111 protein-coding genes, 3 pseudogenes and 4 riboswitches (1 of these 118 running past the window's edge) are annotated in these 115,343 nt (G+C 45.7%); of the genes and pseudogenes, 34 read left to right on the top strand and 80 right to left on the bottom strand.

The annotated features are described in order from the left end of the window. Positions 1 to 358: 358 nt before the first annotated feature. A complete protein-coding gene (locus tag RG959_RS08315) occupies positions 359 to 1,591 on the bottom strand; it encodes a hypothetical protein (protein ID WP_342796694.1) in 1,233 nt (410 codons plus the stop codon). A 936-nt stretch (positions 1,592 to 2,527) separates the two neighbouring features. Then, on the bottom strand, positions 2,528 to 2,677 hold the full coding sequence (locus tag RG959_RS08320) for a hypothetical protein (RefSeq protein ID WP_342796695.1): 150 nt from the start codon (positions 2,675 to 2,677) through the stop codon (positions 2,528 to 2,530). An 881-nt stretch (positions 2,678 to 3,558) separates the two neighbouring features. Between RG959_RS08320 and RG959_RS08325 the strand changes: the two genes are divergently transcribed. Further along, the gene (locus RG959_RS08325) at positions 3,559 to 4,164 is read left to right on the top strand and encodes a recombinase family protein (RefSeq protein WP_342796696.1); all 606 of its coding nucleotides are present in this window, start codon (positions 3,559 to 3,561) and stop codon (positions 4,162 to 4,164) included. Positions 4,165 to 4,883: 719 nt separating this feature from the next. On the opposite strand, the gene RG959_RS08330 is transcribed toward RG959_RS08325, so the two are convergent. Continuing rightward, positions 4,884 to 6,275 carry an S-layer homology domain-containing protein gene (locus tag RG959_RS08330; RefSeq protein WP_342796697.1) on the bottom strand — a complete coding sequence of 464 codons (1,392 nt, stop codon included), beginning with the start codon at positions 6,273 to 6,275 and terminating at the stop codon, positions 4,884 to 4,886. A gap of 300 nt (positions 6,276 to 6,575) precedes the next feature. Next, positions 6,576 to 7,073, bottom strand: a complete 498-nt coding sequence (gene queF, locus RG959_RS08335; protein ID WP_242233818.1) for a preQ(1) synthase — start codon at positions 7,071 to 7,073, stop codon at positions 6,576 to 6,578. A gap of 77 nt (positions 7,074 to 7,150) precedes the next feature. Between queF and RG959_RS08340 the strand changes: the two genes are divergently transcribed. Beyond that, positions 7,151 to 7,471: a thioredoxin family protein gene (locus RG959_RS08340; protein WP_242233819.1), complete on the top strand. Its 321-nt coding sequence runs from the start codon at positions 7,151 to 7,153 to the stop codon at positions 7,469 to 7,471. Between the two features lie 56 nt (positions 7,472 to 7,527). Continuing rightward, the gene (locus RG959_RS08345; protein WP_242233820.1) at positions 7,528 to 8,103 is read left to right on the top strand and encodes a beta-class carbonic anhydrase; all 576 of its coding nucleotides are present in this window, start codon (positions 7,528 to 7,530) and stop codon (positions 8,101 to 8,103) included. A gap of 13 nt (positions 8,104 to 8,116) precedes the next feature. Here RG959_RS08345 and RG959_RS08350 read toward each other — a convergent pair whose 3' ends face one another. From RG959_RS08350 to RG959_RS08360, 3 genes are read right to left on the bottom strand one after another with little or no spacing between them, the layout of a single operon-like run. Then, positions 8,117 to 9,253 (bottom strand): zinc-dependent alcohol dehydrogenase, encoded by a 1,137-nt coding sequence (locus RG959_RS08350; protein WP_342796698.1) that lies wholly within the window; start codon positions 9,251 to 9,253, stop codon positions 8,117 to 8,119. 29 nt (positions 9,254 to 9,282) lie between these two features. Next, entirely contained in the window at positions 9,283 to 9,642 is a 360-nt protein-coding gene (locus RG959_RS08355; protein WP_342796699.1) for a spore coat protein, read from the bottom strand. An 18-nt stretch (positions 9,643 to 9,660) separates the two neighbouring features. Next, on the bottom strand, positions 9,661 to 9,867 hold the full coding sequence (locus RG959_RS08360) for a spore coat protein (RefSeq protein ID WP_251272012.1): 207 nt from the start codon (positions 9,865 to 9,867) through the stop codon (positions 9,661 to 9,663). Positions 9,868 to 10,020: 153 nt separating this feature from the next. Between RG959_RS08360 and RG959_RS08365 the strand changes: the two genes are divergently transcribed. Beyond that, a complete protein-coding gene (locus tag RG959_RS08365; RefSeq protein WP_342796700.1) occupies positions 10,021 to 10,227 on the top strand; it encodes a hypothetical protein in 207 nt (68 codons plus the stop codon). Then, the gene (locus tag RG959_RS08370) at positions 10,224 to 10,520 is read left to right on the top strand and encodes a spore coat protein (protein ID WP_342796701.1); all 297 of its coding nucleotides are present in this window, start codon (positions 10,224 to 10,226) and stop codon (positions 10,518 to 10,520) included. Before RG959_RS08365 ends, RG959_RS08370 begins: the two co-directional genes overlap by 4 nt. Positions 10,521 to 10,634: 114 nt before the next feature. Here the strand turns inward: RG959_RS08370 and RG959_RS08375 are convergent, their stop codons facing one another. Continuing rightward, positions 10,635 to 12,671: a catalase gene (locus RG959_RS08375; protein WP_342796702.1), complete on the bottom strand. Its 2,037-nt coding sequence runs from the start codon at positions 12,669 to 12,671 to the stop codon at positions 10,635 to 10,637. Positions 12,672 to 12,959: 288 nt separating this feature from the next. Between RG959_RS08375 and RG959_RS08380 the strand changes: the two genes are divergently transcribed. Then, positions 12,960 to 13,994, top strand: coding sequence for an N-acetylmuramoyl-L-alanine amidase family protein (locus RG959_RS08380; RefSeq protein ID WP_342796703.1), 1,035 nt, complete (start codon positions 12,960 to 12,962; stop codon positions 13,992 to 13,994). A 44-nt stretch (positions 13,995 to 14,038) separates the two neighbouring features. On the opposite strand, the gene lplA is transcribed toward RG959_RS08380, so the two are convergent. The 13 genes from lplA to RG959_RS08445 form a co-directional block, all read right to left on the bottom strand. Beyond that, the gene (lplA, locus tag RG959_RS08385; protein WP_342796704.1) at positions 14,039 to 15,028 is read right to left on the bottom strand and encodes a lipoate--protein ligase; all 990 of its coding nucleotides are present in this window, start codon (positions 15,026 to 15,028) and stop codon (positions 14,039 to 14,041) included. A gap of 81 nt (positions 15,029 to 15,109) precedes the next feature. Continuing rightward, positions 15,110 to 15,940, bottom strand: a complete 831-nt coding sequence (locus tag RG959_RS08390; RefSeq protein WP_342796705.1) for a DUF1206 domain-containing protein — start codon at positions 15,938 to 15,940, stop codon at positions 15,110 to 15,112. Between the two features lie 198 nt (positions 15,941 to 16,138). Then, positions 16,139 to 17,071 carry a sensor domain-containing diguanylate cyclase gene (locus tag RG959_RS08395; protein ID WP_342796706.1) on the bottom strand — a complete coding sequence of 311 codons (933 nt, stop codon included), beginning with the start codon at positions 17,069 to 17,071 and terminating at the stop codon, positions 16,139 to 16,141. 76 nt (positions 17,072 to 17,147) lie between these two features. Beyond that, a complete protein-coding gene (locus RG959_RS08400) occupies positions 17,148 to 18,362 on the bottom strand; it encodes an NRAMP family divalent metal transporter (RefSeq protein WP_342796707.1) in 1,215 nt (404 codons plus the stop codon). A 2-nt stretch (positions 18,363 to 18,364) separates the two neighbouring features. Further along, positions 18,365 to 19,129, bottom strand: a complete 765-nt coding sequence (locus tag RG959_RS08405; protein ID WP_342796708.1) for a LamB/YcsF family protein — start codon at positions 19,127 to 19,129, stop codon at positions 18,365 to 18,367. Between the two features lie 17 nt (positions 19,130 to 19,146). Next, the gene (locus tag RG959_RS08410; RefSeq protein ID WP_342796709.1) at positions 19,147 to 19,899 is read right to left on the bottom strand and encodes an IclR family transcriptional regulator; all 753 of its coding nucleotides are present in this window, start codon (positions 19,897 to 19,899) and stop codon (positions 19,147 to 19,149) included. 97 nt (positions 19,900 to 19,996) lie between these two features. Beyond that, positions 19,997 to 20,776 carry a putative hydro-lyase gene (locus RG959_RS08415; RefSeq protein WP_342796710.1) on the bottom strand — a complete coding sequence of 260 codons (780 nt, stop codon included), beginning with the start codon at positions 20,774 to 20,776 and terminating at the stop codon, positions 19,997 to 19,999. 2 nt (positions 20,777 to 20,778) lie between these two features. Next, the gene (gene accC, locus RG959_RS08420; protein WP_342796711.1) at positions 20,779 to 22,143 is read right to left on the bottom strand and encodes an acetyl-CoA carboxylase biotin carboxylase subunit; all 1,365 of its coding nucleotides are present in this window, start codon (positions 22,141 to 22,143) and stop codon (positions 20,779 to 20,781) included. A 13-nt stretch (positions 22,144 to 22,156) separates the two neighbouring features. After that, positions 22,157 to 22,618, bottom strand: coding sequence for an acetyl-CoA carboxylase biotin carboxyl carrier protein (accB, locus tag RG959_RS08425; protein WP_342796712.1), 462 nt, complete (start codon positions 22,616 to 22,618; stop codon positions 22,157 to 22,159). Positions 22,619 to 22,637: 19 nt separating this feature from the next. After that, entirely contained in the window at positions 22,638 to 23,642 is a 1,005-nt protein-coding gene (locus RG959_RS08430; protein WP_342796713.1) for a 5-oxoprolinase subunit C family protein, read from the bottom strand. Further along, positions 23,639 to 24,370 (bottom strand): 5-oxoprolinase subunit PxpB, encoded by a 732-nt coding sequence (gene pxpB / locus RG959_RS08435; RefSeq protein ID WP_342796714.1) that lies wholly within the window; start codon positions 24,368 to 24,370, stop codon positions 23,639 to 23,641. The genes RG959_RS08430 and pxpB overlap by 4 nt, the downstream gene beginning before the upstream one ends. A gap of 144 nt (positions 24,371 to 24,514) precedes the next feature. After that, the gene (locus tag RG959_RS08440) at positions 24,515 to 26,140 is read right to left on the bottom strand and encodes a family 14 glycosylhydrolase (RefSeq protein WP_342796715.1); all 1,626 of its coding nucleotides are present in this window, start codon (positions 26,138 to 26,140) and stop codon (positions 24,515 to 24,517) included. 142 nt (positions 26,141 to 26,282) lie between these two features. Then, positions 26,283 to 27,506 carry an MFS transporter gene (locus tag RG959_RS08445; RefSeq protein ID WP_342796716.1) on the bottom strand — a complete coding sequence of 408 codons (1,224 nt, stop codon included), beginning with the start codon at positions 27,504 to 27,506 and terminating at the stop codon, positions 26,283 to 26,285. A 236-nt stretch (positions 27,507 to 27,742) separates the two neighbouring features. On the opposite strand from RG959_RS08445, the gene RG959_RS08450 reads away from it, so the two are divergent. Continuing rightward, positions 27,743 to 29,167 (top strand): PstS family phosphate ABC transporter substrate-binding protein, encoded by a 1,425-nt coding sequence (locus RG959_RS08450; protein ID WP_342796717.1) that lies wholly within the window; start codon positions 27,743 to 27,745, stop codon positions 29,165 to 29,167. Between the two features lies 1 nt (position 29,168). Here the strand turns inward: RG959_RS08450 and RG959_RS08455 are convergent, their stop codons facing one another. From RG959_RS08455 to RG959_RS08485, 7 genes are all read right to left on the bottom strand, one after another. After that, positions 29,169 to 29,489: a GGDEF domain-containing protein gene (locus RG959_RS08455; RefSeq protein WP_342796718.1), complete on the bottom strand. Its 321-nt coding sequence runs from the start codon at positions 29,487 to 29,489 to the stop codon at positions 29,169 to 29,171. A gap of 40 nt (positions 29,490 to 29,529) precedes the next feature. Then, entirely contained in the window at positions 29,530 to 30,270 is a 741-nt protein-coding gene (locus RG959_RS08460; protein ID WP_342796719.1) for a GGDEF domain-containing protein, read from the bottom strand. Positions 30,271 to 30,567: 297 nt separating this feature from the next. Beyond that, positions 30,568 to 30,825 (bottom strand): YciI family protein, encoded by a 258-nt coding sequence (locus tag RG959_RS08465; protein WP_242233843.1) that lies wholly within the window; start codon positions 30,823 to 30,825, stop codon positions 30,568 to 30,570. 64 nt (positions 30,826 to 30,889) lie between these two features. Next, positions 30,890 to 32,284, bottom strand: coding sequence for an amino acid permease (locus RG959_RS08470; RefSeq protein WP_342796720.1), 1,395 nt, complete (start codon positions 32,282 to 32,284; stop codon positions 30,890 to 30,892). 20 nt (positions 32,285 to 32,304) lie between these two features. Then, the gene (locus RG959_RS08475; protein ID WP_342796721.1) at positions 32,305 to 33,696 is read right to left on the bottom strand and encodes an NAD-dependent succinate-semialdehyde dehydrogenase; all 1,392 of its coding nucleotides are present in this window, start codon (positions 33,694 to 33,696) and stop codon (positions 32,305 to 32,307) included. 2 nt (positions 33,697 to 33,698) lie between these two features. Next, on the bottom strand, positions 33,699 to 35,021 hold the full coding sequence (locus tag RG959_RS08480; RefSeq protein ID WP_342796722.1) for an aminotransferase family protein: 1,323 nt from the start codon (positions 35,019 to 35,021) through the stop codon (positions 33,699 to 33,701). 330 nt (positions 35,022 to 35,351) lie between these two features. After that, positions 35,352 to 36,749, bottom strand: a complete 1,398-nt coding sequence (locus RG959_RS08485; RefSeq protein WP_342796723.1) for a sigma-54 interaction domain-containing protein — start codon at positions 36,747 to 36,749, stop codon at positions 35,352 to 35,354. 80 nt (positions 36,750 to 36,829) lie between these two features. On the opposite strand from RG959_RS08485, the gene cidR reads away from it, so the two are divergent. The 3 genes from cidR to RG959_RS08500 all read left to right on the top strand — a co-directional run bounded on the left by cidR (position 36,830) and on the right by RG959_RS08500 (position 38,791). Beyond that, positions 36,830 to 37,726 (top strand): cidABC operon transcriptional activator CidR, encoded by an 897-nt coding sequence (gene cidR / locus RG959_RS08490; RefSeq protein ID WP_342796724.1) that lies wholly within the window; start codon positions 36,830 to 36,832, stop codon positions 37,724 to 37,726. A gap of 146 nt (positions 37,727 to 37,872) precedes the next feature. Beyond that, the gene (locus RG959_RS08495; RefSeq protein ID WP_242233849.1) at positions 37,873 to 38,403 is read left to right on the top strand and encodes an acyl-CoA thioesterase; all 531 of its coding nucleotides are present in this window, start codon (positions 37,873 to 37,875) and stop codon (positions 38,401 to 38,403) included. A 13-nt stretch (positions 38,404 to 38,416) separates the two neighbouring features. Next, positions 38,417 to 38,791 carry a hypothetical protein gene (locus RG959_RS08500; protein WP_342796725.1) on the top strand — a complete coding sequence of 125 codons (375 nt, stop codon included), beginning with the start codon at positions 38,417 to 38,419 and terminating at the stop codon, positions 38,789 to 38,791. A 77-nt stretch (positions 38,792 to 38,868) separates the two neighbouring features. Here the strand turns inward: RG959_RS08500 and RG959_RS08505 are convergent, their stop codons facing one another. Beyond that, the gene (locus RG959_RS08505; RefSeq protein ID WP_342796726.1) at positions 38,869 to 39,420 is read right to left on the bottom strand and encodes a DUF1836 domain-containing protein; all 552 of its coding nucleotides are present in this window, start codon (positions 39,418 to 39,420) and stop codon (positions 38,869 to 38,871) included. Between the two features lie 138 nt (positions 39,421 to 39,558). On the opposite strand from RG959_RS08505, the gene trhA reads away from it, so the two are divergent. Next, positions 39,559 to 40,203 carry a PAQR family membrane homeostasis protein TrhA gene (gene trhA, locus RG959_RS08510; RefSeq protein WP_342796727.1) on the top strand — a complete coding sequence of 215 codons (645 nt, stop codon included), beginning with the start codon at positions 39,559 to 39,561 and terminating at the stop codon, positions 40,201 to 40,203. Between the two features lie 48 nt (positions 40,204 to 40,251). Here the strand turns inward: trhA and RG959_RS08515 are convergent, their stop codons facing one another. The 15 genes from RG959_RS08515 to RG959_RS08585 form a co-directional block, all read right to left on the bottom strand. Next, the gene (locus RG959_RS08515) at positions 40,252 to 42,321 is read right to left on the bottom strand and encodes an amidase family protein (RefSeq protein ID WP_342796728.1); all 2,070 of its coding nucleotides are present in this window, start codon (positions 42,319 to 42,321) and stop codon (positions 40,252 to 40,254) included. Between the two features lie 155 nt (positions 42,322 to 42,476). Then, a complete protein-coding gene (locus RG959_RS08520; protein ID WP_342796729.1) occupies positions 42,477 to 42,926 on the bottom strand; it encodes a DUF6376 family protein in 450 nt (149 codons plus the stop codon). 239 nt (positions 42,927 to 43,165) lie between these two features. Then, entirely contained in the window at positions 43,166 to 43,849 is a 684-nt protein-coding gene (locus tag RG959_RS08525) for an ATP-binding protein (RefSeq protein WP_342796730.1), read from the bottom strand. After that, positions 43,842 to 44,330 (bottom strand): ECF transporter S component, encoded by a 489-nt coding sequence (locus RG959_RS08530; RefSeq protein WP_342796731.1) that lies wholly within the window; start codon positions 44,328 to 44,330, stop codon positions 43,842 to 43,844. Before RG959_RS08530 ends, RG959_RS08525 begins: the two co-directional genes overlap by 8 nt. Then, positions 44,327 to 44,914 carry a cob(I)yrinic acid a,c-diamide adenosyltransferase gene (locus RG959_RS08535; RefSeq protein WP_342796732.1) on the bottom strand — a complete coding sequence of 196 codons (588 nt, stop codon included), beginning with the start codon at positions 44,912 to 44,914 and terminating at the stop codon, positions 44,327 to 44,329. The genes RG959_RS08530 and RG959_RS08535 overlap by 4 nt, the downstream gene beginning before the upstream one ends. Then, positions 44,911 to 45,336, bottom strand: coding sequence for a bifunctional adenosylcobinamide kinase/adenosylcobinamide-phosphate guanylyltransferase (locus tag RG959_RS08540; protein ID WP_342796733.1), 426 nt, complete (start codon positions 45,334 to 45,336; stop codon positions 44,911 to 44,913). Before RG959_RS08540 ends, RG959_RS08535 begins: the two co-directional genes overlap by 4 nt. Next, entirely contained in the window at positions 45,288 to 45,899 is a 612-nt protein-coding gene (locus RG959_RS08545) for a histidine phosphatase family protein (RefSeq protein ID WP_342796734.1), read from the bottom strand. The genes RG959_RS08540 and RG959_RS08545 overlap by 49 nt, the downstream gene beginning before the upstream one ends. Then, a complete protein-coding gene (gene cobS, locus RG959_RS08550) occupies positions 45,857 to 46,633 on the bottom strand; it encodes an adenosylcobinamide-GDP ribazoletransferase (RefSeq protein WP_342796735.1) in 777 nt (258 codons plus the stop codon). Before cobS ends, RG959_RS08545 begins: the two co-directional genes overlap by 43 nt. Then, entirely contained in the window at positions 46,630 to 48,087 is a 1,458-nt protein-coding gene (locus tag RG959_RS08555; protein WP_342796736.1) for a cobyric acid synthase, read from the bottom strand. The genes cobS and RG959_RS08555 overlap by 4 nt, the downstream gene beginning before the upstream one ends. Continuing rightward, entirely contained in the window at positions 48,075 to 48,617 is a 543-nt protein-coding gene (locus RG959_RS08560; RefSeq protein WP_342796737.1) for a bifunctional adenosylcobinamide kinase/adenosylcobinamide-phosphate guanylyltransferase, read from the bottom strand. The genes RG959_RS08555 and RG959_RS08560 overlap by 13 nt, the downstream gene beginning before the upstream one ends. After that, the gene (gene cobD, locus RG959_RS08565) at positions 48,614 to 49,684 is read right to left on the bottom strand and encodes a threonine-phosphate decarboxylase CobD (RefSeq protein WP_342796738.1); all 1,071 of its coding nucleotides are present in this window, start codon (positions 49,682 to 49,684) and stop codon (positions 48,614 to 48,616) included. The genes RG959_RS08560 and cobD overlap by 4 nt, the downstream gene beginning before the upstream one ends. Next, entirely contained in the window at positions 49,659 to 50,621 is a 963-nt protein-coding gene (gene cbiB, locus RG959_RS08570) for an adenosylcobinamide-phosphate synthase CbiB (protein ID WP_342796739.1), read from the bottom strand. The genes cobD and cbiB overlap by 26 nt, the downstream gene beginning before the upstream one ends. Then, positions 50,618 to 52,087, bottom strand: a complete 1,470-nt coding sequence (locus RG959_RS08575) for an adenosylcobinamide amidohydrolase (protein WP_342796740.1) — start codon at positions 52,085 to 52,087, stop codon at positions 50,618 to 50,620. The genes cbiB and RG959_RS08575 overlap by 4 nt, the downstream gene beginning before the upstream one ends. Further along, positions 52,087 to 53,142: a FecCD family ABC transporter permease gene (locus tag RG959_RS08580; protein ID WP_342796741.1), complete on the bottom strand. Its 1,056-nt coding sequence runs from the start codon at positions 53,140 to 53,142 to the stop codon at positions 52,087 to 52,089. The genes RG959_RS08575 and RG959_RS08580 overlap by 1 nt, the downstream gene beginning before the upstream one ends. Beyond that, entirely contained in the window at positions 53,105 to 54,061 is a 957-nt protein-coding gene (locus tag RG959_RS08585) for an ABC transporter substrate-binding protein (RefSeq protein ID WP_342796742.1), read from the bottom strand. Before RG959_RS08585 ends, RG959_RS08580 begins: the two co-directional genes overlap by 38 nt. A 105-nt stretch (positions 54,062 to 54,166) precedes the next feature. Further along, positions 54,167 to 54,353: riboswitch (cobalamin riboswitch) on the bottom strand. Between the two features lie 133 nt (positions 54,354 to 54,486). Here RG959_RS08585 and RG959_RS08590 point away from each other — a divergent pair. After that, positions 54,487 to 54,663: a hypothetical protein gene (locus tag RG959_RS08590; protein ID WP_342796743.1), complete on the top strand. Its 177-nt coding sequence runs from the start codon at positions 54,487 to 54,489 to the stop codon at positions 54,661 to 54,663. Positions 54,664 to 54,765: 102 nt separating this feature from the next. Here the strand turns inward: RG959_RS08590 and rraA are convergent, their stop codons facing one another. Beyond that, complete coding sequence (gene rraA / locus RG959_RS08595; RefSeq protein WP_342796744.1) at positions 54,766 to 55,248, bottom strand: ribonuclease E activity regulator RraA; 483 nt, start codon at positions 55,246 to 55,248, stop codon at positions 54,766 to 54,768. A 113-nt stretch (positions 55,249 to 55,361) separates the two neighbouring features. On the opposite strand from rraA, the gene RG959_RS08600 reads away from it, so the two are divergent. Further along, positions 55,362 to 55,697, top strand: a complete 336-nt coding sequence (locus tag RG959_RS08600; RefSeq protein ID WP_342796745.1) for a general stress protein — start codon at positions 55,362 to 55,364, stop codon at positions 55,695 to 55,697. On the opposite strand, the gene pabC is transcribed toward RG959_RS08600, so the two are convergent. From pabC to RG959_RS08620, 4 genes are all read right to left on the bottom strand, one after another. Beyond that, positions 55,666 to 56,502 carry an aminodeoxychorismate lyase gene (pabC, locus tag RG959_RS08605; protein ID WP_342796746.1) on the bottom strand — a complete coding sequence of 279 codons (837 nt, stop codon included), beginning with the start codon at positions 56,500 to 56,502 and terminating at the stop codon, positions 55,666 to 55,668. The two genes, RG959_RS08600 and pabC, sit on opposite strands and share 32 nt — an antisense overlap. Beyond that, positions 56,487 to 57,077 carry an aminodeoxychorismate/anthranilate synthase component II gene (gene pabA, locus RG959_RS08610; protein WP_342796747.1) on the bottom strand — a complete coding sequence of 197 codons (591 nt, stop codon included), beginning with the start codon at positions 57,075 to 57,077 and terminating at the stop codon, positions 56,487 to 56,489. Before pabA ends, pabC begins: the two co-directional genes overlap by 16 nt. Further along, positions 57,074 to 58,447 (bottom strand): anthranilate synthase component I family protein, encoded by a 1,374-nt coding sequence (locus tag RG959_RS08615; RefSeq protein WP_342796748.1) that lies wholly within the window; start codon positions 58,445 to 58,447, stop codon positions 57,074 to 57,076. Before RG959_RS08615 ends, pabA begins: the two co-directional genes overlap by 4 nt. 63 nt (positions 58,448 to 58,510) lie before the next feature. Beyond that, entirely contained in the window at positions 58,511 to 59,023 is a 513-nt protein-coding gene (locus RG959_RS08620; RefSeq protein ID WP_309090035.1) for a class I SAM-dependent methyltransferase, read from the bottom strand. Between the two features lie 72 nt (positions 59,024 to 59,095). After that, positions 59,096 to 59,197: riboswitch (SAM riboswitch) on the bottom strand. Positions 59,198 to 59,298: 101 nt separating this feature from the next. On the opposite strand from RG959_RS08620, the gene RG959_RS08625 reads away from it, so the two are divergent. Next, the gene (locus RG959_RS08625) at positions 59,299 to 60,075 is read left to right on the top strand and encodes a carbon-nitrogen family hydrolase (RefSeq protein WP_342796749.1); all 777 of its coding nucleotides are present in this window, start codon (positions 59,299 to 59,301) and stop codon (positions 60,073 to 60,075) included. A 104-nt stretch (positions 60,076 to 60,179) separates the two neighbouring features. On the opposite strand, the gene metA is transcribed toward RG959_RS08625, so the two are convergent. Beyond that, positions 60,180 to 61,088 (bottom strand): homoserine O-acetyltransferase MetA, encoded by a 909-nt coding sequence (gene metA, locus RG959_RS08630; protein WP_315693085.1) that lies wholly within the window; start codon positions 61,086 to 61,088, stop codon positions 60,180 to 60,182. Between the two features lie 164 nt (positions 61,089 to 61,252). Continuing rightward, on the bottom strand, positions 61,253 to 63,406 hold the full coding sequence (locus RG959_RS08635) for a DNA topoisomerase III (RefSeq protein ID WP_342796750.1): 2,154 nt from the start codon (positions 63,404 to 63,406) through the stop codon (positions 61,253 to 61,255). Between the two features lie 137 nt (positions 63,407 to 63,543). Between RG959_RS08635 and RG959_RS08640 the strand changes: the two genes are divergently transcribed. The 4 genes from RG959_RS08640 (at position 63,544) to RG959_RS08655 (ending at position 69,116) form a co-directional block, all read left to right on the top strand. Continuing rightward, a complete protein-coding gene (locus RG959_RS08640) occupies positions 63,544 to 64,257 on the top strand; it encodes a TspO/MBR family protein (RefSeq protein ID WP_342796751.1) in 714 nt (237 codons plus the stop codon). 25 nt (positions 64,258 to 64,282) lie between these two features. Then, on the top strand, positions 64,283 to 66,460 hold the full coding sequence (locus tag RG959_RS08645) for a GDYXXLXY domain-containing protein (protein WP_342796752.1): 2,178 nt from the start codon (positions 64,283 to 64,285) through the stop codon (positions 66,458 to 66,460). A 380-nt stretch (positions 66,461 to 66,840) separates the two neighbouring features. Further along, complete coding sequence (locus RG959_RS08650; protein ID WP_342796753.1) at positions 66,841 to 67,290, top strand: C40 family peptidase; 450 nt, start codon at positions 66,841 to 66,843, stop codon at positions 67,288 to 67,290. Positions 67,291 to 67,427: 137 nt separating this feature from the next. Next, positions 67,428 to 69,116, top strand: a complete 1,689-nt coding sequence (locus RG959_RS08655) for a methyl-accepting chemotaxis protein (RefSeq protein WP_342796754.1) — start codon at positions 67,428 to 67,430, stop codon at positions 69,114 to 69,116. 33 nt (positions 69,117 to 69,149) lie between these two features. Here the strand turns inward: RG959_RS08655 and RG959_RS08660 are convergent, their stop codons facing one another. Both RG959_RS08660 and RG959_RS08665 read right to left on the bottom strand, forming a co-directional pair. Continuing rightward, positions 69,150 to 70,478, bottom strand: a complete 1,329-nt coding sequence (locus RG959_RS08660; protein ID WP_342796858.1) for a hemolysin family protein — start codon at positions 70,476 to 70,478, stop codon at positions 69,150 to 69,152. A gap of 118 nt (positions 70,479 to 70,596) precedes the next feature. Next, complete coding sequence (locus RG959_RS08665) at positions 70,597 to 71,631, bottom strand: STAS domain-containing protein (protein ID WP_342796755.1); 1,035 nt, start codon at positions 71,629 to 71,631, stop codon at positions 70,597 to 70,599. Positions 71,632 to 71,754: 123 nt separating this feature from the next. Here RG959_RS08665 and RG959_RS08670 point away from each other — a divergent pair, with 123 nt between their 5' ends. Together RG959_RS08670 and RG959_RS08675 are read left to right on the top strand one after the other, a co-directional pair. Continuing rightward, a complete protein-coding gene (locus RG959_RS08670; protein ID WP_342796756.1) occupies positions 71,755 to 73,311 on the top strand; it encodes an ABC-F family ATP-binding cassette domain-containing protein in 1,557 nt (518 codons plus the stop codon). Next, the gene (locus RG959_RS08675) at positions 73,311 to 73,976 is read left to right on the top strand and encodes a Dph6-related ATP pyrophosphatase (protein ID WP_342796757.1); all 666 of its coding nucleotides are present in this window, start codon (positions 73,311 to 73,313) and stop codon (positions 73,974 to 73,976) included. The genes RG959_RS08670 and RG959_RS08675 overlap by 1 nt, the downstream gene beginning before the upstream one ends. Before the next feature lie 66 nt (positions 73,977 to 74,042). Here the strand turns inward: RG959_RS08675 and RG959_RS08680 are convergent, their stop codons facing one another. Continuing rightward, complete coding sequence (locus RG959_RS08680) at positions 74,043 to 75,215, bottom strand: DEAD/DEAH box helicase (RefSeq protein WP_342796758.1); 1,173 nt, start codon at positions 75,213 to 75,215, stop codon at positions 74,043 to 74,045. Between the two features lie 106 nt (positions 75,216 to 75,321). On the opposite strand from RG959_RS08680, the gene RG959_RS08685 reads away from it, so the two are divergent. Continuing rightward, complete coding sequence (locus RG959_RS08685) at positions 75,322 to 75,522, top strand: hypothetical protein (RefSeq protein WP_483298864.1); 201 nt, start codon at positions 75,322 to 75,324, stop codon at positions 75,520 to 75,522. A 27-nt stretch (positions 75,523 to 75,549) separates the two neighbouring features. Here the strand turns inward: RG959_RS08685 and RG959_RS08690 are convergent, their stop codons facing one another. Both RG959_RS08690 and RG959_RS08695 read right to left on the bottom strand, forming a co-directional pair. Further along, positions 75,550 to 76,176 carry a DNA-3-methyladenine glycosylase gene (locus RG959_RS08690; protein WP_342796760.1) on the bottom strand — a complete coding sequence of 209 codons (627 nt, stop codon included), beginning with the start codon at positions 76,174 to 76,176 and terminating at the stop codon, positions 75,550 to 75,552. Then, complete coding sequence (locus RG959_RS08695) at positions 76,130 to 77,365, bottom strand: DUF2254 domain-containing protein (protein ID WP_342796761.1); 1,236 nt, start codon at positions 77,363 to 77,365, stop codon at positions 76,130 to 76,132. The genes RG959_RS08690 and RG959_RS08695 overlap by 47 nt, the downstream gene beginning before the upstream one ends. A gap of 117 nt (positions 77,366 to 77,482) precedes the next feature. Between RG959_RS08695 and RG959_RS08700 the strand changes: the two genes are divergently transcribed. The 3 genes from RG959_RS08700 (at position 77,483) to RG959_RS08710 (ending at position 81,125) form a co-directional block, all read left to right on the top strand. Further along, positions 77,483 to 77,812, top strand: coding sequence for a DUF948 domain-containing protein (locus tag RG959_RS08700; RefSeq protein WP_342796762.1), 330 nt, complete (start codon positions 77,483 to 77,485; stop codon positions 77,810 to 77,812). 152 nt (positions 77,813 to 77,964) lie between these two features. Next, entirely contained in the window at positions 77,965 to 79,395 is a 1,431-nt protein-coding gene (putP, locus tag RG959_RS08705; protein ID WP_483298870.1) for a sodium/proline symporter PutP, read from the top strand. Positions 79,396 to 79,472: 77 nt separating this feature from the next. Then, the gene (locus RG959_RS08710) at positions 79,473 to 81,125 is read left to right on the top strand and encodes a glutamine--tRNA ligase/YqeY domain fusion protein (RefSeq protein WP_342796764.1); all 1,653 of its coding nucleotides are present in this window, start codon (positions 79,473 to 79,475) and stop codon (positions 81,123 to 81,125) included. Between the two features lie 368 nt (positions 81,126 to 81,493). Here the strand turns inward: RG959_RS08710 and RG959_RS08715 are convergent. Both RG959_RS08715 and RG959_RS08720 read right to left on the bottom strand, forming a co-directional pair. Further along, positions 81,494 to 82,957, bottom strand: a pseudogene (locus RG959_RS08715) (alpha-amylase); the annotation flags it as partial. A 123-nt stretch (positions 82,958 to 83,080) separates the two neighbouring features. Next, on the bottom strand, positions 83,081 to 83,539 hold the full coding sequence (locus RG959_RS08720; protein WP_342796765.1) for an N-acetyltransferase: 459 nt from the start codon (positions 83,537 to 83,539) through the stop codon (positions 83,081 to 83,083). A gap of 170 nt (positions 83,540 to 83,709) precedes the next feature. Here RG959_RS08720 and argJ point away from each other — a divergent pair, with 170 nt between their 5' ends. The 4 genes from argJ (at position 83,710) to RG959_RS08740 (ending at position 86,128) form a co-directional block, all read left to right on the top strand. Then, complete coding sequence (argJ, locus tag RG959_RS08725) at positions 83,710 to 84,858, top strand: bifunctional glutamate N-acetyltransferase/amino-acid acetyltransferase ArgJ (protein WP_342796766.1); 1,149 nt, start codon at positions 83,710 to 83,712, stop codon at positions 84,856 to 84,858. A 90-nt stretch (positions 84,859 to 84,948) separates the two neighbouring features. Beyond that, positions 84,949 to 85,485 (top strand): TetR/AcrR family transcriptional regulator, encoded by a 537-nt coding sequence (locus RG959_RS08730; protein WP_342796767.1) that lies wholly within the window; start codon positions 84,949 to 84,951, stop codon positions 85,483 to 85,485. Further along, positions 85,482 to 85,817: a DMT family transporter gene (locus RG959_RS08735; protein ID WP_309090076.1), complete on the top strand. Its 336-nt coding sequence runs from the start codon at positions 85,482 to 85,484 to the stop codon at positions 85,815 to 85,817. The genes RG959_RS08730 and RG959_RS08735 overlap by 4 nt, the downstream gene beginning before the upstream one ends. Beyond that, a complete protein-coding gene (locus RG959_RS08740) occupies positions 85,814 to 86,128 on the top strand; it encodes a DMT family transporter (protein WP_315693108.1) in 315 nt (104 codons plus the stop codon). The genes RG959_RS08735 and RG959_RS08740 overlap by 4 nt, the downstream gene beginning before the upstream one ends. A 586-nt stretch (positions 86,129 to 86,714) precedes the next feature. On the opposite strand, the gene RG959_RS08745 is transcribed toward RG959_RS08740, so the two are convergent. The 9 genes from RG959_RS08745 to RG959_RS08785 all read right to left on the bottom strand — a co-directional run bounded on the left by RG959_RS08745 (position 86,715) and on the right by RG959_RS08785 (position 96,348). Beyond that, positions 86,715 to 88,046, bottom strand: coding sequence for a DUF2252 domain-containing protein (locus RG959_RS08745; RefSeq protein ID WP_342796768.1), 1,332 nt, complete (start codon positions 88,044 to 88,046; stop codon positions 86,715 to 86,717). Between the two features lie 69 nt (positions 88,047 to 88,115). After that, positions 88,116 to 89,045 (bottom strand): AEC family transporter, encoded by a 930-nt coding sequence (locus tag RG959_RS08750; RefSeq protein ID WP_251272079.1) that lies wholly within the window; start codon positions 89,043 to 89,045, stop codon positions 88,116 to 88,118. Between the two features lie 164 nt (positions 89,046 to 89,209). Further along, complete coding sequence (locus RG959_RS08755) at positions 89,210 to 90,091, bottom strand: alpha/beta fold hydrolase (protein WP_342796769.1); 882 nt, start codon at positions 90,089 to 90,091, stop codon at positions 89,210 to 89,212. A 572-nt stretch (positions 90,092 to 90,663) separates the two neighbouring features. Next, entirely contained in the window at positions 90,664 to 91,674 is a 1,011-nt protein-coding gene (locus tag RG959_RS08760; protein WP_251272081.1) for an ABC transporter substrate-binding protein, read from the bottom strand. Then, complete coding sequence (locus RG959_RS08765; protein ID WP_342796859.1) at positions 91,671 to 92,414, bottom strand: ABC transporter permease; 744 nt, start codon at positions 92,412 to 92,414, stop codon at positions 91,671 to 91,673. Before RG959_RS08765 ends, RG959_RS08760 begins: the two co-directional genes overlap by 4 nt. Then, a complete protein-coding gene (locus RG959_RS08770) occupies positions 92,414 to 93,178 on the bottom strand; it encodes an ABC transporter ATP-binding protein (protein WP_342796770.1) in 765 nt (254 codons plus the stop codon). The genes RG959_RS08765 and RG959_RS08770 overlap by 1 nt, the downstream gene beginning before the upstream one ends. Then, positions 93,171 to 93,845: a thiaminase II gene (gene tenA / locus RG959_RS08775; protein ID WP_342796771.1), complete on the bottom strand. Its 675-nt coding sequence runs from the start codon at positions 93,843 to 93,845 to the stop codon at positions 93,171 to 93,173. The genes RG959_RS08770 and tenA overlap by 8 nt, the downstream gene beginning before the upstream one ends. Position 93,846: 1 nt before the next feature. Beyond that, positions 93,847 to 95,130 carry an acetylornithine deacetylase gene (locus RG959_RS08780; RefSeq protein WP_483298866.1) on the bottom strand — a complete coding sequence of 428 codons (1,284 nt, stop codon included), beginning with the start codon at positions 95,128 to 95,130 and terminating at the stop codon, positions 93,847 to 93,849. Positions 95,131 to 95,207: 77 nt separating this feature from the next. Next, positions 95,208 to 95,309: riboswitch (TPP riboswitch) on the bottom strand. Between the two features lie 46 nt (positions 95,310 to 95,355). After that, the gene (locus RG959_RS08785) at positions 95,356 to 96,348 is read right to left on the bottom strand and encodes a zinc-binding dehydrogenase (RefSeq protein WP_342796772.1); all 993 of its coding nucleotides are present in this window, start codon (positions 96,346 to 96,348) and stop codon (positions 95,356 to 95,358) included. A 234-nt stretch (positions 96,349 to 96,582) separates the two neighbouring features. On the opposite strand from RG959_RS08785, the gene RG959_RS08790 reads away from it, so the two are divergent. After that, entirely contained in the window at positions 96,583 to 97,146 is a 564-nt protein-coding gene (locus tag RG959_RS08790) for a DUF3267 domain-containing protein (protein WP_342796773.1), read from the top strand. Positions 97,147 to 97,196: 50 nt separating this feature from the next. Here the strand turns inward: RG959_RS08790 and RG959_RS08795 are convergent, their stop codons facing one another. Then, the gene (locus RG959_RS08795; protein ID WP_342796774.1) at positions 97,197 to 98,198 is read right to left on the bottom strand and encodes a quinone oxidoreductase family protein; all 1,002 of its coding nucleotides are present in this window, start codon (positions 98,196 to 98,198) and stop codon (positions 97,197 to 97,199) included. A 114-nt stretch (positions 98,199 to 98,312) separates the two neighbouring features. On the opposite strand from RG959_RS08795, the gene RG959_RS08800 reads away from it, so the two are divergent. Further along, a complete protein-coding gene (locus tag RG959_RS08800) occupies positions 98,313 to 98,693 on the top strand; it encodes a ferritin-like domain-containing protein (protein WP_342796775.1) in 381 nt (126 codons plus the stop codon). Positions 98,694 to 98,699: 6 nt separating this feature from the next. Here the strand turns inward: RG959_RS08800 and RG959_RS08805 are convergent, their stop codons facing one another. The 3 genes from RG959_RS08805 to RG959_RS08815 all read right to left on the bottom strand — a co-directional run bounded on the left by RG959_RS08805 (position 98,700) and on the right by RG959_RS08815 (position 100,855). Beyond that, positions 98,700 to 99,476, bottom strand: a complete 777-nt coding sequence (locus RG959_RS08805; protein WP_342796776.1) for an alpha/beta hydrolase — start codon at positions 99,474 to 99,476, stop codon at positions 98,700 to 98,702. A 13-nt stretch (positions 99,477 to 99,489) separates the two neighbouring features. Beyond that, positions 99,490 to 100,158, bottom strand: coding sequence for a thermonuclease family protein (locus RG959_RS08810; protein ID WP_342796777.1), 669 nt, complete (start codon positions 100,156 to 100,158; stop codon positions 99,490 to 99,492). 298 nt (positions 100,159 to 100,456) lie between these two features. Continuing rightward, positions 100,457 to 100,855, bottom strand: coding sequence for a hypothetical protein (locus tag RG959_RS08815; RefSeq protein ID WP_251272091.1), 399 nt, complete (start codon positions 100,853 to 100,855; stop codon positions 100,457 to 100,459). 212 nt (positions 100,856 to 101,067) lie between these two features. Here RG959_RS08815 and RG959_RS08820 point away from each other — a divergent pair, with 212 nt between their 5' ends. Further along, on the top strand, positions 101,068 to 102,087 hold the full coding sequence (locus RG959_RS08820; protein ID WP_342796778.1) for a C40 family peptidase: 1,020 nt from the start codon (positions 101,068 to 101,070) through the stop codon (positions 102,085 to 102,087). Positions 102,088 to 102,119: 32 nt separating this feature from the next. Here the strand turns inward: RG959_RS08820 and RG959_RS08825 are convergent, their stop codons facing one another. Then, on the bottom strand, positions 102,120 to 103,793 hold the full coding sequence (locus tag RG959_RS08825) for a ribonuclease J (protein ID WP_342796779.1): 1,674 nt from the start codon (positions 103,791 to 103,793) through the stop codon (positions 102,120 to 102,122). Positions 103,794 to 103,921: 128 nt separating this feature from the next. Further along, positions 103,922 to 104,941 (bottom strand): STAS domain-containing protein, encoded by a 1,020-nt coding sequence (locus tag RG959_RS08830; RefSeq protein WP_342796780.1) that lies wholly within the window; start codon positions 104,939 to 104,941, stop codon positions 103,922 to 103,924. Between the two features lie 202 nt (positions 104,942 to 105,143). On the opposite strand from RG959_RS08830, the gene RG959_RS08835 reads away from it, so the two are divergent. Further along, entirely contained in the window at positions 105,144 to 105,482 is a 339-nt protein-coding gene (locus RG959_RS08835; protein ID WP_342796781.1) for a hypothetical protein, read from the top strand. 465 nt (positions 105,483 to 105,947) lie between these two features. Here RG959_RS08835 and RG959_RS25140 read toward each other — a convergent pair. The 5 genes and pseudogenes from RG959_RS25140 to rlmD form a co-directional block, all read right to left on the bottom strand. Continuing rightward, positions 105,948 to 106,397, bottom strand: a pseudogene (locus tag RG959_RS25140) (YheC/YheD family protein). Between the two features lie 49 nt (positions 106,398 to 106,446). Next, on the bottom strand, positions 106,447 to 107,013 hold the full coding sequence (locus tag RG959_RS08840) for a YheC/YheD family protein (RefSeq protein WP_342796782.1): 567 nt from the start codon (positions 107,011 to 107,013) through the stop codon (positions 106,447 to 106,449). 120 nt (positions 107,014 to 107,133) lie between these two features. Then, complete coding sequence (locus RG959_RS08845) at positions 107,134 to 108,882, bottom strand: methyl-accepting chemotaxis protein (protein WP_342796783.1); 1,749 nt, start codon at positions 108,880 to 108,882, stop codon at positions 107,134 to 107,136. Continuing rightward, positions 108,879 to 109,943 (bottom strand): ATP-grasp domain-containing protein, encoded by a 1,065-nt coding sequence (locus RG959_RS08850; protein ID WP_342796784.1) that lies wholly within the window; start codon positions 109,941 to 109,943, stop codon positions 108,879 to 108,881. The genes RG959_RS08845 and RG959_RS08850 overlap by 4 nt, the downstream gene beginning before the upstream one ends. Before the next feature lie 233 nt (positions 109,944 to 110,176). Continuing rightward, positions 110,177 to 110,260: riboswitch (cyclic di-GMP riboswitch) on the bottom strand. A gap of 385 nt (positions 110,261 to 110,645) precedes the next feature. Next, positions 110,646 to 112,022 carry a 23S rRNA (uracil(1939)-C(5))-methyltransferase RlmD gene (gene rlmD / locus RG959_RS08855; RefSeq protein WP_342796785.1) on the bottom strand — a complete coding sequence of 459 codons (1,377 nt, stop codon included), beginning with the start codon at positions 112,020 to 112,022 and terminating at the stop codon, positions 110,646 to 110,648. A gap of 389 nt (positions 112,023 to 112,411) precedes the next feature. On the opposite strand from rlmD, the pseudogene RG959_RS08860 reads away from it, so the two are divergent. Continuing rightward, a pseudogene (locus RG959_RS08860) lies at positions 112,412 to 112,615 on the top strand (butanediol dehydrogenase); the annotation flags it as partial. 88 nt (positions 112,616 to 112,703) lie between these two features. Next, a complete protein-coding gene (locus RG959_RS08865; RefSeq protein WP_309090114.1) occupies positions 112,704 to 113,120 on the top strand; it encodes a pyridoxamine 5'-phosphate oxidase family protein in 417 nt (138 codons plus the stop codon). Positions 113,121 to 113,319: 199 nt separating this feature from the next. On the opposite strand, the gene RG959_RS08870 is transcribed toward RG959_RS08865, so the two are convergent. Together RG959_RS08870 and RG959_RS08875 are read right to left on the bottom strand one after the other, a co-directional pair. Beyond that, positions 113,320 to 115,050 (bottom strand): ABC transporter ATP-binding protein, encoded by a 1,731-nt coding sequence (locus tag RG959_RS08870; protein WP_342796786.1) that lies wholly within the window; start codon positions 115,048 to 115,050, stop codon positions 113,320 to 113,322. Continuing rightward, positions 115,031 to 115,343, bottom strand: the end of a protein-coding gene (locus tag RG959_RS08875) for an ABC transporter ATP-binding protein (RefSeq protein ID WP_342796787.1). It continues 1,418 nt past the right edge of the window; only the last 313 of its 1,731 coding nucleotides appear in the window; its start codon lies beyond the right edge, outside the window — the gene reads right to left on this strand; it ends in the stop codon at positions 115,031 to 115,033. The genes RG959_RS08870 and RG959_RS08875 overlap by 20 nt, the downstream gene beginning before the upstream one ends.

A 115,343-nucleotide genomic window follows, 5' to 3' on the forward strand; every position in this document is an offset into this window, starting at 1 on the left:
CTAAGTCCAATAGAATACCGGACTCAGGTCTTGGAAGCTGCCTAAACTTTTTTGTCTAACTTTATTGGGTCAGATCATTATCGGGCACTGGCTTTTGCATTTTCACCATTATAAAATTATGAAAAATCATACTTACATAATCCCCAAATCGCATCAGCTCGTGAAGCGGCCGGTTCGGGCTGCAAGTACAGTCAAAAATATTTGTATGGTCGCTTTCTCAATAAAACCAAAATTTTATTAATATATACATCACAACCCATTTACTTAATCATCCAATTCAAATATGAAAGGGAAGCTCTATTAAAAGCTTCCCTTAACATGGGTATATTGTGAGCTATTTTTTATCAGATAATGATTATTACTTGCTACTGTATACTTCATTCATAAAGCGGATACCCTCGAATAATGCTAATGGGTTGGTCTTCTTTGATTCCTCGGGGATTTCAATTTTAATTCCTCCAAGATCAAATACAATAGGTTCTTTAACCTCTCTAGCAACTGGATTTGATTTCATGTTACTCACGCATCCAAAGTATCTCAAAAGCTGTTCCCACATCGGAACATATTGATTCAATATCTTGATACATTTAACTCTATGTGAATCAGATATATTATGTTTATTCTGCTGTCTTCCCTTAGCAAGCTCCAGCGAACGTCTACTATGCTCGTCTTTTAATTTCTCAATCGTTATCATTGTCTGCAGCTCATCTAAACGGTGGGCAAACTCTAATTCGCCTTTTTCTTGCAGCCGACCAAGATATTCTTGAATTCCAAGGTCACTACCCTGTAAAACACAGAAATGAGCGTCATAATCAAACTTCAATCCCAATTGCTCATTGAGCTGCTTGTCGAATTCCTTTTTAAAATCCTTGACCTCTTTCTTATTAGTTTTGAACAAGTCACTACTTTTAAGCCCATATGCATTAAGCAGAATCTGTCTAATACTAGCAATCTCTTTAACCTCATTCCGTGTTAGTTTTCTGTAGCTGTTTTTAGTAGTACATCCCCATCTCTCTTTCTGATAAATAATTATTTTAGCTTTATCCAACTTATTGAACACTGATACTAAACTTGATTTCATGCTCTTCAACGATATATGGAGGAACTCCTCCAGCATTTCAATGTCTGAATCAAGCTTGTTATAACCCTTAATAACTTTGCTGAACTGTTCTTGAAGTTTCTCTAGGTGTGTATCTTTTGCTCCATATACTGCCCTAGTAAGCTTACGATCAATGATATCTAGTTCAGTAAGCCACTTGGTTGCACTCATAGGTTTTACATTATTATGATTCTGGACTAAAAAGCTTACCACAAGCGAGTTCAATTCATATTCACCAGCCAATTGCCCTTGACCATTATTAGAACGCTTATCAATTCGCTCAATTTTTCTAGAGCGTTTTCCACGGCATGTGATTATACGCTTCGATCCTCTACCTTCAACAGTGTAGGATTCCCACTCTTGGTCAACAGATTTAAGGAGGATAGTGAATTCCTTTCCAGTTAAGTTGCCTTTATTTTTCTTCAAAGATGCTTTCTGAGCCTTTGTTCCATATTTCTTAACCAGTTCCGCTAATGTGAATTCTTTCTTCAATATTATTCTCTTTTCTCATGACTATGATTTGCCGTTATTAGCAGCCATGTATCTCACTCCTTTTTGTTTTGATCTTTTAAAATCAGCTCTTCAGTTCTCAAACAGCCTTCATTTTTACTGATGATTTATGCTGTAGATTTCTGTACCGAATCGACCTCTTAATGTAAAAAACCTAGTACCTCAATTCGGTACAGTTTTTACCTCCTTTGTTCAACATATTTTTATTAACGTCTCCCTGCATGAAACTCTTCAAAATCACCGATTAAAACTCAGTCCTTACTTTTTATTATTGATGTGTGCCAAAAAGGCAAGAGCATTGGGCTTGAGCGCCCCGTCACTCGCTACGCTCATGCCTCCTAGCCCAGTTGCACCCTCGGAATACTCCGAGGGGCAACTTACAAAGTTATTGTTGCCTGTAGGTGTTCTTAAACAACAAAAAGCAGGAGTGAATCTACATGCATCCTTCTGCTAGAAAACACACTTCTCCCTGTCCAAATATAGGCAAAAAATAAACCTATCCCTATGAGTACACCATAAGTGTACAGAATCAGTGTGCCTCCTAACGAGGCGGCTACATGTAGATACAACTCCTTCATAGTTTTTTTGTCTGAAAGCCGATGATAGGTCTCCCTCAATTACCTTATAGAACTAAGTTTCAAGTGCAATAGCAGTCTCCTCTATTACTTTGAATGAGCCGATGATCGTGGTCGCACAAGAGAGCAAATTTTAAGCGTCTAAAATTAACCCCTTAAAACGGTTGAACCTTTATAATGTTCCGTTTTCTCATGTTGCGGAAGAGTAGGTAGGGAGAAAAGATAGATAGAGGTTATATGAGAGGGACGGCGAGCGCTCAGTTTTTTAATCACTTGCCAATGGAATTGACTATTCTATCTTCTACATTAGAGAAAATCGTCGCATTATAAATATAAAATTTACTTAATCATCATTTCTTACTTTTAAATTTGTTTCATTTGCAGTTGAATTAGATTTTTCTGCTTCCTTTTTCATCATCAATTCACGGATCTCACTTATTGCTTCATTTACTGCATTTAAAATTTCTTCTTTTTCTGCATTACTTTTATTCATCGAATCAGCTCCATCAATATTTTTGAAAGATTAACACTGTCCTTCTAATCTACTCTGCTGCGTGAAGATGATCTTACTGTCTTGATTCCATTGGCAAAGGGTCACTAAAAATTATGCTGAATAATTTTAGCTAATGACTAAGTCACTTCTAACATCTACCTTTAGGGGCATATTAACTACGTATACAGGCAAGTGTTAGTCCTGAACAAAGCGATTTATACTATCTTACTACGATTATCTCCTACTGTTGAAGCAACACAGTAAAACGCTTTCATCTATTTAAATCAATGAATTAGGTGCAATCGGGCCAATTATTACATTTTCATTACGAATTATTTAGTCTATACCATTCTTTTTCAGATCTGCTTATAGATATTGGTAAGAAAATAACAGTTAGCACTTCGCATTGTTCATTGTTATTCAACTTTTGCATGACACACCGCCTTTAAGAGTGCTTCAATATTAAAACCTTTTATGCTTAATATAGGAATTACCCCCATAAAGGAATAAGTTATAAATGCTTCGAAACTTACCTTCAAAATACTTATCGTTGAAACTATTTTGTCAGTTAAAATCCAGGAAATATCCGTCTCGTATCGAAATATTTTAAGCCCAGTGATGTGTAGATCACCGCACTCCCCCACATTCTAAGACGAAGACCGCTTAATTATGTGATAATTAGCCCCCCTCCTTTCTCTTCAAATCAAATTAACGTTCTTCCATTTTTGATTTATCTGATCTATCCAATATCGAGTGCCACTCTGATGGCAGCTTTAATTTGTATCATATGGCTAGACTCACTTGATACACTCCTTACTCACTGATATATTTGGCTTCGTAGTGTATCATATACATGTATTAGAATAGAGTGGGTGGAATCGATGAAATATGGCTATGCTCGTGTATCAAGCGCAGGTCAAAATCTTGATGCACAGCTTAAGCAGCTAAAAGAAGCTGGATGTAACGTGATTTATCAAGAGAAGGTGTCTGGGCGTAAAAAGGAGGACAGGGAGCAATTCAATGTCCTTTTGAAGACAATGAAGAAAGGCGACAGTATCATGGTGACTAAGCTGGATAGATTCGCCACAAGCACAAGAGACGCTCTTAACAAGATTGAGCTTCTGAATAACATGGATGTGTCGCTGATTGTTTTAAATATTGGTGGAGACAAACTGGATACTTCAACGCCCAATGGCAAGCTCATGGTGACAGTTTTGTCTGGGATTGCTGAATGGGAAGCTGACATGATACGTGAGCGCCAGCGTGAAGGCATCTCAGAAGCTAAGAAGAGAGGTGTATATAAAGGAAGACCTGCAACATATACAGAGAGACACAAAGGTTTACAGCATGCTTTGGAGCTGTTTCGTAATCGAAGTGAAAACGGTATGACAGTGAATGAAATTTGCGAGATAACCAAGATCAGCAGGGCGACTATTTATCGGGCTGTCCGTGAACAAGAGAATGCTTCTGGCAAAGGAACGGTATAAAAGAAAAAATAACCCATTCTGTGCATAGAGTTGGTGGCTCTGTGCTGGGTTATTTCTTCGTAACCTTATATTGCCGCCGAAACACTGTGACGCAATCGACAGGTGGAGCGAGGGAGCTGTTAACCTCGCTCTTTTATTATCATTATACTACATTAAATTCTAATAAATCAAAATATATCCAATGCATGCTTTAAGTAAAGTGTAAGGAAATGGTGCCATGATGAAGAAGTGTCATTATAAATGTTCACACAGCCAACCGTATAGCGTAAAAGAAGAGTCTTAGCCAATGAATAAGAATGCGTTTCACCATAATCGCTCGTCCTGCGGCTAGGATCTCAACTACAAGGAGATATGCATTAACTTGACTAGATGCTTCATCTGAGCTTTAAGAAAGCAGAATAAAAGGCTAAGGGTGATATTTGTAACGGCCCTCTTTTTCTTACCCATTTTTAAGGACAGCATCCTTCGTTATATAAAGAATGCGAACCTTAAGCACCTAAACTTTATTTTAAAAAAATCGAACATTATAGTGTTCGATTCTTTACCGTAGTAGAAGAGTGGGGATAGAGAGAGCACAGTAGATAGAAATTAACATGGGCGGGGCGAAGCGCCTTTCGCTCCCAAGAGACTGTTCATAAAAAAATCCCCATCCAAGAGCAATTCACTCTTAAGCAGGATGTGGGATTCTTTGCTACTTCGAATTCCTGTTACTCTTACCTTTAATAAGTTGCTTTTGAAAGTGCGTCCTTAACAGCTTCAGCAACAATGTCATTTGCTTTAGGCGTCATATGGATTCCTGTCTTAGTCTCAATCAATTCACTCTTGAGTAGGGTCGCATCAGTGGAGCCGCCAGCTTTCTCAGTTAGAAGCTTGTTAACGTCCACAAGCTTAACAGCATTCTTAATAGCTACTTCACGGATGATATCGTTGTAGCTGTCGATCCAGTTGCGTAAGCCGCCTTTGTCTGCATACATAGGCTTAATGTTGTAGCCATTATCAAGCTGTAGGTCGTAGTAGATGCTTTCAATGACTGGTGTATTAGTCATTAGAACTGGCTTGATACCTCTTAGTCGAAGCTGATAGAGCATGTAGACAAGGTTGTTTCTGAACTCTTCTTTGCTGATCTGCGGCTGACCTTTATACAGTAGAGCATCGTTGATACCAAACATAATCGTTACGTATTCTGGCTTTACATCAAGAACTTCTTCTTTGAAGCGAGCCAATCCCTCTTCAGTTTGGTCTCCAGTTATTCCTGCGTTATATTCACTCTCTTCTAAGCCGCCTCCATAAACAGCCGCTACTTGGTCTGTCCATTGCTCATCAAGATACTCTGGGAACTGTTTCTCGTAGTACAGTCCCTCTGTATTACTGTCTCCGAATGCAACAAATCCAGACTTCTCTTCTTCTCTCAGCCATAGATGATATTTGTCGATACGATAGATCATCAGAGCTAATTGACCACGAGTGATGTTATTGTCTGTGCCAAACTTGCCAGCAGTCCCTTTAATGATTCCAGCTCCGTAAAGTGTGCGAATAGCCTCTTCGTAACGAGTTTGGACGTCTGTAAATGGTAACTTCATTCCCTCGGATGGATAGAAGTCATCCTTAAAGGCGTTGTACAGCATAAGTGCCGCTTCCCCACGAGTAATGTTTAGCCCAGCACCGAAGTATGTATTGCTTTTACCGTTGATAATGCCTCTGTATTTAAGTGTTGATACAGTCTTGACTGCACGAGTCGGAAGATCTCTGAAGCCAGCTTTAGGTGCATTTGGGTACATAGCGTTAATTTCTGTAAAAGTGCCTAAGATCATAGCAACATCTACACGCTTAATAGGTTCATTAACACCAAATGTTGTTTCGTTTAATCCTTTTGCAATCGCATTCAGCTCAAGGAATCTAACAGCATCTTGATAGATTGTCCCATTCGCATCGGTGAAGCTGGATAAGCCTACGCCTGTATCTGTTTTATCCTCTTCTATAGGATCGCTATACACTGGGATTTCTGGAACAATATCATCTTGCGACTCCTCTGCAAACGCTGATGGGATAGATGAAGAAAATACTGTTCCTGCGACAAGCGCTGTGGCTAATACGTTGAATGGCTTTTTCATGGATGCTTTCTCCTCTTATGTAAATTAATAGATTATCTTCATCATTATATCAAAAAAATACCAAGTAAATTTACCCTTTTAGAAAACCTCTTAAAAAGCTGGATAGAGACACCATGCAATTGATAAAAATAAAAAGAGACGTCTTATTAAGACATCCCTTTCTCAGCAGATTACCGTGGTCACACCCTGCAATATTTTTTGTTTTTGTGGTCACACATTTGGTCACATTCTTCTCAAAAAAAGCTGTTTTCGTGGTCACAAATGGTCACATTTCGTGTGACCACACTCGTTTAACTTTCCTTACCGGTTATCTACCGTTTCTGGATACAGGTCATGGTTCATCATGCGGTACTCGGCCATTTTCTCATATTTCGTGCCAGGCTTCCCGTAGTTCGTGTACGGGTCAATGGAAATCCCGCCACGAGGCGTGAATTTGCCCCATACTTCAATGTAGCGTGGGTCCATCAGTTCAATAAGGTCATTCATGATAATGTTCATGCAGTCCTCATGAAAATCACCATGATTGCGGAAGCTGAACAAGTACAGCTTCAACGATTTACTTTCGACCATTTTCACATCGGGAATGTAACTGATGTAAATAGTCGCAAAGTCCGGCTGACCCGTCATTGGGCAAAGCGACGTGAATTCCGGGCAGTTGAATTTTACAAAGTAATCACGGTTTTGATGTTTATTGTCAAACGTCTCAAGAACGGATGGATCATAGTCAAATATATAGTTTGTTCCTTGATTGCCAAGCAGCGTAATGTCTTTTAGTTCTTCTTCTTTTCGTCCAGCCATGCCGGAGCCTCCTTATAAATCATATTCTTTTTTATTATAGCAGAGACAGTTTACAATGAGAAAAAGGAGTGGTGCAAATGCAGCCTGTAACCTCATACACGGAATTTTCAGATATTCTTTCATCCAGCGAAGCCGTACTCCTTTATGTTTCAAGCCCCGGCTGTTCTGTTTGTCACGCCCTGCTTCCGCAGGTCCAAGCACTTATGGAGGAGTTTCCCCGTGTCACAACGGTTTACGCAAATACGGGAATTGCACCAGATATTGCCGGACAGTTTACTGTTTTTTCTGTGCCAGCTGTTCTTTTCTTTTTAAAAGGAAAGGAACAATTCCGTGTGGTACGCTTTGTTCCGGTCGGAGGCTTAAGAAAAAGTATAGCCAACGCTTTAAAAATCATTTGACAAAAAATTATGAAATCCTTCACAATAATAAGGGAGTATTGAAAGGAGAGAATACAGTGACATTATTAACAGACATTTTAGCGTTTAACGAAACATTTGTAGAAAACAAGGAATATGAAAAATTTGAGACAACAAAGTTCCCGGATAAGCGTGTCGTCATTTTAACGTGCATGGATACACGCCTTGTTGAACTTGTAACCGAAGCTATGAATTTTAAAAATGGAGATGTAAAAATCGTTCGTAACGCCGGCGCGATCGTCAACCATCCGTTTGGATCGATTATGCGAAGCCTGCTGGTTGCTGTGTACCAGCTTCAAGCGGACGAAGTATTGATCGTAGGGCATCATGACTGCGGTATGGGTTCTCTCTCAAGCGATGTCATTATTGATGCAATGAAGGAGCGGGGCATCCAGCAGGAAGTAGTGGATACCCTTCGCAACGCTGGAATTGAAGTAGATAAATGGCTGAGCGGCTTTAACAGCGTAGAAGAAAGTGTCGAGCACAGCGTGAAAATGGTCAAGTCTCATCCATTGATGGTGGATTCTATTCCTATACACGGTCTTGTTATTGACCCTGCAACGGGCAAATTAGATCTTGTGGTGGATGGATACAAAAAAGAAGCGGCTCTTTAAAAGAGCCGCTTTTTTATGGCTTTAACACTACCTTTATACAGTCATCCGTTTTGGTATCAAACAATTCATAGCCTTTTTTTGCTTGATCGAGCGGCAAAATGTGGGTCACGACATCACCCGGATCCACTTTTCCTTCCGCAATCAGCTTATATAAATAAGGCATGTAGTGAATAACAGGAGCCTGGCCGCCCCGAATATTAATGTTGCGCTGAAAAATGTCACCGAGCGGAAAAGCGTTATAGATTCCGCCGTATGCACCTGTTATTTGAATCGTACCGCCTTTGCGGACAGCCTGAGTGGCTGCCACAAGAGCACTTAAAGCACCGCCCTGGAGCTTCATGCCGACTGCAAGAAATTCGATCGGTGTCATTTTCGCATCCATTCCAACGCAATCCATGACGACCTCTGCCCCGCCGCCTGTTATTTCTTTCAGGTGATTGCCAATATTTTGCTCGTCTTCAAAGTTCACAATTTCTACTTTATTTGTTTTCTTCGCATGCTCAAGCCGATATCCCACATAATCAACCGCAATGACACGTTTTGCTCCTTTTAACCAGGCAAATTTTTGAGCAAGCAGTCCAACTGGACCGCAGCCGAAAATAATCGCTGTATCTCCCTCTTTTAAGCCGGAATTGTCGACGGTCCAGTAAGCCGTTGAAGCGGCGTCCGCCAGCAGGACAAGTTTCTCATCCTCCACCTCACTGTCTTCTGGAATTTTAAACGGTGTAAAATTCCCATACGGAACACGCATATATTCGGCCTGCCCGCCAGGATATCCCCCTGTCGTGCCGCTATATCCAAAATAAGCGCCCATCTCGCCATTATCATTAGAATTGTCACACTGACTTTCCAGGTCATGCTTACAAAACCAGCATTCTCCGCAGCTAATGTTAAACGGAACAATGACACGGTCTCCTTTTTTTACTTTTGTAACAGCCGGACCGACTTCTTCTACAATCCCCATCGGTTCATGCCCGATAATATAATCTTGTTGAAGATTCGGAATCATGCCATGAATCAAATGCAAATCGGACCCGCAAATAGCTGTTAATGTAGGCTTGACGATAATATCGTCCGGTTTTTGAATGCTGGGTGCTTCTACTTCTTTTACAACCACATTTTTCACACCTTGATATGTGACGGCTTTCATTTTTTAAACCTCCTCCACAATTATGGCATTTATTTAGGCGGGGTTGGAAATAACCCTTTTCGATTTGTATTGGTCGGGAAGAGCGGCAGCCGGGCAATGTCGACAGCCGTTTCAGCGGACTTAATGTCCAGCTGCATTTGTTTATCCACGTCATACGGATAGAGCCAGCCTTTATGCAGCATTAATTCTGTTACTTCACCATGCAGGTCGATACCTTGTTCAAGATGCTTAATCAGCACAGAACGAACTTCCGGCGTAGCCGCTTCTGTTATAGCGACCGCACAGTTTCTTACTCCATTTTTTACAGAGGTCAAAAATTCAAGCGCAATAGCAGAATCAGCAAGTTCTGGCATTCCCACTGAATTGATCGGATCTAAGTAATCGTTCACATCTTCTACCTCCAAAAATTAAAATGTTCTGGCTCCCTTATAAAGCTCTAACAATTCGTTCGTTTGGTGAATCGATTGCTGTGCGTCTTTTTCTAGCATCGCTTTTAAATCACTGTCAAAGCAGGCACCCTGCATTAGTTTTGATTTGAGCATGCAGCTCGTTTTAAAGTTAATCATCTCATGGAGCTCCATTGTTTCATGAAAGGCCAGTTTTTTTTGGTCCATATTTCTCACCCCTATAGTTAGTCACAACATTCATTTTCCCTTTCATTTTCTTCATTTATTCAGAGGGTTCATTCAATCCGTGCATATTTGAATAAGGAACAGATGAAAAGCCAAAATAAGAAGCATGTATGAATAACTGAAGAGGTGATAAATGTGAGGAATCATTTAGGTCAGCACGAGTCTCTGGAGCTGCATGAATTAGTCGTTTTTAAAAGCCTCTGTACGACAAAATCAGCGACGATGAGCAAACTTGCACAGGATCCGGAATTAAAAACGCTGCTTGAAGCAGACGCACAAGCCGGCCGGCAGCATCTCCAACAGCTGAAGCAGCTTTTGCCGGGAGGTGGCGTGACACAATGAATGATTTATTTAAAAGCATAGCAGGCATGGGCGGCATGACGGATCAGGTGATTGCAACGGACTTTTTGATTTCTGCCAAATCCGGTGTGAGAAATGCAGCGTTCGCGCTTACGGAAGCCGTAACACCTGAATTACGTTCGGCCCTGCGTGAACAGCTTATGGCCACTGTTTCAACTCATGAAAGCATCAGCAGATATATGATGGAAAAAGGATATTACCATCCTTACAACCTGGAAGGACAGGCGAAAATCGATCTAGCTGTCGCACAAACAAGCCAGGACCTTGTAAAATAGCAACCCATCCTCCTGCTTTGTCTGCTTCTACTAAGTGAAAGACGAGGCTTTTATTCACCTTTAAAACCATAAAAAAACTGCCGACATCCCATTCGGCAGTTTTTATTTATTTCTTTATACAGAGCGGTTCCAATGACGGTGTTCAGCAAGAGCAGCGAGGAAGGTGTCTGCATAGCCCTCAGATGGCGATGCTTCCGCTACTATGCCCGGATCACCGGGCAGATCCGCGATTAAATCCACGCTGTCATCTGTCGCTCCTACGGTTTTAAAGTGTTCATATGCTTCTGTTAAAAAAGCTTTTGCCTGCTTTTTCGCTTTTGGATCGGCACTCAGCCCGCCTGCTGCGTAAACGGCATCAAATAAAACCGAGTCGGCTGTCAGGAAAGTATGGTCTACTTCAAGCTCCGCTCCGTCATCGCCTTTGATTGTTCCCTGCTTTGTGCTCACCACTTCAGGACGGGTGCCGGCTTTTTCAAAGGCTTTGTAAATATCGGTCATCGTTTTGCCCGAGAAGCCCTCGCCTGCTAGGATTGCAATTTTGCGAGTTGCCACCCCTTTAACCGGGTTTGCTTCCTGGCTTAGTGCCGGCGAAGATTTGGTAATGGACGATTCCTCTACATCGGATGGTGCCTGCACACCAATGGCATCAGCTACTTGTGCCGCCAGGCCTGCATTGACATTCGCAAACATATTCACAACCTGCTGGCGAATATCTTTGCTTTTTACTTTGCCCAGTTCAAAGCTGAATGCTTCAATAATATGTTTTTTTTCAACCTCTGTCATACTGTTCCAGAACAGGGCTGCCTGTGAAAAATGGTCTTTAAAACTGTCGCTGCGGCGCGCTACTTTACGGCCTTCTACTTTTTCCTGGTAATGAGCGTAGCCGCCTTCTTCTTCCTTGGCCGGTGACGGCGTGTTTTGAGCCAGTGAGTTTTTATGGTAGCTCACCTGCCCGACGTTAATCGTTTGGCGCCCGTACCCATCACGCTGGTTATTAAAAAACGGGCAGACAGGGCGGTTAATCGGCAGCTCATGAAAGTTTGGCCCGCCGAGGCGGATAAGCTGTGTATCGGTATAAGAGAAAAGCCGTCCCTGCAGGAGCGGATCATTGGTAAAATCAATTCCCGGTACAACGTGGCCCGGATGGAAAGCCGCTTGTTCCGTTTCGGCAAATACATTATCGACGTTACGGTTAAGCGTCATTTTTCCAATGATTTTTACCGGTACGTCTTCTTCCGGCCAAATTTTAGTCGGATCCAGCACATCAAAATCAAATTTAAATTCGTCTTCTTCGTCAATCATCTGCACGCCAAACTCGAATTCTGGATAATCCCCCATTTCGATTGATTCCCATAGGTCGCGGCGGTGGAAATCCGGATCTTTACCGGCAATTTTTTGCGCTTCATCCCATACAAGTGATTTAATACCGAGAACCGGCTTCCAATGAAACTTTACAAACCGCGCTTTTCCTTCTTCGTTCACAAAACGGAATGTATGAACACCGAATCCTTCCATCATCCGGTAGCTGCGTGGAATCGCACGATCGGACAAATGCCACATAACCATATGAGCTGATTCCTGGTTGTTAGCAATAAAATCCCAGAATGTATCATGGGCACTTGCTGCCTGAGGCATTTCATTGTGAGGCTCCGGCTTGACGGCGTGAATCAAGTCTGGAAACTTGATCGCATCCTGGATAAAAAAGACCGGGATGTTATTACCGACAAGGTCGTAGTTTCCTTCCTCCGTATAAAACTTCGTTGAGAAGCCGCGCACATCACGAACCGTATCTCCTGAACCGCGGGAGCCCGCTACAGTCGAATAACGGACGAAGACCGGTGTTTTCTTCGATGGATCCTGTAAAAAGCCGGCTTTTGTATATTCTTTCATAGACTCATACACTTGAAAGTACCCATGCGCTGCAAACCCGCGTGCATGAACAACCCGCTCTGGAATGCGCTCATGGTCAAAATGGGTCATTTTTTCACGAAAATGAAAATCCTCCATCAATGTAGGCCCGCGGTCCCCTGCCTTCAACGAATGTTCATCTTCTGACACGCGAAGTCCTTGATTCGTTGTTAATTTTTCTCCTTGATCGCTTACACGGAACTCATCCAGCTGTTTGTTTTTGCTATTTTCGTTAATCGCCATGCTTTAGCCCCCTTATTGATACATTCACTAAAAGTTCATTACTTACTATCCGTACCACTTTTTAAATGGACTAAAACAAAAAAATACAGAATATTCATCCAAAACAGGAAAAAGTTTGGATCTCCCTTTCCATATTCGACCCAATTATTCAAAATATCCTGCTCAAACAGGGAAATTTTTCTTTTATTCAGACCAATTTTCTTACAAAATGAATCATTATTTTTGCGGATGTGACGCTTTCTTCCAAATGATACGATAGAAGTGAAATGAATGAATAGGCGGTGGATTATGGAAAAAGCAAGACTCGGCATTTTACTTCTTTTTTTACTCGGCTTTGCCGGACTGGCAGGACAACCGGCTTCAGCCCACGCTCAATCGGGCTCCATTACAGGAGACCGCGTAAATGTACGTGAAAGCCCTTCTCTTTCGGCTTCTGTTCTTGGGCAGGTACATACGGGAGACCGCGTCTCTATTCTTTCATCCCAAAACGGCTGGGTGCAGATCTCCTACGGAAGCCAAAAAGCCTGGGTTAGCGGACAATTTGTCGGAGGAGCAGCCGAAAAAACAGCTTCTTCAGGAGAATTTGTCCGCATTCAAACAGAAGGGACCAATTTGCGAAGCGGCCCTTCGACATCTTCCTCTGTCATTGTTCAGGGATCTGTCGGTGAGCGTTACCCGGTGATAGGACGAAGCGGAGATTGGATTCGTATTCGCCTTGCAAGCGGAAATGAAGCTTATGTAGCAAGCTGGGTTGTATCTGGACAAGGCCAAGGGACCCATGCTTCTGCTTCTTCTTTACAGGGCAAAGTGATTGTTCTGGATCCCGGCCATGGGGGAGTGGACGGCGGAACGTCTGGTTTATACGGCACCATTGAAAAAAATGTGACGCTTCAAACAGCTTGGAAGCTGCGTGATACCTTGGCTGCGAGTGGAGCAACCGTTGTATTAACCCGGACAGGTGATCAATATGTACCGCTGCCAGCCCGGACAGCTGACTACGGAGCAGACGCTTTTATCAGCCTTCATTATGACGGGGCACAGAGCCAGCAGGCAGTCGGCCATACAGCTTATTACTATCATGCGGGGCACCAAGAGCTTGCCCGTTCTTTAAACGAAGGGCTAAATGGAACGCTGCCGAATGCAAACCGCGGGACACAGTATGGCGATTATTTCGTTCTTCGTGAAAATCAGCGGCCCGCTGCCCTGCTTGAGCTTGGTTATTTAACAAATCCAGCTGAAGAATCCTCAATCGTGTCAGCTGCCTACCAGCAGCAGGCAGCAGCCGGGATTCGAGACGGCTTAGCCTCTTATTTTTCTCGTTAACAGCACAAACAGCGCCCGGCTTTTTGCCTGGCGCTGTTTTTTTATCAATATATTAGATCAATAAGATCCTCGGTCGTAACATTTCCGAAGTAATGCTTCATATCCAGCGGCTCAAGCGCCCGGCGAATGGCTCCCTTTTCATATTTTGTTCCAAGGAGCGTCTTTTCCACTTCAGCTACATCCCCCGCACCAAAAAAGTCACCGAAAACGCGTGCTGTTTGAATGTCTCCTTCTTTTACATGGAGGCGCACATCAATAAGCCCAACCGGAAATCGATGAGAGCGTTCGATATTAAAAGCCGGCGATTTGCCGTAGTTCCAATCCCAATTTCCGTAGCGCTCGGCTGAAATCTGGTGAATGGCTTTCCAGTCTTCTTCCGTCAGCACATATTCTTTTACTTGCTCTTCACCATTAAAAATTTGGGTTAAAATAAATTGTTTAAACTGGGTAATAGACATTTTTTGCTCAATCAAGTCAGATATATTTGCCACACGGCTGCGAATCGATTTAATGCCTTTAGATTCAATTTTGTCTTTACGCACCTTAAGGGCAGCCACGACATCATTCATGTTGGTATCAAACAGGAGCGTCCCATGTGTAAACATACGCCCTTTTGTGGCAAATTGGGCGTTTCCTGAGATCTTAAACCCGTTGGCTGTTAAATCATTGCGCCCGCTCATTTCTGCATTCAAGCCGAGTTTGTTCAATGCTGCTACAACAGGCTCGGTAAACTTGCGGAAATTATGAAAGCTGTCTCCATCATCTTTTGTAATAAAGCTGAAATTTAAATTGCCAAGATCGTGATAAACCGCGCCGCCGCCGGACAGACGGCGCACAACGTGAATACCGTTTTCCTCGACATAATCTACATTTATTTCTTCAATGGTATTCTGGTTTTTACCGATAATAATAGAAGGTTCGTTAATGTAAAAAAGCAGATAAGATTCTTCAATATTCAAGTGTTTAACGGCATATTCTTCAATCGCTAAATTAATGCGCGGATCGGTAATCCCTTTGTTGTCAATAAAAAGCATCGTACACCTCCGAATTTGTTTAGTTCAAATGTAGCATATTGAGATTCGTTCTCAAAGAAAAAGCACCCGATTCCGGATGCTTTATTCTCTGCCGAAATTCATGCGCTGGTAACGGCCGCGAATCATTTCGTATATGCCATATAATAGAAGCCCTGCTGCGGCAAGGCCGAGTAAAAACTGTCCGTACGGCTGCGAAGCAAGCTCTGCCAACGCTCCGTCAATGCCTTTTGTTTCATTCGGATTGGCTGTAACAGCCGTTTTAATAAAGAAAAAACCGATCATCGCGAGCACAATTCCCCTTGCAAGGAGTCCAGCTTTTCCTGCTCTTCGGGCAAGGCCTATTTCTTTTTTATTCATTTCATTCGTTTTAAAATATTGCATAAATTTCCCCTTAAAGCCCCGGTATAATTCTATACATCCATACACAATAATGATAAGTCCAATACAGCCGACGATCCACTGCCCAAACGGCTGGGCCAGAAGCTTTGCGGAAATGCTCTTCTCCGAGTTTCCTCCTCCGCCGGCATGGATAGCAAGCCGGATAGCAGTGAGAGCCAGGCTGCCATAAATAACCGCACTGATCATGTAACCAATCCGTTTTGCCGTTCCTTTAGCTCCAGTGCCTTCGTGCTGGACATCTTTTATCGATTTGATGAGTTCCCATATCACATATCCAATCAGACCCGTACCAATAAGCCAGAGCAGTATCCGGCCAAATGGCTCATCAGCCACGGTCACTAGAGCGCCGCTTGTATCGGTCGTTCCTCCGCCGGCGCCTGCTGCTGCCATTAGGGCAAAGAGTCCAACGAGCGCATACACCGTTCCTTTCGCCATATGTCCCAGCCGCCCGAATCTCCGAATCCACGGTTTGGCTTCGTGTACTTTTGATCGCATGCTTTCTTTTGCTGTCATCTTTTCTCCCTCCCTCCGCTTTCGTTTTCCTTTCTTATTCCCGTTTTTTGTTTTTACGTAAACTGGTATTTTTTTGGTCCATGAGTCCTTTTTGGTATGCAGTCATGGAAAAAGAACTATGCATTTGGCTTTCTTTTCTGCTATTTAAGTGAAGCATGCAGCATAAAGAAAAAAGCACCCTTTTCGGGGTGCTTTTTTTCAGATAGATATACGGCAGCCGCCGTTTCGCTTCGATTGATATAACAGTCCATCTGCTTCTTTCATTAAAGACTGAACCGGTACTCGTTTTGTGTCAGTGATCCCAGCGGATAAAAACACGCCATATGTACGGAGCTCTTGATTCCGCTTGCTTTCATTGATTATTTCCTGGGCGAATACAGCTGCTTCCTCTGCTGACCGGTGCAAAAAGAGCACACCAAATTCATCACCGCCAAATCGAAAACCATAGGCATCGTCAGGAATGATTTGCTTGATAACTGAAGCAACCTCCATTAAAACATGGTCTCCTGCTTCGTGTCCAAACCGGTCATTTACTTGTTTAAACTTATCCAGATCGATCATTAAAAGAGCATGTATTTCTTTTTCAATCCAATCAGATGTCAGGACCCGCTTCCAGTAAACACGATTATACAAGCCGGTTAATCCGTCCTGGATAAGCAGCCGCTCGGTATCAATGGCATAAGACAGGAAGGAAGCAAGCTTCTTCAGAATTTGAACTGTTTTGTTGTCGTATCGATTTAAGGATGTGTGAATGGAGCAAAGAGCACCGAATGTGCTGCCGTCCCCCAAAGAAATAGGTACACCTGCGTACGAGCCAATATTCAGCGAGTACGTAAAATCATTACGCTTTGTACGCTCGTCTTCCTTAGCATTCTTAATCAGCATCGGCTGTCCGCTTGCATAAGGGATTTGGCAATACGTATCCTGGAGCCGGACAGTTTTCCCTGCTTGAACCAAAATATCACTTTTAGAAAGGGTCTGTAATACCTTCAGACGATCCCTTTCAACCAAGCTGATATAAAACGTTTCATCGCCGATTAAATCGTTGGCTATCGACAAAATATCCGCAAAGACGCGGGAAAATGCTGCTGTTTCCAGCCAGTCTGTTTCCACTTCTTCACCTTCTTTCATCCATGCAATCATTCATTTCAGTATAACGATGAAACAGCAAAAAGTCAGCTCTGCGCGGCTGACTTTTTGAGGTATTTTATTTGAATAATGTTGGGAGCTGATTGATTAATGTGTAGCCGCCCATAAAAGCCATAAGCACAACGACAATTACTCCTGCGGCTGTCATCCAAATCGGGTGACGGTATTCACCAACAATCGATTTTTTATAAGCTGCAATGAGCATAACCGTAAGTGCGACCGGCAGAATAAGACCATTTAATGCCCCGGCTAAAATAAGCATTTTCACTGGTTTACCAATGGTTATGAAAATAACAGTGGAAAGCAAAATAAATGCGACAATGATTGACTTATCATACTTTGCAATCGTTGGGTGGAACGTGCGGATAAACGAAACGGATGTGTAAGCTGCGCCGACAACAGATGTAATGGCAGCTGCCCACATCACCACACCAAACAGGCGGTATCCGATGTCACCTGCAGCCAGCTGGAATACAGACGCTGGCGGGTTTTCCGGATTAATCGGCAAGCCCTGCGCCACAACACCGAGTGCAGCAAGGAAAAGAAAAATACGCATGATTGAAGCGATTCCGATAGCAGATACTGAGCTCTTCGTCACCTGCGGAACTGCACCGACTCCTTTTATTCCTGCATCTAAAAGACGATGTCCCCCAGCAAATGTAATATAGCCGCCCACTGTACCGCCAACAAGGGTAACGATCGCAAGCAGGTCAATCGTATCCGGGGCAAATGTTTTGATTACCGCTTCCCCGACCGGTGGGCTTGCCTTAAAGACAACAAACAGGGTAAGGCCAATCATGACAAACCCCATTAGTTGTGTAAACTTATCCATTAATAGACCGGCTTCTTTCACAAGAAAGATGGCGACGGCAATTACAGCACTGATAATAGCACCCATCACCGGGTCTATCCCGAAAATAACATTGGCACCAAGACCGGCACCACCAATATTACCGATATTAAAAGCAATGCCGCCCAAAACAATAAGCACAGCAAGTACGTAGCCAAGACCCGGAAAAACGAGGTTTGCAATATCCTGCGCCCTCTTTTCCGCCACAACAAGAATTCTCCAAATATTCGTCTGAGCGCCAATATCCAGCAAGATTGAAACTAAAATAACAAAACCGAAGCTGGCGGCGAGCTGCTCAGTAAAAACTGTTGTCTGCGTTAAGAAGCCCGGTCCAATGGCGGAAGTTGCCATCAAAAAGGCAGCGCCTAATAATATACTCCAATTTGACTTTTCCTGCTGTTGAAGCTGTTGTTGTGTTGACATGTTTATTCCTCCCTGGCAATTGAACGCACTTCAATGCCTTCTTCCTGCAGCTTTGTCCGGATCAGCCGGGCAAAAGAAAGCGCATGAGGTCCGTCACCATGTATACAGACCGTGTCCGCTTGAATATCGACCTCTGTCCCGTCTGCTGCCCGTACTTTCTTTTCTTTCGCCATACGGATTACCTGAGATACCGCTTCTTCTGAGTCCTCAATTAATGCATGGGGCAAACGCCGCGGCGTCAGCATCCCTTCCCGGGTATAAGTACGGTCCGCAAAAACTTCACTGGCTGTTTTCAGTCCTGCTTTTTGGCCGGCTTCAACCAGTTTGCTTCCCGCCAGACCGTATAGAATAAGAGATGTATCCACATCTTTAACGGCTGCCGCAATAGCAGACGCCATTTCTTCATTTGAAGCTGCCATATTATAAAGTGCACCATGCGGCTTCACATGATGCAGGGCAGCTCCTTCTATTTGCACGAACGCCTGAAGAGCGCCGATTTGATACACAACAAGTGAGTATACTTCTCCTGGCGAAAGTGCCATGTTCCGGCGTCCAAAACCGGCTAAATCTTGAAAGCCTGGATGGGCGCCCATTTTGACGCCGTGCTCCATCGCTAAATGGACCGTTTTTTTCATCACATCCGGATCGCCTGCATGAAATCCACAGGCAATATTCGCCGATGTAATGTATGGCATGATGTCCTGGTCATGGCCGATAGAGTATGCTCCAAAGCTTTCTCCCATATCACAGTTAATATCTATTTTCATAAGCCGCACCTCCAAAATCAGCGATCTACGGCACCGAGTTCAGCGGAGATCTGCCGTGATGCTTCTGTTAGCTTTTCAATCATTTCTTTTGCATGTGCTTCATCCTGAAAGCGGACTTCAGGACCTACCAGGCTGATCCCGGCTACTACGTCTCCTTTATGATTAAAAATAGGAGCAGCAATAGCGGAAGAATGATCTTCTAATTCAGAATGGCTGATCGACCAGCCATTCTTTCGTGTTTTCTCAATCAGCCGCCGCAGTTCTTCTTTGTTTTCCGGTGTTCCTTTTGCGTATCGTACAATCTGGAATGATTCAATTAACCGCTCTTGTTCGGCGTGCTCCATAAAAGACAGCAGTACACGCGGGCATGCCCCTCCATATAGCGGGGCACGGCGGCCAATTTGTGTGTAAACACGGACACGTTCCTGCGTATCAACCTTCTCAATATAAATCGCTTCATCTCCGTCCCGGATCACAAGATTCACAGCTTCCCCTGTTTCTTTCCGGAGTTTTTGCATGTAGGGCAATGCAATAGAGCGGATATCCAGCCGTTCAGCGACAAGATTGCCGAGCGCCAGAAAAATCAATCCTAAACGGTAGGCACCTTCCTGGTCTTTCTCCAGAAATCCGAGTTCAAGCAATGATTCTGCCATTCGGTAAACAGACGTTTTCGGCAGCCCCGTTTTTTCTATCATTTGCAGCAGCGTTAATTTTTCTTCTGTAAAAAACAATTGAATGATTTCCATTGATTTAAGGACGGTTTTATTCACTTTTCTTCCTTCTCCCTGTTCCGATAAATGGAATAACCCCTCCATTTATGGTTTTGCTCCATTATATATGAAACAGTAGACAGAGGAGCAGCCAAATTTATAAAACGGAGTACTGGCTGTCTTTCTGATCAGTAATAAACATATGTCCAGGCGCATGGGTAATCATCAATGCCGGCTTGCTTGACATGGCAATAGATTGCGGGGTTGCACCGCATGCCCAGAAAACAGGCGTCTCACCTTCTTTTACGGTTACAGCATCGCCAAAATTCGGCTTGTCTAGCTGAGCAATACCCATTTGCTCCGGCATGCCGATATGTACAGGTGAGCCGTGCACCGCCGGGAAGCGGGACGTTACTTCAACTGCGCGTATCACATCTTTTGATTGAAACGGCCGCATGCTGACCACGAGATTCCCATGAAACACACCAGCCGGTTCACATGGCTGATTTGTAATATACATCGGTACATTCCGCTGTTCATCAATGTGGCGGATCGAAAGGCCATTTTCGAGCAGGGCATGCTCAAATGTAAAGCTGCAGCCGATTAAAAAGGCAACAAAATCGTCCTGCCAGTAGGATTCGATGCTCGTTACTTCCTCAACAAGCTCTCCATGCCGGTAAATCCGGTACTTTGGTGTGTCATAACGTAAGTCAGCCGTTGGTGCCGTCAATCTTGGAACCGGCGAACCAACATCTGTTACTTCGAGGAGCGGGCACGCTTTTGGATTCCGTTGGCAAAACAGCAAAAAGTCATATGCCTGTTCTTTCGGCAAAATCACAAGATTGGCTTGTGTATATCCAGGAGCCAAACCCGCTGTCGGCTTCGTCCATTTGCTTTCCCGAATCTCCTTGCGAATCCGTTCCAATGATGCTTCCATTTTTACGCCCCCTTTTGCTTCTCTGGAAAAAGCTGAACCTCTTCTAAAAAACGTGTTGTGAACGTTCCTTTTTGGAACTGTTCCTGATCAAGAAGCCTTAAATGAAAGGGAATCGTCGTTTCGATTCCTGTGATGACCATTTCATTTAGTGATCGTTTCATTTTTCGGATCGCTTCCTCCCTTGTTTCTCCCCACACAATCACTTTTGCAGCCATTGAATCATAAAAAGGAGGAATGGCATACCCGGTATAAACGGCACTGTCCACCCTCACGCCAAAACCGCCTGGCGGAAGATATTCTGCAACGCGTCCCGGAGACGGCCGAAAGTCATGTTCGGGGCTTTCCGCATTGATCCGGCATTCAATAGCCCAGCCCGTTATCCGGATATCTTCTTGTTTATATGAAAGCGGCTGACCGGCTGCAACCTTTATTTGTTCTTTAATAATATCTACTGTAGTCACAAGTTCCGTTACAGGGTGTTCGACCTGAATGCGGGTATTCATTTCCATAAAATAAAACTGGCCATGCTTATCAAGCAAAAATTCAATGGTTCCCGCACTGTGATATTGAACTGCTTGAGCTGCTTTTACCGCTGCTTCACCCATTTGGTGGCGAAGCTGTTCACTTAGCGCTGGTGAGGGCGCTTCTTCTACTAGCTTTTGATGCCTTCTTTGAATGGAACAGTCTCGTTCGCCCAGATGAATCACCTGTCCGAAGCGGTCTGCCAGCACTTGAATTTCAATATGGCGCGGTTCTTCGATGTATTTTTCAAGGTAAACAGCAGCATTGCCAAAGGCTTTTTCCGCTTCAGACTGTGCCTGATGAATCGCCTGCTGCAGGTCCTGCTCCGTTTCCGCCAGGCGCATCCCTTTGCCGCCGCCTCCCGCTGTCGCTTTGACAATAACCGGATAGCCAATTTCTTTTGCCACTTTCAAGGCGTCATCCTGACTTTGGATGATGCCTTCTGTTCCCGCCACTGTTGGCACTCCTGCTTCTTTCATCGTTGAGCGCGCTACCGCTTTTTCGCCCATTTTGCGAATCGCTTCCGGCTCGGGTCCAATGAACACGACATTGCATGCACGGCACATTTCCGCGAAATCTGCATTTTCGGCCAAAAACCCGTAACCCGGATGAATCGCATCTGCCTGCGTCACCGCAGCAGCACTCATGATATTATGCATATTCAAATAACTGTCTTTAGCAGGTGTTTTCCCGATACAAAGCGCTTCGTCCGCAAGCTTTACATGAAGTGACTCACGATCTGCTTCGGAATAAACCGCAACCGTCTGGATGCCCATCTCTTTGCAGGCGCGAATAATACGTACCGCGATTTCCCCTCTGTTTGCAATCAATACTTTTTTAAACATGTGAATGCTCCTTTTACGACTGCTTCTTCAGCTTAAAAAGCGGCTGCCCATACTCTACTACGTCTCCATCATCCACCAGCACTTCAACAATTTCACCATCTACATCCGCCTGAACTTCATTAAACAGCTTCATCGCTTCTACAATGCAGACAACTTGTCCTTTCTGGACAATGTCTCCCACTTGAACGAGCGGTTCTTCGCCTTCGTTAGCACGTGTGTAAAAGGTGCCCACCATGGGAGAAGTAATGACTTCATCCTTCGATACAGCTTCATCCTTCGCTGTTTTATCTGCTTGTTCATTTGATAGCAGCTGATCAGGCACTGCTGCACTGACTTCTTCCTTTTGAACCTTATCTTGAAAGACTGGTTGTTTTTCAAGCTTCATTTTCATTCCTTCATATTCAAACGTGAAGACATTGACACTCGACCGGTCAATAATGTTCACCATTTCCTGAAAGTCACTCATTTTAATCATGGGCTGTCTCCTTATCCATTCATTCAAATGACCATTTCTTTAACAAAAGAGCGGTACGAATTTGTTTGATCTCCTGTTCGCGTTCCATGTAAAGCTGTTCTGCTTCATAAAGTGAAATTTCTTGAAAGCGGACGCGGTCTCCCGGCTTCATTTGAGCGATGATCGGTAAATCGGCCGCTGCAATTTGTCCGATTCTCGGGTAGCCGCCGGTTGTCTGCCGGTCAGCAAGCAGGACAATTGGGTTGCCATCGCTCGGCACTTGAATCGTTCCATTGGCTACCGCTTCAGACAATAATTCAAACGGCTGTTTCAGCCCGAGCGACACACCTGAAAGCCGGTATCCCATTCGGTCCGACTGCGGAGTAATTTGAAATTCCTGTTCGAAAAACTGCTTTTGGGAAGATTCCGAAAACTTCTCGTATTCGGTTCCTTTTAAGACACGGACCACACTTCTATTGACATAACGTTCAAACGGGACATACCAGTCAACTGCCGCAAATGACCTTTGTTTCAGCTTGCTTTGGAGGACTTTTTTTATTTTACGGGAAAAGCTGTTTTCCTCTCCCAGCGGAATCAAATCGCCTCCCTGGAGAGCCCGCCCTTTAAAGCCGCCAATTTCCCCACGTATATAGGTGCTTTTGCTGTTCATCACATTTGGAATGGAAAAGCCGCCTGCCACAGCAACGTACGCGCGGCATCCCACTTTACAGCCGGTGAACGAAAGAACCGTATCTTTTTGTACAAAAACGGGCCTCCATAAAGGAACGGGATTTCCATCGATGACCGGGTTTAAGTTTCCGCCCGTAATGGAAATCAATGTGTCTTCGTTAAACTGAAGAGATGTACCCATCATCGTTACTTCAATGGCTGCTTCTCCCTCTTCATTTCCAACTAACACATTTGCGAGACGAAGCGAAAGCGAATCCATTGCGCCACTAACCACGACTCCGTATTGTTGAAATCCGTATCGCCCTAAGTCTTGAATCGTTGCCAAGAGCCCCGGACGGATGATTTGTACACTCATTGCCATCTCTCCTGATACTGGTCATATTCTTCCTTGGTGATCGGCGCAAACTTCACGATGTCACCCGCCGACAGAACACTTGGCTGATCACGGTCCGGACGAAAAAGAGCCATCGGCGTCCGCCCGATCAGCTGCCATCCGCCCGGTGTAGAAATCGGATATACGCCTGTTTGACTGCCTGCTATTCCAACACTGCCGGCCGGGATAGACGTGCGCGGTGACGGCCGGCGCGGGGCATGTATTTTCTCTGAAAGGCCGCCCAGGTAAGGAAAGCCCGGTGCGAATCCGATCATATAAACGGGATACTCGGCTGAGGCATGCAAATGAATTACTTCGTCAGCTGAAAGATTGTTATAAGCTGCTACAAAATCAAGGTCCGGTCCAAAATCATTGCTGTAGCAAACGGGAATTTCTACAATCCGCGGTTTACTCTCTTCGTCTTCAACAAGTACCTCTAACATCCGTTCTAAGATGGCATGAACAATTTGAAAAGACGTTTTTTCTTTTTCCCCATATGCCTGTTTAACGATAAAGGGGTCATAAAAAACCGTTACACTGGCAAAGGCAGGTGTACATTCAATAAATCCGGAGAATGATTCATGCTGAAGCTTTGATGCTAGCGCTTTCACTTTTTTATTGATAAACGGGCTGATTTCGATTCCAAATTGAACAGTTATCGCCGATTCCCCTAACGGTTTCATTTGAATTTCTTCCAGGTTATTTTTCATCTTTTGAATCCACCTCACCACCTCTGTTCCGAATATCGGAACAATAATTCTTATTTTCGGAATATAAAATCATTATAATTATCAGAAAAATGAAATGCAAGAAAAATAAAAAGCGACCAGAAGCTTTCCTGATCGCTTTTAGTATTACCATTCGCCGTTAAAAAACGCTTCTCCAGCGGAAGGTGTTGTGTAATGATTGTCTTCGCCGCTCTGCCAAATCCGTTCACCAGATGCATTTTCATACAAAAATTTAAATGAATATGAACGTTCTGCCGCAAGATTTACGGAACCGCTCCAGCTGTCATCCGCTTTTTTGGTCAGCTCATATTTATACTGCCCTGGATTCCAGCGGCCCATTTCTCCGCGATCTCCAACTACATACACATGCTTTGCCTCTTCTGGGACATTTGAAACCGTAAATGTGACGGGCATTTGCACTAACGCCAGCTTATCCTTCATCATATGGAATTCATTCGTTGGATTGCCTGCTTCATCAAATAAATAATTCATGCGGAGCAGTGTAAAACCATCAAAGCCGTAGTTAAATACCATTTCTGCTGCGTTGTTAAAGCCCCACTCATTATTAATCAGTGCCAGTGCGTTTTCGCCATTCAGCGAAATGCCCCGCTCATTCGCGAGTGTGGAAATTTGAGCTACAAGTGTTTTTGGCGCGCTGTAGTAAGGGGGAACCTGCGCATTGTTGTCATCCATTTCTAGGCAGGTGAATGTAAGGGCCAGATCTGCTTTTTTCACATGATCGAGCAGCCTGCCATACTGATAGTAGCCTGTGCTGTATTCCGCTGCATGCGGCATTTCTGGGTCATTCATTTTCCAGTGTACACCTGAAATTTTAATACCGATCGGTACATCAAATGTACGATCAAACTGTTTATGGGCCGCTCTTGAGATGTTCTCCATATGTTTTTCTAATGCACCCTGATACCAGCTCATAAACTCCTGGCCGTACCCCAGCTTGTAAGCATCGCCGCTCGTAAAAAATGCATCTCCATTTGTTGGAGGCTCGATTTCAGCCCAGCTCTTGTACGCTGTACCCCACGCTGCGTTGAGCTTTTTCACATTTTTATATTTCGTTTTTAAATAATCTTGATAGTCTTTTTTTGCTCCTTCTGTATAAGCCTGCAGCTGCCCTCGCTCAGGCCATTCCCATCCGTCCGCAAATTGATAAGACGGATACCGAAGTTCACTGGCTGGTCCACCGCTCAAGTAAATTTTGACAATCAAGTCTTCCTCATCAGCAAACTGCCTCGCAAAAGCATGGTAAAATTCCCCATACTGCTTAGCTGTCCCTTCCCACCACGGAGCCAGCGCTTCTTTATTTAAGTAACCGCTTTCACTTTTGAACGCCATATTTTCAACACTGTCTTTTTTCCACAGCCAGGATGGAATAGGATAATTACAATCATCTCCAACATTGCCGCCGCACTGATGGGTGGACATAATCGGCACCCATTTTAATCCGGACGCCTGGACAGCCTGTGCGTATTTCTCATAATAAGACCAGTCGAATTGATTATCCCCTTTGCCTTCTACCATTCCCCACCAAATGTCTGTAGTGAGCGCGTAAACACCGTTTTCCTTCATCGTTTTAAGCTTTTCTTCAAATGCTTCCCAGTCGGTAATTTCCGTTAGCGGTGCCATCACATAAAGCTTGTACTCTTTCTGTACATCCGCCTGAGCCGGCTGTACGCCCCCAACCGCAGATACAAACAGTAAAGTGAACAGCAGCCATCCGTACCATACTTTTCTCACTTAACACAACCCCCTTTGTTTTATGCAAACGTTTGCATTTTGAAGCAAAAAAAGAAGCTCATTCCTTCTTTTCAAAGAAAGTATAGTAAATGAACTTCTATTCAGTCAATCCTGTTTTCAAAAATGAATCTTTATAGCTAGATTAAGAGAGCACTCTCCGCTCTATATCTGCGTCTTTTGACTTTCTGACGATTTTTCCATACCGATAGTAAACAAACGCTGCGGCTACAAAGCCGATCACGGCTAAAAAAGCATCAAAAATAAAAATAATCGCGATGTTGCCGGTTTCGGATAAAAGTCCAGTCAATAGGGGCATCACAATGGCTGCCAGCCCTCCTGCTGTCGCGACAATTCCCGTAACTGTACCTTTTTTCTGCCAAAACAGCTCCGTTATGATCGTAATCGCAAGCTGGAAAATACCAGCTGTTGAAAAGCCAATAAAAAAAGCTGTTACAACGGCGACGGCCGGAACTTTCACTATTAAAATCGTTGTGATCGCGATAAATGTCATAATTGGGTAAATAACAATCACAGTGACTGGACGAACCATTTTTTTTAACAAAATAGATAAAGAGAGAACGGAAATAAGCGCTCCGATACTGTAGTAGCTCAACAATTTCACCGCACTGTCTGCGGCCATTCCGAGCACTTCCTCCCCGTAGCTTGGCAGCCAGATTTGCGCGACTGTAAACAATCCTGTCGACGTAAACCCGATAATCACAAGCGCAATTCCTTCACGTGAAAATCTCGGTTCTGATAAAAACTTCGATTGGCCGGCGTTTTCGGCTACCTGGCTGGCCACAATGGCCCGGTGATCCGGAAATGTAACCGTCATGAGAAACAGCATATTCAAAAAGAAAATAGCGGCCGGCACAAAAAATGCATAGCTGTATGAGGCGCCCTGATTGGTAAAAAACAAAATCATAAATGGCAGCAGTGCCGCCCCGAGAGAGATAAATGCCTTGACCATTACATTGGCAGAGCCACTCGAACGCGGAAAAATTTCAACCAGGCCAGGATACGAGCCTGCATCCATTGCTGAGTTTGCGACTCCTGCTAAAAGCGCAAACATAAAAGCCACTTCATAAACGGGCGACAGTGGAATGCCCACAAGAAAAATCCCCATCGCAAGCGCCGCAAAAATCACAAGCGGCTTCCGCCCAAACCGGTCCGAAAGATGGCCGGATAATGCGTAAGTAAGCAGCTTCCCGATCCCGATTGCACTGATAATGTAACTGATCCCCGCCTTGTCTGTATCCCATTGCTCGGATAATGAGGCCATATTGGATGATAGAATAATATTGACCATACCAAGCAAAAAATAGTTCACATACAGGCCGGAAGCAGCTTTTGTGTATGTATTCATCGTAACCACCCTTCTTTCTACAAACTTTTTTCATTATAGCAAATATTCCAATTTCCTGTTTTTCTATAATTTGTCTTGCTTTACACCTCTGTTGCCACTAAAATACAAATAGTGTATTATTACACTAAATAAAACATATATTTATAAAAAGTGAAAATGTACGGAGTGCAATATAACAGAAAGTTAGATGAATGGAACAGAAAGTTAGATGAATGGAACAGAAAGGATGTGCCTGGATGAATACAAACAAAGGAGTTTTTTATTTTTTTAATTATGGATTAGTTCCATTTTTTCTTGCTTTGCTTGTTGCTGGAGGACTTCTGATTTTTGAGCAGTTAATAGTAGTTTGTGCTGCCGTCTTTGCAATTGGCGGTTTTGCTGCCGGCATATGGGCAGGCAGTAAAGCAAGTGTCAGACCGTTGGACATATTTCTTTATCCGCTTCTTTATACACTTGGATTATGGGCAGCGTGTATGATCATAAGCAAAGGCTTTTACGGAGCAGATGCATGGTCCTTGTTTGCTCTGCTGCATCTTCCGTTTGGGCCTGCATACTTTTTCTCTTCGCTTTATGGAATTGGTTATTTATTTATTATGATTCCTGTGCTATATGAACTCACTTTTTTAATCGGCTTTTTGGCCAGAAATCGAAAGCTGAACATTCAAGCTGTGAAAAAAACGGTTCTGACAGCAGCAGCAATAGTCATTTTTGCCGGAACAGGCTTGTTTATTACATGGGAGCGGGCTAAAACGGTCCTCCCTTTTCATGGATTTGATTATGAAGGAGGCAATTCGAGTACAGATTTAACTCCTTATAACGTGACCAATCGAGACAACATTCTTCCCAAACTGAATGAAAAATCTTTGTTTTGGATCGATAAGCGGCAGAATATGCTTGTACTCGACGGTGCCGAAGCGGCGTTTCCTGTTTACTCTGCTTTTGCACAGGCCGTTTATAAAGATGCAAATCAAAACAGCGATTTTATTACGTTTACCAATACGATCCATGCCTATGAACGGCTGCTTCGAGGGGAGACAGATATTTATTTTGGTGCTGAACCGTCTAAAGCTCAGTTGAAAATGGCCAAGGACGCCGGGGTCGAGTTAGTGATGACTCCGATCGGCAAAGAGGCGTTTGTATTTTTTGTTAATCAGCACAACCCGGTTCAAAACCTTTCGACCAGACAAATTCAATCCATTTACAGCGGTAAGACGCGAAACTGGAAAGAGGCAGGCGGAAACAACCAGCATATTCTTGCTTTTCAACGCCCTGAAAATTCAGGAAGCCAGACGTGGCTGCAGAAAATCATGGCGGGCAAAACGATTATGACTCCTGTAAAAGAAGAAGTTCCGGAAGGGATGGGCGGTATTTTAGAAGATGTCGCTGACTACCGCAATTACAAAGGGGCGATTGGCTTTTCTTTTCGTTTTTTCGCTTCCGGCATGCAAAGCTATGAGCAGCTTCGCTTTTTGTCCATAGACGGTGTAGCACCGGTTCCACAAAATATAGCAGATGGAAGCTATCCTTTTACCGCCACTCTTTACGCCATTACGCTAAAAGAAAATAAAAAGCCGTCCTTGGCGCCTTTTCTTCAGTGGATGCAAGGCGAACAAGGGCAGCAATTGGTTGAGGAAACCGGTTATGTGAGGCTAAATCAATAAGTTAAGAGCAGACCGCTGTCGGCTTTGCGCAGACGATCCGGTTGCGGCCTGCCTGCTTCGCTTTATAAAGCGCATGGTCCGCTTCTTTAAGCAGCTGTTCAGGGGTAAACTCATCCGATATAGCCAGTTCTGCTGAAAATGTAACGGGCACTTGAACATTGTTCACAGCGACCGGCTGGCTGGCAACCATTTCACGAATTCGTTCAATGGCAGCCAGCGCATTTTTCTTTGTGCAGTCCGGCAGAATGATGACAAACTCTTCGCCTCCGTACCGGGCTACAATATCCACGCTGCGCATATTATTCAGCAGCCTCCCGCTCACTGCCTTTAGTACGCAGTCCCCGACAATATGTCCATATGTATCATTTACCTGCTAAATGATCAATATCAATGAAAACTAAAACAAACGGCTTTTTTCCACGCTTTCCAGTTGAAAACTGTTGAAAGTAAGCCATAAATGCCCCGCGGTTATACAGCTTCGTTAATGGATCTCTCCTGGCTGACTCAAGTAAATGCTGTTTGGATAGAAATTCACGGCGCAGCAGGTCGTTGATCATCCAGACGATTAAAAAGCTGAGCAGGATGCTCGTCAGCAGAGCAATCGGTGTTATTTCAACTAAATAGGTCCGGGCGGGAATTACACCTAAAAAAGCAATAAACAAAACATTTACACTGTTTAAAGCTAAAACTGTCCAAATCACTTGCTTGACCGGAGCCCAGTTTGAAAAAACAGTACGTAAAATAACGCCTGCTGCTGAAACAGCCATTACCGTCCAAAAGCCTGAGAGGGCTGCTTCATTTACACCAAAAGACAAACGGGCCAGGCCAATTCCCAGTCCGGCCAGTAAAATAAGTTCTTTTTTCCACATAAACAACACGGCAATAATAGTAGGCACAAACCGAAGATCAAAAATAACATGGTCATCCAAGTGGATGCCAAAAAACATGGAAGCCCATCCTGAAAACACCAGCATGGCTGTCAGCAGGCTGTTTTTCAGCCTCGGTCCGGCGTTGACTAAAAATTGTTTATATACCAAGCCGCCCATCGTAATAATAGCCATCAATACGGATGCATTCATGACAAATTCTTTGATGTTCACCATATCGTTTCCCCATCTCTCTTTGTATCATTGCTTCACGTGCTTTACAAACGGTTTAAAGTACTGCTCCCGGGTGAAGCGTATTTTGCTTTTTAGCCAGCCGCCCTTTACATTCGCCTTTCTTATTACAAGCAGGTCTTATTCCATACAAAGTGTCATTTAACTCATCATTTATAATTCTTTCGAATCGATAGATTAGTCCCTTTTATGCGTGTTTCTCTACCTTATATCCCCTTTTCAGTTATTTAGCACTATCAAACATAAAAAAGACACCTGGAATGTGCCAGGTGTCTCTCTCTTTTAATTTTTCAGCCACTCTTTTAACTCAAGACGGCGTACCTTGTGCGTAACAGCCGGATCATTTTCAGCCAGCTGAAGTGCTTCTTCGTATGTATCGGCTACATATACAACCATTCCGCCAGATCCGTCAGCAAAAGGCCCTTTCCCAAACACTTTATTTTCTTTTTCAAGCTCCGCTAGATACTCCAGGTGAAGCGGGCGTACTTCCTTGTTTTTCTCTGGATCGATCATGTGCAACAACGCTGCATAATATCCCACGTTTATTCCTCCATTCGATTCTGAATACTCTGTCAGTATAGCAGAAAAAAAGGAAAGAAAACTGTTACGAGTTTAGGATTTTTTGCTCTGCTGTTTTATAGCTTTCCTGCTCCTCGACCGGTCTTTTTTTCTTGAAAAAGAAAGAAAGGATCAGCCCGCCGGTAATAAGCAGAGTCAATAAGAGCTGAGACTTCATAGAATCGATAAAGATCATGGAGATTAAAATAATGCCAATGCCGGCAATCACCGCATACGTGATATACGGAAAAAGCCACATTTTCATTTCAAGCTGACTATGTTCACGCTCTGCTTTCTTTCTCAGCCGTAAATGTGATACCGCAATAGCCAAGTACACAAGTAAAGCAATGGCCCCCGATGCATTCACGAGGAAAAGAAACAATTTATCCGGAGACACAAAGCTGAAAACAGCGCACACGTAAGCCAGAATGGTGCTGAGCCAGACCGCACGAACCGGTACGCCATGCTTATTCAGCTTGAGCAGCATTTGTGGCGCATCTCCTTTTTTCGCCAAAGAATAAAGCATTCTGGAATTGGTGTAAAGCGCCGAATTTAAGCATGACAGGACCGCCACAAGCACGACTGCGTTCATAATTTGAGCGCCGCCAGGAATCCCCGCCATCTTCAGCATGGTCACATACGGGCTTGTTAACAGCTCCGCTGAATTCCATGGCAGAAGCATGACTAAAATGGATACAGAGCCCACGTAAAAAATTAAAATACGCCATACGACACTGTTGATTGCCATCGTTGTAGACTTAACAGGATCCTTCGATTCACTTGCCGCAATAGCCGCAATCTCCGCGCCAAAATAAGAAAAAATAACCGTTACGACTCCAACAAAAACTGAGCTAAATCCATTTGGCATAAAGCCGCCGTTTCCTGTTAAGTTAGATAAACCTGGTGAATTGGTTCCCGGAATCCATTGAAATAAAATAGCGAGACCAACAAGCATAAACACAACAATCGCTACTACTTTAATCATGGCAAACCAATACTCAAATTCACCAAACGACTTTACTGAAAAGATATTTGTTAACGTTAGAAGGAACGTCAGAATTAAGCTCCAGGCCCAAATCGGCACGGCAGGCACCCATTGATTCATAATGGCACCGCCTGCTGTTGCTTCAATCGCAATGACAATCAGCCAGAAAAACCAGTAGAGCCAGCCGACCGTATACCCTGCCCACGGGCCAATTGCCTGGCGGGCGTAGGTAGAAAACGAGCCGCTGTCCGGATTTGCCGTTGCCATTTCCCCAAGCATTCTCATTAGAAAAATAACGAGAAGGCCAGCAACCGCATAGGACACAATCGCCCCCGGCCCGGTCGCATTAATTACGGAACCGCTCCCGACAAACAAGCCGGCTCCAATAATGCCTCCGATTGAAATCATGGAAATATGCCTTGTTTTTAATTGATTGGTTAACTGCTGCTCTTTCATTCTTTTCCCTCCTCTGCTTTTCAAAGGTGCATAGAAATGTACTTTACTTCCACGTATTCATCGAGCCCATAATGCCCGCCTTCACGGCCAAGCCCGCTTTGTTTCCAGCCGCCAAATGGTGCTTGGCTGACAGATGGCAGTCCGTCATTGATTCCGACGATTCCATACTCCAGCCCTTCACTGATCCGGATCGCATCGGACAGATTTTTCGTGTACAGATAAGCGGCTAGCCCGTATGGCGTATCGTTCGCCCGGCGAATCACTTCATCCATCGTTTGAAACGTGGCAACAGGAGCAAGCGGGCCAAACGTTTCTTCCTTCATGCACAGCATATCATCTGTTGCGCCGGCAATCACTGTCGGTTCAAAGAAAGTCCCCTGTTCCCCGTGCTCACGGCCGCCGGAAAGAAGAAGAGCTCCCTTTGAAACGGCATCTTCTACATGGGCCTTTACTTTTTCGAGGGCAGCTTGATTAATAACAGGACCGATATCGGTACCAGCATCGAGCCCATTTCCTACTTTCAGCTTTGAAACGGCCTCAGCGAGCTTTCCTGTAAACGCCTCGGCGCATGACTCATGAACAAATACACGGTTTGTGCAAATGCACGTCTGTCCTGCATTGCGGTATTTCGAGGCAACCAGTCCTTCAACTGCCTGATCGAGATCCGCATCCGGCATCACGATAAAGGGAGCGTGGCCGCCAAGCTCTAGTGACAGCTTTTTCATCGTATCTGCCGCTTTTTTCATCAATAGCTTGCCAACACCCGTCGAACCCGTGAAGGACAGCTTGCGAATACGGCCGTCTTCCATCCATGTATCACCGATTTCTGCTGGATCGCCCGTTACAACAGCGAGAACATCACGGGGAATGCCTGCTTCATAAGCCAGTTCGGACAGCTTGAAGGCAGTCAGAGGCGTGAATTCAGACGGCTTTACAACGACCGTGCATCCGGCTGCAAGCGCCGGTGCCACTTTCCGGGTAATCATGGCGGCTGGGAAATTCCATGGCGTAATCGCTGCAACTACGCCGACTGGCTGCTTTTGAATGATAATCCGCTTGTTTCGGTCTGAAGCCGGAATGGTCTGTCCATACAGGCGTTTTCCTTCTTCCGCATACCAGGAAATGTAACTGTTCGCATATCGGATTTCTCCGAGGGCTTCTTTCAGCGGTTTTCCCTGCTCTTTTGTCATCAGCTCTGCGAGTTCCTTCTCTGACTGGCTGATCAGGCGGTGCCAGTTCATCAAAAGAACACTGCGTTCTTCCGCTGTCCGCCCTGCCCATTCCGAAAAAGCATTGTACGCAGCGTCTGCTGCCTGCTTCGCTTCCTTTCGTCCCTGTTTTGGCAACCGGCCCACGATCTGGCCGGTTGCCGGGTTGATCACTTCGATGATGTCAACAGCCGCTGCGTTCATCATTACCCCTCACTTCCCATTAACTTTTCTACTTCCTGCAAAGCCGTATTTAAGCTTACAATCAGTTCCTTGATTTCTGTTTCGTTAATGATCAGCGGCGGTGCGAACACAAGCGTGTCCTGCCCATCAAATGTGACGAACCGGCAAATCAATCCGTGCTTTGCTGCCTCGGCCACCACTGTTGGCGCAAGCGGCTCGCTGCCGGCCGGCGTGGCCAGTTCGACCGCACCCATTAATCCGCGTGCCCGTACGCTGCGGACAATAGAACGCTCTGCTTTGATCGCCTCAAATCCTTTCAGCAGCTCCGCTCCCATTCTTTTTGCATTCGCAACAAGCCCTTCCTGCTCAATGATTTCAATGTTCTTCAAGGCAACAGCACAGGCCATTGGATGTCCGCTGTATGTGTATCCATGCAAAAGCGTGCCTGTAGAAAGATCACCCAGTTCTTTATAAAGAGAATCAGAAAACACAACGCCGCCAAGCGGTGCATATCCGCTTGTAACCCCTTTGGCAAAACACATCATGTCCGGGACAACTTCATCGTGTTCAATACCGAAAAATGTACCCGTGCGGCCGAAGCCGGTAATGACTTCATCTGTGATAAACAAAATGCCATATTTATCACAAATGCGGCGCACCTCTTTGAAATATCCGTCCGGCGCAATATGAACGCCGCCTGCACCCTGAACCGGCTCAGCCACAAATGCAGCCACTGTTTCCGGTCCTTCTTCTTCGATAACGCGGCGCAGTTCTTCTGTGGACATGTGATCTGCGTAATGAAAGTCCGGCGCGAGTGAATTCGTAAAATCACGGAATGGCTTTAAGCCGGTTGCGCTGGTCGCCCCAATATTGACACCGTGGTACGCTTTTGTTCTGGAGATAATTTTCTGGCGATCGGGCTGCCCTTTTAACACCCAGTAGTGGCGCGCGAGTTTATAAGCTGTGTCATTGGCTTCTGATCCGCCCGAAGTGAAAAACACCGCATTTAAATCACCGGGTGCAAGCTCCGCGATTTTGGCTGCCAGACGGATAGCCGGCTCATTGCTAAAGGAAGCGAAAGAAGAACTGAATGCAAGCTTTGACATTTGTTCCAACGCTGCTTCCCCCAGTTCTCTTCGTCCATGGCCGACATTTACATTCCAAAGCGAAGACATCCCATCGATTACTTTTCTGCCGCTTTCATCATACAAATACACGCCTTTTCCTTCTATGAAAATAAAAGCAGGCCCGCTTTCCTGCTGTGATTTCACAGCAGAGGTAGGATGAAAAAAGTGCTTTTTATCTAATTCTGCTAGTTCCTGTAATTTTGCTTTTTCTTGAATCATTACGATCTTCCTTCCTTGTTTAAATGACTTGTATTTATTATTTCAAAAAATCTAAATTTTGAAATTACTATTGTCAGATTTTATAACAAACTTCCTTTTATCCCTTGTAAATTAATAAAAGTGTCTCTAATTGCAATCGTTTACAATATTAACTAAATAAAATTTTGTTATTTTAATATATTTTTATAAAATCTTGCATCTCCTTTGTTTTACTTATTGCAAGAAGTGTGCCAACAGCCGGATGTGCTATACATTCGCGTTTGTCATTTCCTTTGATTCAAAATGAATCAAAAAAGAAAACAAAACCGATTCAAAATGAATCAGTTTAATTCATTTTGAATCGGTTTTTATTTTTTGAAGCCGGCGGACAACAGTCGGCTGGCTGATCCCTAATGTTTTTGCCATTTGGTAAGTGGAAAGCCCTTTTCTTTCTGCTTGCCGCAGCCATTGCGTTTCCACATCAGCGATCATTTCTTTTAGTGTTTTCCCTCCCTCTTCAAACAGGGAGAGAGAAGGCCATTGTTCAGGCTGATCAGGTGTTTCCGTATGGAATGACAGCAGGCCCGGTGAAATCACAGGCTGGTCAGACATAATAACAAGGCGTTCGATTGTGTTTTCAAGCTCCCGCACATTTCCCGGCCAGTGATATGAAAGACATTTTGCCATTGTTTCTGAATGAAGACGCAGCGCTTTATTGTACTTTTGGTTAAACTGTGTTAAAAACAGATCGACGAGCATAGGAAAATCTTCTTTTCGTTCACGCAGCGGGGGAATTTCTACCGGCACAACATGCAGGCGGTAAAATAAATCTTCGCGGAATTCTCCTCTTTCCACCAGCTGTTTTAAGTCACGATTGGTCGCAGCAACGAGCCGAAAATCGACTTTTGTGCTTTTGACGGCTCCAATTTTTGTAATTTCCTTTTCCTGAAGGACTTTTAACAGCTTCACCTGCATTTCAAGCGAAAGCTCACCGACTTCATCCAAAAACAAGGTTCCTTTGTCTGCAGATTCAATCAATCCTTTTTTGCCTTTTTGACTTGCACCAGTAAAAGCACCCGGCTCATAGCCAAACATCTCCGATTCCGCCAGGCTTGCGGGAATGGCTCCACAGTTCACCTCAATAAACGCCCCGTCATGCCGCCCGCTTTCCTGGTGGATGGCCCGGGCAAAAATGGTTTTACCCACTCCGGATTCCCCAGAAAGCAGAACCGTTGCTTCACTCGGGGCCACACGCCGCATCGTTTCACGTGCTTTTCTCATTTTCGGGCTGTTTGTGGCGAGACGGCCAAAAGCTGTTTCCTGTTCACGCAGTTTTTCGATCTCCGACTCGTAACGTTCAACTTTTGACTGCAGCTTCTCATAATCTTCCTTGAGCTTTTGAATTTCTGTTAAATCATGTGAAAGGCTGATTACACGGACGATGTTCCCCTCACGGTCAAATACGGGAATGCCTTTAGCCATGATCGTTTTCCCGACCGCTGTTTTTTGCATAAGTCGCACTTCCTGTCCCTGCTCAAGCACTTTCACGGTAACGGATGGGGAAAAAATATTTTTTTGTTCCAGCTCGTAAACGGAGCGGCCGATCATAGATTCCGACGATTCTCCGTAAAATTCATCGCTGTTTTTAATGGCACGCAACACAATTCCATTGCCATCCGTTACAATGATATTATCATTGGATGCATGCAATATCGCTTCAAGCTCAAGTTCTAGATGCGTATGGTCCATCGCAATCACTACTCCGTTTTTTTGTTTTATTGTATCAAATGAAAAATAGAGCGACTACGGAAGAAATGGATGAATAACAAATGGATATTAAACACTTGCAATATTTTATCGAGGTTTCAAATTTCAACAGCTTTTCAAAAGCAGCCGATCACTTGTTTATCACGCAGCCGACTATCAGTAAGATGATTAAAAATCTGGAAGTGGAGCTTGGCGTGGAACTGTTTGACCGTTCCCGCAAAAAGCTGGTACTCACCGACGCAGGCAAAATTTTATTGGAGCAGGCAAAGCTTGTTAACAAAGCATTTCGTAATCTGGAAACCGAGCTCGATAATTTGCTGGAGCTGAAAACCGGACACATTCGAATCGGCCTGCCGCCTATTTTTGATGCGCACTTTTTTTTGAAGGTTGTCGGACTGTTTCATGAAAAATACCCTGGTATCACGTTTCAGCTCAAAGAAGAAGGTTCAAAATCTATTGAAGATGCCGTGGAACAAAACGAGCTGGATGTTGGTGTGATTGTTCTCCCTACACAAGATGAACTGTTTCATCACTTTGCCTTTATGGAAGAAGATTTAATGCTCATTCTCCCTATATCCCATCCTCTTGCCGGACGTGCGGAAATTGATCTGGCATCACTTTCATCCGAGTCCTTTATTTTATTTAATAAGGACTTCGCACTGAACGACCGGATCATTTCTTCCTGCAATGATGCCGGATTCCAGCCCCGTGTGATTTCTGAAAGCTCGCAATGGTCATTTATCGAAGAAATGGTCGCTTCAAAGCTTGGCATTTCCCTTCTTCCAGAAAGCATATGCCGGCATTTAAGCGATCACGTTTGTACAGTGAGAGTGGTAAATCCATCGATTAATTGGAATTTGGCTATTATTTGGAGAAAAAATCAATATTTATCCTATGCAGCCAAGGAATGGCTCTCATTTACTAAGAAAGAGCTTTCAAAAGCGGCTTCTTCCCAATGAAGCCGCTTTCCTTCATGCCGTTTATTTATGAATGAAAACATTTACATAGATAAAAGCTATACTAAAAATGAAAAACAACCATTTTACTTACATTGTAAACGGGCGTACACTGAGAGCGTGATTCCAACATGGAAGGATTGAAAACCATGAGCGCAGTAAAAGAAGCGATCAAAACACGTGAAAGCCGCATCGTACATACCGACCAAGTATTGTCATGCGATTTAAATAATTATCAAACTTTATTCGGCGGGGTGCTGATGAAAAAAATCGACAGCGCTGCCTGCCTGTCTGCAAGGCGCCATTCTCGCGTAAAACAGTGCGTGACTGCCTCAACCGATTCCATTGACTTTTTAGATTCGATTCGTGAAACGGATTCGGTTTGCGTTGAGTCGTTCGTTACTTATACAGGCCGGACATCAATGGAAGTGTTCTGTAAAGTGATTGCCGAAGATATCGGCACAGGCGAGCGCCGTATTGCAGCCACTGCTTTTTTAACATTTGTAGCTATTGGCGAGGATAAAAAACCTGTTGAAGTACCTGGCGTCATTCCTGAAACCGAAGAAGAAAAGTTTTTATTTGAAACAGCAAAAGACCGTGCGGAAATGCGTAAAATCCGCAGAACAAAAAGCAAAGAACTTGCTGAATACATGACTTTGAAAAAACCATGGGACAGATAAAGGAGGAACGAGAATGATTACAACATTGTGCAGTATTGATGAATTAAAAGAAGCGAAAACAGCGATTGTCGATTTGCAGGATTCTTATCCTGCTCTTTGTGAAAAATTCGTTCATGTAGCCGGATTAACACGCTCACTTCAGTTAAAGTATCAATATATGGGCTGCTTGATTATGGACGAAAATTCTGATGACTGCATCCCAAATATTCCATACAGCTCTGTGCTTCACCTTTATAAAAAAGAAGTTCAAACGCTGAAAAACGATGAGCATATTGATGCCTTGAAAAAGCTTTTCCGTTCATTTAAAGACACAGGTTATGCGAAAATCAGCCTGCTTGCTCTTGGCCGTTCACCTGAATCTCTTATCGGGGCATCAAGCGTAAAATAATCAGAACCAGGAGAACTCTTCCTGGTTTTTTTGTTTTTCAGCAGGCTTGTATTCAAAAAACAAAAAGAATCTCCTTTTTATGAGAGATTCTTTTTTTCTGCCAGCTGATCGACCAGCTTTTCTGCTGTTTTGCGGTACATGTTGCTCACATGAACAAGAGCCAGGATCTGCATAATCTGGCCAAGCTCATCGGTACGAGCCGTAATGTCTTCGATCCGGCCGGCAATGTCTGCCCTTCCATGCTTCACGTTATCAGCCGCTACCGTTAAAAATTCTTCATAAAAAGAATCCAAATCAATGTCACCGATCCGCTCATTAATACCGGAGAGAGTTGTTTTAATGTCGTTGATCGACAATGACCCTTTCAGCTGGTAAATGAGGCTGATCAGCAGCAGATGCTCTTTCGAATACTTTTTTTGCTGAATAGGAAACAACAGTTTTCCTTTTGCATAGTTGTTGATCATTGTTTTTGTTAATACTTTTTCTTCTTCATTCCGCGTCGAGCTTTCAAATGTTCGTTCGAATAATTGAATAACCTGATCCATGTATAAGTCAATACTCGGTATCTTATCCGGTGTCAACTGGTTATCAAGATGAAGTTCATTTAAAACGTCTGTCAGTTTTCCCACATAAACACCTGCTTTTTAGATCGTTATATTACTTTTATTATAAGGGAATATCCTCCACATGTAAAACTTGACTATATAACATAATAAAAGTATCATATTACGTAGTTATTAAAACTACATGTAACAGGAGGAACGTCCATGACCTCTCTTATTCGCGAACCAATCAATGCCCTTACTCACTGGTTTGGAGCATTTTTATCTGTAGCAGCTCTTGCTGCGATGCTGCTCAAGGCTTCTACAACCGGCTCTGCACTGGCCCTTTTAGCTGTATTGGCCTTTGGCATCAGCTTAATTCTTTTGTACTCAGCTTCTGCGCTTTATCACTCCGTTATCGCGTCCGACGCGGTGATTGCTCTTTTCAGGCGCTTGGACCATTCGATGATTTTCGTGCTTATCGCCGGCTCTTATGCACCCTTTTGCTTGATCAGCCTGCATAGCCGGACTGGGTTGATTTTATTTTGGATCGTCTTAGCTGCAGCTGTTTTAGGTATTTTGTTTAAAATGATTTGGTTCACCTGCCCGAGATGGGTGTCAACCGCTCTGTATATATTCATGGGCTGGATGGCTGTGTTTGTTTTTTCCCCGCTTGCTTCAAGCATGGAAACTGGCGGTCTTGTCCTGCTTGTAGCCGGCGGCATTTTTTATACGATCGGCGGCATCATTTATGGGCTGAAGCCGTCCTGGATGCAATTTGGACAGATGGGCTTTCATGAAATTTTCCACGTTTTTATTTTGCTTGGCAGCCTCGCTCACTTTTGGAGTGTGTTTCTTTACGTCCTTTAACTTCAATAAAAAACCACGGGCTCGCGAGTCCCGTGGTTTTGTCCAATTTTATTCAAAGTCTGGTGCCTGACGGTGTTCCGTCCCTTCTTGATACGAGTAAGCGAGCTTGATCAGCGTCGGCTCGCTAAACGCTGTCCCAAGCATCTCCATGCCAATCGGCAGTCCTTCATCACTGAATCCGATTGGAACCGACATTGCTGGATAGCCTGAGAATGGGCTTAATTTAGGATTTGGCCCGCCGCCCTGATCACCGCCAATTTTTTGCGGCAGTATAGCCGAAGTTGGATACACTAAAGCGTCTATATCCTGTCCTTCGTACACTTCCATTAAATTTTCAGTCGTAATTTTAGGACGGTTTACAATGATTTCCTGATAAGCGGCATCTTCTTCTAGAGATACTTTCGCATCCCGCGCTTTCATTGATTCTTCCATTGCAGGATGATATTTTCCGCTCGCGATAATCTCACTCAGCGATTTTACAGGTGCATTTTCTCCAAGCGAAGCTAAATAATCATTTAACTGAAATTTAAACTCATAGGAGCTTAGGCTTGGGTAAGCCATAATTTTATCCAGGTTTGGAATGGTAACGTCTACTACCTCCGCTCCGAGCGCTTCCATATCATCAATCGCCTGCTCGGTCGCTTCAATAATCTGCTCGTCTTCTCCAAACAGAGCTTTGACAACGCCGATCCGCGCGCCTTTTAACCCATCTTCATCCAGGTAATCGGTGTAGCTGTCCGGAATATGGCCATTGCTTTTTTCTGTGATCGGATCCGCCTTATCGTAACCAACAATTGCATCCAGCACAACAGCCGCGTCTTCCACAGTTCTAGCCAGCGGCCCGCCCGTGTCCTGCGTCAGTGCAAGTGGAATAATGCCATCCCGGCTGGCAAGACCCATTGTCGGCCTGATTCCAACCAGGTTGTTGAAAGAAGCCGGTACCCGAATCGAACCGCCTGTATCTGTTCCCAGTCCTGCTGCCGCAAAGTTTGAAGCAACAGCAGCACCAGTTCCACCGCTTGAGCCGCCGGGATAACGTGTTAAGTCATACGGATTTAAAGTCTGCCCGCCCAATGAACTGTATGTATTAAAGCCAAAAGCAAATTCATGCAGGTTTGCTTTGCCAATAATGACGGCCCCCTCCTCACGCAGCTTTGCTGTCTGGAAAGCATCATCCGGTGCCATCGATCCTTCCAATGATAAGGAACCAGCTGTAGTTGGCATATCGACTGTGTCATAATTATCTTTTAACACAATAGGAATGCCATGCAGCGCTCCGCGGATTTTCCCTTCTGCCCGCTCTCTATCAAGCTGTTTTGCGGTTTCGATCGCTTGTGCGTTCACGGAGATCATTGAGTTGATCTTTGGCCCCTGCTGGTCAAACTTTTCGATACGATCCAAATAAAAACGGACTAGCTCTTCTGAAGTCAATCTCCCTTCCTCCATCGCAGCACTCATTTCAGCAATAGTTGCTTCTTCTATATCGAACTGCTCAACCAGTTCTTTTTGGAGAAAGTGAAACAGCCGTAAAATGGTTGCGGCAGATTGTTCCCGTGTCATATGCAAGGCTGGATTGAACTTGCCGTTCGTGTCGCCATACATAAATTTAGCTCTTTCAACCGCTCCAATCGAACCGGCAAACGCCCCGTCATCCTTTACATCCTTGAACGATTCGGCTGCAGACGCAAGCTCCGCAGTTTCGGCTAAAATTCTGGCAGCCTGCTCGCGTGAAACCGGCTCGTTTGGCCGGAATGTTCCATCGCTGTAACCGGCAATCCAGCCTTTTTCCGCCGCTTTTAAAATCGCAGGGCCTAATGTGCTCGCGGCAGGAACATCTTTAAATGTTTTCGAGGAACCGTCCGGCAGCTCCTCTCCACCGGCTGACTCGTATACAGCCACAACGAGCCGGGCAAATTCCCCTCTCGTCACAGCCTGCTTCGGTTTAAATGTGCCATCTATGTATCCGCTGACTAAACCACGCTCTTTTGCTTCTGTTACTTCTGCTGCCAGCCGCCCTTCTACATCTGAAAACTCGGCTCCCGCTGTTGTCGCAAACACGCTCAGCCCCATGGTAATACTTGCTGTAAATAGTGCTGCTGTTTTACTTTGTTTCTTCATGCCATCTCCTCCTCTAGCTATCTACTTTTTAAATTAGCAAATCCAAGTTCTCATTTCTCCTTTCGTGTCATATTTCCTTACACGATTTAATGAAAGCCATTTTTACTTGATTGGGAGGAAATAAAAAAACAAGCGCAAATCAATTTGCGCTTGTTTTACTGGCCGAGCTTTTCAATATTATTTCGGAGCTCCTGAAGTTCCTGGACCGTCTTTAACAGTTCCGTATTTTCTAAAAGAGCAGCCGGGTCAAGTGTACCGTTTTCGAGCTTGCTGTTTACTTCATTTAAACCTGATTCAAGCTGTGCACTGTAATCAAGGAGCTTTCCATGCACGCCTTCCGCAATGACCGGCGCTTCCATTTGCTGTACCTGGTCAATTTCCTGCTGCATGTTTTCAAGCTGCGCCTGGGCATCCTCCATCAAGCTTGGATTTGATGCAGCACTTTCAAGCAGCGCCGGAATATCACTCGCAAACTGCTGTGTTTCATCCAAAAAGCCTGATATATCATTGGCATAGGTTAACGTATCATTGGCTTGGTCGAGCAGGCTGCACCCGCTTAATAGAATAGCAGACAGCCCGGCAGCCGCGGCCCATTTTAACATCATATCATTTCCTCCTGTTTCTTCGTTATCTAGTATACGAATGATACAAGCAAATGGATTCATTTCTTTTCACAAAAAATTCACCGGCTTTGAGCCGGTGAATGAGGGTGTACACAAAATAAGAAAGCAGGCTGATTGAAAACGCCTGCTCTTCCAGGAACGCCGCCGGCTGAGAAGCGGAGTGACCTTTTTCGGGTCATGAGCATTCGCAGACGGCAAGTGACGCCGAAAGCGGATGTTTGTCAACAGCCCGATTCAACGAGGCGCAGCCGGTAAAGCCGTCCTGCTGCTTCCTCTATTCGCTGTTCCGCTCCTTCTTCAAAGGCAACTAAAAAACAAGTAGACGGTCCGGCTGATTTTTTCATATCCAGCTCGCAGCGGCCCTTTTTGCCGGAAAGCTGCCCAAGCTCATAGGCAATTCCTTTTGACCCGACAGGCAAAACAGCCCGGACACCTTCCATTTTGACGATTTCGTGAAAAACAGCAAGAGGCGCTACATCTTCTGCACATTCCAGTACTTCATTGCCGACGAGCGGCTTGCCGACAACACCGTACTGTACTTCACTTCCTTCTACACAGCCGGCTTCCCGAGCATGCCGGCCGATGATGACCATGCCAGCAGCTGACTGAAGCATACTGAAGTTTGATTCTGTACTGCCGGTCACCTCCAGTGTACAGCCAAGCTCAGCAGCTGCCCGCTGAACCCCTTCTTTGAGCAGCTTCCACGCCGCATTTCCGGAGAAATTATGAAGAACTGCCGCAAACGGCTCTCCACCAGCAGCCATACATTCCATTAAAGCAACCCGGGCTGAAAAGTAACCAACTACTTCATACGGAGCCCGGACGGCATCATGCTCCTTTTCTCCAATAGCACCGCTGTTATCAGCAGCGATAATGAGCCCGTTTGTCCGAATCACATCACGCATAAAAACGGCCATACCGTTTCTTAAATAGGGGTACCAGGCGAGGAAGCAATACGTACGCGGCCGCACCGTTGATCAAAGCAGAAACTCCAATCGCCGGTACCGAGCTTACATAAAACACCATACCCATAAAGGGGATAAACAGCGCCGGCAGCACGATTCCATTTAAAAAGACAAAGACCGGCAGGGCAATCCATTTCCAGCCTGACCGGTATATCCTGCCGAACACCCACATAACGGCGGCCATTTCCACTGCCACAATCCCGTGCAACGGCCCCATCGGAAAGCCGCCGAACAGCGCTGAGACGATATGGCCAAAAGCACCGATCAAGGCACCTGCGGCCGGGCCCAGCAAAACCGCACCAATCAGTGCCGGAAATGAATCAAGCGCCACACTTGAAACAGGTGCCGGCACTTTTATCATCCCGCCCGCCACAGACAGCGCAATAAACAGCGCCAGCCAGCTTACTTTTCCCGCTCTCATGATTTGTCCTCTTTCCGTTTTCCTTTCCGGAAAACATTGGCGCTCCGGACGTACTCCACATCTTTCACGCCTTCACGAAAGTTAATAACACGGGCAATGGCAAAGAAATAGTCTGATAAACGGTTTAAATATTTCAGTGTCACCGGGTGCACTTCTTCACCCGTGCGCATAAGCGCGACAACAAGACGTTCCGCCCGGCGCGCTACTGTGCGTGCCAAATGAATATGGGCAGAGCCTTTTGAGCCGCCCGGCAGGATAAATCGTTCCAGCTCCGGCGCTTCCTGAATATACGTATCAATTTTTGCTTCCATGTTATCAATCGATTCCTGCTGCAGCTTAAAACCACGCTTCCCGTTGATCGTGGCAAGATCGCCGCCACAGTCGAATAGTTCATGCTGAATGGTTTCCAAATCCGCCAGAATATCATGAAACTTGACCGGGTCAAGCTCAGTCATCGCTATGCCGACAATCGAATTTAATTCATCAACTGTGCCATACGCGTCTACCCGGACATTGTCTTTGCCAACCCGTCCTCCGATAATGCTCGTTTCTCCTTTGTCGCCTGTTCGTGTATACAGTCTCATTCTGTTTCCTCCTTTATCGTTTCGGCAATACCATACCAGACGGTGTCTACACGTCTGGAGGCGGCTGCCGTATCTTGAAAACACCAGCCCGCTGCATCACGGAAAAAACGGTCAAAAGCATTCATTGGCACAATGCCTTTTGTAATATCCGTCCCAATTAAAATCACTGTCCGGTCTTCTTGTTGCCACTTCTCCAGCTGTTTTCGGAACAGCAGCCGGGCTTCCTCCGGTGTTTCAGACCGCTCCAGCAGGGCACGTATATACCGCTCTATCCCTTCCAATACAACGATTTCTTCCCTTAATTCAGGTGCTTCCTTTTCTTTATAAAACGAATGCCACTGGTGCGGTGTCTGCTCCAGCTTATAAAAAGCGGTCACCCATTTTTTCTTGCCGTTAAAGGCACCGCCCGTAACGAAGTGCATCGTTTCCCCCTCCTCATGCCGGCTAGGCTTCCCGAAAGCTCGAACCCCTGCCCGTTTTCTGATGTCCATTCACCGAATCCTTTTGCTTCCGGTGCCCAAACCGATAATAAATGGCGGATCACACCGCCATGGGTCACAAGCGCTGCACGCTGAATGTTCCGCTCAGCCATTTCGTTTAATACATCGCGAAACCCTTCTTCCACCCGTTTGGCGAAGGAGGCATACGAATCGCCGCCCGGTACTGGAAGAGAGTAGTCCTCAAGCCAGCGCTGATAAGCAGATTCATGCTCCAGCTCAACATGCGTTTTCCCTTCCCACTCCCCAAAGTGAAACTCACGCAGTTTGTCGAACACGGTTTGCGGCTGCGGCCAAAACACTGTGGCAGTTTGCCTGCAGCGCACTAAATCACTTGTTACGATCCAATCATACTCTGCCATTGGCCGCCCAAGCGCCGCTCTCCCACTTTCGCTGAGCGGCACATCGGTCCAGCCGCAAAATTGCTTCCTCTCGTTTGCTTCTGTTATCCCGTGCCGAAAGAGACCGACAGCCACACAATCATCCATAACAGCAGTTCCGCTCCTTCCTGTGAGGCACCGAGTAAATCTCCGGTCATGCCGCCGAATTCTTTTTTCATGGCGCCTTTTATCCATATAAAATATACCCACGAAGCACCTGCCATTACCCAAAACATAGGGTGAAACGCATAAACAAGCACAGCCGCCAGGAAAAAACAGCCATAGACAAACGGCATTGAAGCAGAGCGCCCTTGTTGAAAAAAGGCAGCTAAGCCTTCTTCTTTCGCCGGTGGTACGTACTGAAGCAGAAGGCCGGTGAGCGCCTGTGCAAAAAACGGAATGAGAACGATGCTGTATGTATATCCGCTGCCAGCACGCACCGTTTCGTAAATGAATAGAAATTTAGCTGCTAAAAGCAAAACAAGAGCCAGGACTCCGAATGCACCCATATGGGGATCTTTTAAAATAGCAAGCCGCTTTTCCTTATCACGAAAGGAAAAATGGGCATCTGCCCAGTCCATCCATCCGTCCAAATGCAGCCCCCCGGTTAACGCAATGGGCAGCAACCAGACAAGAAATGCAGCGGACAGTGCCGAAAAGGGACTCCATTCCAGCAGCATCCAAAAAGTGCCGGCATAGATACATCCTTTCGCCATGCCCAGCAGCGGCAGTAAATGCAGAACAGCTTTTCGCTCAGTCCGCTCCATGGGCAAAGTTCGGTGCAAAGGAACGATCGTAAAAAATTGCAGGATGATCCCGGCAGCGTATAAGTAGGATTTCATTGCCGCTCCTCCAAAATAGCCGCAAACGCCGGCCAATCAAGATGTTTATCGAGATGAGCAGCAATCCGGTCATAGGTGCCATCTCGGTTTATATCTGCCGGCGGCCGCTTCGTCAGACCCTTTGCCTGACGAAGCCTATTCAGCCAGTCGGCTCGAAAAGCATCATTGTAAAATAAATGATGTAAATACGTGCCGCAAAGCCGCCCATCTTCTGAACGATAGCCGTCCGCATGCGAAGCCCCCGTTAAAAATGGCGGGCCGTCTACGGTCGTCCGGCCAAAGTGAATTTCATAACCGGACAGCGGAATCCCATTCGCTGTTCCTGTTGTACGGATGACCGTTTTTTTCTTTTGGAATACCGTATCAGCCGGAATCAGGCTAAGTGCTCGTTCGATCGAATCCGGCACCCCGGTGTCACGGCCTTCTGGATCAACCAGCTCTCTTCCCATGAGCTGAAAGCCGCCGCACAAGCCCATAACCGTTCCTCCTTTTTCGGCAAAGGAACAGATTTTTTGGGCGAGACCGGTGTCTTTTAAAAAGCGGAGATCCGCAAAAGCGCTTTTTGTCCCTGGAATAATGACAGCATCCGGCTGCCCAAATGTATCCGCACTGTCCACCCAGCGCACACTCACATCTTCTTCAAATGCAAACGGTTCTATATCACTTCCATTGGATACGTACGGCAGACGGATAACAGCAAGCTCTATATGGGCTCCCTCCCGGTTTACATTGCGGATCGAAAGAGAATCCTCTCCTTCAAGCGCATGCCCCGGCAAAAATGGAAGAACCGCGAGAACAGGGATACCCGTATAATCTTCGATCCACTTTTTCCCGTCTTCAAAGAAAGCAGGGTCACCGTGAAACCGGTTTACGATAATGCCTTTTACCCTCCTGCGTTCTTCTTCCTCTAAAAGAGCGAGTGTTCCGACAAGCGAGGCAAACAGGCCGCCGCGGTCGATATCTGCTGTTAAAAGAACCGGCACATCCGCAAGCTCCGCCGTTTTCATGTTCACGACTTCCCGTTTTTTCAAATTCATTTCAACGGGACTGCCAGCACCTTCAATCACAAGTGTATCGCCCAGCTTTTCTGCTTCTTTAAGCCCTGTTTGAATAGCGGAAATGGCCTGCTCATAATAGGACTTTCTGTACGCCATGCCAGACATGACTTCAAGCCGTTCCCCAAACAGCACAATTTCCGACGAGCCATTGCCCGCAGGCTTTAAAAGCAGCGGATTCATGAAGGGACTGGCCTCAAGGCCCGCCGCCTCGGCCTGCAGTCCCTGCGCCCGGCCGATTTCTTTTCCGTCAGCTGTCACATAGGAGTTATTCGATACATTTTGCGGCTTAAATGGAACAGGCCGGTATCCTTTTTGCAAAAGAAGACGGCAAAGAGCCGTCGCAACGAAGCTTTTTCCCGCATCGGAAGAGGTTCCCTGAATCATCACTCCGCGCATAAAATCCCGCCTTTCTTGACAATGGGAATACCGTGCTCTACTAAAATAGCAATCTCGCATTCCTGTACAAGCCGCTGGTGAACCATGCCGAGCTTTTTCGCATACTGCGCCGTCAATTCACCCGGCATCGGCTCGAACGACAGCTCGTTGGAAACAAGAACGACCGCGTGCGTCCGGCCAGCCAGCGAAAGCAAATCACTTACGATTCGTTCGTCTGCTTCGTAGACCGGCTTGTCCTCACGAAAAAACTCACCGGCCAAAAGCGTCGTAATACAATCGACCAGCAGTATATCAGACGGCGCTGTCTCGATCTGGCCCAGGTCAACAGATTGTTCCACCGTTATCCATCTGGCACCTGAGTTTGCCCGGCGATCTTGATGGTGCCGGATACGTTCCTTCATTTCGCTGTCTGTCCGCTGTCCGCATGCTGCATAAACGAGCCGGCTTTCCTCACAGGCTAGCTGCATCGCTAGCTTTTCAGCCAGGCTGCTTTTTCCGCTGCGGACACCTCCTGTAATAAAAACGATCATTGTGCCTTCCACTCCTTTAAAGCAGTGAGCAGATGCTCATTTTCCACCCTTCCTTTGACCGCGGAACGAAGCCATTTTCCATCCAGCCCGCCAAAGTTTTCTGTATGGCGCAGGACAACACCTTTCCCAAGCAAAAAGCGGAGCAGCGGTTTTTGGTCAACGAGTGCCGGATCCCGCAGTAAGTAAAAATTTACAGCAGATGGAAGAACTATAAATCCTGCTTTTGCCAGCTCACTTGCGATCCAATCCCTTTCCTCTTCAATCCACTTTCTCGTCTGCTCGGCATGGACCGTATCCTGCGCGATTCTTTCGGCGGTCCGAAGCGCAATCGCGTTTACATTCCAGTGAGGCTGGTAAGGTGTAAGGGCATGAATGATTTCCTGTGAAGCCGCCACGTAGCCGATGCGCAGGCCGGCGACCGCGTACATTTTCGTCATGGAATGCAGCACCGCTAAATGCGGAAACGAAGCAATCTCTGTGATCAAAGACTCCCCGCTGCTAAAATCATAAAAAGCTTCATCCACAACAACCCATGTGCCAACCGGGCGGGTTTGGCGAAGCAGCGCAAGCAGCTCTTCCCTTTGAAACACCTGTCCGGTTGGATTGTTTGGCGTGCAAAGAAAGAGTACGGCTGCTTCTTTTGCCTGCTCGGCCAGTTCTTCAATTGGCAGCACCCAATTTTCCGGGTCAACCGGCACATGCCGGATCTCGCAGCCGTACGCCCGGCAGGCATCTTCATATTCAGAAAAAGCCGGCGTTGCAATCACCACTTTGCGTCCGGCAGCATGGCGGGCAATAAAATGAATAATCTCGGCCGCTCCATTGCCGAGCAAAAGATTTCCCGAACCGATGGAAAATCGGGCGGCAATGGCTGCTTTGGCTGCTTTACCGGACGGGTCCGGATAGTCTTCCACCACTTCAAAAAGGGACGGCCATGTTTCTTTGAGCCAGCGGGGCGGCCCATACGGATTTGTATTTACACTAAAATCTATCATGCTTTCCGGCTTTTCTACGCCCGATGCCTGATATAAATGACCGGGGTTAGCCCCATGTGATGGCAGCTTCATAAATGATCACTCCTGCAAGGAACAGCAGCACAAATAAATAAGCAGCTCGTTCCATTAATTTAGCGGCTTCGATAATGTGTTCCGCGCGGCGGGGATGAATGGCATCTCCCATTCGGGCACGGTCTGACACAATGCCTTTGTATGTATTTAATCCACCCAGCTCAATTTGAAGCAGCCCCGCTACAGCTGCTTCGCACCAGCCGCTGTTCGGCGATGGATGCTTTTTCGCATCGCGCCGTACGATATGCCATGCATAGCCCCGTCCTCCCTGCGGCTTTTTGGCCGCTAAAATAAGCAGGACGGCGGTCAAACGGGCAGGAATAAAATTAACGATATCATCAAAACGGGCAGATGCCGTGCCGAATCTGCCATACCGTTCGTTTCGATACCCAACCATCGAATCACACGTATTGACAGCACGGTACAGGAGGGCGGCTCCGCCTCCGCCAACCATTGCCCAAAACAGCGGAGCGATCACACCATCCGATGTATTTTCTGCGACGGTTTCTACCGCCCCGCGCGTAATTTCCCCTTCATCAAGCTTTTCCGTGTCACGCCCGACGATCCACGAAAGCTTATGACGCGCTTCCTTCATATCACCGGCAATGAGCGGGTGATACACATCCATTCCTGCTTCTTTCAAGCTTCGCGGTGCAATTGATGCCCAGATCATGACGGCTTCTAAAGCAATGGAGAAAAAAGGATGAAGACGGGCAGCGAGTGCCAGCGCGCCAAATGAACATACGCCGGTCACGAAAAGAACAACGGCCAGCATAGCCAGTCCTTTTTCGAAACGGCGGTCTCCTTTATTCCACTTTCTGTCCAACAAAGCAATCAGCGCGCCAAACCATTTAACCGGATGCGGCCAGCTGCGCGGATCGCCGACAAGCCTGTCCAGAAACAAGGCGATGACGATTGCCGCCGCATGTGCGATCACAGGCCGCCCTTTCTGCGGGCTGTTTTTTGAAGAGACGCCGTCACAGATTGATAGACCGCCCGCCCAATCGCAATGCCAAGGGGTGTAACCGATCCGGCAAACTGGTGATAGGAACCGCGCTGTGTTGCTGCTATTAATATACTATCTGTTGAGGTGCCCGTTGCCGTTGTTCCCGTATTCACATCCAACACTCCTCTATCCGCAAGCGCTTTTGTTTTTGCCTCGGTAGCTGTCATAACCCCTTGAACAAAAGCTTCTTCCGATAATTTTCCGTTTACAAAAACCCATATATTGATCGTTCCTGGCGCAGGATGCTGCTTCCAGCTGCTGCGCGGATGCGTAACATCTACTGCATTGCCGGCACCGGCTGTTGCCACCGCAAAAACAGAAGCATCTTCCTGCACTTCTTTTCGCCAGTCTGCATCCTCCATATAAACGGCCGTCATCATTCCAACGGTTTCCTGCAGGTTAAATCCATTTTGCGTAAAATAAGCAGCAGCTTCCTGCTCATAGTTATCGATATTGTAATGCTTGTCCACATGACGGTTTACAAACGTGTTCCGCCATCCCCATCCGGCGCCAATCACACCGGATGACAGCGATTTAAGGGGGATGGGTGAACGAAGCACCAGGTGCCCGCCATGATGCTCAAGCAAATGCGCATCAATGTCAACAGCTTCTTTTGACAGGACCCTTTCCGGCAGGATACTGATCTGTGGCTTTGGCACTTCCGGATGCGGCTGCTTTTGCACCTCTGTGCTGTACACATCCCGAATCTCCTGCTCCACCATCAGATCAGCCGGCTGGCCGAGCGCATGAATTCTTCCTTTGTTCATAAGCAGCAGCCGGTCGCAGTATAAAGAAGATAAATTTAAGTCATGAAAAATGGAAACGACCGTTAATCCATCTGCTGTCATTCTTTTCAGCAAATCGAGCAGGTCTTTTTGAAAAGGCAGATCTAAATGGTTGGTCGGTTCATCAAGCAGCAGGATTTCCGGCTCCTGCGCCAGCGCCTGCGCAAGGAAAACACGCTGCCGTTCACCGCCGGACAGGGCAGACAACGGTTTTTCAGAAAACGCCGCTGTTCCGGTCCGCTGCATCGCTTCCTGTACCATTTCTTCGTCCCGCTCAGTCCATGATTTAAAAAAACCGGTTTGGTGCGCGTACCGTCCGAGCGACACCGTTTCTTTTACCGTATAGGCAAACTGGCTGGACGTCATTTGCGGAAGAACCGCTATAATGCGCGCCAGCTCTTTCGGACTGTATGAATCAATCGGCCTTCCCTTTATGAGAACTTCTCCCGCAGCCGGCTTGATCAGTCCGCTGATCATATTCAGTAAAGTTGATTTACCACTTCCATTCGGCCCCAAAATACCGAATAATTCTCCCTGTTTAACAGAAAAGGATACGCCGCGGACAATAAGCCCGCTTCCGTATCCTCCTGAAAGCTCGTTCACTTGCAGCATCACGCGACGCCCCCTTTTCGTTTTCGGTTCATTAAAATAAGTGCAAATACCGGTACACCAATCAGCGATGTAATGACGCCAATGGGCAGCTCTGTCGGCGAAATGATCGTACGGGCGGCAAGATCTGCTATAATCAAAAATCCACCGCCGGCAATCATGGACAAAGGCAGCAAATGTCGATGATCAGGCCCGATCACAAGCCGTATAAAATGTGGAACCACGAGGCCGATAAATCCGATTGTACCGGATACCGCAACGGCCGCTCCAGTTAAAATGGAACCTGCAATCAGTACGAGTATTTTCTTTCGCTGAACATTCACTCCCAGGTGTTTCGCTTTCTCTTCTCCAAATGACATGGCGTTTAACTCTGGCGCCAAGTACAGCAGAAGGAGTGCACCTCCTGCAAAAAACGGCAGCATCAGCTGTACATAAGGCCATCCCCGCATTGACACGCTGCCAAGCAGCCAATTGATGATTTGCCGGAGCTCTTCCCCCGTAAGGGCAATCATGAGCGAAATAAATGAGCCTAAAAACGAACTAAAAATAATACCGGTTAAAATAATGGTTTCAAGTTTCATCGATCGTTCAATGGCCTGCGCAAACAGCAGTACACAAAAAATCGTCAGCACAGCCGTTACTATACTTACAACGGGAAGCGTAAAGCCGCCCAGAAACGGAATAGATACATGAAAAAACAATACAAGAACCGCTCCTACCGATGCACCCGATGAAACACCAAGGGTATATGGATCCGCCAGCGGGTTGCGGAGCAAGCCTTGAAAAGCAGCTCCCGCAATCGCCAGTGAGGCCCCAATCAGTCCTGCCAGTACAACGCGGGGAAAACGGATTTCCCATACAATATTATCAATGGACGGATCTATATTCCCTTCCGTTCCAACGATATGATGTGCTAGAATAGCCGCAATCTGGCTAAATGGCACCCTAATCGTTCCCGCTGCTGTTCCGGCAAATGCGGCAGCAGCCAGAAAAATCAGCGCAATGATGTAAGCCGTTTTTTTATTGAGCAAAAACGTCTGGGTAGACCGCTTCCGCAATGGCTTCAGCTCCTTCTACAAGGCGCGGGCCAGTCCGGCTTGTAAGATCCGCATTTACTTCAAATACTTCTTTATTTTTTACTGCATTTACATTGCTCCAGCCTTCACGCTTCAACACACCATTCACTGCGTTTTCAACATAACCTCCATAGTTTAATAGGATAACATCTGGATTTTTTTCAATAACCGCTTCTTCTGTTACCTGCGGCCAGCCCTCTTGATCGGCCATCGTGTTATTAATATGAAGCATGTCGAAGATTTCATTTAAAAACGTACCATTTCCTGCTGTATACAAGGTCGGATCTACTTCAAAGAACACACTTTTTTCGTTTTCTTCTTCAATAGAAGCAGCTTTTTCTTCAAGGTCGGCAAAGCCAGCTTTTAATTCTTTTACTTCTGTTTCTGCTTCTGCCGTTGTTCCTGTTGCTTCACCAATCAGTTCAAATGATTGATACATCTCATCAATACTGGCTGCATTGTTGATCACAAGTACATCAATACCAGCATCACGAAGCTGTTGAATACCTGTTTCCGCAGCAGCCCCAGCAGAATCATGCGCCAGCACTAAATCCGGCTTTAAGCTGATGATTTTTTCAACGTTAAACTCCATTCCGCCTACTTTTTCTTTGTTTTTAACATCTTCAGGATATGTATCATTATCCGAAACTCCCACAACTTCCTCACCCAGCCCAAGCTCATATACAATCTCCGTATTGCTCGGCGCGAGTGTGACAATACGTTTAGGCGCTGCCTCAATTTCTACTTTTTGATTGTCGGCTCCTGTAACGGTCACAGGAAAAGCAGCGGTTTCTTTCGCCGGCTCATTTTCTTTGGCTGTATCAGTCGTTTTTTCTTCCCCGCCTCCGCAGCCTGCTAAGAGTGCTGCTGATAGTCCAAGTGTAATCCACGTTTTTTTCATTTGTATTTCCTCCTTTTTTAACACACAAAAAAAGCACCTCTGTTTAAAAAAAGGCGCATGAAGAACCCGAAATCAGGGTTCGTCACACCACCTATCCGCGCAGGTTTTTGGTGCATGAGCAAGGCAGGTCTCCTGGCTTATGTTCATCACACCCGGCGCCTTCCCGTGCTTTTGCACAGTGGCAAGTCTGCCGGATGCTCCCATTTACAGTGGCGGGACCGCGCTGGGCTTTCACCAGCTTCCCTTTTCAGAATCCGCACAAAGCGGCTTCACCTTGCTCATTTCCTATATGTTTTCCGTCATCGCTCATTATACCCGAAGAAGAGTCGAAACTGAATACTTTTTGAATATTCCGTTTTGAAGAGTGAGATAAAGGTTTATTGTTTAAAATAAGTGGAAGAGAAGGAATAAAGGAGGCGGGCTCCATGAACGGACTAACAGTCTTTCTGATTTTGGCCGTCATCATCATTATAGGTTTTATCCTAATCCGCTTTATCCGAGGCTCATCCTATCCTGCCGATGCGCCTAAAGTTGACAGGCCGCCAGATGAAAAGGGCCAATTTATTAATCATCGTGACCATTCACATGATGACAAACTTTAAAAAGAAAAAAAACAGCTCCACCATAAACAATATGTTGGAGCTGTTTTTCTGCACGTTTAAAAAACATAATAATAAGGAAGAAAAACGATCCACTCCCGAACTTTACTTTTCGTGTACCGGTTTTTCAGCGATCAGAATGCCATCTTCGTCTGCGTATACATATTGCCCTGGCACAAATTCAGCGCCGCCAAATGTGACTGAAATATCCCTTTCTCCCTCGCCTTTTTTCACACTTTTAAACGGGTTGCTGCCGAGGGCTAAAACACCGATATTTTGTTTGGCAAGCTCTGCTGTATCACGCACACAGCCATTGATAATGATGCCTGCAAGTTTTCTTTCTTCCGCAATCGCACCAAGCAAATCGCCAACAAGTGCACAGTTTTTTGAGCCGCCTCCATCCACTACAAGAACATGCCCAGACGGAATCGTCTGCAACGCCTGCTTTACAAGTACATTGTCTTCAAATACCTGCACAGTTGAAATAGGCCCATGAAATTGCTTTTTGCCCCCGTATGACTTCAGCTCAAGTCCAACGAGCGTGAGTTCTTCTGCATAATGATCACATAAATCAGCTGTTTTAATCACCTTTATCATCTCCCTTTTCCTTTAGGTTCGACAAAACCTGGTTGATCCCTCCAGGTTTTCATGGAGAAAACCCAGGGAAAAGAATGATAATTCATTTTGCAGGGAGGTTTATCATGAAACAGGTAATTGGCTTATTTGATGGAGAAATTGATGTGATTCGTAAAATAGAAGATTTAAAAGTAGAAGGATATGATCCCGCTAAAATAACAGCCCTTACAAAGGATGCCGATGTATACTTAACCATCCAAAATCGGACGGAAGCAAACGTAGAAACAGCCGGTCCTTCCTTAAAAGAAAAAGTAAAATCAATTTTTACCCGTGAAAAGCCGGTCAAAGATGCACTCATTGATTTCGGCTTATCCAAAGAAGATGCGGAAAAATACCATGAAGGGCTCGCAAAAGAAAAAGTGCTGCTCGTCACTGACGAACAGCACGCCGGTACTGTTTAAATAATAGCTGCACTGCTTCGCCGGCAGCACCCGGAAATGCCTTTTCACCAAGTGCCCGCAATGGTACGATTTCTTGAATGGAATTGGTCACAAACACTTCATCCGCCGCTTCTGCCTCGGCCGGCGTATACAGGCCTTCCTCAACGCGGAGACCTGTATCACAGGCAATATCCATGACAAATCGGCGGGTAACGCCGCCCAAAATACCTGTTTGGAGCGCTGGCGTGTACAGCGTTCCTTTTTTAATCCAAAACATATTCGATACTACGCCTTCTGCGACAAAACCGTCTTCGGTCAAAAATATCCCTTCTATAGAAGGATCACTCCCGGCTTCCCTTTTTCCAAAAATATTATTTAAATAATGATGGGATTTCAGCCGGCTTTCACCTTCCGGACGGTTCCGCCTCGTTTCAAGCCAAACACCCCTTTTTTCGGTCATTGGCCCGGCGGGTGCCAGCTTTTTTTGAAACACGATCACATTTGGTTTTTGATACGGAGCGGTCTGCAGCCCAATGTCTCCTTCTCCAGCTGACACATTAAACCGGATGTATGCATCACGCCATCCGTTTGCTTCTTCCAGCTGCGCTAAAATATCCAGCACTTCTTCACACGCAACGTGTAGATCAATATGAAGCTCCTGCAAGCTTCGATTGAGCCGGTTTAGATGCTCGTCGAGTAAAAAAGGCGTTCCGTCATACGTGCGAAACGTTTCAAATACGCCGACACCATATAAAAATCCATGGTCAAACGGAGAAATACGCACTTCACTGTTCGGGATAACCTGTCCATTTACGTATGTGAACATGGTCGCTCCTTGTAAGTATCCATAAAGTTTTGCAGCATTTCTTTTCCATATTCGGTCATGATAGACTCTGGATGAAACTGGACCGCTTCCACCGCGAGTATTTTATGGCGGATGGCCATAATTTCACCTTCTTCTGTCCAGGCCGATATCTCAAAGCAGTCCGGCAGTGTCTCTCTTTTTACAATCAGTGAATGATAACGGGTTGCCCGAAATGGGCTTGGCAGTCCTTTGAAAATGGTTTTGCCATCATGAAAAACAGGCGACGTCTTGCCGTGCATCAGCCGCTCGGCGCGCACAACATCACCGCCGAAGCTTTGTGCAATCGACTGCTGGCCAAGACAAACCCCAAAAAGCGGAACCCGGCCTGACAGTTTTTCGACTGTCTCCAGGCTGATCCCCGCTTCATTCGGTGTGCACGGTCCCGGGCTGATCATCACAAAATCCGGTTTCATCTCCTCAATGGCGGCAACGGTTATTTCATCATTCCGCCGGACAACCAGATCCTCACCAAGTTCTCCAAGATATTGAACAAGGTTATACGTAAATGAATCGTAATTATCAATCATCAAAATCATGTGTGTGCATCCTCCGCAAGTTCCATCGCCTTTAACATGGCGGCTGCTTTTTTCAGCGACTCTTTGTATTCATATTCCGGCTTTGAGTCAATGACAATGCCTGCACCAGCCTGGACATATCCATAGCCGCTCGCACTAAGCATGGTACGAATGACAATGTTTAGTTCCATATCTCCGTTATAGCCAATCCAGCCGATGGAGCCTGTATAAATGCCGCGGCGTACCGGCTCAAGCTCTTCAATAATTTCCATCGTCCGCACTTTTGGCGCGCCGGTAATTGTTCCGCCCGGGAAAACAGCGTCAATCACATCAGCATTTGTTTTCTTTTCCGCCAGCTCTCCGCACACATTAGACACAATGTGCATGACATGTGAATACTTTTCAATGACCATAAATTCATCCACATGAACAGAGCCGTAGCGGGAAACACGGCCCAGGTCATTGCGCTCCAAATCCACAAGCATTACGTGCTCAGCTCGTTCCTTTTCATTGTCGATGAGCTCTTTTGCAAGACGCTCATCCTCAGCGTCATCCTTACCGCGTGAACGCGTCCCGGCAATCGGCCGGGTTGACAGCTTCTGTCCACTTTTTTTCACCAGCAGCTCCGGCGAGCCGGAAACGACTTGAAAGTCCGGTGTTTGAATGTAAGCCATATAAGGAGAAGGATTCAAGTTGCGAAGCGCCGCGTACACAGCAAGCGGCGGTACGGTGAGGGGACGGGCACGGCGAACCGATAAATTCACCTGGAACACATCTCCTGCCGCAATATATTCACGAATCCGTTCAACTGCTTCTTTAAACTGTTCCTCCGGGAAAGAAACGTCTGTTTTATCCGTTCCCTGTCCAGATGTCCAATCTACCGGTCCCGCTGGGTCACACCATGCTTCAAACCACTCATCCAGTCCTTCTTCCGTTTCGGCAAGCTGCATCACAAAAAGCTCATTCGTGTGATGATCAAACGCCGCCCACTGATCAAAAAACAAAAAGCATGTATCCGGCAGGCCGGTATCATCCTCAGCATGATCCGGAAGATCTTCGATAAACCGGACATAGTCATAGCTGATCCAGCCAATAGCGCCGCCTTGAAAATCCGGCAGCCCTTCCTTCCTCGGTACTTTACGTTCGTCAAGAAGCGAAACAAGCGCATGAACCGGATTGCCGGCTATCCGCTTCTCTTTCCCATCTTTTTTTACAACAAGTCCTTCTTCAGCGGAAACCGCGATGGCAGAAGGCTGAATACCCGCAAAGCTATAGCGGCCGCCCCGGCCGCTTTCAAGCAGTGCATGATGGGACTCATTTTTTGAAAGTGCTGTATATTGGTGAAAAAATTGTTCATGTGTATATGACGTTTTTCGGTAAAAAATGTTCACGTGGTGCCACCTTTCGCATGTTGTTGCCCTTATCATAATACGGCGGCACCCATTTTGAAAATGTTATTTCACAGCGATAAAACGATTGACCGTAACAGGATATTTAGACGATACAAGTTCTGTCCAGCCGTTTAATACAGCTTCTTGTGCTGACTTGGCGGACAGCTGCTGAAATAAGATCGTGGAAAAGCCGGCCGCTTTTAGTCTCTCCCAGTAACCGGCAAGTGATTCGGCGTATGGGTAGTCTGATGCCGAAGGCAGAGAGCTTGATTCTGCAAAATCCGCAACAAACCGGCCCCCTTCCTTCAACGCTTCATAGGCTTTAGCGGTCCATTGTGCTCCGTCCGCATACGGATGAACAGACAGCGGCGCTGCTACTGTATCAAATTTATGCTGCTGAACCTGCGCAAACGAAACGACCGGCAAAACGGCTGCGCCTGCGTCTGAACACCGCGCTGTCAGCGTTTCAGAGCCGCCGATAATCATGACACGCTCTCCCTGCTGAGGTCGAATAGTAGTATATAAATTTCCTTGTTCAATCTTTAACGGCTTGTCTGTTTTGTTTTTGACGGTCATGACCGACGCCTCCTTTTTAAAAATAAAAAAACCTTTCTTCACGAAATAAGAAGAAAGGTTTTCTAGTTAGTCTTCTTATCTCTCAGCTTTCGCTGCAAGAATTAGCACCGTGCCTGCCATAGGTCGGTTGCCGGGTGTCATAGGGCTTGTCCCTCTACCTGCTCTTGATAAGATGTATGCAATTGTCCGTTTATTTGTTAAGGAGGATTATGACATGTTTCATTTTACCTGTCAACCATGTTACAATTTTTAAAAAGACAACGGAGATGAAAAACATGAAAATTGCCTGTCTGCAAATGGATATAGCGTTTGGCGACCCGGAAGCAAATTACAGCCGGGCGGCAGACTTTTTAAAAAAAGCAAGCGAAGCCGGCTGCGAACTGGCTGTGCTGCCAGAACTTTGGACAACCGGCTATGATTTAACGCGCCTGAATGAAATTGCGGACCGCGGAGCAGAGCGGGCCAAGCAGTTTTTAACAGAGGCAGCTCAAAAATACGGCATGCACATCGTTGGCGGCTCGGTTGCCAATGATACGGGCAGCGGTGTTAAAAATACAATGATTATCGTTGACAAAGACGGCCGCCTCATTCATGAATACAGCAAGCTGCACTTGTTCCGGCTCATGCATGAGGAAAAATATTTAATTGACGGCGAGGAAGATGGTTTGTTTGAGCTGGCCGGTGAAAAGATGGCTGGATTTATCTGCTATGACATTCGCTTCCCGGAATGGTTCCGTAAACAAGTTGTAAACGGCGCCCGTGTTTTATTCGTTCCTGCCGAATGGCCGCTCGCCCGTATAGATCACTGGCGCACATTGCTCACGGCGCGCGCGATTGAAAATCAGGCTTATGTGATCGCCTGTAACCGGTCTGGTTCCGACCCTGACAATCAGTTTGCCGGGCATTCTATGATTATCGGCCCGTGGGGTGAAGTGATTGCTGAAGCAGGCGAAGCGGAGGAAATGCTTATCGGAGAAATAGATTTTGGTGCGATTGATGAAATCCGCAGCCGCATTCCTGTTTTCGAAGACAGAAGAACATCGTTTTATTAAGCAAAAAGCGCCGCCGGCACATGCCGGCAGCGCTTTTTTTATGGAGCCAGGGATATTTTCTGCAAGCAAAAACCCGCCCATTATGCGTGGACGGTCTTGCTCTTTCATTTCCATTCGTACGGTGTTTCCTGGTAGACGTAGTAGTTAAGCCAGTTTGAATAAAGCAAATGAGCGTGAGAGCGCCATTTATTTGGCGGACGACTAGCAGGGTTGTTGCCTGGAAAGTAGTTTTCCGGCATGTCTATCTCAAGGCCTTTCGCACAGTCACGCTCGTATTCTTCCGCGAGCGTAGTTGCATCGTATTCAAGATGTCCGGTAATCATAATATTCCGCGCATCTTTTGACATGATGAGCAGCGGGCCTGCTTCTGGTGAAGAAGCGAGCAAAATCAGTTCATCATTCGCCTCAATCGCTTCCTGGCTGACATCAGTGTGACGGGAAACCGGTGCCGAAAATACATCATCAAACCCGCGCAGTAGTTTTACAGTCGGATCGGTGATTGCATGTTCGTATACACCAGAGCATTTTTTAGGCAGTTCAAACTTGCCGATGCCGTAATGGTGATACAGCGCTGCCTGTGCTCCCCAGCAAATGTGCAGAGTAGACGTTACATTTGTTTTTGCCCAGTTCATAACTTCCTGCAGCTCCGCCCAGTAGCTGACCGCTTCAAACTCCATCAGTTCAATCGGCGCTCCAGTAATAATCAAGCCGTCATAACGGCGGCTTTTCGCTTCTTCAAGCGTAATATAAAATTGCTCGAGGTGGGATTTACTTACGTTTTTTGATTCATATGTGGCCGTATATAAAAACGAGACATTCACTTGAAGCGGCGTATTACCAAGCAGACGCAAAAGATGAGCTTCTGTTTTTTCTTTTTCCGGCATCAAGTTCAGAATTAAAATATTAAGCGGGCGAATATCCTGCGTTCTGGCACGATCCGCGTCCATAACGAATATATTTTCTCTTTCCAGCACTTCGCGTGCCGGCAGCTGATGCGGTATATTAATCGGCATAATGTTCCTCCCTACAAGTCATAATGAATAAACAAACGATACAAGCAGTAGCCTAGTAGATGTTCCCTGCTCTTGTTTCTGAAATCATTATAGACACCTTTTTCAGAAAAAAACAACCGTCCCAAATTATTATTTCTGCATAATAATTTGAAACGGCTGTTCGATTATAGTTTTAAGTTTTTCAGTGCATCTGCCAGCGCCGTATTCACCGGTTCATCCTGGTTTTGTTTTTTCAGGTACTGATTCACATCACGCTTCGTTGCCGCACCCTTGCCACTTTTTTGCTTTCTCTTTTCGAATGCAGACAGCTTCTCCCTGTGGCCGCATTTGCATACAAACAAGCGGCCTTCTCCTTCGCCCCGCATTTCCATTTTCTTGTGGCAGTTCGGGCAGCGGGCGTTTGTTACACGGGCAACCTGCTTGCGGTAGCCGCATTCGCGGTCCTGACACACGTGCATTTTACCCTTTTTCCCATTCACTTCAAGCAGCAGCTTGCCGCATTCAGGGCATTGCTTGCCGGTCACATTATCATGCTTGAACTTCGCATCGCTGTTTTTAATTTCATTTGTTACGCTTTTTGCATAAGTGCGGATTTCCGCCATAAACGCCTCAAATTCCAGCTTTCCTTTCGCGATTTTCTCAAGCTTTTGCTCCCAGTCCCCTGTCAGTGCGGGCGTCTGCAGGTCTTTAGGAACAAGATCAAGCAGCTGCTTTCCTTTAGAAGTCACACGAATGTTTTGCCCCTGCTTTTCAATTAAAAACGTATTAAACAGCTTATCAATCACATCCGCACGAGTCGCTACCGTTCCAAGCCCGCCTGTTTCGGTTAATGTTTTCTTCACGTCCTGATCTACATTCATCACCTTCGACGGATTTTCCATAGCGGATAAAAGAGTGCCTTCATTAAAAAACGGCGGCGGCGTTGTTTCCCCTTCTGTCGGGATCAGCTTGCTTACCGGCAGCTGCTGATTTTTTTCAACAGCCGGCAGTGATGGCTCCGCGTCTTCATCCTGGCCATATACTTCCTTCCAGCCGGCAGACTTGACCACGTTGCCTTTAACGGTAAATATTTCTCCGCCAATGCTGGCTTCAATGACCGTCTGCTCGTACTCATATGGCGGGAGAAGCGCAGCTAAAAAACGCTTTACGACCAAATCGTAAATTTTCCGCTCTTTATCGCTCAGCTCATTGAGTATTGGCGGCTGTTCGGTTGGCACGATGGCATGGTGATCGCTTACTTTTGCATCGTTTATAACCGATTTGCCCGGCTGAATACCGCGGCGCAGCACTTTTGCCGCAAATGGTGTATACGGACGCACTTCTACTGCTTCCACCCGCTCTTTTAAGGTAGACACCATATCCTGCGGGAGATAGCGTGAGTCTGTGCGTGGATACGTAACAAGCTTGTGGCGCTCATACAAATTTTGCATAGCATTCAGCGTTTCTTTCGCTGAGTAACCAAACAGCTTATGGGCATCACGCTGCAGTTCCGTTAAATCATACAGCTCTGGGGCGTATGATTTTTTCGCTGTTTTTTTCACATTCGTAACCACTGCCTTGGCGCCTTCGATTGCCTCTATCCGTTCATCACGTTTTTCCTTTGAAAACATCCGGCTGTTTCCTTTTGCATCCTGCCACGTCAGTTTCATACCGCCTGCAGATGCCTGGATGCCATAGTAGCTCTTCGGCTGGAAATTCTTGATCTCCTCTTCCCGTTTGGCAATGATGGCAAGTGTTGGCGTTTGAACACGTCCGCATGACAGCTGCGCATTATACTTCGTTGTCAAAGCGCGCGTCGCATTGATCCCGACAAGCCAGTCTGCTTCTGCCCGGGCAACGGCAGATCGATACAGGTTCTCGTATTCGCGGCCGTCGCGAAGTTTTTGAAACCCTTCCTTGATCGCTTTATCTGTCACAGATGAAATCCATAAACGCTTCACCGGCTTTTTCGCATGGGCTTTGTCGATAATCCAGCGTGCAACCAGCTCTCCTTCACGTCCTGCATCGGTCGCAATAACGATGGTCGAGACATCTTTTCGCAGAAGCTGTGCTTTTACTGCATGAAACTGCTTGCTCGTCTGGCGGATCACCACGGTTTTCAACGTATTTGGCATAAGCGGCAGATCCGCTATGTTCCACGTTTTATATTGATCGCCATAGCCCTCCGGATCTGCGTGTGTCACAAGGTGGCCAAGCGCCCATGTGACAATATATTGATTTCCTTCTAAAAATCCGTTCCCTTTTTTGCTGCATCCTAGAACGCGGGCAATATCACGGGCAACGGATGGTTTTTCTGCAAGTACAACGGTTTTGCTCATATAACCATCCTTCCTATTGGTGCACTGTTTCTATTATATCACACACGTAAAAATTATTCTGAAATAACAACCAGAAAAAGGACAAGGGTTAGCGCATATAAGTAAAAGGGAAAAGAACGAAAAAAGGAGGCGATTTTGTGCGAATTTTTTGGCTTAATTTAATTGGCTTTCTTATCGTTGTGGCTGTAAACAGCCTGGCAAACGCTATCCCCCTTAATGGACAGACGACCGGCGAGATTTCCGACAAAATAAACGTTCTTTTCACACCGGCCGGCTATGTATTTTCGATTTGGGGATTCATTTATTTCCTGCTGCTTATTTGGCTGCTTCGGGGCTTCAAACCATCTCATATTGATCGGAAGGTTCATGTGCCCTTTTTATTCAGCTGCGCCTTTAATGCAACATGGATTTTTCTTTGGCACTATGAGTTTTTTGTACTTAGTACGTTGGTGATCATCGCCCTGCTCGTTTCACTTATCATCATTTATTCACGCATAGAAAGGGAACACTTTTCTTTTTGGGACCGGTTTCCTTTTTCAGTTTATCTCGGCTGGGTCAGCGTGGCTGTAATGGCTAATATAAGCTATACCTTAACGTATTATGAATGGAACGGCTTTGGCCTTTCGGCTGCCATCTGGACGATTCTTCTGATTGTTTTAGCTTCTGTACTGGCTGTGACGTTCCGCTTTGCACACCGGGACCCCGTGTATCCGCTTGTGTTTGTTTGGGCCTTCTCTGGCATCGCAGTTCGAAACTGGACAGATGAGCCTTTTATCGCCTTTACAGCCGTCGGAGCCGCTTTAATTGTTTTTCTCTCTTCTCTCTTCTCCCGCAAAAAAATAGTATACTGAAAGAAAAAGAAGAGGAGGAATACCGATGTTTGCGCAAAAAAAAGGCGACATTCCTTATTTACTTGGCCTCATTTTTTTCTTTGCTGCCATTATTTATTTTTTCGCCGCCAACTGGCCCGGGCTTGACCGTCCGGTGAAAATTGGTTTAAGCATATCGATTTTGCTTCTTTGTGCCATACTGGCTTTTTTATACCGCAGAAGCCGCACATTTGCGTATCTCGGCAACTGGTGGCTGCTGCTGTCAGTTGTTGCATTTGCGGTCGCCGCCGCGCTCATTGGCCAGATGTATAACTCACATGCGGATTCATACGTGCTATTTTTCGTTACACTGACCCCTGCCGTTCTCCTGGCCGCCTTTACCCGTTATCGGCCGCTGTACTGGCTCGCATTTTTACTATTTGAGCTCACCTTCTGGCTGAAGCTGTATCCAACCGGGGCCTTTATTACCTACACGGATGGTGAGCAGCTGCTCATTTATTTAGGGGCCATTCTTTTGCACGGAGCGATTTATGTTTTCTGGCGCAAACTCCAGGAAGAAAAGCTTTCGTTTATATCTCTGGTTATCATGCAGGGGTGCGCAGTTTATTTGCTTGATACACATATGCTTTATGATACGCTTGCTGGCAATATGGATTACCGTGCCATTTTTCTGCTGCTTCATGCTGCGTATATTGTATTTATCGTTTTGTTTTGGAGAGCGTTTATCGGCTCACAAAAAAGTCATCCATTTGAATTAGGCGTTCATCTTTTGTTTTTCGGGTTGTACGTGGTTCCGAACATGTTTTACATGACCTACCAGCTGCTTGGAGAATTTATTTTTTACACAGGTTTTCCGATGCTGCTTTTACTTTTTGCTTTTAGTATTATCGGCCTTCGAAAAATTGCCTCTTCCGGCAGCATGCATGATCATAAATGGAGACGGTACACGATTACTTTTTTCACAGGAGCCCTGGCATTTATCGGCACACTGATTGCCGTGTTTTCTCTGAGCTCGTTTGTCGGCATGCTTTTCGGGTTCAGCGGAAACTTTTCGCTCAGCTTTCTCGTTCTCGCCCTTCTTTGCACGGCTGCAGGCCTGGCTGTAAAAAAAGAATCGTGGCTGGTGGTCCGTCTCACACTTCAAATTACCGGACTTATCTTTTTGTTTTCTTATCTCGTGTCCGAATGGGATCGTACCTGGACAGCTTTTCTCCTTGCGGTGCCGCTCGTGTTGCTGACTGTGCTGCTTCTTAAACGAAATGAATCCATTCTTTATTATATATCAGCGAACGCTCTGCTTCTGTATGGCATTTTACGCCTGCTGACAGAAAATGATGTATCGCTTTCTGTCAGCACCTGGGTGTTATTCTCGGCTGCTGTAGGAAATGCGGTCGTGTTTCTTTCTTTCAAAGAGCAGCCTGTCGGCATGGCTGGTTTTTGGCTGTCCCTTCTCTTTATGCTTTACTCGCTGACTGAAAAAGGCTGGGATTCTCTTTTTCTTCATGCCGTGTTTCTTTTATATATTTTCTGGCACCTTTTTAAGCCTGCTTCGGAAAGAAGGCTGTACCGCTGGCCGGTCTGGGCAGCTTTTATCGCCTTTTTTATCTGGAAATACTATGAGTACGCCTGGCTGCTTTTGCACAAGTCGCTTTCTTTTTTACTGATCAGCCTGCTGTTTTTCGTCCTTTGGTTCATCTGGGGAAGAAAACACACCGTCCCGGTTCCCGTCAAAAAATGGAGCGCCGGCCTGTTTGCAGTGGTGCTTGTACTTCAAACTGCCTTTTTAATCACGACTGCCTGGCAGAAAGAACAGCTTCTTCAAAAAGGAGAAGTGGCTGCGCTGGAGCTTGCTCCTGTGGACCCGCGCTCCCTTATTCAAGGAGACTATGTTCAGCTTGGCTACACCATCGGCACAGTGTACAGCGATCAATTTTATAACAGCTCCACAGCTCCTCCGGAAGGTAAAATCAATGTGTCCTTAAAGCCTACTTCAGAGTTTATATCCTATAACGGAAAACAGATTCCAGTCTATCAAGCAGAAACGTTTACGCACCAGCAGCCAGACGGCCTGTTTATAGAAGGTTCCGGGCGATATGGCACATTAACCCTCGGTATTGAGCATTTCTTTATTCCTGAAAATACAGGAACAAAGTGGGAGCAAAAAACACACGCGATTATCCGCATCGCCGAAAATGGAGACGCCCTTTTAGAAACCATTCGCTAAAAAAACAGCCCGGTTTCTTTTGTGCTGTAAGACTGTCGACAAAGTCGTCAGTCTTATTTTATGCAAGCTCTCACGGCCGAATACGAGCAGGAGACTTGTCGCTTCTTAAAAAGAACCGATAGAGAAGCCGTATGCCCGCCGCCTTATTGGCTCTCATACAAACAGCTTACACTGCTTGGGTACAAAAAAATGAAAGGATATCCCGAAAACAGCTATACCCCTCTATATTCCGACCATCCGACTTCTTTCAGGTTACTTTTGTCATGAAACTGTAATATGAAATACATAAAACTGTAACTCATTGTCCGGAATTTTCTGATATATTTACATCAACTTACATGTAACCGTTTAGCAGCGGCCATCAGACCGGAGGGACTAGTGTGAAAAAAGGATTATGGATCTTCCTTAGCATTTGTTTCATCATGTTCGGCGGCCTTTTGCCCGCTCAGCAAACGAATGCAGCTTACAACGCCAAGGCGGCAATCGCTGAAGCAAAGGAGCATATTGGCACACCTTATCAATTTGGCGGTACAACACCGGCAGGCTTTGACTGCTCGGGATTTATCCAATACGTACATAAACAAACCGGCTATTCACTGCCGCGTACAGCAGCCGACATGTACAAAAAAGGACAAGCTGTTTCTAAAGCTAACATGGAGCCAGGCGACCTTATGTTTTTTACAACGTACAAAAAAGGTGCTTCCCACGTAGGCATTTACCTTGGCAATAATCAATTTATTCATGCTTCCTCCTCAAAAGGAGTTACGATTGATCAAGCATCTAACTCTTATTGGAGCAAGCGGTATATCGGTTCTAAAACACTAGATTAATAACTCAAACGCCCGTCGTTGATCCTATCAGCGGCGGGCGTTTTTCCGTAATGAAAATGTCACAAAAACACAGACTTTTTACATGATACTTATGGTATAAATAAGAAAACAGTTATGCCATCAGGAGGCTTGCGGTTATGAAAAGAACGATTACATGGCAGCTTGGCGTTATCATTATCGGCATTATTATCGCAATGCTCATTATCACTTCTGTTGCTACTTACAAAACCGCTTACGACAAATTATATGAAGCTGCTGGAATTGAAGCATATGGCTGTGCCAATATTACAACCGGCTTGATTACAGAAGACACCATGCGTGCCGTCCTAAAAGGAGATGAGGCAGCAGCTCAAGCTCTCGGCACTCAGTTAAACTGGACCACTGGCCATAAAGCTATCTTTGAAACACAATATATTATTGATCAAACCGGAACTATTTTGGCGCTGGACGATCATTTAAAGGACAAAGGCTTTAACGTTGGGGACTCTTTTTATATCGATGAGGAAGCGATATCCACACTGATCCAAACAGGTCATCCTACCTACTCTAAAGTGTATGAGTACGGAGGCATGAGCCGCTTGTCAGGCTATGCACCTATTTATGTGGATGGGGAAATTGCGGCTGTCAGCGTCATCGATTTTAACGGAAACATTGTATCCGAGCGGACATGGGATGTTGTGAAAAACGGTATTTTAATCAGCTTGATTCCGATGGCTCTCGCTTCTATTGTTACCGTATGGTTAATTCGCCGCAAAACAAAACCAATCTCCGCTTTGATTGACCAGGCAAAAGAAATAGCTGATGGCAACCTTTCTGTTGTAAACAAGTATGATAAGACGCAGGATGAAATTGGTGATTTAGCCCGCACGCTAAATGGAATGGCCGCCAATTTCAGAAATGTAATGGGGATGTTAAAAGAAACAGCCGAGCAGTTAGCGCAAAATTCAACCCATACAGCCGAGTCTTTAACAGAAATGAAAACATCTGTGCAGCAAGTGTCTGCCAGCATGGGAGAAGTTGCTTCTTCCGTATCAGACGGCACCGTCAGCGCTGAACAATCGAATGATCTTTTGCAGGAATTAGCTTCCCTCATTCAAACAGGAAAACAAAAAGCAGATGTTAGTGTTCATCATTCCGAGAAAACGATGGAAACAGCCGAGGAAGGCCGTGCCAGAGTGGAGGATATCAGCCTAGATATGGAAAAAATTCAACGCGCTTCTTCCGATACAAGCAGAACCATTCAACAGTTAAGTGAATCTACAGCAAAAATCAACCAAATCGCCGGGACCATTGCCGGTATTGCGGCTCAAACCAACCTGCTCGCCTTGAATGCTTCCATTGAAGCGGCACGCGCCGGAGAACACGGAAAAGGATTTGCTGTTGTTGCCGAAGAAGTCCGTAAGCTGGCCGAACAATCGAATGACGAAGTGCTCCAGGTTGAAAAACTAGTCCGTGATATTATCGGCCATACCGAGCATGTTGTTCAAGCGATGAATGAAAATACGAGCTTAGTTGAAGCCGGAAATAAAACCGTTCAATTTACTGCCCAGGCACTGACCGACATACACGAGGCAGTTTCACAAACCATGCATGAAATCGACGGAGTATCCCGGCTGACTCATGAAGAAGCAGTCAATTCTGCGCGGGTTGTCGAACTAATCAGCCAGCTGGCCGCTGCCATCCGCGAGATTGAAGACCGGACGGTAGACATATCAGCCGCCGCACAGCAAACTTCCTCTGCCATTGAATCCGTGGCGGAACGGTCTGTTCAAACAAGCTTAGTGGCTGGAAAATTAAACGGCATTGTCTCTCAATTCCGCCTTTAAAAAAAGAGTCTGCGAAAATTTCGCAGACTCTTTTTATTCAGCTGATGCTGATTCGGCTTCCATCGGCCTGGACTTTTTCACTTCAATCGCATGAATATGGTGGCCTTCCGCATCGCGGATAATGAATTCATAGCCATCCTGCTCAATCGAATCACCAAGCTTAACATCGATATTTTCAGTGAGCGCCCATCCGCCGAGCGTATCTACTTCCTCATCAGAAAGCTCTGTGCCTAACAGGTCATTTACTTCTGAAATAAGCAGACGCGCATTTAATAAATAATGCTTTTCACCAAGCTTTTGCACATCCGGTTTTTCATCGGTATCAAATTCATCCCGGATTTCTCCAACGATTTCTTCCAAAATGTCTTCAACTGTTACAAGCCCTGATGTACCGCCATATTCATCCATAAGCACAGCCATATGAATACGCTCTTTTTGCATTTTTAAAAGCAGGTCGTGAATCGGAATGGTCTCAATCACACGAATCACCGGCTTCACAAATTCTTCGAGCGGCCGGCTCCGATCGCTGTTCCGGTTTAAATAATACGAAAGCAGCTCCTTCATATTTACCATGCCGAGAATATTATCCTTATCACCGTCATCCACCGGATACCTCGTATACTTTTCCAGTTCAATGATGGAGGTAATTTCATCCCACTTTAAGTCCTTCGACAGCGTAACCATATCGGTACGCGGCACCATAATTTCTTTTGCGACACGCTCGTCAAACTCAAAAATACGGTCCACATACTTGTACTCTGATTGATTAATCTCTCCGCTTTTAAAGCTTTCCGATAAAATGATCCGCAGCTCTTCTTCTGAATGGGCCATTTCATGCTCGGACGCAGGCTTTAATCCGAAAATACCGACAAGTCCGCGCGCAGAACCATTCAATGCTTTAATAAACGGATACATGATTTTATCGAAAATAATAATGAGCGGTGAAAACATTAATGTTACCCATTCCGCTTTTTGAATCGCAACGGTCTTTGGCGCAAGCTCTCCGACAACAACGTGCAGAAATGTAACCACCGCAAACGCAATAATAAAAGACAAGATACTTGCAGCGGATGGAGCAACCTCGAAATGTTCAAATACCGGATGTAATATAGCTTCTACCGTTGGTTCACCGAGCCACCCAAGTCCAAGAGCAGTAATGGTGATGCCAAGCTGGCAGGCGGATAAATATTCATCGAGGTTTGACGTTACTTTTTTCGCTGCCATCGCCCGCTTGTTTCCTTCTTCAACAAGCTGATTGATGCGTGACTGGCGCACACGGATAATAGCAAATTCAGTTGCCACAAAAAATCCGGTTAATACAATGAGTAACGCAAATGATACCAATTTAACAGCAATACCTATATCTATCAATATTCGGAAAAAGCAATCTGACTGCTTTTTCCTCTCACCTCCTGGGGTAAAAAAGTAAGTTTTTCTGTACCCGTGTTTTCTCCTATCATACCAAATGGCAAAGGATTTCTTATAATGATTCGTCTTCTTTTTTCACAATTTGCATGCCTTCCAGCGCAATCGCATAATGAATCGCATGTTTTAGCGTAGCAAAGCACTTTAAATCGTTTAAATAAATGCCTTTTGAAGCCATCTCCATCCCCAGTTCCGGTGAAATGCCGGCGACAATCGGCACTGCGCCGATCAACTGAACGGATTGTGTCACTTTTTCAAGTGTGCTTAAAATCAAATTGTTCATTGCTTTAATGCCGGTAACGTCCAGAATCAGCATATTCGCTTTGTGCTCCACGATGGCCTTAAGCGCTTTTTCCGTAAAATCATCTGACCGCTCTTGATCAAACCGCCCCATCACCGGCGTAACCAAAATGCCGTCAAGAACCGGAATAATTGGCGATGACAGCTCGCGGATCAGCTTGCGCAGCTCAATCGTCCGGTTTTCAACCATCGCTTCAAGCTGGATGATTGTCTGCTGCTCCCGTGTTTGAATATGCTCGCGCACGTTTTCCGACGGTGTTTTTGAAGATGGAAATAATTCAATTTCTTTATATGACTTTTCCTCGTCCGCCTCATACTCCGTTACTTTGTACCAAATTGTTTCCCCGATCAATCCGCTCAGTACGCCAGCCCAATGTCCTCCAAGAAATGTGCCCGCACCTTCTTTCCCCTGCGCCTGCACGACCTTGCTTTCCCAGTCATTGCGAATCGACAAAACCGCTCGGCGCTCTGCTAAGCACAACCGCTTGAATTCTGTCGCTCCCCAGCCGGCCGATGCGTACATATTAGGCAAGAGCTCCAGCGTTTTTTCCACGCTCCATTTTTCTTTATAAAAACGGCTGACGATTTTTCCTGTCCGGTATCCTGCGGTTTCCATCACAACCCGGGCGGATTCTGCACCTGTTACTTCCTCAATCGTATCAATGAACGTTTTCAGCGCTGTTTTTGTCCAAAAAAGGACTACATCCGCTCCTTCAAACTGAAACAGCCCTTCTGCTCGGTCCCATTGAAGGCTCGTTCCATTGATTTCGAATTGCTGCTTTTCCTGCATCCATAATCCCTCCCGTGGTTTCTCATACAGTCATTTTACAATGAGTACCCGCCGTTTAACAGTTTTCTCCCGTTTTTTTTGGAAAATGATATAATGATCAAAAAAGAACAAGGAGTTATATAGATGAGTATTTTATCAGTCAGCCGCTTGAGCCATGGCTTCGGCGACCGTGCTATTTTTAATGATGTGTCATTTCGTCTCCTAAAGGGCGAGCATATTGGTCTTGTTGGGGCAAACGGCGAAGGAAAATCGACTTTTATGAATATTATTACTGGAACGCTGCAGCCGGATGAAGGAAAAGTAGAATGGTCTAAAAATGTCCGTGTCGGCTATCTTGACCAGCACGCGGTATTGAAGCAGGGCATGACCATTCGCGATGTACTCCGTACAGCGTTTCAATATTTATTTGATATTGAAACAAAAATGAACGAATTGTTTGGGCAAATGGCGGATGTTACGCCAGAAGAGCTGGAGAAGCTTCTTGAAGAAACAGGTACGATGCAGGACTTGCTGACGAACAATGACTTTTACGTGATTGATGCCAAAATTGAAGAAACAGCACGCGGGCTCGGGCTTGATGATATCGGCCTTGATCGTGATGTACATGACTTGAGCGGCGGACAGCGGACAAAAGTACTGCTGGCCAAATTACTGCTTGAAAAGCCAGAAATTCTGCTGCTGGATGAGCCGACCAACTACCTGGATGAACAGCATATTGAATGGCTAAAGCGTTACCTGCAGGAATATGAAAATGCGTTTGTCCTTATTTCACATGATATTCCATTCTTAAACAGTGTGGTCAACTTGATTTACCATATGGAAAACCAAGAGCTAAACCGCTACGCCGGCACATACGAAGACTTTATGAAAGTGTATGAAATGAAAAAACAGCAGCTTGAAGCGGCTTACAAAAAGCAGCAGCAGGAAATTTCCGATTTGAAAGACTTTGTAGCCCGTAATAAAGCGCGCGTTTCCACACGGAACATGGCGATGTCACGCCAGAAAAAGCTTGATAAAATGGATGTCATTGAGCTTGCCGCAGAGCGTCCAAAGCCGGAGTTCCGCTTTAAAGAAGGCCGGACACCGAGCAAGCTGATTTTTGAAGCGCGCGACCTGGTGATTGGATACGGTGAGCCTCTTTCACGCCCGCTGAATCTGCGCATGGAACGCGGACAAAAAATCGCCCTGACCGGTGCGAACGGTATCGGTAAAACCACTCTGTTAAAAAGCCTGCTTGGTGAAATCAAGCCGGTTTCGGGCAAGGTTGAACGCGGTGAAAATCTGCTGATTGGCTACTTCCAGCAGGAAATGAAAACTGATAAGGGTAATACGTGTATTGAAGAGCTTTGGACGGAATTCCCGTCATTTACCCAGTATGAAATTCGGGCGGCACTGGCCAAATGCGGTTTAACAACCAAGCATATTGAAAGCAAAGTGTCCGTTTTGAGTGGTGGGGAGAAAGCAAAAGTCCGCTTGTGCAAGCTAATTAACCAGGAATCAAATATTTTGGTGCTGGATGAGCCAACCAACCATTTGGATGTGGATGCAAAAGATGAATTAAAACGGGCTTTAAAAGACTATAAAGGCAGCGTTCTGCTTATTTCCCACGAACCTGAGTTTTACCGGGATGTTGTCACTGATATTTGGAACGGTGAATCCTGGACGACAAAGGTGTTTTAATGGGAACGCCAAAGCGAATTGCCCTGTCGTGGAGCGGCGGCAAAGACTGCATGATGGTTTTTCATATGTTAAAAAAACAGCCAGTCGATATTGCCTGCCTCATCACTACAGCGCCGATTGAAACGGGACGCACATTCGGGCACGATGAGAAAATGGAGCTGATTGAAGCGCAGAGCAAAGCGCTTGGCGTTCCAGTTCACTTTATCCGATGCCGCTATGACCACTACACGGAGGACTTTATCCGTGACCTGCATGGGCTGAAAGAGTCGTTTCAGCTGGACGGGGTTGCATATGGGGACATTTATACAGATGCTCACTTTGAATGGGGAGAAAATACAGCGGCCGCTGCAGGGCTTTCCGCTCTTTTCCCTCTTCGTGCCGAGCCGGATCAAGCTTCCCGCATGCTAGAAGAATTTATTGATACACAATATAAAGCATTCATTATCCGTACTCGTAAAGACGTAATCAGCCCGGACTTTCTCGGCCGGACACTCGATGCCTCTTTTGCGGCGGATATCGCGCAGACGGACTGCTGCCCGATGGGTGAAAACGGTGAATTTCATACATTTGTTTATGATGGACCGCTCTTTCAACATCCTATTTCGTTCCGCACTGGAGACGTTTTGGAGTCAGATGCTTCATTCCGCCTGGAGCTATTTTTATAAAAAAGGAGACAGCTGCAGCTGTCTCCTTTTTCTTTTCCGTACTTTGTCCGGATTTGTTTCCCGGCTTCAATTATTTTTTTCGCTCTGGACCGGCTTGCTTTTTACCGGTAATGCTTGGCCTTTGAAAAATTCATATTTTTCGAGCTCTACGCCCATTTGGCGCGCCATTTTTTTCAGCTCTTTTTCTTGAAATTCACTTGTAATCAACGTGATGACTGTACCGTCTTCACCAGCACGTCCTGTACGGCCTGAACGGTGTGTGTACTCACGCACATTGTGGGGTGCCTCAAAGTGCAGCACATGGGTCAGCCCCTTCACATCGAGTCCGCGTGCAGCTACATCTGTTGCAAACAGAAGCGGTGCTTTGCCGTTTCGGAAATCCCGAATGGCTTTCACACGCTCTTCTTTGCGAAGCTCACTATGCAGCACCGCATTTTTAAGTCCTTTGTACGCCAGCTTCTCTGACATCACATTTACATCCGTAATGTCTTTGATAAAAGCGAGCATCCGCTCGGGCTCGAATACGCGCATGACCTTTTCGATCATTTGCTGCTTTTCTTTCCACGCGCAGGTAAAATAAAGGTGGCGCACTGTTCCTTCCTTAGGCAGGCTTCCTTTTTTGATGTGGACGGTTTCCGGATCCTTCATTAGCTCTTTCGCTTTCTCTTCAGCCGCAGCGGGCAGTGTAGCCGAAAACAGAGCAAGCTGGCGGTCCTTTTGTGTAGCTTTGATAATCGCTTGAACCGGCTCAAAAAGGGCAGTTGTAAATAGCTCATCCCCTTCATCCAGCACGATAAATTTCACTTCATGCATTTTCAGTTTTTTCATTTCAATGAGTTCGAGAAGCCGTCCAGGTGTTCCGCAGACAATATGAGGCGGTTTTTTCAGCCGGTCCGTCTGCCGTTTAATGTTTGCGCCGCCAATCATGCCGGCAGATGTAATCACACCGCCGCCGAATGTGCGGATTTCTTCTTGTATTTGCATAATCAGCTCACGCGATGACGCCATGACGATCGCTTGAACTTGATTGCGCTTCGGGTCGATTTTCTCCAGCATCGGTAAAACATAAGCCAGCGTTTTTCCCGTTCCGGTCGGTGATTCAGCCATCACATCACGTCCATCCAATAAAAGTGGAATGGCTTCTTCCTGAACGGGCATGGCCTGCTTAAAACCGGCCTTCTCCCATGATTCTTGTAAAAATGGCTGCAGTGATGATAAAAAAGCGGGTTGTGTTGACATAAAAGCTCCTTCATTGTTTTTTGTTTATTATCCATTTTTTTCTCATGTTTAACAATGACAAAATAAGGTTACAGTACAGAAAACGATTTCTTAGGAGATGAATCGAATGAATAAAAAGCTTGATCAAGGCAAAATGGACAATCCAGAGCAAATCGAAACCGAAAACGAAAGCCTGTATGATAAATTTGAAGAAGAACAAAATGTAGATGCGATTCCACTTGAAGATTTGAAAATGGAACAGCGGGAAGAAAAGGACAAGCATAAAACAAAAGACTCTTCCTCAAGCGAAGAAAAATATCCGGATTAAAAGCAGCGGCCGTCTCGCCGCTGCTTTTTATCTGGAAACGTACGGATTGCCTTCCACCCAAAAACGCCACGGATAGTCCTTTGCTTCTCCGCTGTTTGGAATGCCGATTCTGGGGCCGACGGCGATTTTTTCCGGTGTGAAGCCGTGGGCAATAAACAGGGGCGGCTCATCAAAACGACGTCCATAATCGATCATATGAATGCCGAGTGCTTTTGTCAGCTTGCCGGGACCGCTCGTTAAATTTTTCATCGGCATTTCTCCCCGCCGTTCCATCATTAAATCAATCCCATCGTACGGTTCTACTGCCCGGATCAATACAGCTTCCGGCAGTCCTTCTTCCCCGCTCACCACATTCACGAGACAGTGTGTGTGCATCAAATAGGTATACACGCGCCCAGGCTCCGCGAACATCACTTCTGTACGCTTTGTTCTTCTATTATTATAGCTGTGCGCTGCACGGTCTAATGGCCCCCGGTATGCCTCTGTTTCCACAATAAAGCCTGAAGCTGTGCCTTCTTCTGTTTCCTTCACAAGAAGGCAGCCGAGTAAATTGCGGGCCAGAGACAGCGTCGGTCCATGAAAAAACGCGTCACTAACCGGCTTATAGCTATAGCTGTTTGAACCGTTCTGTAATGTTTTGCCGGTCTGCTTCATTTAAAATATCCTCCTCTACTTTCGCCCGGACATAGCTGCCGAAATCGCGCACCTTTTTTTGAATGGCCGGGGTATTTTTATCCGAAATCATGTCTAATGCATCAAATACAGCCAAAAGGACAGACACGCGATCCCGCCCCGAATAACAAATTTCATAAAACGTTTCATATAAAATCTTTTCAAACGGACGTCGAGGGATGATTACTCTGTCTTCAAAAACAGTGTATTTTCCATCGAGGCGGCTTGCTTCATCAAGTGCCATCCCTATATGGCGGATGCCATCAATTGCTGTATTCGGATCGTTCGCTCCCGGAGCCAGGGCCCGCAGCGTAATTTCAGCGAGCTTTTGAACGGCAAACTCCACATCCTGTACCGGCGTCCGTTCTTCACCGACTTTTACGTAATCGCGCACATCCCGATGAAACGAACGAGAGCGGTACATCTTAACGAGAGGCGTTTTTTTCGTTACAAAAGTCCCGATTGGTTCCAGCAATTCGATTATACAATCGTGTTTTTTCGCCGTCTCTAAAAGCTTTTCCCATTCATATAATTGAATGTAGCCTTTTTTACCGGAGATCAGCATTTCCGGTTCTCCCTCTGGCACAGGAGGATGCTCATCCACCCGGCTGCCTGCAACCTCCACTTTTTCAATGGTTTCCACTGCATCATCTGCCAGCCGGTCAATTAATTTGGTTACTTGAATAGAATTGGCTACATGCTGCAAGAAATGAGCAAAAAAACCGAGACAGACAAGCGCAATGCATACTCCCACTGCAGCAGAAATAACCGGGTCATCTGCATTTACTTCGCGGATAAACAGCAGGGAAAACATGGAGTAAACAAACCCGCCCATAAATACACCGAGAACCCGAAGCGTGACTTTATCATGAATAAAGTTTTGTAAAATGCGCGGTGAAAATTGTCCTGAATAAGTGGTTAATACAACCATTAGCGTAGAAAAAGTAATCGAGGTCATCGTCAAAAGAGAGCCTGCAATAGAGCCGAGAATGGTCTCAGACAAAGAAGTGCTGGTTAAAAGCCGGTCCGGCACCCACCTTTTGAGCTCTGCGTAATGCGAAATATCCATCCAAACCACTAAACTGGCCAAAAGGAGAGCACCGATGCTGTAAATTCCCGGTACAATCCAAATATGGCGTGATAAATTTAATCTCATCCGTTCCTTTATCATCAAACCACCTCTCTCTTCTTTTTTCCGTTTTGACTGTTTTCCAAAACATTTTTTGTTACTTTTCTGTTCGTTCCGGGTACAGTAAAGATAAGCATTGAATTTCAGGAGGTTATGTTTATGGAATGGATTGGCTGGATTAGTCTCGCTATTTTTGTGGCCGCGCTTATTTATCTTGCCGTTTCAGCAGTTAAAGCATTTAAATCGATCAAACCAAAAGTCGATCATTTAAAAGCAGCACAGCAGCGTATTCAAACAGAAACGGATAAAATTAAAGGCGAAACAGATGAACTAAAAGTTCATCAAGAACACATTATGGCGGATGTTGATCATGCAAAACAAGCGGTTACATTAACCGTAAATGAAGCAAAACAAATTCCACAAAACGCCAAATTTTTTGCCAAAACAGCGGCCGACCCAATAAAAAATAAAAAAACTGCTAAGGCTTAATGTGATAGGAATGAAAGGCTTTTCGGACAAGTGCCGAAGAGCCTCTTTTTTTTTACATTTTCATTTAGTTCGTTATAATGGTTACCGTTACGCAAAAAGCAAGAAAGGATGTTTAAATGAGTTTTTGGCTGTTGTTTTCAATTGGTATTTACATGGCCGGCATGTTGCTGATCGGGTGGTTAGCGTATCGAAAAACGTCTAACTTAACCGACTACATGCTTGGAGGCCGTGGGTTAGGTCCTGCTGTTACGGCACTTTCTGCCGGTGCATCAGACATGAGCAGCTGGCTCCTGATGGGACTGCCGGGTGCCATTTATGTATCAGGTGTTAGTTCAGCATGGATTGTATTTGGATTAACTTTTGGAGCTTGGGCAAACTGGCTTTATGTAGCACCTCGGCTTCGCGTTTACACGGAAGTAGCAAATGACTCCATCACCATACCCGGTTATCTGGAAAACCGCTTTGATGACCGTAAAAAAGTGCTGCGTCTCGTATCAGGCATTGTCATCTTAGTTTTCTTTACGTTTTACGTGTCCTCTGGTATGGTATCCGGCGGCGTATTGTTTAATACAACGTTTGGACTTGATTATCATGCAGGACTTCTGCTTGTGACAGGAATTGTTGTGGCTTACACATTGTTCGGCGGCTTTCTTGCAGTGAGCTGGACTGATTTTGTACAGGGAATTATTATGGTTTTGGCACTTGTTCTTGTACCGATTGTGGCGCTTATCGAAATTGGCGGACTTGGTACAGCTGTATCAGAAGTACGATCCATTGATCCGAAAATACTGGATATTTTCCAGGGACAAAGTGTGTTAGGCATTGTTTCATTGATTGCATGGGGACTAGGCTACTTCGGGCAGCCGCACATCATCGTCCGTTTCATGGCGATCACGTCCAGAAAAGATGTGAAAACAGCGCGCCGGATCGGCATGAGCTGGATGATTTTCTCTATCGTTGGGGCAATGTTTACCGGTTTCCTTGGCATCGCGTATTACTCGATGAACGGTCTTACGATCGGTGATCCGGAAACGGTTTTCATTAAACTAGGTGAAATTTTATTCCACCCCTTTATTACAGGCTTTATTTTGTCCGCTATTTTAGCGGCCGTTATGAGTACGATTTCTTCGCAGCTTCTTGTCACATCAAGTTCACTCGTGGAAGATCTGTACAAAACGTTTTTACGCCGTGATGCGTCCAATAAAGAGCTGGTATTTCTTGGACGTGCCGCTGTATTGGTCGTTTCTGTTATCGCGCTTGCGTTTGGCTGGGAGAAAAATGATACGATCTTAGGGCTTGTCAGCTATGCATGGGCCGGGTTCGGTGCTGCGTTTGGACCGGCGATTCTGCTCAGCTTGTACTGGAAGCGAATGACGAAATGGGGCGCACTCGCCGGAATGCTCGTTGGAGCCGTAACCGTCATCCTCTGGGCGGAAGTCCCTGCACTGGCAGACTTCCTTTACGAATTAATTCCAGGATTCGTTCTTTCTCTTTTAGCGATTATCCTCGTTAGTCTGCTGACAAAAACAGAGGGTAAAACGGAAGAACGATTCAACGAATTTACCGCGAAAATGAAAGAATAAGGTCCAGCCCTTTCTTTCGTGCGGTCAGTGAAATATAATAGGCATACATGACCTTAACAGAGAAAGGCTGGATTCACTTGGAACAATCATCTAACTTTATTCGCACGATCATCAAACAGGATCTGGAATCAGGCAAACGGGATCATGTTATCACCCGTTTCCCGCCTGAGCCGAACGGCTACCTGCATATTGGCCACGCGAAATCGATCGTCATCAACTTCGGGCTTGCTGACGATTTTGGCGGCAAAACGAATTTGCGTTTTGACGATACAAACCCATTAAAAGAAGATCAGGAATACGTGGATTCGATCAAAGAAGACGTTGCCTGGCTTGGCTATGAGTGGGATGAACTTCGCTATGCATCCGATTATTTTGATGAAATGTACGCACGCGCTGTACTACTAATTAAAAAAGAGCTCGCTTACGTGGACGACCTGTCTGCTGACGAAATCCGTGAATACCGCGGTACGCTTACAGAGCCAGGGAAAGAAAGCCCGTACCGCACCCGGACTGTAGAAGAAAACCTTGATTTATTCGAACGGATGAAAAACGGCGAATTTGCAGACGGAACAAAAGTGCTTCGGGCAAAAATCGATATGGCTTCCCCTAATTTAAATTTGCGTGATCCGGTTTTATACCGTGTTTCTCATGCGTCCCATCACAATACGGGCGATAAATGGTGCATTTATCCGATGTATGATTTTGCGCATCCGCTTGAAGATGCGATTGAAGGCGTGACGCACTCTCTTTGTACAACGGAATTCGAAGACCACCGCCCTCTTTATGAATGGGTAGTCCGTGAATGTGAAATGGATATGCAGCCGCAGCAAATCGAATTTGGCCGTCTAGGCCTTACCAATACGGTGATGAGTAAGCGGAAATTAAAACAGCTTGTGGATGAAAAGCATGTAGACGGGTGGGATGACCCGCGCCTTCCGACCATTTCCGGCATGCGCCGCCGTGGCTTTACAGCAGAAGCAATTCGCGAATTTGTGAAAGAAACAGGTGTATCGAAAAACTCTGGTGTGGTGGATTCAGCTATGCTTGACCACTTTGTCCGTGAAGACCTGAAGCTGAAAGCACCTCGGACAATGGGTGTACTCCGTCCATTAAAACTTGTCATTACCAATTATCCTGAAGGCCAGGTTGAGTGGCTCGATGCGGAAATCAATCCGGAAAATCCAGAAATGGGTATGCGGAAAATTCCGTTTTCACGTGAGATTTATATCGAGCAGGAAGACTTTATGGAAGAACCGCCGAAAAAATATTTCCGCCTCTTCCCAGGCAATGAAGTTCGCTTGAAACACGCTTACTTTGTTAAATGCGAAGACTTCATTAAAGATGAGAACGGCAATGTGGTTGAGATTCACTGCACGTACGATCCACGCACAAAGAGCGGTTCTGACTTTAATGAACGGAAAGTAAAAGGAACGATTCACTGGGTAGATGCAACACACGCAGTACCTGCTGAGTTCCGCTTGTATGAGCCGCTCATTATGGACAGCGAAGAAGGCGAGGAGACAGAAGGCAAAACGTTCCTCGATTATGTTAATAAAAACTCGCTTGAAACATTAAGCGGATTTATTGAGCCAAACATGAAAGATGTAGATGTACAGGAAAAACTACAGTTTTTCCGCCACGGCTACTTTAACGTAGATCCGAAGCACTCTGAGCTTGGCAAGCCAGTCTTTAACCGGATTGTCTCTTTAAAAAGCTCATTTAGATTGTAATGGCAAAAAACCCGCCGTCATTCAAGACGGCGGGTTTTTCTTTATTTTTTTTTATTTTTCTTTGCTGTTTTTTTACTTCTTTTGCCTGGTTGTTCTGTTTTCGCTATCTCCTCGTTCCATGGCTTTTCCCGTGCCAGCTCTTCTTTGATTTCCTTTTTAGCTTCTTCTATCGCTTCTTCTTCAATTTCAGCTTTTACTTCCTGCTTAATTTCCTGTTCGACTTCTTCCTTCACTTCTTGTTTCATTTTTTGTTCGACTTCTTCTTTTAATTCCTGTTTGATTTCCTGCTTGATTTCTTGTTTTACTTCCTCCATGAAGTCCTGTAACAGTTCGTTTTTTCGGTTCTCTTTATGATCCGGTTCTTCTACATCTGTTTCTGGAAGCGCCCAAACGGCAACAGAACCCGGATTGACCAGGAATGTGGCACAGCCGTCTTTACCTATTTCGATAATCTCATCACGGGAATTCAGCATATCTACCCACTTTTCGCCGGCTCTTTCTTCTCCGACAAACATATGCTTTTCTCCACCTTCTTCGCTGTTATTAATGACAACCGCACAGCCGGAGCGCTCAATTTCTTTTACGCCGCGCCGCACCCAGCCGATTGTATTCGGGTGGTCAAAGTAATCTTCCTGATCGCCGTATGCTTTATGTAGGCGGCAGTATAAAAGCGGGTCAATTGCTTCTTTTTTCCCTTCTATTGGATGTTCGCCACTAATTCCATAATAATCACCATAAAAAACGCACGGATAGCCATCATGCCGAAGCAGCGTCAGCGCATACGCACTTTGCTTGAACCAGTCTGCCAGAAAGGACTCCAGCGATTCTCCCGGCTGCGTATCGTGATTATCAACGAACGTTACGGCGTTTTGCGGATAATTTTGTACAACCGTGCCATCGAAAATTTTCGATAAATCATATTTCGCCCCTTCCTGGGAGGCCGTAAATAAATTGTATTTTAAGGGCACATCAAACAAATGAATCCGGCCGCCTGTTGCTTCAATCATATGAGCGCATGATTCGAGATCAGGCACCCAGAATTCACCGACAAAAAAGAAATCCCCATCATGCTCCTCTTCTACTTCTTTCGTAAATTGATCAATAAACTTGTAATCAATATGCTTGATCGCGTCAAGCCGGTATCCGTCACAATTTAATTCTTCTGCCAGCCATTTTCCCCACTTGATCATTTCTTCCCGCACGGCTGGATGTCGGTAGTCAATGTTGGCGAACATTAAATAATCATAATTGCCGAATTCGTCATCTACATTTTCATTCCACTTTTTATATTCGCCTTCAATTCGGAAAATACCGGTCCGATCCTCTTTGGCATCATAATCAGTGCCATTAAAATGATCAAATGTCCAAATAAAATCAGAGTACTTTCCTTTTCGTCCAGGGAATGTAAATTTGGTCCATCCTTCAATATCAAACGGCGCTTTTGAAATTACTTTTTTGCGATCAAGCTCGTCCACTTCCACAACTGCAAACGTTTCGGTTTCATCCGCTCCCGCCTTGTGGTTCATCACCACATCAACGTAAACATGAATACCGGCTTCATGGCATGCTTTAATCGCTTGCTGTAATTCCTCTTTTGTGCCGTACTTTGTTGGAATGGTTCCTTTTTGATCAAACTCGCCAAGATCAAATAAATCGTACACGCCGTATCCCTGGTCCTCCGCCGACTGTCCTTTCGTAACCGGCGGAACCCATACGGCACCGATGCCTGCTTCCTTTAATTCTTTTGCCCGCTCGGCAAGCCTTTTCCAATGCTTTTGGTCGGCCGGCAAATGCCACTCAAAAAACTGCATCATTGTACGATTTCGCTCCATCTTCATCTCTCCTGTCTTCCTCTTGTTGAAAAACTGTATAAACTCTTTATACCCAATTTGCAGAGAAAATGATCAGATTGACAAAAATAAATCGGCTGCCTTGTATAAGGCAGCCGATGGTCGTTAAGCTGTTTGAATCGCCATCGCAATTTCATCACAGCTCGGGAATTTCGGGCAGTGTACACAATCCGTCCAGACTTTCTGCGGCATTTCTGTTTTTGAAATAATTTCAAATCCGCATTTTTCAAAAAAAGCGACTTGATACGTTAAGGAAATCAGCTTTGGAATCCCAATTAATTCAGTTTCTTCTATAATACGCTGGACGAGCATCTTTCCAATGCCCCGCCCTTTTGCGCTGTCTTTCACCGCAAGCGAACGAACCTCAGCGAGATCGTGACCAAGTATCGCGAGGCTTGCAAGGCCAAGAATCTCTCCATCTTCTTCTGCAACAGAAATCGATTGCAAATTCAGAATGAGCGAGTCTTTCGTTCGTGGCAGCATCAGCCCTTCTTTTGCATAATGATTCACAAGTTCAAATATTTGCTCCACGTCACCCAGCACGGCTTTGCGTACTTTAATCACGATTTCTCACCCTTCCCGCTTCTCTTTTATCCTTTTATCTTACTTGATTCCGTAAAGATGTCAATACTATATATTCATTTAGTTTGAATAATTATTCAAATACTCTTCGCGTTCTCCCTTGTTTCCGTGTATAATAAAAGCATCGACATAAACGTATAGGGGGATTTTCTTTGACTCATTTTCCAAAAGGCTTTTCATCCTGCTCACTCAATGCAGGGATAAAAGACGACACACTTGATTTCACCATTATTTACTCAGATACACGGGCAGCGGCTGCGGCGATGTTTACGAAAAACCACTTTTGCGGTGCACCGATTGTGATTGGCAAAGAGCATGTGAAAGACGGTTACCTGCAGGCGATTGCCGTTAACAGCAAAAATGCCAACGTGGCGACCGGCGAAAAAGGACTTCAGGATGCCCGGACGATGACGGAAGCGGTTGCGGCCGAGCTTGGAATTGACCCTTCTGATGTGCTTCCTTCTTCTACCGGTGTAATTGGCGTACCGCTGCCAATCGAAAAAATTGTGTCGGCTGTGCCCGGCTTAAAAGCCGAGCTTCGCCCAGACGGCCTTGAGCAATCTGCGAAAGCAATCATGACAACTGATACGTACCCGAAATTTCGGACCCGCAAAATTGGGGAGGTTACGCTTGCTGCAATGGCAAAAGGATCTGGCATGATTGAGCCGAATATGGCGACAATGCTTAGTTATATTTTAACGGATGCAAAAATAGAAGCAGATGATTTAAAAGCGATGCTTCAGCGAGCGGTAAATGTATCGTTCAACAGCGTGTCAGTAGATGGCGATACAAGCACAAGCGATACAGTCGCAATCATGGCAAACGGACTGGCGGGCGAAGTGAACCTGGCCGAGTTTGAAGCAGTATTGACGGATCTCTGCATCGAACTGGCGAAAGAAATCGCCCGGGATGGAGAAGGAGCGACGAAACTTGTGGAAGTGCAGGTTACAGGAGCTGACAGCGATACCGTGGCGAAAAAAATCGGTAAGTCCATTATTAACTCGCCGCTTGTAAAAACCGCTCTCTTCGGCGAAGACCCGAACTGGGGCCGGATTATGTCCACGATTGGAAACTCAGAGGATGCCGTTGACACTTCTTCTGTTTCCGTTTCTTTTGCCGACGTATATGTGTTCCAAGACGGTGCACCGACAGAAGACAAACGCGCCGAGCTGGAGGAATATTTAAAAACAGATGAAGTACTCATTAAAATATCACTCGGAACCGGAACGGGCGCTGCTACCGTATGGGGCTGTGACCTTTCCTATGATTATGTGAAAATTAATGGTGAATACACGACGTGAAGCTCTGCCCGCCCCTCTCGGGCGGGCTTTTTGCTTTTTTCATCAACCTGTGTTACTCTTTGACTAACGACCGTTAGGAAGGAAGCTATCATGAAAGAAACTATTAAAAAAGCGGCTGCGGCTCTTTTTGCCGAGTATGGGTATGCCGGAACATCACTGGCGCAGATCAGTGAAAAAGTCGGTATTAAAAAGCCCTCTCTTTACGCTCATTTTAAAAGCAAGGATCACTTGTTTGAATGTATTATGGAAGATGCCTTTGATGCGGAAACAAAACGGGTTGAAGAAGCAGGTGACTTACACAAGCTCCTTCAGTCTTATCTTTTTCTTTATGAGGAAGATGCGCTATTTCGATTTTTGCTGACAAGCTCTTTTTTTCCGCCTGATTTTTTAAAGAAACGTATTTTAGAAAAGTATGATGAATATCTTCACGCGCTTGAAGAAAAAGTAAAAACGGTGCTGCCGTCCGATTCTGTTCATACAGAAGACGCGGCCGTCATGTATACGATTATTTTAGACAGCTTATTTGTGGAGCTGTGTTATGGAACGCGGGAACGCTCGCAAAAGCGGCTCGATACAGCTTGGCGTGTGTATGAACAGGCTTTTATGAAAGGACAGAAAAAAAGATGAATGTAAAATGGTTTCTCGTTCTCGTAGCGGGATTTTTTGAAGTTGGATGGGCAGCAGGATTAAAGCATGCCGATTCGCTGTTTGAATGGATGCTGACCGCAGCAGCGATTGTGATTAGTTTCCTTCTTTTGCTGTATTGCTCAACTCAGCTGCCGGCCACGACGGTTTACGCCGCTTTTGTCGGGCTTGGTTCTGCCGGTACCGTTCTGCTTGAGATGACACTTTTTGATGAGCCCTTCAGCTGGATTAAAATTGGCCTGATTGCCGTGCTCCTCATTGGGATAATTGGATTAAAAACCGTTACGGTTGAAAGAGATGTGACTGCTTCATGAGCTGGGTATTATTAATTTCAGCCGGTTTGTTGGAGGTAGTCGGCGTTGCCGGAATGACGATGGTCAGCGAGCGAAAAACAGTCCGTTCTTTTCTCGTTATGTTTGGCGGCTTTGGCTTAAGCTTTCTTCTTCTTACCATTGCGATGAGCTCTCTTCCAATGGGAACGGCATACAGCGTCTGGACAGGCATTGGAACTGTCGGCAGCGCGCTGGTCGGTATGATTGTTTATAAAGAGCCCCGGGATTCTCGACGGATTCTTTTTATTGCCATGATTATTAGTTCGGTCATTGGCTTAAAGCTTGTTTCATAAAAAAAACTGCCTTCGGGCAGTTTTCAGATTGTAGACAAACAAAATTTGTTGCCAAAGGATTTCTTTCGTTTCTTTTTATGCAAGGTGTGCAGGCAGTTGGGATGAGAGCCGATAAGGCGGCAGATGCGCGGCTTCGCTTTCCATGTGGCAGGCGCTGAGCCCGTCTCTGCCGCATAGCGGCCCCAGCCGGCTCGTCCCATAGGAGTCTTCGACGCACACCCGCCGCCTGTGCGTTTAAATAAGACTGCACAACTTAATAGATACGCTTGCCCTATCATCAAAGCGGCAAAAGCGCATTTGTAGATGCCCTCGTTTCTGCTTTTTCGAAACACATAGGGAGGCCGGACGGACGAAGACTCCTGCGGGATGTACAGTGAGCCGGGAGACCCCGCAGGCGTGTGCGCCGAGGAGGCTCCCGCACTGTCCTAAGGTCCGCGCAGTCCGGCCGGCTTCTCCTATCGGCTCTTTTTAAGAAGCTATATTTCCTGAAAAGTCTCCCGCCCGTTTCGGCGTTGAAAACTTTCATAAAAAAAGACTGACGACTTTGTCGACAGTCTCAAACTGCCCTCAGGCAGTTTTTTTATTTTTAGATAAACTTCGTATTGAGCCAGCCGCAAAACAGGACATAATCGCTTTTTACACGTTCTTTGTATGCCATAGACATAAAAATAAGCTGTGTTTCAAATGCGTCATATTCCTCCCCAATGGCTTTTAAAATTTCTTCCTCACTATGGTAGTCAAGCAATGAATGTTCGATGTCACGGTCTGCACGGGCATGAATTTTTGCTGCGATGCCGCCGAACACTTCAAGTACTTTATCAAATTCCTGATTATTCTCGATATCTTCCGGCTTGATTCGTTTTTTGTATGGCGAGCGCTCCCGCACGTAAAAGTGGCGGTTATCAATCGTGACAAAACCTAGAAACGGATCGTCATGGTGATGCATCGCTTTTTGGGTCATCACTACCCGTTCACCTTGATGGCCATACCTCAGCCAAAATTCTTCATCGTACGGCATAAAGTAAGCAGGAACCGGTGCGCGAACTTCCTTCATTTCTAAAATAATATCATCAAGCTCTTGTTCGCATTCTTCTTTTCCTTCTATTAAAATGTAAAAGCGGTCGAGACCGATCGAAGCTGTTCCGGACCCGCTTTTACGAACAATATGCTTTATTTCATAAAATTCGCTTTTCTTTCTGTCTTCTTCATCAAGGCTTTCTACATACTGGCACCAGGCGGCCTCGATTTTTTGCTGTTCTTTCTGTGTAACAGGCTGGAGTTCTTCAGAAAGTGCAAACATCCGCCTGCCCGCTTCTTTAACGGTCCAGCGGTCAAGCAGTCTGGCAAGGTCACGCTTTTCAAGCTTTTTGAGTACTTTCCGGATCGGTCCTTTCGTGTTTTCCTCAGTGAAAAACAGCGTTACCGGACTCTCTTTGCCTTTTACAAACTTTTTCAGCTGTTTGTAATAAGCTTGAAGAAACGTACGCATTCTTTCTTCAGAATCGGTAAATCCATATTGTTCACAATAAAGTGCAATGCTGACCGTCATGCGGAGCAAATCATATACATAGGAACCCATATAGCCTTCATCAAAATCATTCACGTCATAAACAAGGTCCCCTTCACTATTTTGGAATGCTCCAAAATTCTCCAAATGCATATCACCTTGAATCCACGTCGGCTTATCTTCCGGTGTATGGAAAGAAAATGGAATTTTCGTTACGTCATAGTAAAATAAATACGCATTGCCCCGGAAAAAACGAAACGGATTTTCCGCCATTTGCCGGTATTTCTGTTTTCGTTTATCATGACTCAGGCCGGTGATCCGTGAGTCAAATTCATTCAGCACCGTTTCCAGCATATTACAACGAAGTGTCCGGCGCGTTTTTTGCACTTCGGCCATCCAATTTTCAATCATCCCTACCCCTCCCTCGTCTTTTTTATTTTACCACAACAAAAAAGAGCGCGGTTTGAAAAAAAACAGCGCTTACGCAGGGAACCATATTTTGGCCAAATAAATGACAACAGCGACCGTAACGCTGCTCAGTATCGTCGTAACGATCACCGCTTGAGAAGCGAATTCAGGATAATTATCGTACTCAAGTGCCAAAAGCGCACTATTCCGCGAGGTCGGAAACGAGCTGGCAATAAACATAGCTTGTGCCAGCGTGCCATGCACATTCAAGATTGTAATCACGAGCAGCCCGATTGCGGGAGACAGAAAAAGCCGGGTAAACACAGCCAGCACAAGCGGCTTTGAGAGAGAAGTAATTTTCATATACGCACACTGGGCGCCTAATGTAAGAAGAGCTACTGCCAAAAATGCGTTAGAGGCGTTCTGAATGGGCGACCATAAAAAAGAAGGGACGGTCACACCGGCCGCCTTCAAGATAACCGCTGCCACAAGAGCATGAAGCACTGGCAGCTTCAACACTTTTTTTAATACTTTCTCACCTTGGGCAGAAGCAGAAACGGAATTGTAAAACCCCCACGTGTAGGTGAGCAGGTTTTGAAAAATCGAGATAATAATCTGAACCGACAAACCGAGCGGGTTCGCCGCAAAGACAAGACCGCTTACCGGCAGCCCATAATTGCCGGAATTGCTTAACACTCCGCTGTTTTGATAGCTTGAGGACAGCTTCCGGTCAAAACCGGCTAGCTTGGAAATAAGGAGCGCTGCCACAATTAAAAGTCCATTGAACAACAGCAAATAGGCAAAAACAATCCCGGCTGTTTTGCCCGATAATTCCGTTTCATATATATTGACGAAGCAAACCATCGGCAGAAAAAAGTTAATCGTAAGCTTTGATAAAGTAGGCATATGCAGCGTGTACTTGCGGTGCAGCACAGCCCCCGCAGCGATGAGTAAAAACATCGGTAAAATAATTTGAAGGAACACACTAGCGAAAACCAACATGTTGAAAACGCCTCCATCTTGTCAAAAAAGAAAACGGAGCGCGGCGCTCCGTTTTCCCTGGGGATGTGATCCACTTCTGTTCACATCAGGGGATAAAACAAGAGTAACATAGTACATTATGAAGGAACAGGTTATTGCTATTTTATTCTTTTTGTTCATATTGTTCATGATCCGGATGCTTCTTCTTTTAAGAACCGGCTGATCCATGCACTTACGATTTCAGGATATTCATGATGAAGCCAATGAGTTGCTTCATCTATTAACACAAGCTGCCCGTTCCCACATTGCTCGACACTTTTTTTGGCCAGTATAAGAGACAACGCCGCGTCTCTTCGGCCCCATAGCATCCGTACAGGCACAGCCGGTCCGGGAGCTGGAATTTCAAAAAAATCCTGCTGCCGCATCGCTCTGTACCAATTAAGCATCGCTGTAACGGATCCTTTTTCCGTCCATGCTTCTTTGTACACCCGCATATCCTTCTCATCAAAGGTTCCTGGATGGGCGGTTGTTTTCATCAGCTTTTCGAGCAGGCTGTACTCATTTCGCCTGAGCAGCCATTCCGGCAAAAACGGAAGCTGAAAAAAGAAAATATAAGCGCTTTTGAGCCATTGAAGGGGATAAAAAGGAGCGGTTTTGGCAAAAACAGCTGGATGCGGCACGTTCAAAATGACCAGCTTTTGTACAAAATCGGGATAAACAGAAGCTAAAAACCAGCCGACAATGCCTCCCCAGTCATGGCCCACTACAAGAGCTTTTTCACAGCCGAAAGATTGAATAAGGTTTATTATGTCTTTCGCAATCATATCGAGTGTATACGCCTCGAGAGGCTCAGGCTTGCTGCTTTTTGAGTAGCCCCGCATATTGGGCACGACCACCCGATAGCCTTGCTCCACTAAAGCATCAGCCTGCTTCTTCCAGCTATAGGAGCATTCCGGGAATCCGTGCAGCAATAAAACAAGCTCTCCATTCTCCGGCCCGGCCATTTCGGTGTAAAGATCGATTCCATTTACCCCAATGAGCCGCTTCGTCCATTTATATGTATCCACCTTCTTCACTCCTTTTCCCGAATGTTTCTTCGTCTCTTTTTCATTCCCCTTCACTGCCTAAATATGCAAAGAGAGAATAGAAAAAGCTGCCCGGTTTTCCGGACAGCTTCAGACTATAGACAAATTATATGGATGACTGTGCACACGAATGGGATGGATCGGCGGCGTCCGGGCAGCTCCGCTTTCCATGGGGCAGGCGCTGAGCCCGGCTTCATCTGGCGGCTCCACCGGTCTCCGCTGCCCGCTAGTCCCATAGGAGTCTGCGCTGCCCTCCCGCCGCCAAGCGGCTTGCGACAAGATGGTATAGAGCGAATAAGGTCGTATCTTTCTGTTTAAAAAAGAGAAAATGTCTATTCGGTCCTTGCTTATGGATCTTCCACACCACTTAGTGAAGCCTGCCGGACGAAGACTCCTGCGGGAAGTACAGTGAGTCGGGAGACCCCGCAGGCGTAGCCGAGGAGGCTCCCGCACTGCCCGCGGAACGCGAAGTCCGGCCGGCTTCACTTATCGGCTCTTTTTTAACTTTGTCTAAACACTAAAGCTGCCCGGTTTTCCGGACAGCTCTTCTTTTCTTATTTCGGCATATTGACAAACAGTTCATCGACAGCCGGTTTTCCTTTAACCAATCCTGTCTGTTCCATCCAATCAGCTGTTTTTTGCCACGTTTCTTCTTCCTGATAGCCAAATCCCTGCTCTGATTCCATAAGCGGCAGCAAAATATCCAGGCTTTCTTTTTCCACTTTTTCTTCAAGCGGGAAGTTTTCTTTTTCCTGGTTCGCCATTAAAATATCCAATGCGCCGTCCGGATCTTTTTTCACATCTTCAAATCCTTTTTCGGCTGCACGCCAGAATGCTTCGATCAGTTCCGGATTTTCTTTCCATGTTTTATCGCTTGTCACAGCAATTAATTCATAAAAAGACGGCACACCGTAATCAGTCAAATCAAAATTAGCAGTTTTGTACCCTTCAAATTCTAACAGCGGCACTTCGTGGTTAATATAAGCACCTACCACTGCATCCGCTTTTTTGCTGATAAGAGATGCGTTTAATTCAAAGCCGACATCCACTAAGTCTACTTTCGACGGATCGCCGCCGTCTTTCTCCACCATCGTTTTCACAATCGATTCATTCAACGGAATTCCTGTGTAGCCAACTGTTTTGCCTTCCAAATCTTTTGGCGACTTAATATTGCTTTCTGCAAGCGACACAACCCGGTTTAACGGCTCCCGTACAATAGCACCGACTGATTTTACACCAACATTTTGCTCAGTACGCGCCACAATCACGTCCGGCTGATACGTAATGGCCATTGTTACTTGATCAGACGCGGCCATTCCAATCGGGTCTGTCGCATTTGCCGGGAATTGAATGTCCAGGTTAATGCCTTCATCTTCAAAGTAGCCCTTTTCCTTCGCTACATATAAAAAGCTGTGTACGGCATTTGGATACCAGTCCAGCATAATGCTGACATCCTGCATCTCCTTTTGGCCGCCCTCTTCTGCTGTTTCTTTTGGTTTTTCTTCATTGGCTCCGCATCCTGCGAGCATAACCGCAGCAAGAGCACCCGCTATCCATTTTTTCATTCGTTTTTCCTCCATTTCATTGACCGCTTTTCAAGCAGTTTAACTAATACAAATAACACAATGCCTACAATCGAGAGCAGCACAACAGGCGCAAAAACAGCCGCTCCATCAAACTGGGTCATCATGCGGCGGCTGAAGTAGCCAAGCCCGGCCTGTGCTCCAAGCCATTCACCAATCGCCGCACCAATCACGCTTAGTGTAACCGCGACCTTTAATCCTGAATAAAAGTGCGGCTTCGCAGAAGGCACCTGCACTTTAAAGAAAACATCCTTTTTTGTTCCGCCCATTGTGAGCATTAATTCACGCAGCTCCTTACTGCTGGATTTCAAACCGTCAAATGTATTGACCGTAATCGGAAAAAAGGTAATGAGCACTGTTACCACGACCTTGCTCCAGATCCCATAGCCGAAAAACAAGATAAAAATAGGTGCCAGCGCAATGGTTGGAATCATTTGCGATGAAATCACAATCGGATAAAAAGCCCGTTCTGCCGTTTCACTTGCTGCCATCCAGATCGCCAGCGCCACGCCAAGCACAATCGAGATGGCAAGTCCGATTAAAATGATCGACAGTGTAGACGGCAGATGCTCTAGAAAAAGTGTCTCCCGAAGCTCCCAAAAACGAACCGCTACACCGGACGGAGACGGAAAAATAAACAGAAGATTCACCAGGCGTGCGGCCAGCTCCCATAAGCCGAATAAGAGAAGCACAATCAGCAGGGCAGGTCCATATTTCTTCATCACGGCTTTTTCACCCCGTTCCGCAGCTGGTCAATCAAGTCATTTTTCAGCTTTATTACGGCCGGATCATTTAAATCCCGCTGTGATCTTGGGCGGCCAAGCGGAACCGCTACTTGCTCAAGTGTACGGACCGGTGTATCCCGGAAAATAAAAATCCGGTCCGATAAAAACAGCGCTTCATTCACGTCATGGGTAATAAAGAGGATGGTTTTCTCCCGCTGTTCCCATTGATCCAAGAGCCACTCCTGCATGGACAGGCGTGTAATGGCATCCAATGCACTGAACGGTTCATCGAGAAGCAGAATATTGGAACCGGTCAAAACAGAGCGTAAAAAGGATACACGCTGGCGCATACCGCCGGACAGTTCAGACGGATATTTGTCCGCTGATCCTTCAAGTCCAAACTCATCCAGCAGCGGTATAATGCGTTTGGCTGCTTCCCTTTTGGATACGCCGGCCAGCTCAAGCGGAACAGACGCATTTTCAAGCACTGTCCGCCACGGCATTAACAAGTCCTGCTGCGGCATGTAGCCGGTACGGCCATGCCGGCTTTTGAACTGCTCTCCATTTAACCAAACAGCACCCGTCTCCTCCTGTTCCAGCCCGGTAATGAGCCGAAACAGAGTGCTTTTGCCGGAGCCGCTCGCTCCAATAATCGTCACAAATTCACGGTCGCACACCGTCATATTCAACTGATCAAGGATTGGTTTTTTGCCGCCGTACGAAAACGACACATCCCGAAACTCAAGCACCGGCTTACGCATCGCCAGGCCACATTTCTCCGTTGTATGCCATGTCCCAAAACATGTATTCAAACCGGGTCGTGTTTAGGAAAATGTCCTCAAGCCGTGCACGCTCCCGTTCCGACTTTCCATCCGCCTGCTCATCCATTAAATCAATGCACCACTGGGCAAGCTGGCCGAATTCTTCGGAAGCATACATCCGAATCCACTCACCATACAGCTCATGGTCCGCAGCGCCCGGCCGTTTACTTAATTCCTTGCCAATCTCCCAGTAGCTCCAGGCACATGGAAGTACAGCCGCCAGCACATCCGCCAGCGTTCCATTTTGAGCCGCGTGCAGCATGTAATGCGTGTAAGCAAGTGTAACCGGCGACGGCTTTGCCGCTTCAAGCTCCTCTTCTGTAATGCCAAAACGTGCAGCATACTGCCGGTGCAGAGCCATTTCTTCGTTTAACGTTCCGTCTAAAAGTGCGGCAAACCGGCCCATCGTCGCCACATCTTCCGCTTTCACTGCTCCAATCGCAAACACTTTCGCATATTGAATTAAATACAAATAATCCTGCACCATGTAAAAACGAAACCGGTCGGGATGAAGCGTTCCATCTCCCATTCCCTGCACAAATGGATGCTGATGGTTTTGCTTCCAGATCGGCAGGCATTTTTCCCGCAAATGATCACTAAATTTCATTTCAGCGCTCTCCTTTCTTTTGATGTGTCCAATTGTAAATAAACGCCGCCATCACTTTTGTGTAGCGAACGAGTTCATCAATGTCGAGCTGTTCATTCACCGCATGCGCATGACGAAGCGCGCCGGGCCCGTAAATAGCCGTTGGAATCCCGGCATCTGCCAGCCAGCCGCCGTCCGTTACAGAAGGGGACACATCGAGTACAGGCTTTTCATGAAAAACCGTTTGATGTGCATCTATCAGTGCATGGACAGCCGCATGGTGAGGATCCACCTCAAACGAAGGGAAAATTTCGCCCCGGTCTTCAATCATAGACGTACCGCCCCACTCAAACCGCGGCGGATTTTCCTGCATCCACAAATCGCTTTTGGCGATGTTTCCGATAAATTCTTCGACTTCCTGCGCTACACTTTCGTACGTTTCATTCGGATAAAAATGAACCGTAATCCATAGACGGCACTCGTCCGCAATAAAAGCAGCATGGCGTCCGCCTTCGATCACCGCTGGATTGATTGTCGTCGTTCCCGGCGGAAAGCCCGGATAGCTTTTCATTACCGCCCAGTGCCGTTCAAGCTCCTGCAGGCCGTGGATGATTTTTGTCATTTTTTCAATGGCGCTCGCACCCATCAGCCGGCCGCCTGCATGAATCATCTGCCGCCGTGTAGCATCATGAAAGGTCTGGTCACTTTTTAGCGTAATCCAGCCGGTGATGACACCGCCCTGTCCCTGGATGTGCAGTTCACTCGTATCAGCTACAAGCGCAAAATCAGCATTGTAGCCGCGCCTGCAGCACTCCAGCGTTCCGGCTTCGCCGACTTCTTCGCCGATTACGGATTGAACGATCAAGTCACCCGGAAGCTTTATGCCCGCTTCATGAAGAAGCTGGATGGCAAACAGGGCCCCGGCCAGGCCGCCTTTCATATCTGCCGCTCCACGTCCGATCACAGCATTTTCTTTTACGATTGGCGTAAACGGGTCTGACTCCCATTGCTCATCCGGCGTTACTTCTGCCACGTCCATATGACCATTAATAATGAGACTTTTATAAGCTTCGCTGTTTGTTCCCTTTAACGTACCCACCACATTCGGATCGCCTGGGTATACATCCCATTTGTCAATATCAAAACTTTTTGTGCTCAAAAACCGGGCAACAAACTGCTGGGCTTCTTCTGTATTGCGGGCTGGCGGTGCCGGTGTCCGAAACGAAATTAATGTTTTCAGCAGTTCAACCAGCTCTTCTTTTCGTTCATCTATTTGTTTATGTATTCCTTCGATCATCTCTTTCACAGCTCTCTTCCTTTCCCAAACAAAAAAAACCATTTCTTCGCATGGAAGAAACGGTTGTGATGACATGTCGGACATAAAGCGTCAAAACACCTCTTCCTTACGCCGGTACAAACCGGATCAAGTTTTAAGGGTTAAGGCAGCTCGCCTTTCTCAGCCCGAAGGCACCCCCAGCGGTGATTCCTATTTAATTTGATCTTGATACTAGTTTTATCACACTAAAGCATCTCATTCAATAGCAAATGCAATTTTACCAGTTTGTTCGGCCTTTTCCATTCGGATGAATGCTTCTTTAAATTGGTCCAACGTGTAGGTCTGATCCATTACCGGACGCAGATTGTGAGTCTCAATAAACGCGAGCATCTCTCTCATTTCTTCACCGCTCCCAAGCGTGGAGCCGTACATATTAAACTGTCCATAGAAAAATGTACGCAAATTGATCATCACTTCATCGCCGGCAGAGGCGCCAAACGTCACAATGGTGCCGCCTGTTTTTAACTGCTCGAGTGATCGGTTAAAAGTCGCGGCTCCGACAGACTCGACCACTAGATCCACTTTTTCTCCCTCCAGTGCTTCACACCAATCAACAGCTGAATCGATGGCCTTGTCCGCACCGAGTTCCAATGCTCTTTGGCGCTTTTCCTCTGACCGGGATGTTACATACACTATAGCACCAGCCGCTTTGGCAAACTGCAATAGGAAAGTGGCCACTCCGCTGCCAATCCCGGGAATAAAAACGGTCATGCCCGGCTTTACTTTTCCTCTTGTAAAAAGAGCACGGTAAGCAGTCAGGGCAGCGAGCGTCAGGACACCCGCTTCTTCCCACGACAAATGAGCCGGCTTCGGTACAGCATTTTCTGCCGGTACCGTAATAAACTCGGCAAATGTTCCATGAAAAGGCAGGCCGACAATTTCAAAGCCCTCCGGCGGGGCGTCGCTTTTATACGGCCATCCTAATCCCGGGTTGATTATCACTTCATCGCCAGTTTGGACTATGGTTACGCCAGCACCCACTTCATCTACAATGCCGGCACCGTCTGATCCGATTACAAGCGGCGGCTCTGTTTCTTTATGACGGTGCAGCACAAAAAGATCGCGGTGGTTTAAGCCGGCGGCTTTTAACCGTATGCGTACTTCTCCCGGTCCGGGTACCGGCTTTTCAATCTGCCCGGCCGAAACGCCTGACAGGCCTGATTTTCCTGCGTGCAGAATGGCTTTCATCAAATTCCCCCTTCATTTTATCCATATGGTATGATTTTAACATACACATAGATAGAGACCGGCATTTTGTGTTTTGGTAATCAGGCTCGCAAAAAGAGACAATAGAATGAAAGAAATCGTAATAGGTCTTTTAGCTTTCGTTTTTTTCGCTGTTACTCCTGTGTTAAACCGGTCGATGGAGGAGCTGTATGAACGGACCGCTCACAAATAGCAGACGATCAAAGGAGGATAACAATGAATCTCCCGGGTAAACCAGACTATGTGATTGAGCTGAATATGAAAAGGATTCACATTTGGTCGCTTGTGCTGACTCTTCTGTTCGTCCTGATCGGCAGTTTTGCCGCTGTCATGCTTCACAAAGAAAGCTTTTTTTCCTTTTCCATGCTTGGTATCCTGTTATGGCTCATTCTTTACGTCATACTTATTGTGCTTCATGAAATTTGTCATTTGATCGGGTTTAAACTTTGGGGAAAATGCAAACGTGAAGATCTTGTATATGGAGTGAACCGGGAACTTGGTGTTGCGTATGCGGGCACGAAAAAAATGCTGCCGGTACGGGCTATGAAAAAAGCGCTCCTGCTCCCATTTTGGCTGACCGGGCTGCTTCCGTTTGTAATAGGTATCTGGCTGAACAGTGCTTCTCTTATGACCGTTTCTGCTTTTTTAATCGGGGGAGCTGCAGGTGACTTTTCTATGTATGGGCAGCTGCGCCGGGTGCCTAAAAATGCGTTCGTTTTCGACCATCTTTACAAACCAATTTTGTATATTTTTAATCAAAAAATAGACAGTCCTTCTTGAGGAGCTGCCCACTTTTGCTTTCCAGCTTGATGCATTTGGATAGGCGGTCATTAAATATCGAGTACGATTTTTCCGAATGAATCGCCATTTTCCATGTATTCGAGAGCTTCCGCAGCTTTTTCAAGCGGAAAATGCTTATCAATGACTGGATGAATTTTTTCCTGTTCAAATAATGTCAGCATATCGGCAAATTCCTGTGGACTGCCTATTGTGGTTCCCCGTATATCCAGATGCTTAAAAAACGCGCGGGGCAAAACGAGCTGGGGCACTGGACCCGCTGTAGCCCCAAAGCTTACAATCCGGCCTCCCGGCTTGGCAAGGTCGATTAGACGGTTAAAGGTTTCCCCGCCAACCCCATCAACGCTCAAGTCGGCGCCGCCCATTTCGCTCTTTAACGCTTTGGCCCAGCCCTCACTCCGGTAGTTGATGCCGCCGGCTGCACCCATTCGTTTAGCCCGTTCGATTTTTTCATCGTTACTTGACGAAACAAATACACGCGCTCCCTTTGCAACAGCAATTTGAAGAGCAAACAAAGCTACACCGCCGCCAATGCCGGGGATAAAGACCGTATCGCCTTTTTTCAGTTCTCCGCGCGTAATGAGTGCCCGGTAAGCCGTAAGGGCAGAAAGCGGAAGAGCCGCTGCTTCCGGCCATGTTAAGTAAGCCGGCTTTTTATATACATTCTCGCATGAGATTTTTACATATTCGGCATAGGTTCCATCTGCAGGCATGCCGAGAACGTGAAAGTCCGGCTGATTGAATCGAATGTCATCTCCCCATTGAAGGCCTGGATTGATAACCACTTCATCCCCTGCCCGCAGACTTTCCACACCGTCTCCCACGGACTCTACGATACCTGCTCCGTCTGCTCCAAGAACAGCCGGCAGCTTCATCCCCGGGTACATGCCATATGTAATGAAAACATCACGCCGGTTTAAGGAAGCATTTTTCAGCTTCACAATAATTTCCCAGCTGCCCGCGGACGGTTTTTCTACTTCCACGCGCTTTAGCGCGTTCGGTCCGCCCGTTTCCTGCAGTAACATGGCTTTCATTGCATTCTCCTCCTTTTTGTTCGACATTTTTCTGCGTTTACCCGTCCATTTTAACAAGAAAACATACCTCTGCATACGATATAGCACTACGCTGCTGAAAAGGATGTGCTTGTGATGCTGAACGAGAAACTCACAAAAGCGATCAATGGAGAATATACAGCCATTCACATTTATGAGAAGCTGGCAGATATGGCTTCAACGCCTTCTCAGAAAGAAAGAATTTTAGCAATTCGCACGGATGAAGTCCGGCATTTAGAAACATTTTCCTCCCTTTATCATGCGTTAACTGGAAACGCTCCTTCTCCTGTATGTGCCGAACCCTTTCCTAAAACATTCAAGCAAGGCATTTTACGGGCTTTTAAGGACGAACAAGAAACGTCTGAATTTTATCTGGACATAGCCGATTCCACTCATCTTCCTTACGTGAAAAAAGTATTTAATCGGGCGGCGGCCGATGAACAGCGCCATGCGGTTTGGTTTCTATCTTTTTTATAATCTCTTTTAAAAACCGTGCTTGCGAAGCCAGCTTTCACATACAGACGTCCATTTAGACACTTCCTTATAACCCTCAGCAAGACCAAGTCCGTGGCGGCCGCTTTCAAAGATGTGCAAATCAAAGGGAACCGAAGCACGGCTCAATGCAGCCGCGAATAACAAGCTGTTTTCCACTGGGACCGGCTCATCATCTGCTGTGTGCCATAAAAAGGAAGGCGGCGTTTCTTTCGTTACGTGCCGCTCATTTGATAGAAACAGCCGCTGTTCACCCGATGAACCGGGTCCAAGCAGATTTTCCATCGATCCTTCATGGCGATGCTCGCCGAGTGTAATAACGGGATAACCTAAAACGAGCAAGTCCGGACGAGACGGCTGCTGTTCAACTGGATCAGCAGCATCTGCCATTCCCTGATCGTATTTAGTGGCAAGCGTTGATGCAAGGTGGCCTCCCGCCGAAAAGCCGAGCACGCCAATTCGGTTTGGATCCACATTCCACGACGCTGCATGATGCCGGACAAGACGAATGGCGCGGGAAGCATCCAAAAGTGGAACGGGATGACGGTAAGGTGCTGTTCGATAATGAACAACAAAGGCATGAATACCAAGACCGTTCAGCCATTTTGCGACAGGTTCTCCTTCATGATCAGCCCGTCTGGCATAGCTTCCACCCGGAAAAATCAGCATAGCCGGCGCTGTACTGTCCCCAGCTGGATAAGCCATCATAGAAGGTGTTTCCTCTCCCTCAAGTTTAAAAGGAATTTCTTCTTTCCACAGGTGAATCATTCTGCTTCCTCCCTTATTTTGAATTGAATCCACGCTCGGTCACATAGCCATCCATAGACCAGATACCTTTTTTCTTTTTCTTGGCTATTTCTTGTTTCGCTTCGAACTCATCCAAGTAGCGTGTATTTGGCGGATATACATAAGCCACCCGCGCCACCCCCTCTTCAAGAAGCGTTTCCTGTACGCTTCTTCCATTCACATAGACATACACTAACATTCGATTGTACTTGTCCAGGCGTTGTCCAATATCAAATTCAATCGTAATATCTCCGCCTTTGAGCAATTCTGCAGTCCGCTCCTTTGCTTCCTCACCGAGCGGCTGCCTGCCCAGCTGCGGATGACGGGTTTCTGGTGTATCAATAAGCAGAAACCGAGCACTGAATTCTTCTTCTTTCCCATCACGGTCCGCGTCAAAAGCAAACACAGCGGTGTCACCGTCAATCGGGCGGACGAGCTTTGCCGGTATCGGCTCCATTACTCCTTTTGTTTTTAGAATGCTGCCTGCTTCATTAACCGGCTCCTCTGCCTCATCGGTATTCGTTTCTGTTTGCTCATTTTCTTGTTCAATCGCTGTTAATACATCTTCTGTTACTTCAAGAACATCGTTCACATCTTCTAAGCTGCAGGCTGACAGAACGAAAGCTGCGGCTGAACATAGAATCAGTGTCACCTTTCTTTTCACGTTTTAATCCTCTTTTCTATCTACTTGAACTTCTACAAAAAAAACCTCTTTGAAAGAGGTTTGAGACTGTCAACAAAGCCGTCAGTCTTTTTTTATGAAAGCTTTCACTATTAAAAAGGGCAGGTTTCTTTTCGGGAAACATTGCTTCTTGAAGAGAGCCGATAAGGGAAGCCGAGCGCCCGCCGCCTTATCGGCTCTCTTCCTAACCGCCCGCACTCTCTGCATGAAAAAGAAACAAAGAGGTCTTTCGGCAAAAGATTTATTTGTCTACAATCTGAATCTTCTTTGAAAGAGGTTTTTATTTTCGGGCAGCTGCTTCCTGGATATAGTCGGCAATAACCGGAACAGACAGCTCGAGGCCGCTTGTAGACAAACTATTTTGTACATATTGAAGTTTATTATCATCACTTGCATACGACTGAATATTGAGTATGTTATTAATATATAAAATGCCTTCATTTGTAATCATCGGCTTGATTACATGCCCGTCCGTTTCATAATAATGACGGATTTTTGCCAGGCCATTAATAAGCCCCTGGTCAAACAAGTCGTTCATGGCAATCTCATAAACCGCCGGCTTCATATTCTCACTCATCCGTTCATGCAGCTCGTACATGACATCCGGCTTGTTCTCTAAATAATACTGTACGTAATAAGCAAGAAGCACCTGTTCTGCTACTGGTAACTGTTTTCCCATACAAACGCCTCCTTTTTAATCTTCTCTATTATACATGATGCAGGCGCCTATCAGTCAATTTCCATTCAACCTCTCTGTCTGAGGTACATATACTATGAATAATCTTAAATGCTCTGACGTGGGCATATTGACACAAAGATTCTATTAACAACTCTCTTAAATCATGATATAGTCATGACAACAAATACCATATAATAGAGGAGCTTTAAGATATGACCTTCAAAAAGGTGATGATAGCGATCATGCTTTGCGTAATGGCTTTATCACTCGTATCTCCCGCTGCAAAAGCCGCTGAACCTGCCGCTGCTTGTTATACAAAAAAAGCCGCCAGCAAAACATATATTAATGTGTCTGTTGCCACGCTCTGGAAAGATACGAGTGCAAAACGAAAGATCGATCAGCCGTCCCTCTCAAATCCTGTCAACATGCGGGACTGGACAGCGAACATGTCCACTGTGAAAGACCGTCTTTGGCTTACTGGAAAAGCAGAAACACAGGCCTTGTATGGCCAGGAAGTCACTGTGCTTAAAACAAGCGGCAGCTGGGCACAAGTAGCTGTGAAAGATCAGCTCACGCCCAAAAACAGTAAAGGTTATCCAGGCTGGCTGCCTAAATCACAACTTACCACACAGCCTGCTGCCTACGAGAGCTGCCAGACGGCATGGGTAAAATCCAAGACCGCTTTTTTGTTTCATGATAAGAAACAGTCGTTTATGGAAATCAGCTTTAATACAGAACTGCCGATTATTAAATCAGAAACGAACTGGGTACAAGTTATGACTCCGGCAAATGGTGCCAAATGGCTTAAGAAAAGCGACATCCGGGTGCTTGCTGCAGTTCCAAACATACCGAAACCAACCGGGTCTGCGCTTTTGGCAACAGGAAAACAGTTTCTCGGCCTTCCATATTTATGGTCGGGGATGTCGGCTTACGGCTTTGACTGTTCAGGCTTCACTTCTTCGGTTTACCGGTACCACGGCATCAGCATTCCACGTGATGCGTCCGAACAGGCAAAAGCGGGCAAAGCAGTGGCAAAATCCGCTCTTCAGCCAGGCGACCTGCTGTTTTTTGCTTATAATAATGGCAAAGGACGTGTTCATCATGTCGCCATGTATGCCGGCAGCGGCCAGATGATCCATGCTCCAAAAGCCGGCAAGCGGGTTGAAATTATTTCTATGAATACTGCTCCATACAAACAGGAGTATGCAGGCGCACGCCGTTACATTCAATAAAAACATCCCCGGTTTTCTGCCGGGGATGTTTTTTACACTTCAATAATAATAGGGACAATCATCGGACGCCTTTTTGTTTGGGCGTACAAAAACTTCCCAACCGTTTCTTTTAAGTTTTGCTTCATCACTTTCCATTGGGTCACTTCAGCTTCCTGCAATCGTTGAATCGTACTTGCTGCAATCTGGTTTACTTCATTCAATAAATCTTCTGACTGGCGGGCATACACAAACCCGCGTGAAATCGTATCAGGTCCTGAGACAATTTTGTTTTCCGCTTTGCTTAAAGTAATCACAATCACAAGCATGCCGTCCTCGGAAAGCTGTTTGCGGTCGCGCAGTACAATATCGCCAACATCCCCAATTCCAAGACCATCTACAAAAATGTTTCCAGCCGGAATTCTCCGTGTCTGACGGGCTTCAGACTGGTTGATATCTACAACATCTCCGTTGTTTACCACAAAAATGTTCTCCCGCTGGACACCGACAGACTCAGCCAGCAGCCGGTGCTGCTGCAGCATTCTGAATTCGCCATGAATCGGGATAAAGTACTTTGGCTTCATCAAGGTTAGCATAAGCTTTAGTTCTTCCTGACAGCCGTGGCCGGATACGTGCATCCCTGTCGCCGCTCCTGATCCATAAATAACATGAGCGCCAAGACGGAACAAGTTATCAATAATGCGTGCGACATTTCGTTCATTTCCCGGAATTGGCGATGAAGACAAGATGACTGTGTCTCCCGGGTAGATTTCCACCTGCCGGTATTTTGAATTGGATAGTCGGGACAAAGCTGCCATCGGCTCTCCTTGGCTTCCCGTACAAAGGATTGCTACGTTTTCTGGATCCAAGTCGTGGATTTCCTCCACATCAATGAGCATATCATCCGGAATATCTAAATAGCCAAGGTCAATGGCGACCGACACGACATTCACCATACTCCGCCCTAACAGTGCAAGCTTGCGGTTTGTTTTCCTTGCTGCATCCACTACCTGCTGCACACGATGAACATTAGAAGCAAATGTGGCAATAAACACTTTTCCCTGTGCTTTGCTGAATGCTTCTTCAATATGCCGTCCGACATGCTTTTCAGACGGCGTAAACCCCGGCCGCTCTGCGTTCGTGCTCTCAGATAAAAGAACAAGCACCCCGTTTTGGCCAAGCCCCGCCATTTTATGAATATCCGGATACTGATCATTGACCGGCGTCAAATCAAACTTAAAGTCCCCCGTATGTACGACCGTTCCTTCCGGCGTGTGAAACGCAGCGCCCAAGCAGTCCGGGATACTATGGTTTGTTTTAAAAAAGGTCAGACGGATGGTTCCAAGTTCAATGGTTGAATCGGAATGAATCGGTGTCAGCTTGGTATCGCCGAGCAGCCCGTGCTCCTTCAGCTTAATTTCGATCAAGCCGATTGTCAGGCGTGTCGCATAAATGGGCACATTCAGCTGTTTCAAAAAATATGGGATGCCCCCGATATGATCTTCGTGTCCATGCGTTACCACGAGCCCGCGAATTTTCTCTTCGTTTTCGCGTAAATACGTAATATCCGGGATAATTAAATCAATGCCTAATAAACTTTCGTCCGGGAACTTCGAGCCGCAGTCGATCAAAACAATATCATCCGCATACTGAACGGCATACATGTTTTTCCCGATTTCATTTACGCCGCCTAGGGCAAAGATGGATAGTGTACTTTCCTGTGCATTCATCATGTCTTCCTCCCCAATGAACTCATTATCCAAATTGTGCCCTGTTCGAACGCTTTTATGCTCTTCTTTAAGAAGAGGATTTTAACCCAAAAAAGCGGCGCTTCAAAAGAAGCGCCGCTTTTTTCTGGTTAAACGATTTTTCGGCCATGCTGCGCCAGCGCAAAATAAATGCCGTGCTGCAGCGTTTGAAAGCAATCAAATCGAGACAAGTTGATTGTTGACTGTGAAATAACCATGCCAAGTTCCGGGGAAATACCGACAAGAATCGTCTCAGTCCCAATCAAGGAGGCGGCAGAGCCAATTTTCTCAATCAAGCTGACGGTATGGCCGCTGATGTCTTTATCGAGCCCTGTTAAATCCAGGACAAGATAGTTTGCTTTATGGGCTGGAAGGTTGTTGAGCGTTTTGACAACAAGCTCTTCTGAGCGGTCTTCATCATATTTGCCAATAAGCGGTACGACTACGATTCCTTCAAGAACAGGAATAATTGGCGAGGACAGCTGTCTGACCAATTCTTTCAGCTCTTTTGTTTTTTCTTCGACAATGGTTTCCAGCCGAAGAATTTCCTCCGCTTCTTTTTTACGAGCCAGCTCGTGAATATTATTGGAGATGGTTACGTCTGATGGAAAATATTTAATAATGCTGTGCTCATGCCCATCCAGCTGATCCTGCACGACTTCATACCAGATGTTCTGCCCAAACAGCCCCGTAAAAATACCGGCATAATGAGCCGGAAGATAATTGCCGCCATGCTCTTTTTCCTGTGCTTTGTTGATCTTATATTCCCAGCTGTCTTTTATATAAGCGGTCAGCGTTTTTGCTTCAAAGTCCAAATCTTTGATCGTCGTCCGTCCCCAGCCTGCCGAGGCGTACGTGTTGGTAATCAGCTCTGCTGCCTGCGCCGCATTCACATCTTTTATTTTTTCAAAATACTGTCCCACAACCAGTCCCTGCCGAAAACCGGTTGTTTCAAACACAAGGTTTGATGCTTCTTCGCCGGAAATTTCTTCGATCGTATCAAAAAATGTTCTCATGGCGGAAGAAATCCAAAACAGAACCGCGTCTTCTCTTTCAAATACAAATCTTCCTTTTTCCAAATCCCATTCAAACTCAAGCCCGCCAACTGTAATATGTGAATTCGCTGCCATCTATGATGCCCCTTTATAGTGAGTACGTGTTTTTTTATACAGTAATCTCATTATAGTTTTTGTCTAAGAACGTGTCCAATTTCGAATCTTTTTCTGTTATAAAAGCACACCCAAAGTTGTTTGTACCTTTTTTCCCTATGTTAACATCTCAATATCCAAACAAAAGTAATGATTTTAATTTAAACGCAGAAGGGACAAAAATATGCTTGTTCAACCTAAAATAGAAATAACCAACTTGTTCGAACCCATCCCAAATGCCCATGTACTTTATCTTTTTCAGGAAATTGATGCTTATATTTTAACGAGTATTCAGCATGGAAAACGCACGCTCGTTATTGAGAATGACCGTTTTTGCCGGCTGATGGAAGCCCGCCTGCAGCCTCTTTTATCCACCAGCCAAATGAATTACATTCTTTTCCAAAATCACTTTGAATTTTTTCTATTATCTTCAATCCGAGAGATCCATCCCAACATCATTTTTTTAATGAAAAGCATAAAGAACATATTTATCATTATGCTGAGAGAATCTGGTTCCATATAGAGTGGAACAAACAAACTGGCTTCTCTGCTCGGCTGGAAGAATTTGAACGAAAAGCGGACGCGCTTTTAAAAGAAGCGGGCATCTCATGCGTATGTGCCTATGACCTGGAAAGCTTGACCGGCCTTCAAAAGCAGGCACTTCTTCTCTTTCACGATTTTAAGCTGACAGACCAAGGCGAACTGCTTCGTTTCCCTGCTTAAAAAGAAGTCTTAAATACGGGTGTGTTCCTTCTTTATTATTTATGCTTTCGTTGCTATGAGCACATATCTCCGGGATCGAGCAAATTGAATGATCATCCTTTTGTTTTTTACCTTTTACATAAAATGGCTAAAACATTTTCCTGACTTTTCCCTGGTCACGAAAGAACTGAAAATCAACAACCTGATTTTCAGTTCTTTCGTTCTTTTTGATTAGCCATGCCGCGGAAAAATGGATGTGGTTTCAAAACTGCCGAAGGATTTTATCTTACCGTTGTTTATCCATCTTTACAGACTTCAAGGAAAGGTGAGAACCACTTTTGCCCTGAAACGCATGTGCAAAATAACAACAGTATGCTAAAGAAGTTTTTACTACGTTTAATTCAAGATAAAAAGCAGGAGGAACCTCCGGGTGCCAGTTTCTTTCATACATCCAAACCTTACCGTTCCTGTAAATTCCTATATCAATTCCAAGCTCATCAAATGAACGTCTATAAAGTTTATCCATTTCCTTGGAGATTGATATGGAAAAAAACTTCTAAGTACCGCTGCATATTAAAGTAACCTTCGCCAAACTCCTGCTTTAAAAAAGGCGTAATATACAAGGCAGCGCCCCGCTGCTAATATTAGCTTTCACACTATTGGGAGGCGCAAGACGAGGCTAAATCGAGCAAACTGTCCACCTGCTGGTTTCATCTTTTTGCACCTGCAGTCTCAAGTCATACGCGAGGCCTGCCTGGTTTCTGCATTGAATGAACGTTTGAATACTATACTTTTCCAGGATTTAGTCCATTAATGAGGAAGACAGCATACGTCTCGAAATCCGTTACTGTTCGTTTGACCTCATATTCGTCTTCCATCCGCCTTACACAGATAATACCCTTTCCTTTTCTCCCATTTCGCGGCTTTAAGATCACCTGCTCTTTTTCATGAATAAAATCAATCACTGCTTCCACTTCCTTCACTTCCATCGTATCTGGAAGATAGCGGGAGAATAAAGCCGACTTGCTCAATTTATTAAAAACTTTCATTTTATTTCCAACAGACCAGCTTGTAAACGGAATAAGCGCTTTTAACGCTTCAATAGTCACTTGTTCTTCTTCCGATTTCACATGGCCGTTTGTATTATAAACCCCATCCGGAAAAGTCGTTTGCTTTTCGATCCATTGTCCATTTTCATAAAACTTGCGCCGTATCGTCTTCGTTTTTAAGTCTACACCCTGCGGCTGAAAATAAAAAAAGCCAGTCCCCTCTACTTTTGCTACCGCAGCAAACGGATAAGCTTTGAAATGCTTTTCAGGCCCTGCCAAATTCAGCATGCCGACCATCACCATCCATTTCACCTCCCCGTGTATTTTATTAATGAAGGCTTGTTTTGCGTGGGCGGACTTTTTCCTCATCATTACATAAATAGAACCGAAAATCGCTAGATGGATTTTCGGTTTTTAATCTCTTTATCGCTTTGCACCAGCGCGGGTTGGCCGCTTTGAATCGTTTTCCTGCAAGGTTTCAAACTGACTGACCATTTCCTGTAAAATATGAGCGACTTCTCTTAGCTTGCCACTTTGCTGCTGGGCCGTTTCAACAACCTGGTTTTGCTGCTGGGCCGATGCAGCAATTTCCTGTGTAATCGCTGTTCCCTGTTCTGAAATTGCACTAATTTCCTGAATGGCCGTTAATGCTTCCTCTGATGCGTTAGAAACAAGGCGGGAATTTGTAAAAATTCGTTCTGATCTCGTTTCCAGCTCTTCAACCGCTTGGAAGATCTTTGAAAACAACTTGCCGCTGTCCTCAATCATGTCAACGCCTTTCATCATATCTTCTACATTGGTTTCATTCAGCGTTAATACTTTATTGGTTTGTTTATTAATTTCCTCTACTGTTGCCGTAATGTCCTGCGCTGAAGCAGCCGTTTGCTGAGCCAGCTTTTGAATCTCCTGGGCGACAACAGCGAATCCTTTTCCTGCTTCGCCTGCGCGAGCAGCTTCAATCGCTGCATTCAGTGACAGCAAATTAGTTTGAGCGGAGACGTTACGTATTAATTCGACAATTTCGCTGATACGGGCCAGCTTGCTGTTTAAATCAGACAAGTTCTCCTGTGAAACCAGTCCATTCTGTTTGATCGACTGAATCTGGCTCGAAATCGTTTCTACCTGCTGCGAACCACTTTGAGACAAATGGCTCGTTTCCGTTGCCATCTCTTTAATTTGGCCTGTTTCCTTATTCATCTGCTCGACTGCTTCAGTCATATCCAGCATGAGGTTAGAAAGAGACTCCAAATGGCGGGAACGGCCTTCCGCTCCCATTGCTTCTGTCTGGGTGCTGCTGGCAATCTGGTCTGATGCTTCTGTTAATTCTTGAAACGACGCAAACAGTGTATTCCCTGACTGGCTCAAATCTTCGGCTTTTTCATGCACATTTTGAATAACTGCATTTAACTGGCGGCGCATGCTCTCAAAGCTGCCGGCAAGCATGCCAATTTCGTCTTCCCGGTCGAGGCGGATCGGATTACGCAAATTCCCGTCTGCAATATCCTGGGTGAAACCAGCCAGCCGTTTGATCGGAGACGAAATCCGGCTGCCCAGCCAAATGGCAGAGCCGGTTCCAAGTAATACGGATAAAACTAAAAACAGCAGTGGGTAGAAAAGAGCTTTCTGTTCTAACGAATGGATAAACGATGCATCCATGTCAACACCGACAATGGTGTCCGTTCCTTCTACTGGTATAAAAAAGGATTTATGAATGCCCCATTGATCCGTGTAAATCGAACTTACTACAGCGCGTTCCTCTGTGAAAGCTTTCTCCTGTTCAGGTGTAAACGGCGATTCTTTCATATATTCATCACTGCCGTTCAGGGCCACAATATAATCTTTGTTATCCTGACTTGTTAATACGTATACATATTCAATGCCTTCACGCTCTTTTATAAAATCATCCAAAGCGGATTTTAATAGCGAGCCGCTTTTTTCTGGATGTTGTATGGCGTCCTCTATCTCCTGCGAAGAAAGTGTCCGGGCCAAAGCCGTTCCGTTTTCCTCAAGACGATGATTAAATTGGGAGAGCACATGATCATCTAAAATCGTATTTAATAAGTTAATAAAAAATAAGCAAATCACTAATGAAAAAGCTACAAACGGTACTAAAAAACCAAGTGTTAATTGAGATTTAAGAGACTTCTTAGGATGTATGATCAATAATTTCACAATACTTGCTCCATTTCACGGTTTTTAAGTTCTTGCATGTCAATAAAAGGTTCCAAGTCCAGCTGAAGGATATGATGATTTTCGTTTAAGTTATCGCTTTTGAAAAATACAATGGCAAATGTCCGGTCGTGAGCAGCCTGAATCGGACGGTATTCTAAAATATGCTCAAATTCCTTTTGAAACGCTTCATGATCAACAGCTTTTACTAATCCCTGTGACAAAGCGAGCGGAATTTCCGCACAGCAAAAGCTGTAAATAGAATCATCCATATCCTCAATAATCTGCTTCCAATCCGGTTTTTGCTGCGTGAAATACTGTTCATAGACATTATGTCCGTAAGCATAGTAACCAAGATCTGTCGTACCTGCTCCCGCAAATCGGAGTGGATTAACCTCAATAGGAATAACCGTTTCTCCCTGCTTTCTAATTTCAAAGTGGATCGGGTAATTTTGTAATGAGACCAGCTTTTGCAGTTCGGCCATAAAAGAATACGCCTGCTCATAAATTTCTTGAATCACTTGTTTAGATGTATAGTAAATGCGGTCCGATGTATCGTATTCATCTTTGAAAAGCCGCTTAAAGACGCTTAAAACGACGGGATTTCCCTGCTCATCATAGTATCCGTCAATGGCATATTCTTCTCCCTGAATCCACTTTTCAATAAGAAGCGTTTTTTGATTAATAACCGACGGGTCGTATATTTCTTCTGAAAGTAATGCGTCCGCTTCGAATTGATGAAGCGCTTTTTCCCACTCTTCTTTCCGCTTTACTTTATAAACCCCTACGCTCGAGTAACCAAAGGTAGGCTTCAGCACGACAGGAAACGGAATTCGCTCGACCGGCAGGCTGAGCAGGTTATCAGCCGTTACCACTTGATAAAAATAGTTAGGGTATATTTGAGACAAAAGAGTGCGCAGCTGTCCTTTGTTTTTAAACAGCTTTGACCACTGATTCTCGTTACTGTCCGGACAATAAGTATCCAGAAGAGACAGCCCGCTTTCCGAGTTGGTCAGCAGCCGCTGTTCTTTCGTCAGCAAATCGAAAAACGCCGTGTAGTTCACAGGCTCCGCCTCCTTTAAAACCGGGATCTGTAAATGTTCCAGTGTTTGTTTCAGTAAGGGAGACAGAATTTGTTCGTTTAAAATCATCATAATGCGTGTAATCCTTTCCAGTTAAAATGTATGTGAGTACTACCACCTCCAATAACGCACATAAAAAAAGTCCACCTAAAAAAGGTGGACTTTCCGTACATACATGCTAAAAAAGCATCTTGTTCAAAAATGTGTCCATCTTCTTCGGCAGCCCGGCTGCCTTAACACTTGGTTTTAGGCCCGTGGCTTTGCGTCCTTATTTTTCAATAAGTTTGCTATTATCGGAGGATATAAAAATTGTAATAAACATCCAGCTGCTTATGCGTACAAAAGACTTAATCCAGACCATTTAATTCCTATGAATCCAACAATTAGTCCTTTTTATCTATTTTTCAGTATAATAAATGAAGCAAAATTCGTAAATAGTTTTACAGAAAAATATATCTCCAATAAAATAAGATGAATACTTTCACGCTTGTACATATTGAATTTAGAAAACACTGCAAATGAACAACGATCCTACTTTCTGCTTTTTTAACATAATTTAACATGTGGTCTCATGCTTAAAATGGTATCTTTTGACCCAGAAAATAAGATACACCTTATATAGTTACAAAAACAAAAAAGCAGGGAATGCGGCCAATTGACCTCTTCCCTGCTTTTTATGTTTTGTTATCCTAATTCTAATACTGCTACCGCCTCGACATGGACCGTCTGCGGGAACATATCCACCGGCTGCACTTCACGTGTTTGAAAGCCGCCGTCTTCAAGTACGCGAAGATCCCTTGCGAGCGTACCCGGATTACAAGACACGTATACAACCCGTTTCGGCTTCATTTTTAAAATCGTATCGAGAAGTGCCTCATCGCAGCCTTTGCGCGGCGGGTCTACCACGATTACATCCGGCTTGATGCCCTGCTTGTACCAGGCCGGGATGACTTCCTCTGCTTTTCCCGCTTCAAAATGAGCGTTTGTAATACCGTTAAGCTCCGCATTTTGCTTGGCGTCTTCAATGGCCTGCGGTACAATTTCAACCCCGTACACCTGCTTTGCTTTTTGCGCAAGGAACAGAGAGATCGTGCCGATGCCGCAATAAGCGTCGATCACGGTTTCCTCACCAGTCAATCCGGCATACTCAAGTGCTTTGTTGTAAAGCACTTCTGTTTGAACCGGATTGACTTGATAAAATGACCGGGCAGAAATGGCAAATCGAATGCCGCCGATCGTATCATAGATCACATCTTCTCCAAACAGCGTCCGCGTTGTGGAACCGAAAATAACATTTGTTTTATCCGGATTCACATTTTGTACAATCGACGTAATATCTGGAACAGCTTGACGAATCCCCTTTATAATGGCTTCCTGGTTCGGCAGCTCATTGGTGCGTGTGATCAGCACAGCCATTTTTTCGCCGGTTTGATAGCCGATTCGTGCCATTACGTGGCGAAGCACACCTTTATGGCGGCCTTCATCATACGGCATAACCCCGTTCGCTGAACAAACATCTTTTACTTTTTGAATGATTGCATCACTTTCTGTATGCTGGATCAAGCATTCTGTCATATCAATAATGTCATGCGAACGCTTTTTATAGAAACCAGCGACAATCTGCCCCTCAGGCGACAGACCTACCGGCACCTGCGCTTTGTTCCGGTAGCGCCACGGATCCTCCAAGCCGAGCACCGGATGTACCGGCACGTCCGGAAGCTTAGCGATCCGGTCAATCACATTGCGTACCTGGTTGTATTTCATATCCAGCTGCCCTGCATAGGATAAGTGCTGCATCTGGCAGCCGCCGCACTCTTCGTAGACCGGGCAAGGCGGCTCCACTCGCTCTTTTGATGCTTGATCAAGCCGGACCAGCTTGGCAAACCCGTACCCCTTGTTTAATTTGGTTACTTGAATTTCTCCTGTTTCTCCCGGCAGAACACCTTCTATAAATAATGGATAGCCGTCAATTTTGGCTACTCCTTTTCCTTCATGCGTCAAATCAGCCACCGTTACATGAACGGTATCGCCTTTTTGAACCGGAGCTTGAATCTTTGCCACAATTACTCTCCTCTTTCTATTTGAAAAATGATTCCCGCTCAGCCGAAATCCATTTTTCCATTTCTTTTTCCCTTACAGAACGATTCACTAAAATATCATGCCAGAGGTAGTTTTTCAGTAAACGAAGCTTGTCTGGCTGTACACACCAAGTCCATTGACTGGCTGCCCTGCTTGAAAACGATACCCTTCATCTTACACCGATGTGCCGCTTTCTTCAAGAGCGTTTCAAGCATTTCATACATTTCTCTTCACATGGACGGAATCACTTTCCGCTCTTCTTTATTCTGCTGACTGCGGCAGCAGTTTATACAGTCTTTAAAAGAGACTATGACAGCGGATCACCTATCGAAAATGAATGGTTCTGCCCGCGACATCTATTTTGATGAACGCTGCAGGAACGGACTGTAAAAGGCATTATTGCCTATCGTGATATTTTCCCGGCCGTTATGGAGCTTATGCAGCAAGGCTATTTTCAGGCGGAAAAGCTTGTAACAAAACGCATTTCGCTTGATGATGTGGTAACAGAAGGGTTTGAAGCACTGGTGAAGGAAAAAAATCATATAAAAATTTTAGTTAAATCCCAGCCTGATTGATAAAAAAAGAACATCCCCCCTGGATGTTCTTTTTTTGTTTAGAACCGGCGGAAAGTGGAATAGTAATCCATATAAGGAGTGATTGAAAATGAGTTCACTAAAAGATCAAATTGCCTCAATTATCGACAACAACCTTGTGGGAACGATGGCCACTATTCATGATAACAAGCCGCGTTCACGCTATATGACTTTTTTTAATGACAATTTAACACTGTACACGGCCACAAGCAAAGACACTCATAAAACAGAAGATATCGAGCAGAACCCATATACGCATATTCTGCTTGGCTATAACGGCGAGGGAATCGGCGATGAATATGTCGAAATCGAAGGAAAAGTGACCGAGTCCGACGATGAAAGCTTAAAGAAAAAAGTATGGAATGAACATTTAGAGTCATGGTTTGACGGGCCGGAGGATCCGAAGTTATTGATTTTAAAGGTTACCCCTGAGCAAATCCGGCTCATGAATAAAAAAGGACAGCCGCCGCAAACGCTGGAGCTGTAACAGAAATCAAAAGCACCGCCTTAAAAGGCGGTGCTTTTTGGTTGTAGACAAAGTAAGAAAGCAGGCTGATTGAAAACGTCTGACTTTCCAGAAACGCCGCCGGCTGGGAAGCGGAGTGACCTTTTGGAGGTCATGAGCACTCATAGCCGGCAGGTGACGGCGAAAGTGGGCGTTTGCCAACAGCCTGAGGGGGTGCTTTTTATCGGGCAGCTGCTACAATCTCTTCATATGAGCCGATTGCTTGAATACCGCCGTTTTTCAGCCGGATCACTTGATCGGCACGACGGATTGTATTCAGCCGGTGAGCGATGACGAAGCTGGTCCGTCCTTTCATCAGGCGGCCGAGCGCTTCCTGAATATGCAATTCAGTGATTGTATCGATACTGCTTGTTGCTTCATCTAAAATCAACAAAACCGGATCAGCCAAGATTGCCCGGGCAATCGCCAGAAGCTGGCGCTGCCCCTGGCTGATGCCTGATCCATCCTGCTTGAGCATGGAATCGTATCCGTCCGGCATCCGTTCAATAAACGAATGGGCATTGGCCTGCCTGGCGGCTTCTATGACTTCTTCATCCGTCGCATCCAGCCGCCCATAGCGGATATTTTCCATTACTGTTCCTTCAAAAAGTACCGTATCCTGCAGCACAAATCCCATTTGGCTGCGCAGTGCTGCTCCGGAGATATCCCGGCTGTCTATACCGTCAAACAAAATTTTGCCCCCATCCGGCTCATAAAACCGGACAAGCAAATTCATAATTGTCGTTTTACCTGAACCAGTCGGGCCGATCAAAGCGATCATCTCTCCCGGTAAAGCGTGGAATGAAACATGAGATAATGTTTTTTTTCCTTCTTCATAAGAAAAAGAGACATCATCAAACACGACTTCCCCCGACAGAAGCGGTGTCTGTCCTTTTTTGCTGTCAACCGCTTCATCCGTATCCATAATATCAAATACCCGTTCCGCTCCGGCGACCGCTGACAGCATTGTGTTGTATTGATTGGCCAGATCATTGAGAGGGCGCGTGAACTGGCGGGCGTATTCTGTAAAGATCACAATGGTACCAACCGTTGCCTGCCCACTCAGCGCTAGAACACCGCCGACAAGAGCAATCACAGCGAAACCAGCGTTATTCAACACATTCATTAATTTCGGAATAAAGCCCGAATAAGCCTGTGCCAGATAACCGGCTTCACGCAGACGCTCATTTTTTTCCATAAATTCTTCAATGATGTCTTCTTCCCGCGAAAACATTTTGACGATATGCCGGCTCGAAATCGCTTCTTCAATAAACCCGTTTAACTCGCCAAGGTGGCGCTGCTGCTCCTTAAACCTCGGGCCGGTGCGGCTTGTGATCCATTTCATTCCGCCAAACATCAGCGGGATAATGAGCAAAGTCACAGCGGTTAAAAGCGGGCTTAAATAAAGCATCACGACAATGGAGCCGGTGAGTGTCAACAGCCCCGATGCCACTTGAATAATGGAGCTGTTCAATGTACTGCTGATATTATCGATGTCATTGGTGACACGGCTCATTAACTCGCCGTGGCGGCGCTTATCGAAAAAAGAAATCGGCAGTGTGTGAAAATGGCGGAATAAATCATCACGAAGCTCGTAGACGGTTCGTTGGGCAATTTCCACCATCCAATAGTTTTGCAGAAAGCTGACGGCTGAATAACTGACATATACCAGTGCCAGGCCGGCGAGCAGAAGAAGGAGTCCGCGTTCATTCCCCGATGCGATATAATCATCGATCGCCTTCCCGATTAAAAAAGGGCCGGACAGGGCTAATGCGGAGCTGAGCGCCACCATTACCATCGTCAGCATCAGTTTTCCTTTTCTTTTCAGCAAATAGCGGCCAATCCGCTTCAGCGTCTCAGACATGTTGCTGATCTGCGGCTTGGCTTCCCTGTTATTGCCCGGATGCTTCATGAATTCCATCTCCTCTGCCCTGTGACTCCAGCAGGCGTCTGTACAAGCCATTTGTCCGTGCCAGTTCCCTGTGTGTGCCGGAAGCGGCAATTCGACCGTCTTCCATTATAAAAATACAATCCGCTTGTTCAGCAGTTGAAATTTTTTGCGTTACAATCACTACGGTGCATGGCTGGGCAGTGATTGCCTCAATAAGTGCGGCTTCCGTTTTCACATCCAACGCGCTCGTACTGTCATCCAACAGTAAAATATCCGGCTGCCGGACGAGCGCCCTTGCGATGGACAGCCGCTGC

Source organism: Domibacillus sp. 8LH, assembly GCF_038806185.1.
GTDB classification, from domain to species: Bacteria; Bacillota; Bacilli; order Bacillales; family Domibacillaceae; genus Domibacillus; species Domibacillus indicus_A.

Excerpts from the sequence above, each read along its gene's own strand:
- RG959_RS08680 (WP_342796758.1), bottom strand. The coding sequence starts at position 75,215 with ATGTCAACACAACCCGCTTTTTTATCATCACTGCAGCCATTTTTACAA.
- RG959_RS08790 (WP_342796773.1), top strand. The coding sequence starts at position 96,583 with ATGAATCTCCCGGGTAAACCAGACTATGTGATTGAGCTGAATATGAAA.
- RG959_RS08330 (WP_342796697.1), bottom strand. The coding sequence starts at position 6,275 with ATGAAAAAGCCATTCAACGTATTAGCCACAGCGCTTGTCGCAGGAACA.
- RG959_RS08645 (WP_342796752.1), top strand. The coding sequence starts at position 64,283 with ATGTTTGCGCAAAAAAAAGGCGACATTCCTTATTTACTTGGCCTCATT.
- RG959_RS08495 (WP_242233849.1), top strand. The coding sequence starts at position 37,873 with ATGAGCGCAGTAAAAGAAGCGATCAAAACACGTGAAAGCCGCATCGTA.
- RG959_RS08350 (WP_342796698.1), bottom strand. The coding sequence starts at position 9,253 with ATGAAAGCCGTCACATATCAAGGTGTGAAAAATGTGGTTGTAAAAGAA.
- RG959_RS08360 (WP_251272012.1), bottom strand. The coding sequence starts at position 9,867 with ATGGACCAAAAAAAACTGGCCTTTCATGAAACAATGGAGCTCCATGAG.
- RG959_RS08820 (WP_342796778.1), top strand. The coding sequence starts at position 101,068 with ATGACCTTCAAAAAGGTGATGATAGCGATCATGCTTTGCGTAATGGCT.
- cobD (WP_342796738.1), bottom strand. The coding sequence starts at position 49,684 with ATGAAGCTGCCATCACATGGGGCTAACCCCGGTCATTTATATCAGGCA.
- RG959_RS08340 (WP_242233819.1), top strand. The coding sequence starts at position 7,151 with ATGCAGCCTGTAACCTCATACACGGAATTTTCAGATATTCTTTCATCC.
- RG959_RS08670 (WP_342796756.1), top strand. The coding sequence starts at position 71,755 with ATGAGTATTTTATCAGTCAGCCGCTTGAGCCATGGCTTCGGCGACCGT.
- RG959_RS08770 (WP_342796770.1), bottom strand. The coding sequence starts at position 93,178 with ATGCGTAAGCCGGTGCTTGAGTTTCGGGATGTGTCGTTTTCGTACGGC.
- tenA (WP_342796771.1), bottom strand. The coding sequence starts at position 93,845 with ATGAAATTTAGTGATCATTTGCGGGAAAAATGCCTGCCGATCTGGAAG.
- RG959_RS08760 (WP_251272081.1), bottom strand. The coding sequence starts at position 91,674 with ATGAAAAAATGGATAGCGGGTGCTCTTGCTGCGGTTATGCTCGCAGGA.
- accB (WP_342796712.1), bottom strand. The coding sequence starts at position 22,618 with ATGATTAAAATGAGTGACTTTCAGGAAATGGTGAACATTATTGACCGG.
- queF (WP_242233818.1), bottom strand. The coding sequence starts at position 7,073 with ATGGCTGGACGAAAAGAAGAAGAACTAAAAGACATTACGCTGCTTGGC.
- RG959_RS08560 (WP_342796737.1), bottom strand. The coding sequence starts at position 48,617 with ATGATCGTTTTTATTACAGGAGGTGTCCGCAGCGGAAAAAGCAGCCTG.
- RG959_RS08575 (WP_342796740.1), bottom strand. The coding sequence starts at position 52,087 with ATGCTGCAAGTGAACGAGCTTTCAGGAGGATACGGAAGCGGGCTTATT.
- RG959_RS08815 (WP_251272091.1), bottom strand. The coding sequence starts at position 100,855 with ATGGGAAAACAGTTACCAGTAGCAGAACAGGTGCTTCTTGCTTATTAC.
- RG959_RS08430 (WP_342796713.1), bottom strand. The coding sequence starts at position 23,642 with ATGAGTGTACAAATCATCCGTCCGGGGCTCTTGGCAACGATTCAAGAC.
- RG959_RS08765 (WP_342796859.1), bottom strand. The coding sequence starts at position 92,414 with ATGAAGAAATATGGACCTGCCCTGCTGATTGTGCTTCTCTTATTCGGC.
- RG959_RS08480 (WP_342796722.1), bottom strand. The coding sequence starts at position 35,021 with ATGATTCAAGAAAAAGCAAAATTACAGGAACTAGCAGAATTAGATAAA.
- RG959_RS08665 (WP_342796755.1), bottom strand. The coding sequence starts at position 71,631 with ATGCAGGAAAAGCAGCAATTCGAAATCAATGGAACGAGCCTTCAATGG.
- RG959_RS08675 (WP_342796757.1), top strand. The coding sequence starts at position 73,311 with ATGGGAACGCCAAAGCGAATTGCCCTGTCGTGGAGCGGCGGCAAAGAC.
- RG959_RS08475 (WP_342796721.1), bottom strand. The coding sequence starts at position 33,696 with ATGAACGCAGCGGCTGTTGACATCATCGAAGTGATCAACCCGGCAACC.
- RG959_RS08690 (WP_342796760.1), bottom strand. The coding sequence starts at position 76,176 with ATGAAGCAGACCGGCAAAACATTACAGAACGGTTCAAACAGCTATAGC.
- RG959_RS08635 (WP_342796750.1), bottom strand. The coding sequence starts at position 63,406 with ATGAGCAAAACCGTTGTACTTGCAGAAAAACCATCCGTTGCCCGTGAT.
- RG959_RS08700 (WP_342796762.1), top strand. The coding sequence starts at position 77,483 with ATGGAATGGATTGGCTGGATTAGTCTCGCTATTTTTGTGGCCGCGCTT.
- cidR (WP_342796724.1), top strand. The coding sequence starts at position 36,830 with ATGGATATTAAACACTTGCAATATTTTATCGAGGTTTCAAATTTCAAC.
- RG959_RS08415 (WP_342796710.1), bottom strand. The coding sequence starts at position 20,776 with ATGGAAGCATCATTGGAACGGATTCGCAAGGAGATTCGGGAAAGCAAA.
- RG959_RS08485 (WP_342796723.1), bottom strand. The coding sequence starts at position 36,749 with ATGGACCATACGCATCTAGAACTTGAGCTTGAAGCGATATTGCATGCA.
- RG959_RS08840 (WP_342796782.1), bottom strand. The coding sequence starts at position 107,013 with ATGGTGATGGTCGGCATGCTGAATTTGGCAGGGCCTGAAAAGCATTTC.
- RG959_RS08585 (WP_342796742.1), bottom strand. The coding sequence starts at position 54,061 with ATGAAAAAAACGTGGATTACACTTGGACTATCAGCAGCACTCTTAGCA.
- RG959_RS08545 (WP_342796734.1), bottom strand. The coding sequence starts at position 45,899 with ATGGATGATTGTGTGGCTGTCGGTCTCTTTCGGCACGGGATAACAGAA.
- RG959_RS08865 (WP_309090114.1), top strand. The coding sequence starts at position 112,704 with ATGAGTTCACTAAAAGATCAAATTGCCTCAATTATCGACAACAACCTT.
- putP (WP_483298870.1), top strand. The coding sequence starts at position 77,965 with ATGGCCGGCATGTTGCTGATCGGGTGGTTAGCGTATCGAAAAACGTCT.
- RG959_RS08405 (WP_342796708.1), bottom strand. The coding sequence starts at position 19,129 with ATGAAAATAGATATTAACTGTGATATGGGAGAAAGCTTTGGAGCATAC.
- RG959_RS08445 (WP_342796716.1), bottom strand. The coding sequence starts at position 27,506 with ATGAATACATACACAAAAGCTGCTTCCGGCCTGTATGTGAACTATTTT.
- trhA (WP_342796727.1), top strand. The coding sequence starts at position 39,559 with ATGACCTCTCTTATTCGCGAACCAATCAATGCCCTTACTCACTGGTTT.
- RG959_RS08685 (WP_483298864.1), top strand. The coding sequence starts at position 75,322 with ATGAATAAAAAGCTTGATCAAGGCAAAATGGACAATCCAGAGCAAATC.
- RG959_RS08695 (WP_342796761.1), bottom strand. The coding sequence starts at position 77,365 with ATGATAAAGGAACGGATGAGATTAAATTTATCACGCCATATTTGGATT.
- RG959_RS08745 (WP_342796768.1), bottom strand. The coding sequence starts at position 88,046 with ATGATTGAAAATTGGATGGCCGAAGTGCAAAAAACGCGCCGGACACTT.
- RG959_RS08800 (WP_342796775.1), top strand. The coding sequence starts at position 98,313 with ATGCTGAACGAGAAACTCACAAAAGCGATCAATGGAGAATATACAGCC.
- RG959_RS08395 (WP_342796706.1), bottom strand. The coding sequence starts at position 17,071 with ATGAAAGAAGGTGAAGAAGTGGAAACAGACTGGCTGGAAACAGCAGCA.
- RG959_RS08525 (WP_342796730.1), bottom strand. The coding sequence starts at position 43,849 with ATGCGTGATGTGATTCGGACAAACGGGCTCATTATCGCTGCTGATAAC.
- RG959_RS08835 (WP_342796781.1), top strand. The coding sequence starts at position 105,144 with ATGCTTGTTCAACCTAAAATAGAAATAACCAACTTGTTCGAACCCATC.
- RG959_RS08620 (WP_309090035.1), bottom strand. The coding sequence starts at position 59,023 with ATGACCGTCAAAAACAAAACAGACAAGCCGTTAAAGATTGAACAAGGA.
- RG959_RS08520 (WP_342796729.1), bottom strand. The coding sequence starts at position 42,926 with ATGATGTTAAAATGGGCCGCGGCTGCCGGGCTGTCTGCTATTCTATTA.
- RG959_RS08795 (WP_342796774.1), bottom strand. The coding sequence starts at position 98,198 with ATGAAAGCCATGTTACTGCAGGAAACGGGCGGACCGAACGCGCTAAAG.
- cobS (WP_342796735.1), bottom strand. The coding sequence starts at position 46,633 with ATGAAATCCTACTTATACGCTGCCGGGATCATCCTGCAATTTTTTACG.
- RG959_RS08590 (WP_342796743.1), top strand. The coding sequence starts at position 54,487 with ATGAACGGACTAACAGTCTTTCTGATTTTGGCCGTCATCATCATTATA.
- RG959_RS08625 (WP_342796749.1), top strand. The coding sequence starts at position 59,299 with ATGAAAATTGCCTGTCTGCAAATGGATATAGCGTTTGGCGACCCGGAA.
- RG959_RS08500 (WP_342796725.1), top strand. The coding sequence starts at position 38,417 with ATGATTACAACATTGTGCAGTATTGATGAATTAAAAGAAGCGAAAACA.
- RG959_RS08515 (WP_342796728.1), bottom strand. The coding sequence starts at position 42,321 with ATGAAGAAACAAAGTAAAACAGCAGCACTATTTACAGCAAGTATTACC.
- RG959_RS08540 (WP_342796733.1), bottom strand. The coding sequence starts at position 45,336 with ATGCACTTCGTTACGGGCGGTGCCTTTAACGGCAAGAAAAAATGGGTG.
- RG959_RS08370 (WP_342796701.1), top strand. The coding sequence starts at position 10,224 with ATGAATGATTTATTTAAAAGCATAGCAGGCATGGGCGGCATGACGGAT.
- pxpB (WP_342796714.1), bottom strand. The coding sequence starts at position 24,370 with ATGAAAAATAACCTGGAAGAAATTCAAATGAAACCGTTAGGGGAATCG.
- RG959_RS08450 (WP_342796717.1), top strand. The coding sequence starts at position 27,743 with ATGAATACAAACAAAGGAGTTTTTTATTTTTTTAATTATGGATTAGTT.
- RG959_RS08730 (WP_342796767.1), top strand. The coding sequence starts at position 84,949 with ATGAAAGAAACTATTAAAAAAGCGGCTGCGGCTCTTTTTGCCGAGTAT.
- metA (WP_315693085.1), bottom strand. The coding sequence starts at position 61,088 with ATGCCGATTAATATACCGCATCAGCTGCCGGCACGCGAAGTGCTGGAA.
- RG959_RS08380 (WP_342796703.1), top strand. The coding sequence starts at position 12,960 with ATGGAAAAAGCAAGACTCGGCATTTTACTTCTTTTTTTACTCGGCTTT.
- RG959_RS08655 (WP_342796754.1), top strand. The coding sequence starts at position 67,428 with ATGAAAAGAACGATTACATGGCAGCTTGGCGTTATCATTATCGGCATT.
- RG959_RS08600 (WP_342796745.1), top strand. The coding sequence starts at position 55,362 with ATGAAACAGGTAATTGGCTTATTTGATGGAGAAATTGATGTGATTCGT.
- RG959_RS08460 (WP_342796719.1), bottom strand. The coding sequence starts at position 30,270 with ATGGTGAACATCAAAGAATTTGTCATGAATGCATCCGTATTGATGGCT.
- RG959_RS08375 (WP_342796702.1), bottom strand. The coding sequence starts at position 12,671 with ATGGCGATTAACGAAAATAGCAAAAACAAACAGCTGGATGAGTTCCGT.
- RG959_RS08805 (WP_342796776.1), bottom strand. The coding sequence starts at position 99,476 with ATGATTCACCTGTGGAAAGAAGAAATTCCTTTTAAACTTGAGGGAGAG.
- RG959_RS08390 (WP_342796705.1), bottom strand. The coding sequence starts at position 15,940 with ATGACAGCAAAAGAAAGCATGCGATCAAAAGTACACGAAGCCAAACCG.
- accC (WP_342796711.1), bottom strand. The coding sequence starts at position 22,143 with ATGTTTAAAAAAGTATTGATTGCAAACAGAGGGGAAATCGCGGTACGT.
- RG959_RS08530 (WP_342796731.1), bottom strand. The coding sequence starts at position 44,330 with ATGAGAGCGGGAAAAGTAAGCTGGCTGGCGCTGTTTATTGCGCTGTCT.
- RG959_RS08740 (WP_315693108.1), top strand. The coding sequence starts at position 85,814 with ATGAGCTGGGTATTATTAATTTCAGCCGGTTTGTTGGAGGTAGTCGGC.
- RG959_RS08785 (WP_342796772.1), bottom strand. The coding sequence starts at position 96,348 with ATGAAAGCCATTCTGCACGCAGGAAAATCAGGCCTGTCAGGCGTTTCG.
- RG959_RS08735 (WP_309090076.1), top strand. The coding sequence starts at position 85,482 with ATGAATGTAAAATGGTTTCTCGTTCTCGTAGCGGGATTTTTTGAAGTT.
- RG959_RS08555 (WP_342796736.1), bottom strand. The coding sequence starts at position 48,087 with ATGCGCGGAGTGATGATTCAGGGAACCTCTTCCGATGCGGGAAAAAGC.
- RG959_RS08535 (WP_342796732.1), bottom strand. The coding sequence starts at position 44,914 with ATGAGACTGTATACACGAACAGGCGACAAAGGAGAAACGAGCATTATC.
- RG959_RS08870 (WP_342796786.1), bottom strand. The coding sequence starts at position 115,050 with ATGAAGCATCCGGGCAATAACAGGGAAGCCAAGCCGCAGATCAGCAAC.
- pabC (WP_342796746.1), bottom strand. The coding sequence starts at position 56,502 with ATGTTCACATACGTAAATGGACAGGTTATCCCGAACAGTGAAGTGCGT.
- RG959_RS08470 (WP_342796720.1), bottom strand. The coding sequence starts at position 32,284 with ATGAAAGAGCAGCAGTTAACCAATCAATTAAAAACAAGGCATATTTCC.
- RG959_RS08750 (WP_251272079.1), bottom strand. The coding sequence starts at position 89,045 with ATGTTGGTTTTCGCTAGTGTGTTCCTTCAAATTATTTTACCGATGTTT.
- pabA (WP_342796747.1), bottom strand. The coding sequence starts at position 57,077 with ATGATTTTGATGATTGATAATTACGATTCATTTACGTATAACCTTGTT.
- RG959_RS08825 (WP_342796779.1), bottom strand. The coding sequence starts at position 103,793 with ATGAATGCACAGGAAAGTACACTATCCATCTTTGCCCTAGGCGGCGTA.
- lplA (WP_342796704.1), bottom strand. The coding sequence starts at position 15,028 with ATGCTTTTTATTGACAACAAAGGGATTACCGATCCGCGCATTAATTTA.
- RG959_RS08325 (WP_342796696.1), top strand. The coding sequence starts at position 3,559 with ATGAAATATGGCTATGCTCGTGTATCAAGCGCAGGTCAAAATCTTGAT.
- RG959_RS08320 (WP_342796695.1), bottom strand. The coding sequence starts at position 2,677 with ATGAATAAAAGTAATGCAGAAAAAGAAGAAATTTTAAATGCAGTAAAT.
- RG959_RS08830 (WP_342796780.1), bottom strand. The coding sequence starts at position 104,941 with ATGGCAGCGAATTCACATATTACAGTTGGCGGGCTTGAGTTTGAATGG.
- RG959_RS08400 (WP_342796707.1), bottom strand. The coding sequence starts at position 18,362 with ATGTCAACACAACAACAGCTTCAACAGCAGGAAAAGTCAAATTGGAGT.